The 113,574-nt window shown below is 63.3% G+C and carries 104 protein-coding genes (2 of these 104 running past the window's edge); 65 read left to right on the top strand and 39 right to left on the bottom strand.

Annotated elements, in window-relative coordinates; all coding sequences use genetic code 11:
- From BLV20_RS08675 to BLV20_RS08650, 6 genes are all read left to right on the top strand, one after another.
- Positions 1-35, top strand: partial view of a polysaccharide deacetylase family protein gene (locus BLV20_RS08675; protein ID WP_092299743.1) — the end only. The gene continues 1,090 nt to the left of window position 1, outside the view; the window shows 35 of its 1,125 coding nt (coding positions 1,091-1,125); its start codon lies off the left edge, out of view; its stop codon occupies positions 33-35.
- Between the two features lie 348 nt (positions 36-383).
- A complete protein-coding gene (locus BLV20_RS08670; protein WP_092299739.1) occupies positions 384-1,778 on the top strand; it encodes a PhoH family protein in 1,395 nt (464 codons plus the stop codon).
- 232 nt (positions 1,779-2,010) lie between these two features.
- Positions 2,011-2,484: a cyclic pyranopterin monophosphate synthase MoaC gene (moaC, locus tag BLV20_RS08665; protein ID WP_092299736.1), complete on the top strand. Its 474-nt coding sequence runs from the start codon at positions 2,011-2,013 to the stop codon at positions 2,482-2,484.
- Positions 2,481-2,723 carry a MoaD/ThiS family protein gene (locus BLV20_RS08660; RefSeq protein ID WP_092299732.1) on the top strand — a complete coding sequence of 81 codons (243 nt, stop codon included), beginning with the start codon at positions 2,481-2,483 and terminating at the stop codon, positions 2,721-2,723. The genes moaC and BLV20_RS08660 overlap by 4 nt, the downstream gene beginning before the upstream one ends.
- 1 nt (position 2,724) lies before the next feature.
- Complete coding sequence (gene moaE / locus BLV20_RS08655) at positions 2,725-3,177, top strand: molybdopterin synthase catalytic subunit MoaE (RefSeq protein ID WP_092299729.1); 453 nt, start codon at positions 2,725-2,727, stop codon at positions 3,175-3,177.
- Between the two features lie 294 nt (positions 3,178-3,471).
- A complete protein-coding gene (locus BLV20_RS08650; RefSeq protein WP_092299726.1) occupies positions 3,472-4,248 on the top strand; it encodes an ABC transporter substrate-binding protein in 777 nt (258 codons plus the stop codon).
- Between the two features lie 96 nt (positions 4,249-4,344).
- Here BLV20_RS08650 and BLV20_RS08645 read toward each other — a convergent pair whose 3' ends face one another.
- The 5 genes from BLV20_RS08645 to BLV20_RS08625 all read right to left on the bottom strand — a co-directional run bounded on the left by BLV20_RS08645 (position 4,345) and on the right by BLV20_RS08625 (position 9,700).
- Positions 4,345-4,971, bottom strand: coding sequence for a helix-turn-helix transcriptional regulator (locus tag BLV20_RS08645; RefSeq protein ID WP_092299723.1), 627 nt, complete (start codon positions 4,969-4,971; stop codon positions 4,345-4,347).
- Positions 4,972-5,057: 86 nt separating this feature from the next.
- Positions 5,058-6,185: an NAD(P)/FAD-dependent oxidoreductase gene (locus BLV20_RS08640; RefSeq protein WP_092299720.1), complete on the bottom strand. Its 1,128-nt coding sequence runs from the start codon at positions 6,183-6,185 to the stop codon at positions 5,058-5,060.
- 127 nt (positions 6,186-6,312) lie between these two features.
- Complete coding sequence (locus BLV20_RS08635) at positions 6,313-7,266, bottom strand: ornithine cyclodeaminase family protein (protein ID WP_092299717.1); 954 nt, start codon at positions 7,264-7,266, stop codon at positions 6,313-6,315.
- 203 nt (positions 7,267-7,469) lie between these two features.
- A complete protein-coding gene (rhlB, locus tag BLV20_RS08630; RefSeq protein ID WP_092299714.1) occupies positions 7,470-8,948 on the bottom strand; it encodes an ATP-dependent RNA helicase RhlB in 1,479 nt (492 codons plus the stop codon).
- Positions 8,949-9,043: 95 nt separating this feature from the next.
- Entirely contained in the window at positions 9,044-9,700 is a 657-nt protein-coding gene (locus tag BLV20_RS08625) for an alpha/beta hydrolase (RefSeq protein WP_092299712.1), read from the bottom strand.
- A 469-nt stretch (positions 9,701-10,169) separates the two neighbouring features.
- On the opposite strand from BLV20_RS08625, the gene BLV20_RS08620 reads away from it, so the two are divergent.
- The 9 genes from BLV20_RS08620 to BLV20_RS08580 all read left to right on the top strand — a co-directional run bounded on the left by BLV20_RS08620 (position 10,170) and on the right by BLV20_RS08580 (position 18,455).
- Positions 10,170-11,201, top strand: coding sequence for an amino acid ABC transporter substrate-binding protein (locus tag BLV20_RS08620; protein WP_092299708.1), 1,032 nt, complete (start codon positions 10,170-10,172; stop codon positions 11,199-11,201).
- A gap of 66 nt (positions 11,202-11,267) precedes the next feature.
- Complete coding sequence (locus BLV20_RS08615; RefSeq protein WP_092299705.1) at positions 11,268-12,449, top strand: amino acid ABC transporter permease; 1,182 nt, start codon at positions 11,268-11,270, stop codon at positions 12,447-12,449.
- 10 nt (positions 12,450-12,459) lie between these two features.
- The gene (locus BLV20_RS08610; protein WP_092299702.1) at positions 12,460-13,557 is read left to right on the top strand and encodes an amino acid ABC transporter permease; all 1,098 of its coding nucleotides are present in this window, start codon (positions 12,460-12,462) and stop codon (positions 13,555-13,557) included.
- A gap of 10 nt (positions 13,558-13,567) precedes the next feature.
- Positions 13,568-14,332, top strand: coding sequence for an amino acid ABC transporter ATP-binding protein (locus BLV20_RS08605; RefSeq protein ID WP_009047107.1), 765 nt, complete (start codon positions 13,568-13,570; stop codon positions 14,330-14,332).
- Positions 14,333-14,523: 191 nt separating this feature from the next.
- Positions 14,524-15,183 carry a FadR/GntR family transcriptional regulator gene (locus BLV20_RS08600; RefSeq protein WP_092299699.1) on the top strand — a complete coding sequence of 220 codons (660 nt, stop codon included), beginning with the start codon at positions 14,524-14,526 and terminating at the stop codon, positions 15,181-15,183.
- Entirely contained in the window at positions 15,173-16,492 is a 1,320-nt protein-coding gene (locus BLV20_RS08595) for a CynX/NimT family MFS transporter (RefSeq protein ID WP_092299696.1), read from the top strand. Before BLV20_RS08600 ends, BLV20_RS08595 begins: the two co-directional genes overlap by 11 nt.
- A 99-nt stretch (positions 16,493-16,591) precedes the next feature.
- Positions 16,592-17,062, top strand: a complete 471-nt coding sequence (locus tag BLV20_RS08590; protein ID WP_092299693.1) for a nuclear transport factor 2 family protein — start codon at positions 16,592-16,594, stop codon at positions 17,060-17,062.
- A 50-nt stretch (positions 17,063-17,112) separates the two neighbouring features.
- Positions 17,113-17,436, top strand: a complete 324-nt coding sequence (locus BLV20_RS08585; protein WP_092299824.1) for a GIY-YIG nuclease family protein — start codon at positions 17,113-17,115, stop codon at positions 17,434-17,436.
- Positions 17,437-17,519: 83 nt separating this feature from the next.
- Positions 17,520-18,455, top strand: coding sequence for a glutathione S-transferase family protein (locus BLV20_RS08580; protein WP_092299690.1), 936 nt, complete (start codon positions 17,520-17,522; stop codon positions 18,453-18,455).
- A gap of 112 nt (positions 18,456-18,567) precedes the next feature.
- Here BLV20_RS08580 and BLV20_RS08575 read toward each other — a convergent pair whose 3' ends face one another.
- Together BLV20_RS08575 and yejK are read right to left on the bottom strand one after the other, a co-directional pair.
- The gene (locus tag BLV20_RS08575; RefSeq protein ID WP_092299687.1) at positions 18,568-18,915 is read right to left on the bottom strand and encodes a glutaredoxin family protein; all 348 of its coding nucleotides are present in this window, start codon (positions 18,913-18,915) and stop codon (positions 18,568-18,570) included.
- Entirely contained in the window at positions 18,915-19,919 is a 1,005-nt protein-coding gene (gene yejK, locus BLV20_RS08570; protein ID WP_092299684.1) for a nucleoid-associated protein YejK, read from the bottom strand. The genes BLV20_RS08575 and yejK overlap by 1 nt, the downstream gene beginning before the upstream one ends.
- A 395-nt stretch (positions 19,920-20,314) precedes the next feature.
- On the opposite strand from yejK, the gene BLV20_RS08565 reads away from it, so the two are divergent.
- The gene (locus tag BLV20_RS08565; RefSeq protein WP_007932138.1) at positions 20,315-20,596 is read left to right on the top strand and encodes an HU family DNA-binding protein; all 282 of its coding nucleotides are present in this window, start codon (positions 20,315-20,317) and stop codon (positions 20,594-20,596) included.
- Between the two features lie 102 nt (positions 20,597-20,698).
- Here the strand turns inward: BLV20_RS08565 and rlmF are convergent, their stop codons facing one another.
- The 5 genes from rlmF to BLV20_RS08540 all read right to left on the bottom strand — a co-directional run bounded on the left by rlmF (position 20,699) and on the right by BLV20_RS08540 (position 27,454).
- The gene (rlmF, locus tag BLV20_RS08560; RefSeq protein WP_092299681.1) at positions 20,699-21,724 is read right to left on the bottom strand and encodes a 23S rRNA (adenine(1618)-N(6))-methyltransferase RlmF; all 1,026 of its coding nucleotides are present in this window, start codon (positions 21,722-21,724) and stop codon (positions 20,699-20,701) included.
- Positions 21,725-21,954: 230 nt separating this feature from the next.
- Positions 21,955-24,801 (bottom strand): valine--tRNA ligase, encoded by a 2,847-nt coding sequence (locus BLV20_RS08555; protein ID WP_092299678.1) that lies wholly within the window; start codon positions 24,799-24,801, stop codon positions 21,955-21,957.
- A gap of 216 nt (positions 24,802-25,017) precedes the next feature.
- Positions 25,018-25,467, bottom strand: a complete 450-nt coding sequence (locus BLV20_RS08550; protein WP_092299675.1) for a DNA polymerase III subunit chi — start codon at positions 25,465-25,467, stop codon at positions 25,018-25,020.
- Between the two features lie 7 nt (positions 25,468-25,474).
- Positions 25,475-25,903, bottom strand: coding sequence for a DNA polymerase III subunit chi (locus tag BLV20_RS08545; protein ID WP_092299672.1), 429 nt, complete (start codon positions 25,901-25,903; stop codon positions 25,475-25,477).
- A 60-nt stretch (positions 25,904-25,963) separates the two neighbouring features.
- The gene (locus BLV20_RS08540) at positions 25,964-27,454 is read right to left on the bottom strand and encodes a leucyl aminopeptidase (RefSeq protein ID WP_092299669.1); all 1,491 of its coding nucleotides are present in this window, start codon (positions 27,452-27,454) and stop codon (positions 25,964-25,966) included.
- A gap of 312 nt (positions 27,455-27,766) precedes the next feature.
- Here BLV20_RS08540 and lptF point away from each other — a divergent pair, with 312 nt between their 5' ends.
- The 8 genes from lptF to pdxJ all read left to right on the top strand — a co-directional run bounded on the left by lptF (position 27,767) and on the right by pdxJ (position 36,262).
- Positions 27,767-28,885 (top strand): LPS export ABC transporter permease LptF, encoded by a 1,119-nt coding sequence (lptF, locus tag BLV20_RS08535; protein WP_092299666.1) that lies wholly within the window; start codon positions 27,767-27,769, stop codon positions 28,883-28,885.
- The gene (gene lptG / locus BLV20_RS08530) at positions 28,878-29,939 is read left to right on the top strand and encodes an LPS export ABC transporter permease LptG (protein ID WP_092299663.1); all 1,062 of its coding nucleotides are present in this window, start codon (positions 28,878-28,880) and stop codon (positions 29,937-29,939) included. Before lptF ends, lptG begins: the two co-directional genes overlap by 8 nt.
- Before the next feature lie 168 nt (positions 29,940-30,107).
- Entirely contained in the window at positions 30,108-31,907 is a 1,800-nt protein-coding gene (lepA, locus tag BLV20_RS08525; RefSeq protein WP_092299660.1) for a translation elongation factor 4, read from the top strand.
- A 5-nt stretch (positions 31,908-31,912) separates the two neighbouring features.
- Entirely contained in the window at positions 31,913-32,767 is an 855-nt protein-coding gene (gene lepB, locus BLV20_RS08520) for a signal peptidase I (protein ID WP_092299657.1), read from the top strand.
- 212 nt (positions 32,768-32,979) lie between these two features.
- Positions 32,980-33,669 (top strand): ribonuclease III, encoded by a 690-nt coding sequence (gene rnc / locus BLV20_RS08515; RefSeq protein WP_044461357.1) that lies wholly within the window; start codon positions 32,980-32,982, stop codon positions 33,667-33,669.
- A complete protein-coding gene (gene era, locus BLV20_RS08510) occupies positions 33,662-34,564 on the top strand; it encodes a GTPase Era (protein ID WP_007932155.1) in 903 nt (300 codons plus the stop codon). Before rnc ends, era begins: the two co-directional genes overlap by 8 nt.
- A 122-nt stretch (positions 34,565-34,686) precedes the next feature.
- Positions 34,687-35,376 carry a DNA repair protein RecO gene (gene recO / locus BLV20_RS08505; protein ID WP_092299654.1) on the top strand — a complete coding sequence of 230 codons (690 nt, stop codon included), beginning with the start codon at positions 34,687-34,689 and terminating at the stop codon, positions 35,374-35,376.
- Between the two features lie 142 nt (positions 35,377-35,518).
- Entirely contained in the window at positions 35,519-36,262 is a 744-nt protein-coding gene (pdxJ, locus tag BLV20_RS08500) for a pyridoxine 5'-phosphate synthase (RefSeq protein WP_092299651.1), read from the top strand.
- A gap of 109 nt (positions 36,263-36,371) precedes the next feature.
- On the opposite strand, the gene mltF is transcribed toward pdxJ, so the two are convergent.
- Positions 36,372-37,832 carry a membrane-bound lytic murein transglycosylase MltF gene (gene mltF, locus BLV20_RS08495; protein ID WP_092299648.1) on the bottom strand — a complete coding sequence of 487 codons (1,461 nt, stop codon included), beginning with the start codon at positions 37,830-37,832 and terminating at the stop codon, positions 36,372-36,374.
- Positions 37,833-38,118: 286 nt separating this feature from the next.
- Here mltF and purL point away from each other — a divergent pair, with 286 nt between their 5' ends.
- Positions 38,119-42,015, top strand: coding sequence for a phosphoribosylformylglycinamidine synthase (purL, locus tag BLV20_RS08490; RefSeq protein WP_092299645.1), 3,897 nt, complete (start codon positions 38,119-38,121; stop codon positions 42,013-42,015).
- Between the two features lie 5 nt (positions 42,016-42,020).
- Positions 42,021-42,332 (top strand): YqfO family protein, encoded by a 312-nt coding sequence (locus BLV20_RS08485; protein ID WP_092299642.1) that lies wholly within the window; start codon positions 42,021-42,023, stop codon positions 42,330-42,332.
- A gap of 96 nt (positions 42,333-42,428) precedes the next feature.
- Here BLV20_RS08485 and nagE read toward each other — a convergent pair whose 3' ends face one another.
- The 7 genes from nagE to BLV20_RS08450 form a co-directional block, all read right to left on the bottom strand.
- Positions 42,429-44,150 carry an N-acetylglucosamine-specific PTS transporter subunit IIBC gene (nagE, locus tag BLV20_RS08480; RefSeq protein WP_092299639.1) on the bottom strand — a complete coding sequence of 574 codons (1,722 nt, stop codon included), beginning with the start codon at positions 44,148-44,150 and terminating at the stop codon, positions 42,429-42,431.
- A gap of 26 nt (positions 44,151-44,176) precedes the next feature.
- Complete coding sequence (gene ptsP, locus BLV20_RS08475) at positions 44,177-46,699, bottom strand: phosphoenolpyruvate--protein phosphotransferase (RefSeq protein WP_092299636.1); 2,523 nt, start codon at positions 46,697-46,699, stop codon at positions 44,177-44,179.
- A gap of 30 nt (positions 46,700-46,729) precedes the next feature.
- On the bottom strand, positions 46,730-47,752 hold the full coding sequence (locus BLV20_RS08470) for an SIS domain-containing protein (RefSeq protein WP_092299633.1): 1,023 nt from the start codon (positions 47,750-47,752) through the stop codon (positions 46,730-46,732).
- Positions 47,733-48,839, bottom strand: coding sequence for an N-acetylglucosamine-6-phosphate deacetylase (nagA, locus tag BLV20_RS08465; protein ID WP_092299630.1), 1,107 nt, complete (start codon positions 48,837-48,839; stop codon positions 47,733-47,735). Before nagA ends, BLV20_RS08470 begins: the two co-directional genes overlap by 20 nt.
- A gap of 50 nt (positions 48,840-48,889) precedes the next feature.
- Positions 48,890-49,621, bottom strand: coding sequence for a GntR family transcriptional regulator (locus BLV20_RS08460; protein WP_092299627.1), 732 nt, complete (start codon positions 49,619-49,621; stop codon positions 48,890-48,892).
- 296 nt (positions 49,622-49,917) lie between these two features.
- A complete protein-coding gene (locus tag BLV20_RS08455) occupies positions 49,918-50,421 on the bottom strand; it encodes a L,D-transpeptidase family protein (RefSeq protein WP_092299624.1) in 504 nt (167 codons plus the stop codon).
- 47 nt (positions 50,422-50,468) lie between these two features.
- A complete protein-coding gene (locus BLV20_RS08450) occupies positions 50,469-51,020 on the bottom strand; it encodes an NUDIX hydrolase (protein WP_009042316.1) in 552 nt (183 codons plus the stop codon).
- 232 nt (positions 51,021-51,252) lie between these two features.
- On the opposite strand from BLV20_RS08450, the gene BLV20_RS08445 reads away from it, so the two are divergent.
- The 5 genes from BLV20_RS08445 to purT all read left to right on the top strand — a co-directional run bounded on the left by BLV20_RS08445 (position 51,253) and on the right by purT (position 54,547).
- Positions 51,253-51,852 (top strand): CoA pyrophosphatase, encoded by a 600-nt coding sequence (locus BLV20_RS08445; protein ID WP_092299621.1) that lies wholly within the window; start codon positions 51,253-51,255, stop codon positions 51,850-51,852.
- 67 nt (positions 51,853-51,919) lie between these two features.
- Positions 51,920-52,444 (top strand): gamma carbonic anhydrase family protein, encoded by a 525-nt coding sequence (locus BLV20_RS08440; RefSeq protein WP_092299618.1) that lies wholly within the window; start codon positions 51,920-51,922, stop codon positions 52,442-52,444.
- Positions 52,441-52,656 carry a DUF1289 domain-containing protein gene (locus tag BLV20_RS08435; protein WP_092299614.1) on the top strand — a complete coding sequence of 72 codons (216 nt, stop codon included), beginning with the start codon at positions 52,441-52,443 and terminating at the stop codon, positions 52,654-52,656. The genes BLV20_RS08440 and BLV20_RS08435 overlap by 4 nt, the downstream gene beginning before the upstream one ends.
- A 139-nt stretch (positions 52,657-52,795) precedes the next feature.
- Complete coding sequence (locus tag BLV20_RS08430) at positions 52,796-53,263, top strand: VUT family protein (protein ID WP_092299610.1); 468 nt, start codon at positions 52,796-52,798, stop codon at positions 53,261-53,263.
- A 102-nt stretch (positions 53,264-53,365) separates the two neighbouring features.
- A complete protein-coding gene (gene purT / locus BLV20_RS08425) occupies positions 53,366-54,547 on the top strand; it encodes a formate-dependent phosphoribosylglycinamide formyltransferase (protein WP_092299607.1) in 1,182 nt (393 codons plus the stop codon).
- Positions 54,548-54,643: 96 nt separating this feature from the next.
- Here the strand turns inward: purT and BLV20_RS08420 are convergent, their stop codons facing one another.
- The 3 genes from BLV20_RS08420 to BLV20_RS08410 form a co-directional block, all read right to left on the bottom strand.
- Positions 54,644-55,960, bottom strand: coding sequence for an MFS transporter (locus tag BLV20_RS08420; protein WP_092299604.1), 1,317 nt, complete (start codon positions 55,958-55,960; stop codon positions 54,644-54,646).
- Positions 55,961-56,355: 395 nt separating this feature from the next.
- A complete protein-coding gene (locus tag BLV20_RS08415; RefSeq protein WP_092299601.1) occupies positions 56,356-57,594 on the bottom strand; it encodes a transporter associated domain-containing protein in 1,239 nt (412 codons plus the stop codon).
- Between the two features lie 12 nt (positions 57,595-57,606).
- Positions 57,607-58,419, bottom strand: coding sequence for a cytochrome C assembly family protein (locus BLV20_RS08410; RefSeq protein WP_007927682.1), 813 nt, complete (start codon positions 58,417-58,419; stop codon positions 57,607-57,609).
- 198 nt (positions 58,420-58,617) lie between these two features.
- On the opposite strand from BLV20_RS08410, the gene ffh reads away from it, so the two are divergent.
- The 6 genes from ffh (at position 58,618) to BLV20_RS08380 (ending at position 62,692) form a co-directional block, all read left to right on the top strand.
- A complete protein-coding gene (ffh, locus tag BLV20_RS08405; RefSeq protein WP_092299598.1) occupies positions 58,618-59,994 on the top strand; it encodes a signal recognition particle protein in 1,377 nt (458 codons plus the stop codon).
- Between the two features lie 248 nt (positions 59,995-60,242).
- Positions 60,243-60,494 carry a 30S ribosomal protein S16 gene (rpsP, locus tag BLV20_RS08400; RefSeq protein ID WP_007927680.1) on the top strand — a complete coding sequence of 84 codons (252 nt, stop codon included), beginning with the start codon at positions 60,243-60,245 and terminating at the stop codon, positions 60,492-60,494.
- 5 nt (positions 60,495-60,499) lie between these two features.
- Entirely contained in the window at positions 60,500-61,036 is a 537-nt protein-coding gene (rimM, locus tag BLV20_RS08395) for a ribosome maturation factor RimM (RefSeq protein ID WP_007927679.1), read from the top strand.
- Between the two features lie 2 nt (positions 61,037-61,038).
- On the top strand, positions 61,039-61,791 hold the full coding sequence (trmD, locus tag BLV20_RS08390; protein ID WP_007927678.1) for a tRNA (guanosine(37)-N1)-methyltransferase TrmD: 753 nt from the start codon (positions 61,039-61,041) through the stop codon (positions 61,789-61,791).
- Positions 61,792-61,836: 45 nt separating this feature from the next.
- Positions 61,837-62,187: a 50S ribosomal protein L19 gene (gene rplS / locus BLV20_RS08385; protein WP_009047143.1), complete on the top strand. Its 351-nt coding sequence runs from the start codon at positions 61,837-61,839 to the stop codon at positions 62,185-62,187.
- Positions 62,188-62,278: 91 nt separating this feature from the next.
- Positions 62,279-62,692, top strand: coding sequence for an acyl-CoA thioesterase (locus BLV20_RS08380; RefSeq protein ID WP_007927676.1), 414 nt, complete (start codon positions 62,279-62,281; stop codon positions 62,690-62,692).
- A 69-nt stretch (positions 62,693-62,761) separates the two neighbouring features.
- Here the strand turns inward: BLV20_RS08380 and BLV20_RS08375 are convergent, their stop codons facing one another.
- Entirely contained in the window at positions 62,762-64,567 is a 1,806-nt protein-coding gene (locus BLV20_RS08375; RefSeq protein ID WP_092299595.1) for a cation:proton antiporter, read from the bottom strand.
- 106 nt (positions 64,568-64,673) lie between these two features.
- On the opposite strand from BLV20_RS08375, the gene xerD reads away from it, so the two are divergent.
- From xerD to BLV20_RS08345, 6 genes are all read left to right on the top strand, one after another.
- Positions 64,674-65,570, top strand: a complete 897-nt coding sequence (xerD, locus tag BLV20_RS08370; RefSeq protein ID WP_092299592.1) for a site-specific tyrosine recombinase XerD — start codon at positions 64,674-64,676, stop codon at positions 65,568-65,570.
- Positions 65,571-65,877: 307 nt separating this feature from the next.
- A complete protein-coding gene (locus tag BLV20_RS08365; RefSeq protein WP_092299589.1) occupies positions 65,878-66,609 on the top strand; it encodes a thioredoxin fold domain-containing protein in 732 nt (243 codons plus the stop codon).
- Between the two features lie 131 nt (positions 66,610-66,740).
- On the top strand, positions 66,741-68,045 hold the full coding sequence (locus BLV20_RS08360; protein ID WP_092299584.1) for a homoserine dehydrogenase: 1,305 nt from the start codon (positions 66,741-66,743) through the stop codon (positions 68,043-68,045).
- 62 nt (positions 68,046-68,107) lie between these two features.
- Positions 68,108-69,517, top strand: coding sequence for a threonine synthase (gene thrC, locus BLV20_RS08355; protein WP_092299581.1), 1,410 nt, complete (start codon positions 68,108-68,110; stop codon positions 69,515-69,517).
- Positions 69,518-69,672: 155 nt separating this feature from the next.
- Positions 69,673-73,248, top strand: a complete 3,576-nt coding sequence (locus tag BLV20_RS08350) for an ATP-binding protein (RefSeq protein ID WP_092299578.1) — start codon at positions 69,673-69,675, stop codon at positions 73,246-73,248.
- A gap of 90 nt (positions 73,249-73,338) precedes the next feature.
- Positions 73,339-74,580, top strand: a complete 1,242-nt coding sequence (locus BLV20_RS08345; protein ID WP_092299575.1) for an EAL domain-containing response regulator — start codon at positions 73,339-73,341, stop codon at positions 74,578-74,580.
- Positions 74,581-74,588: 8 nt separating this feature from the next.
- Here the strand turns inward: BLV20_RS08345 and BLV20_RS08340 are convergent, their stop codons facing one another.
- Positions 74,589-75,251, bottom strand: coding sequence for a response regulator (locus tag BLV20_RS08340; protein WP_092299572.1), 663 nt, complete (start codon positions 75,249-75,251; stop codon positions 74,589-74,591).
- Positions 75,252-75,726: 475 nt separating this feature from the next.
- Here BLV20_RS08340 and BLV20_RS08335 point away from each other — a divergent pair, with 475 nt between their 5' ends.
- A complete protein-coding gene (locus BLV20_RS08335) occupies positions 75,727-76,011 on the top strand; it encodes a DUF3509 domain-containing protein (protein ID WP_092299821.1) in 285 nt (94 codons plus the stop codon).
- A 167-nt stretch (positions 76,012-76,178) separates the two neighbouring features.
- Here BLV20_RS08335 and BLV20_RS08330 read toward each other — a convergent pair whose 3' ends face one another.
- Together BLV20_RS08330 and BLV20_RS08325 are read right to left on the bottom strand one after the other, a co-directional pair.
- Positions 76,179-77,072, bottom strand: a complete 894-nt coding sequence (locus tag BLV20_RS08330) for a TIGR02285 family protein (RefSeq protein ID WP_256577707.1) — start codon at positions 77,070-77,072, stop codon at positions 76,179-76,181.
- Positions 77,073-77,127: 55 nt separating this feature from the next.
- Positions 77,128-78,327: a CaiB/BaiF CoA transferase family protein gene (locus tag BLV20_RS08325; RefSeq protein ID WP_092299569.1), complete on the bottom strand. Its 1,200-nt coding sequence runs from the start codon at positions 78,325-78,327 to the stop codon at positions 77,128-77,130.
- Between the two features lie 148 nt (positions 78,328-78,475).
- Here BLV20_RS08325 and BLV20_RS08320 point away from each other — a divergent pair, with 148 nt between their 5' ends.
- From BLV20_RS08320 to BLV20_RS08310, 3 genes are all read left to right on the top strand, one after another.
- Positions 78,476-79,015 (top strand): YaeQ family protein, encoded by a 540-nt coding sequence (locus BLV20_RS08320; protein ID WP_007923023.1) that lies wholly within the window; start codon positions 78,476-78,478, stop codon positions 79,013-79,015.
- Positions 79,016-79,078: 63 nt separating this feature from the next.
- A complete protein-coding gene (gene recJ / locus BLV20_RS08315; RefSeq protein ID WP_092299566.1) occupies positions 79,079-80,788 on the top strand; it encodes a single-stranded-DNA-specific exonuclease RecJ in 1,710 nt (569 codons plus the stop codon).
- A gap of 778 nt (positions 80,789-81,566) precedes the next feature.
- Positions 81,567-82,673 (top strand): NADH:flavin oxidoreductase/NADH oxidase, encoded by a 1,107-nt coding sequence (locus BLV20_RS08310; RefSeq protein WP_092299563.1) that lies wholly within the window; start codon positions 81,567-81,569, stop codon positions 82,671-82,673.
- Positions 82,674-82,867: 194 nt separating this feature from the next.
- Here the strand turns inward: BLV20_RS08310 and BLV20_RS08305 are convergent, their stop codons facing one another.
- On the bottom strand, positions 82,868-84,487 hold the full coding sequence (locus tag BLV20_RS08305; RefSeq protein ID WP_092299560.1) for a glucan biosynthesis protein D: 1,620 nt from the start codon (positions 84,485-84,487) through the stop codon (positions 82,868-82,870).
- A 186-nt stretch (positions 84,488-84,673) separates the two neighbouring features.
- Between BLV20_RS08305 and BLV20_RS08300 the strand changes: the two genes are divergently transcribed.
- Positions 84,674-85,207 carry a GNAT family N-acetyltransferase gene (locus BLV20_RS08300; protein WP_092299557.1) on the top strand — a complete coding sequence of 178 codons (534 nt, stop codon included), beginning with the start codon at positions 84,674-84,676 and terminating at the stop codon, positions 85,205-85,207.
- Between the two features lie 62 nt (positions 85,208-85,269).
- On the opposite strand, the gene BLV20_RS08295 is transcribed toward BLV20_RS08300, so the two are convergent.
- Positions 85,270-85,566 (bottom strand): hypothetical protein, encoded by a 297-nt coding sequence (locus tag BLV20_RS08295; protein WP_092299554.1) that lies wholly within the window; start codon positions 85,564-85,566, stop codon positions 85,270-85,272.
- Positions 85,567-85,732: 166 nt separating this feature from the next.
- On the opposite strand from BLV20_RS08295, the gene BLV20_RS08290 reads away from it, so the two are divergent.
- Positions 85,733-86,161: a hypothetical protein gene (locus BLV20_RS08290; RefSeq protein ID WP_256577706.1), complete on the top strand. Its 429-nt coding sequence runs from the start codon at positions 85,733-85,735 to the stop codon at positions 86,159-86,161.
- 87 nt (positions 86,162-86,248) lie between these two features.
- On the opposite strand, the gene BLV20_RS08285 is transcribed toward BLV20_RS08290, so the two are convergent.
- The 7 genes from BLV20_RS08285 to BLV20_RS08255 all read right to left on the bottom strand — a co-directional run bounded on the left by BLV20_RS08285 (position 86,249) and on the right by BLV20_RS08255 (position 94,537).
- Positions 86,249-87,673: a gamma-aminobutyraldehyde dehydrogenase gene (locus BLV20_RS08285; RefSeq protein ID WP_092299548.1), complete on the bottom strand. Its 1,425-nt coding sequence runs from the start codon at positions 87,671-87,673 to the stop codon at positions 86,249-86,251.
- 153 nt (positions 87,674-87,826) lie between these two features.
- Positions 87,827-88,654: an ABC transporter permease gene (locus tag BLV20_RS08280; RefSeq protein WP_092299545.1), complete on the bottom strand. Its 828-nt coding sequence runs from the start codon at positions 88,652-88,654 to the stop codon at positions 87,827-87,829.
- A complete protein-coding gene (locus BLV20_RS08275) occupies positions 88,644-89,591 on the bottom strand; it encodes an ABC transporter permease (protein WP_092299542.1) in 948 nt (315 codons plus the stop codon). The genes BLV20_RS08280 and BLV20_RS08275 overlap by 11 nt, the downstream gene beginning before the upstream one ends.
- A gap of 1 nt (position 89,592) precedes the next feature.
- Complete coding sequence (locus BLV20_RS08270) at positions 89,593-90,630, bottom strand: ABC transporter ATP-binding protein (protein WP_092299539.1); 1,038 nt, start codon at positions 90,628-90,630, stop codon at positions 89,593-89,595.
- A gap of 158 nt (positions 90,631-90,788) precedes the next feature.
- Entirely contained in the window at positions 90,789-91,940 is a 1,152-nt protein-coding gene (gene ydcS / locus BLV20_RS08265) for a putative ABC transporter substrate-binding protein YdcS (protein WP_092299536.1), read from the bottom strand.
- An 87-nt stretch (positions 91,941-92,027) separates the two neighbouring features.
- Positions 92,028-93,518 (bottom strand): gamma-aminobutyraldehyde dehydrogenase, encoded by a 1,491-nt coding sequence (locus BLV20_RS08260; protein ID WP_092299534.1) that lies wholly within the window; start codon positions 93,516-93,518, stop codon positions 92,028-92,030.
- 104 nt (positions 93,519-93,622) lie between these two features.
- Positions 93,623-94,537: a LysR family transcriptional regulator gene (locus BLV20_RS08255; protein WP_092299531.1), complete on the bottom strand. Its 915-nt coding sequence runs from the start codon at positions 94,535-94,537 to the stop codon at positions 93,623-93,625.
- A gap of 185 nt (positions 94,538-94,722) precedes the next feature.
- Here BLV20_RS08255 and BLV20_RS08250 point away from each other — a divergent pair, with 185 nt between their 5' ends.
- The 15 genes from BLV20_RS08250 to BLV20_RS08180 all read left to right on the top strand — a co-directional run bounded on the left by BLV20_RS08250 (position 94,723) and on the right by BLV20_RS08180 (position 111,192).
- Positions 94,723-95,448, top strand: a complete 726-nt coding sequence (locus BLV20_RS08250) for a tellurite resistance TerB family protein (protein WP_092299528.1) — start codon at positions 94,723-94,725, stop codon at positions 95,446-95,448.
- Between the two features lie 232 nt (positions 95,449-95,680).
- Positions 95,681-97,303: a methyl-accepting chemotaxis protein gene (locus BLV20_RS08245; RefSeq protein ID WP_092299525.1), complete on the top strand. Its 1,623-nt coding sequence runs from the start codon at positions 95,681-95,683 to the stop codon at positions 97,301-97,303.
- Complete coding sequence (locus BLV20_RS08240; RefSeq protein WP_092299522.1) at positions 97,303-97,836, top strand: chemotaxis protein CheW; 534 nt, start codon at positions 97,303-97,305, stop codon at positions 97,834-97,836. Before BLV20_RS08245 ends, BLV20_RS08240 begins: the two co-directional genes overlap by 1 nt.
- A complete protein-coding gene (locus tag BLV20_RS08235; RefSeq protein ID WP_092299519.1) occupies positions 97,833-99,110 on the top strand; it encodes a CheR family methyltransferase in 1,278 nt (425 codons plus the stop codon). Before BLV20_RS08240 ends, BLV20_RS08235 begins: the two co-directional genes overlap by 4 nt.
- Entirely contained in the window at positions 99,107-99,793 is a 687-nt protein-coding gene (locus BLV20_RS08230) for a chemotaxis protein CheW (protein WP_092299516.1), read from the top strand. Before BLV20_RS08235 ends, BLV20_RS08230 begins: the two co-directional genes overlap by 4 nt.
- On the top strand, positions 99,790-102,135 hold the full coding sequence (locus BLV20_RS08225) for a hybrid sensor histidine kinase/response regulator (protein WP_092299513.1): 2,346 nt from the start codon (positions 99,790-99,792) through the stop codon (positions 102,133-102,135). The genes BLV20_RS08230 and BLV20_RS08225 overlap by 4 nt, the downstream gene beginning before the upstream one ends.
- The gene (locus BLV20_RS08220) at positions 102,132-103,145 is read left to right on the top strand and encodes a chemotaxis response regulator protein-glutamate methylesterase (protein WP_092299510.1); all 1,014 of its coding nucleotides are present in this window, start codon (positions 102,132-102,134) and stop codon (positions 103,143-103,145) included. The genes BLV20_RS08225 and BLV20_RS08220 overlap by 4 nt, the downstream gene beginning before the upstream one ends.
- Before the next feature lie 48 nt (positions 103,146-103,193).
- Entirely contained in the window at positions 103,194-104,195 is a 1,002-nt protein-coding gene (locus BLV20_RS08215) for a diguanylate cyclase domain-containing protein (protein WP_092299507.1), read from the top strand.
- Positions 104,196-104,303: 108 nt separating this feature from the next.
- A protein-coding gene (gene prfB, locus BLV20_RS08210) for a peptide chain release factor 2 (RefSeq protein WP_124307733.1) occupies positions 104,304-105,399 on the top strand; the annotation gives its coding sequence in 2 pieces (ribosomal slippage) (positions 104,304-104,375 and positions 104,377-105,399; 1,095 coding nt in all).
- Between the two features lie 110 nt (positions 105,400-105,509).
- The gene (lysS, locus tag BLV20_RS08205; protein ID WP_092299504.1) at positions 105,510-107,009 is read left to right on the top strand and encodes a lysine--tRNA ligase; all 1,500 of its coding nucleotides are present in this window, start codon (positions 105,510-105,512) and stop codon (positions 107,007-107,009) included.
- 101 nt (positions 107,010-107,110) lie between these two features.
- Positions 107,111-107,827: a TetR/AcrR family transcriptional regulator gene (locus BLV20_RS08200; RefSeq protein WP_092299501.1), complete on the top strand. Its 717-nt coding sequence runs from the start codon at positions 107,111-107,113 to the stop codon at positions 107,825-107,827.
- A 136-nt stretch (positions 107,828-107,963) separates the two neighbouring features.
- The gene (locus tag BLV20_RS08195) at positions 107,964-108,503 is read left to right on the top strand and encodes a hypothetical protein (protein WP_092299498.1); all 540 of its coding nucleotides are present in this window, start codon (positions 107,964-107,966) and stop codon (positions 108,501-108,503) included.
- 32 nt (positions 108,504-108,535) lie between these two features.
- Complete coding sequence (locus BLV20_RS08190; RefSeq protein WP_092299495.1) at positions 108,536-109,813, top strand: flavohemoglobin expression-modulating QEGLA motif protein; 1,278 nt, start codon at positions 108,536-108,538, stop codon at positions 109,811-109,813.
- A gap of 138 nt (positions 109,814-109,951) precedes the next feature.
- Positions 109,952-110,869, top strand: a complete 918-nt coding sequence (locus BLV20_RS08185) for an alpha/beta hydrolase (protein WP_092299492.1) — start codon at positions 109,952-109,954, stop codon at positions 110,867-110,869.
- The gene (locus BLV20_RS08180) at positions 110,866-111,192 is read left to right on the top strand and encodes a PA3694 family proteiin (protein WP_092299488.1); all 327 of its coding nucleotides are present in this window, start codon (positions 110,866-110,868) and stop codon (positions 111,190-111,192) included. Before BLV20_RS08185 ends, BLV20_RS08180 begins: the two co-directional genes overlap by 4 nt.
- 110 nt (positions 111,193-111,302) lie before the next feature.
- Here BLV20_RS08180 and BLV20_RS08175 read toward each other — a convergent pair whose 3' ends face one another.
- The 3 genes from BLV20_RS08175 to BLV20_RS08165 form a co-directional block, all read right to left on the bottom strand.
- Positions 111,303-112,091 (bottom strand): lipotoxin F family OmpA-related lipoprotein LptF, encoded by a 789-nt coding sequence (locus BLV20_RS08175; protein ID WP_092299485.1) that lies wholly within the window; start codon positions 112,089-112,091, stop codon positions 111,303-111,305.
- A gap of 53 nt (positions 112,092-112,144) precedes the next feature.
- Complete coding sequence (locus tag BLV20_RS08170; protein ID WP_092299482.1) at positions 112,145-112,558, bottom strand: DUF4398 domain-containing protein; 414 nt, start codon at positions 112,556-112,558, stop codon at positions 112,145-112,147.
- Between the two features lie 286 nt (positions 112,559-112,844).
- Positions 112,845-113,189 carry a pilin assembly protein gene (locus BLV20_RS08165; protein WP_092299479.1) on the bottom strand — a complete coding sequence of 115 codons (345 nt, stop codon included), beginning with the start codon at positions 113,187-113,189 and terminating at the stop codon, positions 112,845-112,847.
- A gap of 253 nt (positions 113,190-113,442) precedes the next feature.
- On the opposite strand from BLV20_RS08165, the gene ppc reads away from it, so the two are divergent.
- Positions 113,443-113,574 carry the 5' end (the start) of a phosphoenolpyruvate carboxylase gene (ppc, locus tag BLV20_RS08160; RefSeq protein ID WP_092299476.1) on the top strand. 2,499 nt of this gene lie beyond the right edge of the window, so 132 of the gene's 2,631 nt are visible here — the first part of the coding sequence; its start codon is at positions 113,443-113,445; the stop codon falls past the right edge of the window.

Genomic DNA, 113,574 nt, shown 5'->3' with positions numbered 1-113,574 from the left:
TCGGTTGGGAAGATTGCCAGGACGCTTTTCGCTAGAAACGACGAAAGGCCCGTATTTGCGGGACGAAAGTGCAGGGTTGGCGGATTTGGCGGGGAATTCGATGCAGGCGGACTTCCGACTTTAACGGTGCCCGGGCGGCGCGCCAAGGGCTATTCGTCACTCTGCAAAATAAACTTAAAAAAAGCGTCAAAGTGCTTTTTCCTGTCACAGGTTTTGGAGTATTACGAAGTCAGACCGCCGAAACCTGCAACACAGGTGGCGTCTCCCAAGACTCCTTTTGTGTGCACTTCACTCGAACCCCAGCGGGTGAATTCGACGGTCAATTCGAGGCGCAGCACCGCCAAGGTATTGCGTCGACTGGCCCCCACATAAGGTGACCGAGTATGGATGACCACGGACGTAGCCCTTCCTCCACCCAGCCAATCCTTTATGTACTCGATACCAATGTATTGATTCACGATCCAAATGCCCTGCTGAACTTCGAAGAACACCATGTCGCGATCCCGATGATCGTCCTGGAGGAACTCGACAAGCTCAAGAGCGGCCATCACAGCGTTGCAGCGGAATGTCGCCAGGCCATTCGCCTGATCGACAAGACCCTGGGCGAGGCCTCGCCTGAAGATGTTGAGCTGGGCGTGCCTATCCAGCGGGGCAAGAGCGGCCCCAAAGGCCTGCTGTCGATCCTCATGAGCAAGCGCTCGGAGCCCAACAGCCTGCTGCCGGAAAACCTCAACGACAACATCATCATCAACCAGCTGATCGACCTGCATGCGCGCAACAAGGAGCTGCGCGTGGTGCTGGTGACCAAAGACATCAACATGCGCCTCAAGGCGCGCGCCTGCGGGATCGCCGCCGAGGACTACAGCACCGACCAGTTGGTCGACGACGTGGCGTTGCTGCCCAACGGCTTCCACAACATGACCGGCTCCTTCTGGGACCGCGTGAGCAAGGTGGAAACCCGCCAGGATCACGGCCGTACCTGGCACCAGGTGCAACTCACCGACAACCTGCCGGCGGTGCATATCAACGAATTCATCATCGATGAACAGGGTTTTGTCGGCTGGATCAAGGAAATTCGCGCCGATGTGCTGCTGATTCTCGACCTGCATCAGGAACCCCTGTTGCACCAGGAAGCCTGGGGCCTGAAACCGCGTGACATCTATCAAGGCCTGGCGCTGTTCGCCTTGCTCGACCCGGACATCCACCTGGTCAACCTGTCTGGCGCCGCCGGCTCGGGCAAGACCATCCTGGCCCTGGCCGCGGCCATCGAACAGACCATGGTCAGCAAGCGTTACCGGCGCATCATCGCCACCCGCAGCGTGCAGGGGCTGGACCAGGAGATCGGCTTCCTGCCGGGCACCGAAGCGGAAAAGATGGAGCCCTGGCTCGGCGCTATCACCGACAACCTCGAAGCCCTGCACATGGATGACGAAAGCACCCATGGCAGCGTCGACTACATCCTCAGCAAGGTGCCGTTGCAGTTCAAATCCCTCAACTACATCCGAGGCCGCAGCTTCCAGCAGAGCCTGATTTTGATCGACGAATGCCAGAACCTCACCCCGCACCAGATGAAAACCATCATCACCCGTGCCGGCGCCGGTTCCAAAGTGGTGTGCCTGGGCAACCTGGCGCAGATCGATACCCCTTACCTGTCCGCGACCAGCTCCGGGCTGACCTACCTGACTGAACGCTTCAAGGACTTCCCCAACGGGGTGCATATCACCCTGCAAGGGGTTCCACGCTCGATTCTGGCCGAATACGCCGAATCCCATCTGTAACCCTCGCCAAACGGGCGGCCGCGAGGCCGCCCGTTTTTTTCTGCGCAAACCCACCCACCTCCGTAGGAGCGAGGCTTGCCCGCGATCCAGGCAACGCGGTGCAGCAGGTCAAGCGCGGTGATGCCTTCGCGGGCAAGCCTCGCTCCTACGGGGGAGGGGCGCGCGGATAATCAGGCGTGCGGAAAATTGACCCTCGGGTTTACAATCGCCTCTCCTGATCAGGAGTAAGGCTGTGCTGACTCATCTCGATTCCCAAGGTCGCGCCAATATGGTCGACGTCACCGACAAAGCCGTGACGTCCCGCGAAGCCACGGCCGAAGCGCGGGTGCGCATGCTCCCGCAAACCCTGCAAATGATCGTCAGCGGCGGTCACCCCAAGGGCGACGTGTTCGCCGTGGCGCGCATCGCCGGCATCCAGGCGGCGAAAAAGACCAGCGATCTGATCCCTCTGTGCCACCCGTTGATGCTCACCAGCGTCAAGGTCGAGCTCAGCGCCGAAGGCGAAGACACGGTGCGCATCCTGGCCCGTTGCAAGCTGGCCGGGCAGACCGGGGTGGAAATGGAAGCCCTGACCGCCGCCAGCGTCGCCGCGCTGACCATCTATGACATGTGCAAGGCCGTGGACCGCGGCATGACCATCGAAGGCGTGCGCCTGCTGGAGAAACTCGGCGGCAAGAGCGGCCATTACCAGGCGGACGAACAATGAACCTGACCGTGAAGTTTTTCGCCCGCTACCGTGAGGCGCTGGGCGTGGATTCGCTGCGGATCGCCGGCGATTTCGCCACGATCGACGATGTGCGCGCCCTGCTGGCCCTGCGCGAGGGCGCCGAAGTGCTCAACGAACAGAACCTGATGTGCGCCCGCAACGAAGACCTCTGCCAGCTCGACGAGCCGGTGAGCGACGGCGACGAAGTGGCGTTTTTCCCTACCGTGACTGGAGGCTGACATGGCGATTCGCGTGCAAGCGGGCGCCTTCGATCCGGGTGCGGAAGTCAATGCGATGCACGCGGCGAATGTCGGCGTCGGCGCGGTGGTGAGCTTTGTCGGCTACGTGCGTGATTTCAACGATGGCCAGGACGTGGCCGGGATGTTTCTCGAGCATTACCCGGGCATGACCGAAAAGGCCCTCGGCAAGATCGCCGCCGAAGCCGAGCAGCGCTGGCCGCTGCTCAAGCTGGAAGTGCTGCATCGCATCGGTGCCCTGGAGCCGGGCGAGCCGATCGTTTTCGTCGGCGCTGCCAGCGCCCACCGTCAGGCCGCTTTCGATGCCTGTGCCTTTGTCATGGACTACCTGAAAACCCGCGCGCCGTTCTGGAAGAAAGAAACCACCGCCGACGGCCCGCGCTGGGTGGAAGGGCGCGACAGCGATCATGCGGCGGCGGAGCGCTGGAAAGAATGATTGCCTGATTCATCCGTATTGACCGCAAGTCCTCATCGCGGGCAAGCCTCGCTCCTACAGAAGCACCAGGTCTGTAGGAGCGAGGCTTGCCCGCGATAGGCCCTCAGCTGCACCCTCCATTTCCCTGTTTTTGCCATTTCTGCTTGTCGACCAAAGGCCAACCGAACCGCATCCGCTGCGTTGACGGAATATACGTAAAAGTCCAGTATGGATTTACAAGTACAAACAAGGCTCCACCGTTTCACTCTTTTCTTCTGTCTTGCCAAACCAACAACAACTCGCGAGAGAACGAATATGAAGAAACTCCCCCTCATCAGTGGCCTGGCCCTGAGCCTGTTGGCGTGCAGCAGCTTGTTCGCCGCCGAGAAAACCCTGCGCATTGGCATCGAGGCGGCTTATCCACCGTTCGCCTCGAAAACCGACAAGGGCGAGATCGTCGGTTTCGACTACGACATCGGCAATGCCCTGTGCGCGCAGATGCAGGTCAAGTGCATATGGGTCGAGGGTGAATTCGACGGCCTGATCCCTTCGTTGAAAGTGAAGAAGATCGACATGGCGCTGTCGTCGATGACCATCAATGAAGACCGTAAGAAGTCGGTCGATTTTACCCACAAGTATTACTTCACCTCCTCGCGGCTGGTAATGAAGGAAGGCGCCACGGTCGATGACCAGTACGCCAGCCTCAAGGGCAAGAACATCGGTGTGCAACGGGCGACCACCACCGACCGCTACGCCACCGAGGTGTTCGAGCCCAAGGGCATCAACGTCAAGCGCTATAGCAACAACGAAGAGATCTACATGGACCTGGCGGCCGGCCGCCTCGATGCGATTTTCGCTGACACCATTCCGCTGAACGACTTCCTGTCGATGCCGCGCGGCAAGGGCTATGCGTTTGTCGGGCCGGAGCTGAAAGACCCGAAATACGTGGGTGAGGGCGCGGGGATCGCGGTGCGCAAAGGCAATGCCGAGCTGGTGAGCCAGTTGAATACCGCCATCGATGGCATTCGCGCCAGTGGCGAATATCAGAAGATTTCCGAGAAGTACTTCAAGTCCGACATCTACGGCGACTGATGTCGTGCGGCGTTCGTGAGGACGCCGTCGCGGGCAAGCCTCGCTCCTACGGTTTTGTAGGAGCGAGGCTTGCCCGCGACGCTTTTATGGGCGCTGTCAGCCCTTCAATTCCTTCAGGTGCTTGTACACCGTCGCCCGCCCCATGTTCAGCACGTTGGCCACATAGTTGGCGGCGCTTTTGCCCTTGAACGCGCCTTCGGCATGCAGCGCCAACACCAGCTCGCGCTTGTGTTCGCGGGTCAGCAGGTTCAGGCCCAGCTGCCGTTCGCGCAGCCAGTTGTGCAGGAAGGTGTTGATGCGCTCCTGCCAGTCATCGCGGAACAGCGAGTCCGGTTGCGGGATCAGTTTGCTTGGCGAGAGGAACAGGTCCAGCGCCGCCTTGGCATTCTCGAACAGCGAAATATTCAGGTTGATGCACAGCACCGCCAGCGGCTGGCCATTGCCGTCGCGCAGCACGCTGCTGAGGCTGCGGATCTTCTGGCCGTCCCAGTTGAGCTTTTCATAGGGGCCGATATTCCGCTCGTCGGCGTCCTCGCCAAGCATGTCTTCGAGGGCGGAGTCGTCGCCCACTTCGCGCTTGGAAATATTGTTGGCGATGTAGTCGATCTTCTGCGTGCGCAGGTCGTGGATGACCACCTCGGCATGGGGGAAAAACAGCGTGGCGATGGCATCGGCGATCGCCCGGAAGTTATCCAGGACAGGGTCCTGCGCGGCTGAGGTCATGAGGGGGTCTCCAGGCGGTGTCAGCGCCCTGCATGGCAGGGCGCTGCGAGTGTGCCGCAATCGTTGGGGCGCGTCACCTGAACGGGTCAGCCGAGACGGGCGGGGGAGAGCATAGCGGCGTCCAGGCCAAAGCGCGCCAACTGCTCCGGCAGGGCTTCGCCACGCACCAGGGCGGCACTGGCCTGGCCCATGGCCGGCGAGGTCTGGATGCCGTAGCCACCTTGCGCGGCGACCCAGAACAGGCCCGGCACGTGGGTGTCGAAGCCGGCCAGCAGGTCGCCGTCGCTGACAAAACTGCGCAGGCCGGCCCAGGTCCGGGTCGGACGGCGAATGGTCAGGGTCGTGGCCTCTTCGATCTGGTAGATGCCCATGGCGATGTCCAGCTCTTCCGGTTGCACGTCGTGGGGTTCCACCGGGTCGGCATTGGCCGGCGAACCGAGGAACATGCCGGCGTCGGGCTTCATGTAGAAGGATTCGTCCAGGCTCACCAGCATCGGCCAGTGATGGCTGTCGACGCCTTCGGGGCCGGCGAAGATGAAGGCCGCGCGGCGTTTCGGCTGCAGGCCCAGCGGCTGGGCGCCGGCCAGCGCGCCGACCTGGTCGGCCCAGGCGCCGGCGGCATTGATCAGGACGGGCGCGCTGAACGTCTGGCCGGCGGTCCGCACCTGCCACTGGCCCTGGTCGTCGCGGCTCAGCCCCAACACTTCGCAGTCGGTGCGCACTTCGCCCTGGTTGCGCCGGATACCGCGCAGGTATCCCTGGTGCAGGGCATCGGTGTCGATGTCGCTGGCGCTCGGGTCGTAGAGGGCGCCGTGGACCTTCTCGCGGCGCAGGATCGGCAGGCGCGCGCAGGCTTCGTCGGCGTTCAGCAACTGCATTTCCGGCACCGTGGCCTTGGCGCTCAGGTACTGGTTGTTCAGCTCGGCGGGGTCGCCGATGAAATCCACGGTCATTTCGCCGCGCGGGGTCAGCAGCGGGTGTTCGCAGAAACCCTGGGGCGGGGCATCGAAAAATTCCCGGCTGGCCAGGGTCAGGGCGCGCACCTGGGGCGTGCCGTAGGCCGCGGTGTAGAGCGCCGCGGAGCGCCCGGTGGAGTGATAGGCCGGGTGCGATTCACGTTCCAGCACCAGCACCCGGCCGTGGCGCGACAGCCAGTAGCCGGTGGACGCCCCGGCAATGCCGCCGCCGATGATGATGAAGTCTGCCTGGGTCATTCGAGCCTCCGTAAAAAGGGGATAACGCGCGTCCGTAGGAGCGAGGCTTGCCCGCGATCGATCCTGAGCCTGTCACCGTGCTTCGCTCGGGCCGTCGATCGCGAGCCAGCGGGTGTTCCATTGGTATTCAGCGAGTGCACTGCAGGTGGTACAGGGCATTGGCCAGGGCGATGTCTTCCAGGCCCAGGCCGATGGAGCGGAAGAACACGTGGCGCCCCGGCTCCGGTCGTTGGGCCAGGTCGCTGAGCAGTTCGGGCAGGTCGCCGAGAATCGCCGCCTTGTCCCAGCCATGCCGTTCGCCGGCGATCAGCATCTCACCGGCCGAGCCGGGGGTGGTCTGACGATAGTCGCAATACACCTGCATGTCGTTCAGCGCGGCGGGCGGCACTTCGTGGGCTCGTGGCGCGTTGGTGCTGATGGAGGTGATCAGCGCCGGTTTGTGCAAGGTGCGCGGGTCGATCACCGGGCCGGCAGAAGAGGTGCAGAGCATGATGACATCGGCATCTTCCAGGGCGTCGTCGAGCTGGCTGGCGATCTGCAGGCGCGGGTCGAGAGCCTTGAGCCGTGCGATGTCTTCGGCGGGCTTGCCGGCCAGGCTCGGGGAGTACAGGCGGATCGATTGCCATTCGCGCAGGGTTTTCACGTAATGCAGATGGGCCTGGGCCACTGGGCCGCTACCGACGATCGCCAGGTGCCGGGCGTTTGCCGGCGCCAGGGCATCGACGGCCACGGCGGTGGTGGCCGCGGTGCGCGCGGTGGTCAGTTCGCCAGCGTCGCACAGCAGCAGGGGCTGGCCGCTGTCCATGGACATCAGCAGGGTCCAGGCGGTCACCAGCGGGCCTTCGGCGCGGACGATGTAGGGCGAGGTCTTGACCCCATAGACCCGGTCTTCGGCCAGCACGCCCAGGTAGTTGATGAAATCCCCGGCGCCCTGGGGAAATTCCACCAGCTGCTGCGCCGGCTGCACGGCAAGCCCGGCGGCCAGGTCGTGGAACAGCTTGCGCAGGATCTGCGGTACGTCGACCTGCGCCAGCAACTGGCGGGCCTGAGGCTGGGTAATCACGCAAGGCGTGCTGGACATGCGGGTGCTCCCAAGAAACAAACTAATTTGTCTATTATGGACTTTTAGTTTTGCTGGGCAATATCCAGGCGAAAAAAAACGCAGCCTGTGGTCGGGCTGCGTTTTTTTGCGGTCAGGCTTGTATCTGTAGAAGCGAGGCGTCATTTCTGACACTGCGCGTTATCGTTCATCGCGAGCAAGCTTCGCTCCTACAACGATGTTGCTCAGGCTTTCGGGCGTTTGCGCTCCACCGGGCGCAACAGCTCGGTTGGCGGCATTTCACAGCTGATCTTGCGACCCAGCAGCGCCTCGATCGACGGCAGCTGATAGGAGTCGTCCTCGCCGGCGAAGCTGATGGATACGCCGTCGGCGCCAGCCCGGCCGGTACGGCCGATGCGGTGCACGTAGTCGTCCGGCACTTCCGGCAGGGTGAAGTTGATCACGTGGCTGATGCCGTCGATGTGGATGCCGCGACCGGCAACGTCGGTGGCTACCAGCACGCGGATCTTGCCTTCGCGGAAACCTTCCAGGGTCTTGATGCGCTTGTGCTGCGGCACGTCGCCGGACAGCTGGGCGGCGTTCACGCCATCGCGTACCAGGCGTTCCTCGATGCGCCGCACTTCATCCTTGCGATTGGCGAAGACCATGACCCGTTCCCAGCCGTTGTCGTTGACCAGGTTGTACAGCAGCTTGTACTTGTCGGCGCCGGCCACCGCATAGATGTGCTGTTCGACGTTGGCGCTGGCCACGTTCTCGGCTTCGATCTCGACGATCGCCGGGTCGGTGGTCCACTGCTTGGCCAGGTTCATCACGTCGTCGGTGAAGGTGGCGGAGAACAGCAGGGTCTGGCGTTCGCTTTTCGGCGGGGTCTGGCGAATGATCTGGCGCACCTGGGGGATGAAGCCCATGTCGAGCATGCGGTCGGCTTCGTCCAGCACCATCACTTCGACCATGTCCAGGTGCACGTCGCCGCGCTGGTTGAAGTCCAGCAGGCGGCCCGGGGTGGCTACCAGGATGTCGCAATGGCGGGCTTCGAGGTGCTTGAGCTGTTTGTCGAAGTCCATGCCGCCGACGAAGGTCATCACGTTGAGGCCGGTGTATTTGGTCAGGCTGGCCGCATCCTTGGCGATCTGTACCACCAGTTCGCGGGTCGGCGCGATGATCAGCGCCCGTGGCTCGCCCATGTAGCGCTCTTTGGGCGGTGGGGTCTGCAACAGCTGGGTGATGATCGAGATCAGGAACGCGGCGGTCTTGCCGGTACCGGTCTGGGCGCGGCCGATGGCGTCTTTGCCGGCCAGGGTGAAACCCAGTACCTGGGCCTGGATCGGCGTGCAGTAAGGGAAGCCCAGGTCGTGGATGGCGTGCATCAGTTCCGGCGCGAGCTTGAAGTCATGGAAGCGGGTCTTGCCTTCCTGCGGTTCGACGACGAAGTCTTCCAGTTTCCAGGTGCTCACCGGTGGTTTTGGTGCGCGCGGGCGGCGCGGCTGTTCGGCCTTGGGCTTGTCGCTGTACGGCGCCGGCTGGGCCGTCGGAGCGGCTGGGGCCACCGGCTCTTGCTTGACTATGGCGGCAGGCGCGGTCCGTTCCGGCTGATGGCCGTCGGTACGGCTGCTGGGGCTGGAGGAAGATGGGCTGGAGCCTGGCGCGAGCTGCTCAGCCTCGCTTTTACCGAAGATTTTCTTGAGTGCTTTGAGCACGGTCATCTCATCAATTGGTTAAGGAATGTACGCCGGGCAGTGTAATGCAAGAATCGGGCGCGGCGTAGTGGATTGCTCAACGGGCTACCAAACTTATCGATTCAGCGCAAACGCTCGCTGAGCCAGGCGCCGATGTCACGAATTTCTTCGGGTAACACTTCGTGGCCCATTGGGTATTCCTGCCATGTCACGGTGACACCATGGTGTTTCAGGTACTCGTAGGCGGTGCGGCCCATGGAGTTCTGCACCACCTCGTCGTACTGGCCGTGCAGGCACAAGGTCGGAATCCGCTGCTGGCTGGCCGACAGCTCGAGGTCATCGCTGAATGTCGGGGCATAGGTGGAGAGGGCAAGCACGCCACCCAGCGGGCCCTGCCATTTAAGGAAGGCGGTATGCAGCACGACCGCGCCACCCTGGGAGAAACCGGCGAGGAAAATCCGCGAAGGGTCTATTCCGCTGGCGCGCTGTTCTTCGATCAGGTCGGTCAGGCGTTTTGCCGACTCGTCCAGCTGTTCGCGGTTGATTGCCCGTGCCGGGCTCATGGCCAGGATGTCGTACCAGCTGGGCATGGCATAACCGCCATTGATGGTCACGGCGCGGGTCGGTGCCTGGGGCAGGACGAAGCGGGTGGTCAGCAGGCTTTCCTGCAGCGCCTCGGCCACCGGCAGGAAGTCGTAGCGGTCGGCGCCCAGGCCATGAAGCCAGATCACGCAGGCATCGACGGGCTTGCTGGGCTGAAGAATCAAGGGCTCGGTCATGGTTGCTCCATATAGGTGCGCGCGCGCCTTGGCGGTGCGTGATAGCGGTGCGCGCTTGGTTGATCAGTGAAAAAGATGTCGCAAGGCTGCAAGTTTTGCTCTTGACCCCTGCCTGAACTGCCTTGGCCAGCACTCTGGTACGGGCTTTGCTATAGCCGTTCAGTGACGTGATTGCACTCACCCTGGCGGTAACACTATCAGGCTACCGATGGGTGTGGGATAGCAATGATCCGGTGATGAACGTTCGCCAGTGGCCGCTACGGGCTTCGCGAACATGGTATGGGGCTACAGCCCGTTCGGTCGCTTGGTGAGTATGGGTTTTCTCTTAAATGGATTTTCTCCTACTAGACTCATAGCTAAAGTCTTACGCCGCTTGACCCCAAAAAAAGCCAACAAGGGTCAACAGCGCCTCATAAGGGTGCGGCAAGGCTCAAGCTCCGACACAACAAGAGCAAAACTGGAGGTTTGAATGAAGATGTTGAAATCCACCCTGGCTGTCGTCACGACCGCCGCGGTACTGGGCATGAGCGGCTTCGCGCAGGCCGGTGCGACCCTGGATGCGGTGCAGAAGAAAGGCTTCGTGCAGTGCGGTGTGAGCGACGGTCTGCCGGGCTTCTCGGTACCGGACGCCACCGGCAAGATCCTCGGCATCGACGCCGACTTCTGCCGCGCCGTGGCCGCCGCGGTATTCGGCGATGCGACCAAGGTGAAATTCAGCCAGTTGAACGCCAAGGAGCGTTTCACCGCGCTGCAATCGGGCGAAATCGACATCCTGTCGCGCAACACCACCATGACCAGCTCCCGCGATGCGGGCATGGGCCTGAAATTCCCGGGCTTCATCACTTATTACGACGGCATCGGTTTCCTGGTGAATAACAAGCTGGGCGTCAAGAGCGCCAAGGAGCTGGACGGCGCGACCATCTGCATCCAGGCCGGCACCACCACCGAGCTGAACGTTTCCGACTACTTCCGCGGCAACGGCCTGAAATACACCCCGATCACCTTCGACACCTCCGACGAAAGCGCCAAGTCGCTGGAGTCCGGTCGTTGCGACGTGCTGACCTCCGACAAGTCCCAGCTGTTCGCCCAGCGCAGCAAGCTGGCCTCGCCGAAGGACTACGTGGTTCTGCCGGAAACCATTTCCAAGGAGCCGCTGGGCCCGGTGGTGCGTAACGGCGACGACGAGTGGCTGGCCATCGTCCGCTGGACCGGCTACGCGCTGCTCAATGCCGAAGAAGCGGGCATCACTTCGAAGAACGTCGAAGCCGAAGCCAAGTCGACCAAGAACCCTGATGTTGCCCGTATGCTCGGCGCCGACGGCGAGTACGGCAAAGACCTGAAACTGCCGAAGGACTGGGTCGTGCAGATCGTCAAGCAAGTCGGCAACTACGGCGAAATCTTCGAGAAAAACCTCGGCAAGAGCACTCCTCTGGAAATCGACCGCGGTTTGAACGCCCTGTGGAACAACGGCGGCATTCAGTACGCACCACCAGTGCGCTAATGGTTCTATCACCCGGCGGGCCAACCGCCGGGTGATGTTCTTGTTCCATTTCTTCCGGGGCACTTCATGCAAAATTCAATCGGCGCACCAAAGCAGAGGCTCAGCCTCAGCGATCCACGAGTGCGTGCGTGGCTATTCCAGATCATTACCGTCGTGGCCGTGATCTCGCTTGGCTGGTACCTGTTCGATAACACTCAAACCAACCTTCAGCACCGGGGGATTACTTCCGGCTTCGACTTTCTCGAGCGCAGCGCCGGCTTCGGCATCGCTCAGCACCTGATCTCCTACACCGAGGCGGACAGCTACGCCCGGGTGTTCGTGATCGGCCTGCTCAACACCCTGCTGGTGACGTTCATCGGCGTGATCCTGGCGACCATCCTCGGTTTCATCGTCGGTGTGGCGCGCCTGTCGCAGAACTGGATCATCAGCAAACTGGCGACCGTGTATGTGGAAGTGTTCCGCAACATCCCGCCGCTGCTGCAAATCCTGTTCTGGTATTTCGCGGTATTCCTGACCATGCCGGGGCCGCGCAACAGCCACAACTTCGGTGACACCTTCTTTGTCAGCAGCCGTGGCCTGAACATGCCCGCGGCCCTGATGGCCGACGGCTTCTGGCCCTTTGTGACGAGCGTTGTGGTCGCCATCGTGGCGATCGTGCTGATGTGCCGCTGGGCCAACAAGCGTTTCGAAGAAACCGGCGTGCCGTTCCACAAGTTCTGGACCGGCCTGGCGCTGTTCCTGGCGATTCCGGCGTTGTGCACGCTGGTTTTCGGCGCCCCGGTGCATTGGCAAATGCCGGAGCTCAAGGGCTTCAACTTTGTCGGTGGCTGGGTGCTGATCCCGGAACTGCTGGCTTTGACCCTGGCCCTGACCGTCTACACCGCGGCGTTCATCGCCGAGATCGTGCGTTCGGGGATCAAGTCGGTCAGCCACGGCCAGACCGAAGCGGCTCGTTCCCTCGGCCTGCGCAATGGCCCGACGCTGCGCAAGGTCATCATCCCGCAGGCCTTGCGAGTGATCATTCCGCCGCTGACCAGCCAATACCTGAACCTGGCGAAGAACTCGTCCCTGGCGGCCGGTATCGGCTACCCGGAAATGGTTTCGCTGTTTGCCGGCACGGTGCTGAACCAGACCGGCCAGGCCATCGAAGTCATTGCCATCACCATGAGCGTGTACCTGGCGATCAGCATCAGCATTTCCCTGCTGATGAACTGGTACAACAAGCGCATTGCGCTGATCGAGCGGTGAGGAAACGCGCATGAGCACTCATACTTTCAAACCCGACATGCCACCTCCTTCCAGCAGCATCGGGGTCGTGGCGTGGATGCGGGAACACATGTTCTCCAGCTGGATCAACACCCTGCTGACCCTGTTTGCCTTCTACCTGATCTACCTGGTGGTACCGCCGATCCTCAGCTGGGCGATCTTCGACGCCAACTGGGTCGGCACCACCCGCGCCGACTGCACCAAGGAAGGCGCCTGCTGGGTGTTCATCCAGCAGCGCTTCGGCCAGTTCATGTACGGCTACTACCCGGCGGACCTGCGCTGGCGCGTGGACCTGACCGTGTGGCTGGCGGTGATCGGCGTGGCGCCACTGTTCATCCCGCGCGTGCCGCGCAAGGCGATCTACGGCCTGGGCTTCCTGGTGTTGTACCCGATCATTGCCTACTTCCTGCTGCATGGCGGCCTGTTCGGCATGGCCAACGTCGCCACCAGCCAGTGGGGCGGCCTGATGCTGACCCTGGTGATCGCCACCGTCGGCATCGCCGGCGCCTTGCCGCTGGGCATCGTGCTGGCATTGGGACGGCGTTCGAACATGCCGGCGATTCGTGTGGTCTGCGTGACCTTCATCGAGTTCTGGCGTGGCGTGCCGCTGATTACCGTGCTGTTCATGTCGTCGGTGATGCTGCCGCTGTTCCTGCCCGAAGGCATGAACTTCGACAAGCTGCTGCGGGCGCTGATCGGGGTGATCCTGTTCCAGTCGGCGTATATCGCCGAAGTGGTGCGCGGCGGCCTGCAGGCGATTCCCAAGGGGCAGTACGAAGCCGCAGCCGCGATGGGCCTCGGTTACTGGCGCAGCATGGGCCTGGTGATCCTGCCGCAAGCCCTGAAGCTGGTGATTCCCGGCATCGTCAACACCTTCATCGCCCTGTTCAAGGACACTAGCCTGGTGATCATCATCGGCCTGTTCGACCTGCTCAACAGCGTGAAACAAGCCGCCGCCGACCCGAAATGGCTGGGTATGGCCACCGAAGGCTATGTCTTCGCGGCCCTGGTGTTCTGGATTTTCTGTTTTGGTATGTCCCGCTACTCCATGCATCTGGAGCGTAAGTTGGACACAGGCCACAAGCGTTAGGAGTATCTCCATGAGTGAAGCGATCAAAAAGCCTGTGGGCCCTGAAGGCATTATTCAGATGCAGGGCGTGAACAAGTGGTACGGCCAGTTCCACGTGCTCAAGGACATCAACCTCAACGTCAAGCAGGGCGAGCGGATCGTGCTGTGCGGGCCTTCGGGCTCGGGCAAGTCGACCACCATCCGCTGCCTGAACCGCCTGGAAGAACACCAGCAGGGCCGCATCGTGGTCGATGGCGTGGAACTGACCAACGACCTCAAGCAGATCGAGGCGATCCGCCGTGAAGTCGGCATGGTGTTCCAGCACTTCAACCTGTTCCCGCACCTGACCATCCTGCAGAACTGCACCCTGGCGCCGATGTGGGTCCGCAAGATGCCCAAGCGCAAGGCCGAGGAAATCGCCATGCATTACCTGGAACGCGTGCGCATTCCGGAGCAGGCGAACAAATACCCCGGCCAGCTCTCCGGCGGCCAGCAGCAGCGCGTGGCGATTGCCCGGGCGCTGTGCATGAAGCCCAAGATCATGCTGTTCGACGAGCCGACGTCGGCCCTCGACCCGGAAATGGTGAAAGAGGTTCTGGACACCATGATCGGCCTGGCCGAAGACGGCATGACCATGCTCTGCGTGACCCATGAGATGGGCTTCGCCCGCACCGTGGCCAACCGGGTGATCTTCATGGACAAGGGTGAAATCGTCGAACAGGCGGCGCCGAACGACTTCTTCGATAACCCGCAGAACGAGCGGACCAAGTTGTTCCTGAGCCAGATCCTGCACTGATCCAGGCATTGGCCTGAAAATAAACCCGGCCTGGCGCCGGGTTTATTTTTGCCTGGGTTTTCACGCGCCCGCTGCCGGGTTTGCCTTTGCGATTGCGATCTTTCCACGTCAGGCCTGGTTGTTCCCGCGTAAAAAGCTGACTACCATGCCAGGAAAATTCATCCGATGATTGGATGAAAAGGCGACGGCATATGACAGAAATCTCTCCTTTGATTAAGCGTTCCCTGGTCGATCAGGCCCTGGAGCAATTGCGCCAGCGCATCAACGACGGTGCCTGGAGCATTGGCCAGCGCCTGCCGACCGAGCCGGAACTGGCGGCGGAACTGGGCATCAGCCGCAATACCGTGCGCGAAGCCATGCGGGTCCTGGCGTTTTCCGGGCTGGTGGAAATTCGCCAGGGCGATGGCAGCTACCTGCGTGCGGTGGTCGATCCGCTGGATACCCTCAAGGCCCTGTCCCAATGTTCCCTGGAGCAGGCGCGCGAGACCCGGCAGATCATCGAGACGGAGGCCATCGGCCTGGCGGCCCTGCGCCGTACCGAGCTGGACCTGCTGGAGCTGCGCGAGGCCCTGGCCCTCAGCGGCAATCACTATCACGGCGACCTGGAAAGCTACATCGCCTGCGACCTGGCGTTTCACGGGCGCCTGGTGGATGCGGCGCATAACCCCACCCTCAGCGAGCTGTACCGCTATTTCTCCAGCGTGGTCGGCGCGCAACTGCGCCAGACCCTGAACATCCACCCTCGGCGCCAGGCCGTGTTCGATCTGCACATCGACTTGCTGGATGCCGTCGAGCAGCGCGACCCCGAGCGAGCCAAGGCTCTTTCGCGGCAGTTGATCAATGAACCTTGAGACCGAGAACGCCATGTCCAGCCACCAGGCCAATAACCCGCCACCTGTCGCGGCCCCCCGCCGCGAGGCCGAACTCGAAGAACTGCTGATCGACGCCGAGGCCGACGATGCCGAGGTCCAGCACAGTCATCCGGTGCTGCGCCGCCCATGGCTGTTGCTGCTGGGGCTGATCCTGGTGGCGCTGAACCTGCGCCCGGCCTTGTCGAGCATGGCGCCGCTGCTCAGCGAGGTGTCGCGCAGCCTCGGATTGTCGGCAGCCCAGGCCGGCTTGCTGACCACCTTGCCGGTGCTGTGCCTGGGGCTGTTCGCGCCTCTGGCCCCGGTGCTGGCGCGGCGCTTCGGCGCCGAGCGCGTGGTGCTCGGCATCCTGCTGGCGCTGGCGTGCGGGATCATCCTACGCAGCTCTTTGGGGGAAGTCGGCCTATTCGCCGGCAGCATCCTAGGCGGCGCCAGCATCGGCGTGATCGGAGTATTGCTGCCGGGCATCGTCAAGCGCGATTTCGCCAAACATGCGGGCACCATGACCGGCGTCTACACCATGGCCCTGTGCCTGGGCGCGGCGATGGCGGCGGGGGCGACCGTGCCGTTGAGCCAGCACTTCGATAACAGCTGGGCGCTGGGCCTCGGGTTCTGGGCACTGCCGGCGCTGGCGGCGGCGCTGTTCTGGTTGCCCCAGGTCGGCAAGCGGCAGGGCGCGCACCAGGCGGCGTACCGGGTGCGCGGTTTGCTGCGCGACCCTCTCGCCTGGCAAGTGACGCTGTACATGGGCCTGCAATCCTCGCTGGCCTACATCGTCTTTGGCTGGCTGCCGTCGATCCTTATCGGCCGTGGCCTGAGTCCGACCCAGGCCGGGCTGGTGCTGTCCGGTTCGGTGATCGTCCAGCTCGCCAGTTCGCTGGCCGCGCCCTGGCTGGCGACGCGGGGCAAGGATCAGCGCCTGGCGATCGTGGTGGTGATGCTGCTCACCTTGGGCGGCCTGTTCGGCTGCCTGTATGCGCCGGTCGACGGCCTGTGGGGCTGGGCGATCCTGCTGGGCGTGGGGCAGGGCGGTACCTTCAGCCTGGCGCTGACGCTGATCGTATTGCGTTCGAGGGACGCGCATGTAGCGGCCAATCTCTCGAGCATGGCCCAGGGGATCGGCTACACCCTGGCCTCGATGGGCCCGTTCGCGGTCGGCCTGGTGCATGACTGGACCGGGGGCTGGACGGCCCTGGGCTGGATTTTCGCGGTGATCGGCCTGGGAGCCATCGCCGCCGGCCTGGGCGCCGGGCGTTCGCTCTATGTGCAGGTCGAAAGCGAAAAAATCTGAACTCGCTCACTGTCGGTATTTGCGCGGCGAATGCCGATAGTGTTTCCCGGGTTTGCGGACTATCGTGCAGGCATCTTCTTGCTGAGTCGGAGCCTGTTCATGAGTGATGCCCACCGCGCCTTGATCACTGAGTTCTACAGCGCCTTCCAGCGCCTGGATGCCGAGGCCATGGCCGCCTGCTACACCGAGGACGTGCTGTTCAGTGATCCGGCGTTCGGCGAGCTGCGCGGCCGCGACGCCGGTGACATGTGGCGCATGCTCACCACCCGGGCCAAGGACTTCTCGCTGACCTTCGACACCGTGCGTGCCGATGAGCGCAGCGGCGGCGCCCATTGGGTGGCGACCTATCTGTTCAGCCAGACCGGCAATACCGTGGTCAACGATATCCAGGCACGCTTCGTGTTTCGCGACGGCAAGATCTGTGAACACCACGATCATTTCAATATGTGGCGCTGGGCCCGCCAGGCCCTGGGCACCAAGGGCCTGCTCCTCGGCTGGACCCCGCTGCTGAAAAACGCCGTGCGCGCCCAGGCCCGCAAAGGCCTGAAAGCCTTCCAGGCCGGCCGCTGAATCCTCGCCTCTGGTAAGATCGCGGCTTGTTTCCACACGCCGCGATCACCGTGACCCGCCCCAACCCATCCCCCGCCAACGACTCCGAACCCTTGCCCGCGGCGAGCAAACCCTGGTTTGTCTACCTGGTGCGCGCCGCCAACGGCGCCTTGTATTGCGGCATCAGCGACGACCCGGTCAAGCGCTTCGCCAAGCACCAGAGCGGCAAGGGCGCACGGTTCTTCCTCTCCAGCCCGGCCGTCGCGCTGGTCTACACCGAAGCCTGCCGCGACAAAAGCGAAGCCCTGCGCCAGGAGCGGCTGATCAAGAAACTCAAGAAAAGCGCCAAGGAGTGCCTGGTGGCTTCGGCGGCCGTGGCTTATCAAGCCGACTGATACGTGGCCATCAGGCAGAACGGTGGGCTGCCAGTAATTTGCACGCTAAGCTGGTTCTTCCTACTTATCCGGTGGACCCCAGCATGTCAGAGTTGATTCTGCACCATTACCCGACCTCGCCTTTCGCGGAAAAAGCGCGGTTGTTGCTCGGCTTCAAGGGTTTGTCCTGGCGTTCGGTGAAGATCTCGCCGGTGATGCCCAAACCCGATCTCACGGCGCTCACTGGTGGTTATCGCAAGACCCCGGTGTTGCAGGTCGGTGCCGATATCTACTGCGATACGGCATTGATCGCGCGGCGGCTGGAGCAGGAAAAGGCTTTGCCTGCGCTGTTCCCCGAAGGCCGCGAGATGATCTGCGCGACTTTCGCGGCCTGGGCTGATTCGGTGGTGTTCCAGCATGCGGTGAGCCTGGTGTTTCAACCCGAGTCGGCGGCCGTGCGTTTCGGCCACTTGCCGCCGGAAGCGGTCAAGGCGTTCATGGCCGACCGTGCCGGGCTGTTCAGCGGCGGCAGCTCCACCCGTGTGCCGCTGGAATTGGCCAAGCATCAATGGCCGACGCTCATGGCGCGCCTGGAGTTGCAGTTGCAGCGCGAGGAGGGCGACTTTCTGTTCGGCGATCCGTCGATTGCCGACTTCGCCCTGGCCCATCCCCTGTGGTTCCTCAAGGGCACGCCGGTGACGGCGCCGCTGGTGGACGCCTATCCGGCCGTGTCGGCATGGCTGGCGCGGGTACTGGGTTTTGGCCATGGCGCTTCGAGTGCGATGACCTCCGAAGAGGCGCTCGAAGTGGCACGTGGCGCTACACCCGCAGCCTTGCCGGACGAGGCCTTCACTGATCCAAACGGTTTCCAGGCTGGCCAGCCGGTGCAGATTGCGGCGACCGACTATGGCGTCGATCCAGTGGCGGGGGAGTTGCTGTTTGCCGGGCGCGAAGAGTTGATCCTGCGCCGCGAAGACCCGCGTGGCGGGTTGGTGCATGTGCACTTCCCGCGCCTGGGGTTCCGTATCGAGGCTGTGTGACTTCATGCGACCCTAGCCGCTGCCGAAGGCTGCGATAAGGCCGCAGGCCTTCGGCAACCTCAGGCTTCGGCCGCCTGCTTCGTTGATAGGTCGCGTAGACCGGCCGCAGCGGCTACAACGCCGCCATGATCGCGTCGGGATCGTAATTGCGGATCAGTGTGCCGTTCACATCGAGGATCGGGATTCCTCGTCCACCCAAGGCTTCATACGCCTTGCGCGCCTCGGCATCTTTCTCGATATCGAACTCGCGAAAGGCAATGCCCTTCTGATCGAGAAAGCGCCGGGTGGCCTTGCAGTAGCCGCACCAGTCGGTGGCGTAGAGCACCACCCGGGCGTTGGCCCGGACTTGCTCCGGGGCCATTTCCGATGGGTTGAACAGCCGTTCGACCTTGCCCCAGTTCTGGTACGCCACAACCACCAGCAGGATCAGCAGGAATTTCTTCAACACGCCGTGCAGCATCAGTTGCGGCGCTTGAGCTGGTCGGTCAGTTGGGTCGGCAGGCCCTTGATGATCAGGGTGCCGGCTTCTTCGTCATACTCGATCTTCGAGCCCAGCAGGTGCGCCTCGAAGCTGATGGACAAGCCTTCGGCGCGACCGGTGAAGCGGCGGAACTGGTTGAGGGTGCGCTTGTCCGCGGGAATTTCCGGGGACAGGCCATAGTCCTTGTTGCGGATGTGGTCGTAGAACGCCTTGGGGCGGTCTTCGTCGATCAGTTCCGAGAGCTCTTCCAGGCCCACGGGTTCGCCCAGCTTGGCCTGGCTGCTGGCGTAATCCACCAGGGTCTTGGTTTTCTCGCGGGCCGAGTCTTCGGGCAGGTCTTCGCTTTCGACGAAGTCGCTGAACGCCTTGAGCAGGGTGCGGGTTTCGCCCGGGCCATCGACGCCTTCCTGGCAGCCGATGAAGTCGCGGAAGTATTCCGAGACCTTCTTGCCGTTCTTGCCCTTGATGAACGAGATGTACTGCTTGGACTGCTTGTTGTTCTGCCACTCGGAGACGTTGATTCGCGCCGCCAGGTGCAATTGGCCCAGGTCTAGGTGGCGCGACGGGGTCACGTCCAGCTCGTCGGTCACCGCCACGCCTTCGCTGTGGTGCAGCAGGGCGATGGCCAGGTAGTCGGTCATGCCTTGCTGGTAGTGGGCGAACAGCACGTGGCCGCCGACCGACAGGTTGGACTCTTCCATCAGCTTCTGCAGATGCTCGACCGCGACGCGGCTGAAGGCGGTGAAGTCCTGGGCGCCGTCGAGGTATTCCTTCAGCCAGCCGCTGAAGGGGAACGCGCCCGACTCCGGATGGAACAGGCCCCAGGCTTTGCCTTGTTTGGCGTTATAGCTTTCGTTGAGATCGGCAAGCATGTTCTCGATGGCCGCGGACTCAGCCAGTTCGGAGTCGCGGGCGTGAAGAACTGCGGGTGTGCCGTCGGGTTTTTTGTCGATCAGGTGGACGATGCAATGGCGGATCGGCATGGGCTTCTCGGCTGGTTGGCGGGAGAGGGCGTAGCTCCCCGAAAAAGTGCCCAGTGTACCGCACCCGCTGGTTTTGGCGCTGTTTGAAGGGGGTGGAAGGCGGCTTGGGTCAAGCTTATGTATTTTTTTGCGAATTTAGAGCAATAAAGCTGACCAAATGGCTAGGTAGAGGCGGATATTTCCCCGTCTCTGTGCTAGTTTTGCCCCGTCTTACGCGATGTCTCGGCGTTAAGCGTGCATTCAGCATTTGTCAGGTCGAACCAAACCCTGATTTCGGTATCTATAACCCCGATCTTTCGTGGTTGTGACCGGGGTGCCAGATCCACAAGATCTGGCTCGATGGCTGACACTGCACTCTGCAATCCAAATGAATTTGATAGGGAAGGAACACCACAATGGCTATTACTAAAGACCAACTGATCGCTGATATCGCTGAAGCTATCGACGCGCCGAAAACCACCGCGCGTAACGCTCTGGACCAGCTGGCCCAGATCGTTGCTGATCAATTGGAAAATGGCGGCGAAATCACTCTGCCAGGTATCGGCAAGCTGAAAGTGACTGAGCGTCCTGCCCGTACTGGCCGTAACCCATCGACTGGCGCTGCCATCGAAATCGCTGCCAAGAAAGTTATCAAGCTGGTTGTGGCTAAAGGCCTGACCGACTCGATCAACAAGTAAGACTGCAGTAAGACCGTGCCCAGGAAGAACTTCCGGGCACGGTTTGCCGGCCTTGGGCCGCAACGATTTACGCAATGTAAATCGGCGTTTTTCCCCTTCTAGCTAACCCTTGCGAACCCAACGCTCCTGGCGCCAGGCCTGTTGCTGTGCCTTGTCCTTGAAGGTCCAGGCGACGAAGCGGCTCTGTTTCTGCCCCTGTGACATTTCCACCACCTGGCTTTCCAGCGCCCCGGCTTTTTTCAGCGCGGCTTGAATGGCCGGCAGGTTCGAGGCTTTCGACACCAGGGTGCTGAACCACAACACCTGTTGCGCCACCTGGGCGCTTTCGCCGATCAACTGGGTCACGAAACGTGCTTCGCCACCTTCGCACCACAACTCCGCGGCCTGGCCGCCAAAGTTCAGCACCGGCAATTTGCGCTTGGGGTCGGCCTTGCCCAGGGCTCGCCATTTGCGCTGGCTGCCGCGGGTGGCTTCCTCCAGGGACGCGTGGAACGGTGGATTGCACAGGGTCAGGTCGAAGCGTTCGCCGCTCTCCAGCAGCCCCAGCAGGATCTGCTTGCGGTTGGCTTGCTGGCGCAGGCCAATGGCCTTGTCCAGACCATTGGCCTGGACGATCGCCTTGGCGGCGGCGAGGGCGGTGGTATCGATGTCGGAACCGAGGAACTGCCAGCGATAGTCAGAATGGCCGAGCAGCGGATAGATGCAGTTGGCGCCGACGCCGATGTCCAGCACCCGCACCGCCGCGCCACGGGGAATCACGCCTTCGTTGTGCGCGGCCAGCAGGTCGGCCAAAAAGTGCACGTAATCGGCGCGACCGGGGACCGGAGGGCAAAGAAAGTCAGCTGGAATATCCCAATGGGCGATGCCGTAGAACGCCTTGAGCAACGCCCGGTTGAACACGCGCACCGCTGCCGGGTTGGCGAAGTCGATGCTCTCCTTGCCGTAAGGGTTGAGGATCACGAAGGCCCCCAGCTCCGGCGTGCTCTTGATCAATTGCGGGAAGTCATAGCGGCCTTGATGGCGATTGCGCGGGTGCAGGCTGGCCTTTTCCCGCGGCGCGACGGCCTTGGCCGGAGCAGCAGGTTGAGGCTTTTTACGCGGAGCTTTGGGAGGGCGGGGGGCGGTCATGGGCGAAATCGGTTCGGGTATGGCTCAAAGTGGCGGGCATTGTCCCATATCTACCCAGGCCGCGTGGCCTCTGTAGGAGCGAGGCTTGCCCGCGAAGCGTTATTCCTGGCACACCGCGTTACCTTTATCGCCAGCAAGCTGTGCTCCTACAGAAGCGCCAAGCCTGTCGGTCGGGCACAAAAAAGGGAGCCCTTTGCGGGGCTCCCTTTTTATTACCGCTCGAATTGCCGTTACAGGCTGGAAATCCGTGCGTGCTGCTCGGCCAGCTTGCCCAGGGCCTGTTCGGCCTCGGCCAGTTTGGCGCGTTCCTTGTCGATGACTTCGGCAGGGGCCTTGTCGACGAAGGCGGCGTTGGACAGCTTGCCGCCGACCCGCTGCACTTCGCCTTGCAGGCGCTGGATTTCCTTGTCCAGGCGCGCCAGTTCGGCACCCTTGTCGATCAGGCCGGCCATCGGCACCAGCACTTCCATTTCGCCGACCAGGGCGGTGGCGGACAGCGGTGCTTCGTCGCCGGCCTTCAGCACGGTGATCGATTCGAGTTTGGCCAGCTTCTTCAGCAGGGTCTCGTTTTCGCTCAGGCGGCGCTGGTCTTCGGCGCTGGTGTTCTTCAGGAACAAGGCCAGTGGCTTGCCCGGGCCGATGTTCATTTCGGCGCGGATGTTACGGGTGCCGAGCATCAGGCCCTTGAGCCATTCGATGTCGTCTTCGGCGGCCGGGTCGATGCGCGCCTCAACGGCCACCGGCCACGGCTGCAGCATGATGGTCTTGCCCTGGATACCGGCCAGCGGCGCCAGGCGCTGCCAGATTTCTTCGGTGATGAATGGCATGAACGGGTGGGCCAGGCGCAGCGCCACTTCCAGTACGCGCACAAGGGTGCGACGGGTGCCGCGCTGGCGCTCGACCGGCGCGTTCTCGTCCCACAGCACTGGCTTGGACAGCTCCAGGTACCAGTCGCAGTACTGGTTCCAGATGAACTCGTACAGCGCCTGGGCCGCGAGGTCGAAGCGGAACTGGTCCAGCTGGCGGGTCACTTCGGCTTCGGTGCGTTGCAGCTGGGAGATGATCCAGCGATCGGCCAGCGACAGCTCGTAGGCTTCGCCGTTCTGGCCGCAGTCTTCGCCCTTGTCCAGTACGTAGCGCGCGGCGTTCCAGATCTTGTTGCAGAAGTTGCGATAGCCTTCGACGCGGCCCATGTCGAACTTGATGTCGCGACCGGTGGAAGCCAGCGAGCAGAAGGTAAAGCGCAGGGCGTCGGTGCCGTAGCTGGCGATGCCGTCGGCGAATTCCTGGCGGGTCTGCTTCTCGATCTTCTTCGCCAGTTGCGGCTGCATCATGCCGGTGGTGCGTTTCTGCACCAGGGTTTCCAGGTCGATGCCGTCGATGATGTCCAGCGGGTCAAGGACGTTGCCCTTGGACTTGGACATCTTCTGGCCCTGGCCGTCGCGAACCAGGCCGTGAACGTACACGGTCTTGAACGGAACCTGCGGCGTGCCGTCCTCGTTCTTCACCAGGTGCATGGTGAGCATGATCATCCGGGCGACCCAGAAGAAAATGATGTCGAAACCGGTCACCAGCACGTCGGTCGGGTGGAAGGTCTTGAGGAACTCGGTCTGCTCCGGCCAGCCCAGGGTGGAGAAGGTCCACAGGCCCGAACTGAACCAGGTGTCGAGGACGTCGTTGTCCTGTTGCAGGGCGACGTCGGGGCCGAGGTTGTGCTTGGCGCGCACTTCGGCTTCGTCGCGGCCTACATAGACCTTGCCCGACTCGTCGTACCAGGCCGGGATGCGGTGGCCCCACCACAGCTGGCGGCTGATGCACCAGTCCTGGATATCGCGCATCCAGGAGAAGTACATGTTTTCGTACTGCTTGGGCACGAACGCGATGCGGCCGTCTTCCACGGCGGCAATGGCCGGCTCGGCCAGGGGCTTGGTGGAGACGTACCACTGGTCGGTCAGCCACGGCTCGATGATGGTGCCGGAGCGGTCGCCTTTCGGCACTTTCAAGGCGTGGTCGTCGACGCTGACCAGCAGGCCGGCGGCGTCGAACGCGGCGACGATCTGCTTGCGTGCTTCGAAACGGTCGAGACCGGCGTATTCAGCCGGGATCTTGCCGTCGATGCTGTCGTTCAGCGTGCCGTCCAGGTTGAACACCTGGGCAGCCGGCAGCACGTTGGCGTTCTTGTCGAAGATGTTCAGCAGCGGCAGGTTGTGGCGCTTGCCGACTTCGTAGTCGTTGAAATCGTGGGCCGGGGTGATTTTCACGCAACCGGTGCCGAATTCAGGGTCGCAGTAATCGTCGGCGATGATCGGGATGCGGCGGCCCACCAGCGGCAGTTCGACGAATTTGCCGATCAGTGCCTTGTAGCGCTCGTCTTCCGGGTTAACGGCCACGGCGGAGTCGCCGAGCATGGTTTCCGGGCGAGTGGTGGCGACGATCAGGTAGTCCAGGCCTTCAGCGGTCTTGGCGCCATCGGCCAGCGGGTAGCGCAGGTTCCACAGCGAGCCTTTTTCGTCGTGGTTTTCCACTTCGAGGTCGGAAATCGCCGTGTGCAGCTTGGTGTCCCAGTTGACCAGGCGCTTGCCGCGGTAGATCAGGCCGTCTTCGTGCAGGCGTACGAAGGCTTCCTTGACGGCTTCGGAGAGGCCGTCGTCCATGGTGAAGCGCTCGCGGCTCCAGTCCACGGACGAGCCCAGGCGGCGGATCTGACGGCTGATGTTGCCGCCGGATTGGTCTTTCCATTCCCAGACTTTCTCGAGGAATTTCTCCCGGCCCAGATCGTGGCGATTCTGGCCCTGGGCTTCGATCTGGCGCTCCACCAGCATCTGCGTGGCGATACCGGCGTGGTCGGTACCCGGCTGCCACAGGGTGTTGCGGCCCTGCATGCGGCGGAAGCGGATCAAGGCATCCATGATCGCGTTGTTGAAGCCATGGCCCATGTGCAGGCTGCCAGTGACGTTCGGTGGCGGAATCATGATGGTGTACGAGTCGCCCGCGCCTTGCGGGGCGAAGTAATTCTCTGACTCCCAGGTCTGGTACCAGGAAGTTTCAATGGCGTGCGGCTGGTAGGTCTTATCCATGCGCGGCGGGACCCTATTGGCATTTATTCAGGAAAAGCCGGGAAGTATAGCGGGGATGAGCCGATGCGCGTAGAGCGGGCTGACAGCGGGAGGGCGAAAATTGCCCAATGAGCGGGGATTTCTGCCTGTTGCCAGGCGTCGTCGCGACCAAGCCTCGCTGCCACGGACGCCTGGTGGCCTGTGGCTGCGAGGTTTGTTCGCTAAATAAGGTGGGGGTCAGGCGTCGTACTGGCTCAGCAAGCGATCCATTCGTGCATCGAGGCGGCGCTTGATTTCGGTTTCGATGTGCGGGGCGAAGTCGTCGATCACGTCCTGCATGATCAGTTGCGCGGCGGCGCGCAGTTCGCTGTCCAGGTGCAGCAGGGCATCCTGGCTTTTCGGCGCGGGCGCCGGTGCCGGCGCGACGGCTGGAGCGGCAGCCACGGGAGCAGGTTGCGGCTGGGCCACGGGCGCGGGGGCGGAGTGCGGTTCTGCCGGTGCCTCTTCGCGGGGGGCGGTGGCAGGTTTGCCGCCGACCATGTCGAACAGCAGTGGAATTTGCACTTCGCCGTCGACGGTCTCGGTCAGCAGCGGAGGTTGCAGGTTGTCATCGCCGAGCAGTTGGCGGATGGACTCGAGGTCATCCAGCAGGTGCGCGGACTTTTGCAGCGGTTTGGGAGTGTCCATCGATGGCTCAGAGTCGCTGTAAACGGTGATCTTGCAGAGGATATCCCTGTTCGCGGTAGAAACGGAAACTCTCGCGAGCAGCCTGACGAATAGTCGGGTCTTCCACCACCACTTCGGCAATGCGCGCAAAGCGCTGGGCAAAGGCCGGGACTTTCAGGTCCAGGTTGACCAGCAGGTCATGGTGCTCGCCGGGATCATCGCCCAGGCCGAGAACGATCACGCCATCCGGCTCGCTTTCGGCAGGGCCGTGCGGGACGAAGGTTTCGCCCTTGAAGCGCCACAGGCGGGCATCGAGCTCATCGCGCTGGGCCGCGTCGCTGCAATGCAGGTAGATGCGGTGTCCCATGCGCCAGGCTTTGTCGGTGAGCTTGCAGGCGAAGTCCAGACGCGCCGAAGGATCCGCGCTGGGAAGAATATAGAAGTCGACTTTGGTCATTGCGGTTCCTGGACTCGGGAGTGCGCCGCGTGTGGGCGGCGCACCCCGAGGTCATAGGTTTCAGGCTTTGGCGCGGTCCAGCAGGTACTGGGTCAGCAGGGGCACCGGACGGCCAGTGGCGCCCTTGTCCTTGCCGCCGCTGGTCCAGGCGGTACCGGCGATATCCAGGTGCGCCCAGTTGTACTGCTTGGTGAAGCGCGACAGGAAGCAGGCAGCGGTGATGGTGCCGGCTTTCGGGCCGCCGATGTTGGCGATGTCGGCGAACGGGCTGTCCAGCTGTTCCTGGTATTCATCGAACAGCGGCAGTTGCCAGGCACGGTCGTCCGCCTGAACGCCAGCGCTGAGCAATTGGCCGATCAGTTCGTCGTTGTTGCCCAGGAGGCCCGAGGTATGGGAACCGAGGGCGACCACGCAGGCGCCGGTCAGGGTGGCGATGTCGATCACCGCCTGTGGCTTGAAGCGCTCGGCGTAGGTCAGGGCATCGCACAGCACCAGGCGGCCTTCGGCGTCGGTGTTGAGGATTTCCACGGTCTGGCCGCTCATGGTGGTGACGATGTCGCCCGGGCGCGAAGCGGTGCCGCTCGGCATGTTCTCGGCACAGGCCAGGATGCATACCAGATTGATCGGCAGCTTGAGTTCCAGCACGGCACGCAGGGTGCCGAACACGCTGGCGGCGCCACCCATGTCGTACTTCATTTCATCCATGCCGGCGCCGGGTTTGAGGCTGATGCCGCCGGTGTCGAAGGTGATGCCCTTGCCCACCAGGGTGTACGGTTTCTCGGATTTCTTGCCGCCGTTGTATTGCATGACGATCAGGCGTGGCGGCTGGGCGCTGCCCTGGCCTACGGCATAGAACGAGCCCATGCCCAGTTCCTTGATCTTCTTCTCGTCCAGGACTTCGACTTTCAGTGTCTTGAATTCTTTACCCAGGGCCTTGGCCTGTTCGCCGAGGAAGGTCGGGTGGCAGATGTTCGGCGGCAGGTTGCCCAGGTTGCGGGTGAACGCCATGCCATTGGCGATCGCCCTGGCGTGGGCCACGGCGCGCTCGACTTCGGACTGCGCGGCCTTGATGGTCAGCAGGGTGACTTTCTTCAGGGCGCGCGGTTCGGTCTTCTGGCTCTTGAACTGGTCGAAGCTGTATTCGCCGTCCACCAGGGTTTCGGCCAGCAGGCGGGTCTTGCCGTAGCTGTCGCGGCCCTTGACCACGACTTCATCCAGCGCCAGCACGGCATCGCTGCCGCCCAGGCCCTTGAGGGTATTGAGGATGCCGCTGATGATCTTGCGGAACGGACGGTCGCCCAGTTCGGCATCCTTGCCGGTCCCAACCAGCAGGACGCGTTCGGCCTTCAGGTTCGGCAGGGCGTGCAACAGCAGGCTTTGGCCGACCTTGCCTTCCAGGTCGCCGCGCTTGAGTACTGCGCTGATGGCGCCGCCACTGAGCTCGTCGAGTTGTTTGGCAACGCTACCGAGCTTGCGGCCTTCGCTGACGGCGACCACCAGGGTGGCGGTCTTCAACGTTTCCGGGCTAACGCTTTTTACAACCAGTTCCATGTCCGGGTCCCTGAATTAATGGTCAAAGAGCGCAGGGCCGATGCCGTGCGCCAGGCTTGTCATGTCTGTAGCTTTTTATAAGGAGAGGCGCCGGCGGCAGCCGACGACAGGGTCGCCAGTTTGAACCCGGGCGGTCGAGGCTGACAACCCTCGCATGAGCGAACTTCGCCGCTTTGGAGAGCTGCCTGAGCATGCGCAGTGACAGGCGCATGCAATCACAGGATAATGCGCCATCTTTTTTCGGCGGCTCGGCTGCATGGGCCGTGTTTGCTTGTTTGGCCGCCTTAGCCTGACAACCCTGGAGTGTCTGGTTTGATCGTCTTCCGTTATCTATCCCGTGAAGTCTTGCTGACCCTGAGCGCCGTGAGTGCCGTTCTGCTGGTCATCATCATGAGCGGACGTTTCGTCAAATACCTCGCGCAAGCGGCCTCGGGCGCATTGGACCCGGGCTCGCTGTTCTTGATCATGGGCTTTCGCCTGCCGGGCTTTTTGCAACTGATCCTGCCGCTGGGGTTGTTCCTCGGCATTCTCCTGGCCTACGGCCGCCTGTACCTCGAAAGCGAAATGACCGTGCTCTCGGCTACCGGCATGAGCCAGCAGCGCCTGCTGGGCATGACCATGATCCCGGCTGCGCTGGTGGCGCTGCTGGTGGCGTGGCTGAGCCTGAGCCTGGCGCCGCAGGGGGCCAATCAGTTCCAGTTGCTGCTGAACAAGCAGGACGCCATGACCGAGTTCGACACCCTGGTGCCGGGGCGTTTCCAGGCGCTCAACGACGGTACGCGGGTTACCTATACCGAGCATTTGTCCGATGACCGCGCCAACCTGGGCGGCGTGTTCATTTCGGAAAAACGCCAGAGCAAGGACAAGAAGGACCAGGGTATTTCGGTGTTGGTGGCGGAGAAGGGGCACCAGGACATTCGTCCTGACGGCAACCGCTATCTGATTCTGGAAAACGGTTATCGCTACGACGGTAATCCGGGCCAGGCCGATTACCGGATCATCAAGTACGACACCTATGGCGTATTGCTGGCCAAGCCGGACGTCAGCGACGAGGTCACGGATCGCGACGCCATGCCAACCCGCGATCTGATCGGCAGCCAGGACATGCGCGCCAATGCCGAGCTGCAATGGCGTCTTTCCCTGCCGCTGCTGGTGTTCATCGTGACCCTGATGGCGGTGCCGCTGTCCCGGGTGAACCCACGGCAGGGCCGCTTCCTCAAGCTGTTGCCGGCGATTCTTCTTTATATGGCGTACCTGACCATCCTGATCGCGGCCCGTGGCTCGCTGGAGAAAGGCAAGCTGCCGCAATCGCTGGGCCTGTGGTGGGTGCACGGAATATTCCTATTGATTGGCCTCGGATTGCTGTACTGGGAGCCTTTGCGTCTGAAGCTGGCGAGCCGCCGCAGCATGAAGGAGGTGGCTCGTGGTTAAGCTCGATCGCTACATCGGTAACAGTGTCCTGCTGGCCATCCTGGCGGTATTGGGGATCATTCTCGGCCTGGCGTCGCTGTTTGCCTTCATCGACGAGATGGGTAGCGTCAGCGACAGCTACACCGTGATGGACGTGCTGAGCTTCGTGGTCATGACGGCGCCTCGCCGGCTCTACGAAATGCTGCCGATGGCGGCCCTGATTGGCTGCCTGATCGGCCTGGGCAGCCTGGCCAGCAACAGTGAGCTGACCATCATGCGGGCCGCCGGCGTGTCCGTCGGGCGGATCGTCTGGGCGGTCATGAAGCCGATGCTGTTCCTGATGGTGGCCGGCGTGCTGATTGGCGAATACGTCGCTCCGGCCACTGAAAGCCAGGCGCAGGCCAGCCGTGCGCTGGCCCAGGGTTCGGGCGACGCGCAAAGCTCCAAGCGCGGCCTGTGGCACCGCCAGGGTGAGGAATTCATCCACATCAACGCCGTGCAACCCAACGGTTTGCTGTATGGCGTGACCCGTTATCGCTTCGACGATCAGCGACACATGCTGTCCTCGAGCTTTGCCCGCCAGGCTCGCTTCGAAGAGAACTTCTGGCAGCTGAGCGACGTGACCACCACCTATTTCCGCGAAGGCCACACCGAAGTCGTCAGCAGCCCTCAAGAGCGTTGGGATGTGGCGTTGAGCCCGCAATTGCTGAGCACGGTGGTGATGGCGCCGGAATCGTTGTCGATCAGCGGCCTGTGGGGATACATCCATTACCTGGCCGATCAGGGCCTGAACAACGGTCGCTACTGGCTGGCGTTCTGGGTCAAGGTGCTGCAGCCGCTGGTCACCGCAGCCCTGGTATTGATGGCGATCTCGTTCATTTTTGGTCCGTTGCGTTCCGTGACGCTCGGCCAGCGGGTGTTCACTGGCGTGCTGGTAGGGTTCACCTTCCGCATCGCCCAGGACCTGCTGGGCCCATCGAGCCTGGTATTCGGCTTCTCGCCGCTGTTCGCGGTGCTGGTGCCGGCCGCTTTCTGTGCGCTGGCCGGGTTCTGGCTGCTGCGTCGGGCCGGCTGACAGGCGCCAACGACGCCGCCCGTATGAGAAACGCCCCTGTCGAAAGACCGGGGCGTTTTGCGTTTAGGCGCCACTGACAGGCGAACGTGACGCTTGCGTCGTCTATCAGGTACAATTCCCGGCTATTTTTCGGCGGGCTATGCCTGCAGCCTTTTTGAGTGTTGACCCGTGAGTGATTTGAGTCATATCCGCAATTTCTCCATCATCGCCCACATTGACCATGGCAAGTCGACTCTGGCCGATCGCTTCATCCAGATGTGCGGCGGCCTGGCCGAGCGCGAAATGGAAGCCCAGGTTCTGGACTCCATGGACCTTGAGCGTGAACGCGGGATCACCATCAAGGCCCACAGCGTTACCCTCTATTACAAAGCCCGCGACGGTATCAACTACCAGCTGAACTTCATCGACACCCCAGGCCACGTGGACTTCACCTACGAAGTCAGCCGGTCGCTGGCTGCCTGTGAAGGTGCCCTGCTGGTGGTCGACGCCGGCCAGGGCGTGGAAGCGCAGTCGGTCGCCAACTGCTACACCGCCATCGAGCAAGGCCTGGAAGTCATGCCGGTGCTGAACAAGATCGACCTGCCGCAGGCCGATCCGGATCGGGTCAAGGAAGAGATCGAGAAGATCATCGGTATCGATGCTACCGACGCCGTGACCTGCAGCGCCAAGACCGGCCTGGGTGTCGACGAGGTGCTGGAGCGCCTGGTCACCACCATTCCTGCGCCGACCGGCAACATCGAGGATCCGCTGCAAGCGTTGATCATCGACTCCTGGTTCGACAATTACCTGGGCGTCGTGTCCCTGGTTCGCGTGCGCCATGGCCGCGTGAAGAAGGGTGACAAGATCCTGGTGAAGTCCACCGGCAAGATCCATCTGGTGGACAGCGTCGGTGTATTCAACCCGAAACACACCGCTACCGCTGACCTGAAGGCCGGTGAAGTAGGCTTCATCATCGCCGGTATCAAGGACATTCATGGTGCGCCGGTCGGTGACACCCTGACCCTGAGTTCGACCCCCGATGTCGAAGTGCTGCCTGGCTTCAAGCGCATTCAGCCGCAGGTCTATGCTGGCCTGTTCCCGGTCAGTTCCGACGACTTCGAAGACTTCCGCGAAGCCCTGCAAAAGCTCACGCTGAACGACTCGTCGCTGCAATACACCCCGGAAAGCTCCGACGCACTGGGCTTCGGCTTCCGTTGCGGCTTCCTCGGCATGCTGCACATGGAAATCATCCAGGAGCGCCTGGAGCGCGAATACGACCTGGACCTGATCACCACGGCGCCGACGGTGATTTTCGAGCTGCAACTGAAGAACGGTGAGACGATCTACGTCGATAACCCATCGAAGTTGCCGGATCTGTCGGCCATCGAAGACATGCGCGAGCCGATCGTGCGGGCGAATATTCTTGTGCCGCAAGAGCACCTGGGTAACGTCATTACCCTGTGCATCGAGAAGCGTGGCGTGCAGCACGACATGCTGTTCCTTGGCAGCCAGGTCCAGGTGACCTACGACCTGCCGATGAACGAAGTGGTCCTGGACTTCTTCGACCGCCTCAAATCCACCAGTCGTGGCTATGCTTCGCTGGATTATCATTTCGATCGTTACCAATCGGCTAATCTGGTCAAGCTGGATGTGCTGATCAACGGTGAGAAAGTCGACGCCCTGGCATTGATCGTGCACCGTGACAACGCGCACTACAAAGGGCGTGCGTTGACCGAGAAGATGAAGGAACTGATTCCTCGGCAGATGTTCGACGTGGCAATCCAGGCCGCCATTGGCGGGCAGATTGTGGCGCGGACAACCGTCAAGGCGCTCAGAAAGAACGTACTGGCCAAATGCTACGGTGGTGACGTTAGCCGTAAGCGCAAGCTGTTGGAAAAGCAGAAGGCCGGTAAGAAACGCATGAAGCAAGTGGGCAACGTGGAAATTCCACAAGAAGCCTTCCTTGCTGTGCTCAGGTTGGATAGTTAGGTCCTATGTCGCTAAATTTCCCGCTGTTGCTGGTCATCGCCGTCGCCGTCTGCGGTTTGCTGGCGTTGCTCGATCTGGTTTTCCTGGCGCCGCGTCGACGTGCCGCCATTACCAACTATGAGGGCAGCGTCAGCCAGCCGGATGGGCTGGTCATCGAGAAGCTGAACAAGGAGCCGATGCTGGTCGAGTACGGCAAATCGTTCTTTCCGGTGCTGTTCATCGTGCTGGTGCTGCGTTCATTCCTGGTGGAACCGTTTCAGATTCCTTCGGGATCGATGAAGCCGACCCTGGATGTGGGCGACTTCATCCTGGTGAACAAGTTTTCTTACGGGATCCGCCTGCCGGTGATCGACAAGAAAATCATCGAGATTGGTGATCCGCAGCGCGGCGATGTGATGGTGTTCCGCTACCCGAGCGACCCGAACGTCAACTACATCAAGCGTGTGGTTGGCCTGCCGGGCGATGAAGTGCGCTACACCAGCGACAAGCGCCTGCTGGTCAACGGCCAGTCGGTCGCCGAACAATTGGTCGGCGCCGAGCCAGGCACCCTGGGCAGCGCGGAGCTCTACAAGGAAAAACTCGGCGCCGCCGAGCACCTGATCCGCAAGGAAATGAGCCGCTACCGAGCCACTCCCGACCGTCAGTGGACCGTGCCTGCCGGGCACTATTTCATGATGGGCGACAACCGCGACAACTCCAACGACAGTCGCTACTGGGATGACCCGAGCATTCCCAAGAACCTGCTGGGCATGGTTCCCGACAAGAATATCGTCGGCAAGGCCTTTGCAGTCTGGATGAGCTGGCCCGAACCGAAACTCAGCCACCTGCCGAATTTCTCGCGGGTTGGCCTGATCAAGTAATCACACACGGCGCTGTTGAATACAGCGCCGAATGCTTTTCTGGATCTTGTAGAACCCGGCCGGCCAGGCACGGCAGCCTCGCAGGTGTCACCAGAAGCAGCAGTCAACGATATTCAGGATGTGGATTTGAACACAGCGTTAATTGCCACAGGCACTTCGTGCCTCGTCTCCAAGGTGGTGAAATTCAACCACGAACTCAGCGTGGGTAAACCGTGAGCGTTTCTTTGAGCCGTCTCGAGCGTCAGCTCGGTTATACCTTCAAGGACCAGGAACTGATGGTCCTGGCCCTCACTCACCGCAGTTTTGCCGGGCGCAACAACGAACGCCTGGAATTCCTGGGTGATGCCATTCTCAACTTCGTCGCCGGCGAAGCGCTGTTCGAGCGCTTTCCCCAGGCCCGCGAAGGCCAGTTGTCGCGTCTGCGCGCGCGCCTGGTAAAGGGTGAAACCCTGGCCGTACTGGCCCGTGGCTTCGATCTGGGCGAATACCTGCGCCTGGGTTCCGGCGAGTTGAAAAGCGGTGGTTTCCGCCGCGAGTCGATCCTCGCCGATGCCCTGGAAGCGCTGATAGGTGCGATCTACCTGGATGCCGGCATGGAAACCGCGCGTGAGCGTGTGTTGTCCTGGCTGACGTCGGAGTTCGACAGCCTGACGCTGGTCGACACCAACAAGGACCCCAAGACCCGCCTGCAGGAGTTTCTGCAGTCGCGTGCCTGTGAGCTGCCCCGCTACGAAGTGGTGGATATCCAGGGTGAGCCCCATTGCCGGACGTTCTTCGTCGAATGTGAAATCACCCTACTGAACGAAAAAAGCCGAGGTCAGGGCGTGAGCCGTCGTATTGCCGAACAGGTAGCGGCCGCCGCAGCACTGATTGCCCTGGGCGTGGAGAATGGCCATGACTGATACAACCGCAACACGCTGTGGCTATGTTGCCATCGTCGGCCGTCCGAACGTGGGCAAGTCCACGCTGCTGAACCATATCCTGGGACAGAAGCTGGCCATCACCTCGCGCAAGCCGCAAACCACTCGGCACAACATGCTCGGCATCAAGACCGAAGGCGCCATCCAGGCGATCTACGTCGACACCCCCGGCATGCACAAGAGCAACGAGAAAGCCCTTAACCGCTACATGAACAAGACTGCTTCGGCGGCCTTGAAAGACGTCGACGTGGTGATCTTTGTCGTTGACCGCACCAAGTGGACCGACGAAGACCAGCTGGTGCTGGAGCGTGTCCAGTACGTGCAGGGCCCGGTGATCCTGGCAATCAACAAGACCGACCGCATCGAGGACAAGGCCGAGCTGATGCCGCACCTGACCTGGTTGCAGGAACAGTTGCCGAATGCCGAGATCGTTCCGGTGTCGGCCCAGCAGGGCCACAACCTGGAGGCCCTGGAGGGCCTGATCGCCAAGCACTTGCCGGAAAACGATCACTTCTTCCCGGAAGACCAGATCACCGACCGCAGCAGCCGTTTTCTCGCCGCCGAACTGGTGCGCGAGAAAATCATGCGTCAGCTGGGTGCCGAGCTGCCTTACCAGATCACCGTGGAAATCGAAGAGTTCAAGCAACAGGGGAAAACCCTGCATATTCATGCGTTGATCCTCGTCGAACGTGATGGCCAGAAGAAAATCATCATTGGCGACAAGGGCGAGCGCATCAAGCGCATCGGCATGGAAGCGCGCAAGGACATGGAGCTGCTGTTCGACTCCAAAGTCATGCTCAACTTGTGGGTCAAGGTCAAAGGCGGTTGGTCCGACGACGAGCGCGCTCTGCGTTCGCTGGGCTACGGCGACCTGTAATCCTGCCCCTCGCCGGCGCCTCGTTCCTGCAATGTGTAGGGAGCGAGCCGCTGGCGATAAAGGTTCAACGAACCTTCCCGTGGACCTGTCACTTTCTCAAGCCTTGAGATCCGCCGACACCTATGTCCAGTAACGCTCCCATCGGCCAGCCCGCTTATGTCCTGCACAGTCGCGCCTATCGCGAGAGCAGCGCGTTGGTGGACTTCCTCACGCCCCAAGGGCGGCTGCGCGCGGTGTTGCGTGGCGCGCGGGGCAAGGCCGGGACCTTGGCGCGACCGTTCGTACCGCTGGAAGTGGAGTTTCGCGGGCGCGGCGAGCTGAAAAACGTCGGGCGCATGGAAAGCGCGGGCACTTCCACCTGGCTCAACGGCGAGGCGCTGTTCAGCGGCCTGTACCTCAACGAACTGCTGATCCGCCTGCTGCCTGCCGAAGATCCGCATCCGGCGATTTTCGACCACTATGCGGCGACCTTGCTGGCCCTGGCCGAAGGCCGTGCCCTCGAGCCCTTGCTGCGTGCCTTCGAATGGCGCCTGCTGGACGACCTGGGCTATGGCTTCGCCCTGGACACGGATATCCACGGTGCACCGATTGAGGCGCAGGGCATGTATCGCCTGCAAGTGGATGCTGGCCTGGAGCAGGTTCACCTGTTGCAGCCTGGCCTGTTCAACGGCAGCGAGCTGCTGGCCATGGCGCAGGCCGACTGGAGCGCCCCCGGCGCGCTGGCGGCGGCCAAGCGCCTGATGCGCCAGGCGTTGGCGGTGCACCTGGGTGGTCGGCCGTTGGTCAGTCGCGAGTTGTTTCGCAAGCCTTAGCCGATCCCTTTCGGAAATACGCTGGAACCCTGGCCCAGTCCGCCATGACCCTGGGGGCCATGCGGACGAAAGCCGGCAGTTATTTTCGCCAGCGGACACTATATGCTGTGCACCGAATCTCTAACTCCTCAGGAGCGCTTCCGTGACCACCAGCAATCGCATTCTTCTTGGCGTGAATATCGACCACGTAGCCACCCTGCGTCAGGCCCGGGGCACTCGTTACCCTGATCCGGTCAAGGCGGCGCTGGACGCGGAAGAGGCGGGGGCCGACGGTATCACCGTGCACCTGCGCGAAGACCGCCGGCATATCCAGGAGCGCGACGTGCTGCTGCTCAAGGATGTGCTGCAAACCCGGATGAATTTCGAGATGGGCGTCACCGAGGAGATGATGGCGTTCGCCGAGCGCATTCGTCCGGCGCATATCTGCCTGGTTCCGGAAACCCGCCAGGAGCTGACCACCGAAGGCGGCCTGGATGTCGCCGGGCAAGAGGCGCGGATCAGGGCGGCGGTAGAACGGCTGTCGAAGATCGGCGCCGAAGTGTCGCTGTTCATCGATGCCGATGAGCGGCAGATCGCTGCTTCCCGGCGCGTGGGCGCACCGGCCATCGAGCTGCACACCGGGCGTTATGCCGACGCCGAAACCCCGAGCGAAGTGGCCGAGGAACTGCGGCGCGTGGCCGACGGCGTGGCTTTCGGCCTGGGCCAGGGCCTGATCGTCAATGCCGGCCACGGCTTGCATTACCACAACGTCGAGGCGGTCGCGGCGATCAAGGGCATCAACGAGTTGAACATCGGCCATGCGCTGGTGGCCCACGCGCTGTTCGTCGGCTTCAAGGGCGCGGTGGCAGAGATGAAGGCGCTGATCCTGGCGGCGGCCAAGGCTTGACCCTGTAGCCGCTGCCGAAGGCTGCGACAAGCTCCGAAGGAGCTTCGGCGTTCTTGGAATCGCCACGACCTCCGGTCGATCGCAGCCTGCGGCAGCGGCTACAGGCGGTTTAAAGCGGCGGGGCTTCCTGGGTGGGCTTGGTCTTGTCCACGCCCGGCACATGCAGGTTGCCCTCGGCCACCTGGTCGCCTTCCAGCTGCGGCTGAGTGACCCAGGTGAGGATGTCGTAGTAGCGACGGATGTTGGCAACGAAATGCACCGGCTCGCCGCCCCGGGCGTAGCCATAGCGGGTCTTGCTGTACCACTGCTTCTGCGAGAGACGCGGCAGCATCTTCTTCACGTCCAGCCACTTGTTCGGGTTCAGCCCTTCCTTTTGCGCCAGCTTGCGTGCGTCGTCCAGATGGCCGCTACCGACGTTGTAGGCGGCGAGGGCGAACCAGGTGCGGTCCGGCTCTTCGATCTTGTCGTCCAGCTGATCCTTCATGTACGCCAGGTACTTGGCGCCGCCCTTGATGCTTTGCTTGGCATCCAGGCGGTTGGACACGCCCATGGCCTGGGCGGTGTTCTGGGTCAGCATCATCAAGCCGCGCACGCCGGTCTTGGAGGTGACGCTCGGTTGCCACAGGGATTCCTGGTAGCCGATGGCGGCCAGCAGGCGCCAGTCGACTTTCTCTTCCTTGGCCGAGGTCTTGAAGTACTTCTCGTATTTGGGCAGGCGCTGCTGCAGGTGCTGGGCGAAGGTGTAGGCGCCGACGTAGCCCAGTACGTCCACATGCCCGTAATAACGGTCTTTCAGGCGCTGCAGGGTGCCGTTCTTTTGCACCTTGTCGAGGAAGTCGTTGATTTCGTTGAGCAGGCTGTTGTCTTCGCCGGCGGCCACCGCCCAGCTCTGGTTGCTGGCGTCGCCAAGGTCGAAGGCGACGCGGATATTGGCGAAATACACCTGGTTCATCGCCACTTCATTGGAATCCACCAGGGTCAGGTCGATCTGCCCCTCGTCGACCATGCGCAACAGGTCGACCACCTCGACCTCGTCGGACTCTTCATATTCAATGGCGGGATGTTTCAGCTTGAGCTGCGCCAGTTGCTCGGCGTGGATGCTGCCCTTGAGCACCATGATCTTCTTGCCGACCAGGTCGCCCGCATCGGTGGGGCGGGACTGGCCGTTGCGGTAGATGATCTGCGGGGTGACTTCCAGATAAGGATGGGAAAACCTGGCTTGTTGCTTGCGTTTCTCGCTGCTGACCAGGCCGGCAGCAGCCAGCACCGGGCCGTTAGGTTTACCCAGCTGGTCGAAGAGATCGTCGAGGTTGTCCGCGGTTTCGATCTTCAGCGTAACTCCCAGATCGTCGGCGAAACGTTTCACCAGCTCGTATTCGAAGCCGGTTTCACCGTTGCGATCCTGAAAGTAGGTGGCCGGGCTGTTACGGGTGACCACCCGCAGCACACCATCCTCCTTTACTCGCTCGAGTGTGCTGGGTTTCTCAACGCAGGCACTGAGCATCAGGAAGAGTCCGGTTGCGATGAGCCATCTGGCACAGCGCGGACGTAAAGCCATAGGGGAAAACATCTGCGCAGTATACGCAAAGGACAACGACCGCCATATCTCGACAGCGAAGGGCTTGTCTGCTAGAGCTCGGAACCCCCGGCCAAAGCGCCTGGGAACGGGCCTTTGCGGCGTGCAAAGAGGGTGGAAACCAGCCCTCCGAAAGGCCCGCGCGAACCGTTGTCAGAAGGGGCCGGGCACGGGCCGACGTCTGGCCGTGGTCGGGCGTGCCGTTTCGGGTGCCGTCGCGGGCGGTTTAGGCTAGAATGCACGGCCTCAAAGCACACCCCTTCCCGAGGCTGTCCCGAAGATGTTGATCCTGCGCGGCGCTCCTGCCCTTTCTGCCTTTCGCCACAGCAAACTCCTTGAGCAACTGAGCCAGAAGGTTCCAGCTGTCAGTGGCCTGTATGCTGAATTCGCTCACTTCGCCGAAGTTACCGGCGTCCTGACCGGCGACGAACAGCAGGTGCTTGCGCGCCTTCTGAAGTACGGCCCAAGCGTACCGGTGCAAGAACCTACCGGCCGTCTGTTCCTGGTGCTGCCGCGTTTCGGCACCATCTCGCCATGGTCGAGCAAGGCCAGCGATATCGCCCGCAACTGTGGCCTGGCCAAGATCCAGCGCCTGGAGCGCGGCATCGCCTTCTACGTAGCCGGTGAATTCAGCGACGTCGAAGCGCAACTGATCGCCGATGCGCTGCATGACCGCATGACCCAGATCGTGCTGGGCAACCTGGAGCAGGCTGCCGGCCTGTTCAGCCACGCCGAGCCGAAGCCGCTGACTGCCATCGATATCCTCGGTGGCGGCCGTGCCGCGCTGGAAAAGGCCAACACCGAGCTGGGCCTGGCCCTGGCCGAAGACGAGATCGACTACCTGGTCAACGCCTTCAACGGCCTCAAGCGCAACCCGCACGACATCGAACTGATGATGTTCGCCCAGGCCAACTCCGAGCACTGCCGCCACAAGATCTTCAACGCCAGTTGGGATATCGACGGCCAGAGCCAGGAAAAAAGCCTGTTCGGCATGATCAAGAATACCTATCAGATGCACAACGAAGGCGTGCTGTCGGCTTACAAGGACAACGCCTCGGTGATCGTCGGCAACGTTGCCGGCCGCTTCTTCCCGAACCCTGAAACCCGCCAGTACGGCGCGGTGCAGGAGCCGGTGCATATCCTGATGAAGGTCGAGACGCACAACCACCCGACCGCGATCGCCCCGTTCCCGGGCGCATCCACTGGTTCCGGCGGCGAGATCCGCGACGAAGGCGCCACCGGTCGTGGCGCCAAGCCAAAGGCCGGCCTGACCGGCTTCACCGTATCCAACCTGCAGATCCCGGGCTTCGAACAACCGTGGGAAGTGCCTTACGGCAAGCCTGAGCGCATTGTCACCGCGCTGGACATCATGATCGAAGGCCCACTGGGCGGCGCCGCGTTCAACAACGAGTTCGGTCGTCCGGCCCTGACCGGTTATTTCCGTACCTTCGAACAGTCGATTGCCACCCCGCACGGCGATGAGGTTCGTGGCTACCACAAGCCGATCATGCTGGCCGGCGGCATGGGCAACATCCGCGAAGAACACGTCAAGAAAGGCGAGATCGTCGTCGGCTCCAAGCTGATCGTGCTCGGCGGCCCGGCGATGCTCATCGGCCTGGGCGGCGGCGCCGCTTCCTCCATGGCCACCGGCACCAGCTCGGCGGATCTGGACTTCGCTTCCGTTCAGCGTGAAAACCCGGAAATGGAACGTCGTTGCCAGGAAGTCATCGACCGTTGCTGGCAGCTGGGCGACAAGAACCCGATCAGCTTCATCCACGACGTCGGCGCGGGCGGTCTGTCCAACGCCTTCCCGGAACTGGTCAACGACGGCGACCGCGGTGGCCGTTTCGAACTGCGCAACATTCCAAACGACGAGCCGGGCATGGCCCCGCACGAAATCTGGAGCAACGAATCCCAGGAACGCTACGTTCTGGCCGTCGGCCCGGCCGACTTCGAGCGCTTCAAGGCGATCTGCGAACGTGAGCGCTGCCCGTTTGCCGTCGTCGGTGAAGCCACCGCCGAGCCGCAACTGACCGTGACCGACAGCCACTTCGGCAACAACCCGGTGGACATGCCACTGGAAGTGTTGCTGGGCAAGGCGCCACGCATGCACCGTTCGGTGGTTCGCGAAGCCGAGCTGGGCGACGATTTCGATCCGTCGAACCTCGACCTCGCCGAAAGCATCGAGCGCGTCCTGCATCACCCGGCCGTCGCGAGCAAGAGCTTCCTGATCACCATCGGCGACCGCACCATCACCGGCCTGGTGGCTCGTGACCAGATGGTCGGCCCATGGCAGGTTCCGGTGGCCGACGTGGCCGTCACCGCCACCAGCTTCGACGTCTACACCGGTGAAGCCATGGCCATGGGCGAGCGCACTCCGCTGGCTCTGCTGGACGCCCCGGCGTCGGGCCGCATGGCCATCGGCGAAACCCTGACCAACATTGCCGCTTCGCGCATCAACAAGATCTCCGACATCAAGCTGTCGGCGAACTGGATGTCCGCAGCCGGCCACCCGGGCGAAGACGCGCGTCTGTACGACACCGTGAAAGCGGTCGGCATGGAGCTGTGCCCTGAGCTGGGCATCACCATTCCGGTGGGCAAGGACTCGATGTCCATGGCCACGCGCTGGAACGACAACGGCGAAGAAAAAACCGTGACCTCGCCGATGTCGCTGATCGTGACCGGTTTTGCGCCTGTGGCGGACATTCGCCAGACCCTGACCCCGCAACTGCGCATGGACAAGGGCACCACCGACCTGGTGCTGATCGACCTCGGTCGCGGCCAGAACCGTATGGGCGCCTCGATCCTCGCCCAGGTGCACGGCAAGCTCGGCAAGCAGGCTCCGGACGTCGATGACGCCGAAGACCTCAAGGCCTTCTTCGCGGTGATCCAGGGCCTCAACGCCGACGGTCACCTGCTGGCTTACCACGACCGTTCCGACGGCGGCCTGCTGGCCAGCGTGGTGGAAATGGCCTTCGCCGGTCATTGCGGCCTGAACCTGAACCTCGACGCCCTGGCCGAGACCTCGGCCGATATCGCCGCCATCCTGTTCAACGAAGAACTGGGTGCGGTGATCCAGGTGCGCCAGGACGCCACCCCGGACGTGCTGGCACAGTTCAGCGCCGCCGGCCTGGGCGACTGCGTGGCGGTGATTGGCCAGCCGGTCAACAACGGCCAGATCAACATTGCTTTCAACGGCGAGAACGTCTTCGCCGGTGAGCGTCGCCTGTTGCAGCGCCAGTGGGCTGAAACCAGCTACCAGATCCAGCGCCTGCGCGACAACGCCGACTGCGCCGAGCAGGAATTCGACGTCCTGCTGGAAGAAGACAACCCGGGCCTGAGCGTCAAGCTGAGCTTCGACGTCAACCAGGACATCGCCGCGCCTTACATCAAGAAAGGCGTGCGTCCCCAGGTTGCCGTGCTGCGTGAGCAGGGCGTCAACGGCCAGGTGGAAATGGCCGCGGCGTTCGACCGTGCCGGCTTCAACGCAATCGACGTGCACATGAGCGACATCCTCGCCGGTCGTGTCGACCTGAACGACTTCAAGGGCATGGTTGCCTGCGGTGGCTTCTCCTACGGCGACGTACTCGGCGCCGGCGAGGGCTGGGCCAAGTCGGCTCTGTTCAACAGCCGCGCCCGCGACGCCTTCCAGGGCTTCTTCGAGCGCAACGACACCTTCACCCTGGGCGTGTGCAACGGTTGCCAGATGATGTCCAACCTGCACGAGCTGATCCCGGGCAGCGAGTTCTGGCCGCACTTCGTGCGTAACCGTTCCGAGCAGTTCGAGGCCCGTGTGGCAATGGTCCAGGTCCAGGAGTCGAACTCGATCTTCCTGCAGGGCATGGCCGGTTCGCGTATGCCGATCGCCATCGCCCACGGCGAAGGCCATGCGGAATTCGAAAGCGAGGAAGCCCTGCTCGAAGCCGACCTGTCCGGTTGCGTGGCCCTGCGCTTTATCGACAACCACGGCAAGGTCACCGAAAGCTACCCGGCCAACCCGAACGGCTCGCCGCGCGGTATCACTGGCCTGACCAGTCGCGATGGTCGCGTGACCATCATGATGCCGCACCCTGAGCGGGTGTTCCGCGCGGTGCAGAACTCCTGGCGTCCGGAAGAGTGGAACGAAGATGCGGCGTGGATGCGCATGTTCCGTAACGCTCGTGTGTGGGTGAACTAAAGCCTGTGTACAAGCTCAGTTTTTTCGTCCCGCCCAGCCACGTGGATGTGGTCAAGAACGCTGTTTTCGCCGCCGGTGGCGGACGGATCGGCGCTTATGACCATTGCGCGTGGCAGGTGTTGGGCCAAGGTCAGTTTCGCCCGTTGGACGGCAGCCAGCCGTTTCTCGGGCAGACTGGCCAGGTCGAGCAGGTGCAGGAATGGAAGGTTGAGCTGGTGGTGGCCGACGATTTGATCCGCAGCGTGGTGATGGCCCTCAAGCAGAGCCATCCCTACGAGACGCCTGCTTATGAAGTCTGGCGCCTGGAAGATTTCTAAGGCCCCGCCCATGAAAAAGCCCGCTGAACCGGTAACGGTCAGCGGGCTTTTTTTGTGCATTGGTTGTTGAGTCCGATTTGCGAGCAGGCTCGCCCCTCAGACCTTTGCGCTGACCTCGCTGCGGTTGATCAGGGTATCCAGCGCCTGGCCCAGGCTCGCGGCTTTTTCCCCGATCAGCAGGTGCCAGACGCCATCGTCGAGCTGGCTGTAACCCTGGCAGCCGAGGTTCTTCAGCTGGCATTCCGCAAGCGCCTTGTTGTCGCCCAGCTGAATCCGCAGGCGGGTCATGGCGACGCAGTCCAGTTGCAGCACATTGTCGCTGCCCCCGAAGGCCTCCAGCCATTTCAGCGCTTCCTGGGGCGCAATGTTCACCGCCGGCGGTGTTTCGCTGGGCGCGACGGCAAGGCCTGGCTGCTCCAGAGGCTTGCCGCCGGTGGGCATGGCCAGGCGAATTTCATCGGCGATGCTGTCGGCCAGCGGGCCGACCACCACCTGCAGGCTGCCGCCCTTGCCGGGGCGCACCACCGCCATGGCGCCCAGGGCCTTGAGCTCGCTGTCCGAGGCCTTGTTACGGTCGGCCAGCTCCAGGCGCAGGCGGGTGGTGCAGGCGCCGACGGTTATCAGGTTGGCCGCGCCTCCCAGGGCCTGGATATAGGCCCCAGCCCGCTGATTGTTGGTCATGGCGGCCTTTTCGGTGCCCGGGGTGTCTTCGCGACCCGGGGTCTTCAGGTTGAAGCGACGGATACAGAAGTCGAAGACCGTGTAGTAGATCACCGCATAGAGCAGGCCTACGGGAAATATCAGCCAGCCGTTGGTGGACCTGCCCCAGCCCAGGGCCATGTCGATGGCGCCACCGGAGAAAGTGAAGCCCAGGTGAATATTGAGGAAGTTGGTCAGGCCCATGGCGAGGCCGGTCAGCAGGGCGTGTACCAGGTAGAGGAAGGGAGCGAGGAACATAAAGGCGAATTCCACCGGCTCGGTCACCCCGGTGAGGGCCGAGGTCAGGGCCATCGACAGCAGGATCCCGCCCATCACCTTGCGCCGCTCCGGCAAGGCGTTGCGATACATCGCCAGGCAGGCGGCGGGCAGGCCGAAGATCATCATCGGGAACATGCCGGTCATGAACTGGCCGCCCTTGGGATCGCCGGCGAAGTAGCGCGAGATATCCCCGGTGACCAGGGCACCGGTGGTCGGGTCGGTGAAGTTGCCGAAGACGAACCAGGCCATGTTGTTGAGGATGTGGTGCAGGCCGGTGACGATCAGCAAACGGTTGAACACCCCGAACACGAAGGCGCCGAAGCTGCCGCTGTCGAGCAGCAAAGCACCGAAGCTGTTGATGCCGTGCTGGATCGGCGGCCAGATCAGGCCGAACACCACCCCCAGGCCGACGGCGCTGAAGCCGGTGACGATCGGCACAAAGCGCCGTCCGCCAAAGAACGCCAGGTATTCCGGCAGCTTGATGTCCTTGAAGCGGTTGTACAGGGCACCGGCCAGCAAGCCGCTGATGATCCCGGCGAGCATGCCCATGTTGATGCTGGCATCGAGCACCTTGAGGGTCGCGACCATCACCAGGTAGCCAATGGCCCCGGCCAGGCCGGCAGTGCCGTTGTTGTCCTTGGCGAAGCCCACGGCGATGCCGATGGCGAAGATCAGCGCCAGGTTGGCGAAGATGGTCTGGCCGGCATCGTGGATGATCGCGATGTTCAGCAGGTCGGTGTCGCCCAGGCGCAGCAGCAGCCCGGCGATCGGCAGGATCGCGATCGGCAGCATCAGGGCGCGGCCCAGGCGCTGCAGGCCTTCGATGAAGAGTTGGTACATGGCGTGTCTCCCGGTGTTCTTGTTATTCAGCTCAGGGGCCAGTGTTGGTGGCAGGCATGGCGCACCGCCGAGGCGCTGCTCAGGTTCAGCAGGTCCTGGCCGAGGCGCCGGCATTGCGCGGCGTCCAGTTGGCGGACCCGCTCCTTGATTTCACCCACTTGTGGCGGGCTCACCGACAGTTCGCTGACCCCCAGGCCGATCAGCACCGGCGTCGCCAGCGGATCGGAAGCCAGGGCGCCGCATACGCCGACCCAGCGCCCATGCCTGGCCGCGCCGGCGCAGGTCTGGGCGATCAGCCGCAGCAGCGCCGGGTGCAGTGCATCGACCCGCGCGGCCAGGCCGGCGTGGTCGCGGTCCATGGCCAGGGTGTATTGCGACAGGTCGTTGGTACCGATGGACAGGAAATCGGCGTATTCGGCCAGTTGCTCGGCGAGCAAGGCGGCGGCCGGGACTTCGATCATCACTCCCAATTCCGGGCGCTGGTCGATGCCCAGCTCGGCGCACAGGCAATCGATGCGTTCGCGGATATGCAACAGCTCGTCGAGCTCGCTGACCATCGGCAGCAGGATGCGGCAGCGTTGCAGCGGGCTGACTTGCAGCAGCGCCCGCAGTTGCTGGTCCAGCAATTCCGGGCGCGCCTGGGCCAGGCGAATGCCGCGCAAGCCCAGCACCGGGTTGGCCTCCACCGGCAGCGGCAGGTAGTCCAGTTGCTTGTCGCCGCCGACGTCTATGGTGCGGATGATTACCGACTTGTCGCCCATGGCATCGAGCACGGCCTGATACGCCTGGCGCTGCTCCTGCTCATCGGGGGCGGTATGCCGGTCGACAAACAGAAACTCGGTACGCAGCAGGCCGACACCGTCGGCGCCGTTGGCGTGGGCGTCCTGGGCTTCCTGGCTGGAGGCGACATTGGCGGCGACTTCGATCGCCTGGCCGTCGAGGGTCCTGGCCGGCAACTGGGCCTGCTGCCGTTGTTGTTCGCGGCGCTGCTGGCGGAGCAGATGGCTTTGCCGGACTTGTTCGAGGCGGGCGCTGTCCGGCGTCAACTCCAGGCGACCGTGATCGGCATTCAGCACCACCTGCTGGCCTTGCGGCGCATCGAGAAGCTCCGAGCCCAGGGCCACCAGGCAGGGCAGGCCCTTGCCGCGGGCCAGGATCGCCACGTGGGAGGTGGCGCCGCCAGCGGCCATGCACAGGCCGGCAGCGCCTTGCTCGCTCAGTTGCAGCAGGTCGGACGGGGTCAGCTCGTGGGCCGCGACTATGGCGCCGGCCGGCAACTGGTAATGCCAGGCCTCGCCGAGCAGGGCGCGCAAGACCCGTTGTTGCAAGTCGCGCAGGTCATTGGCGCGCTCGGCGAGCAGGGCATTGCCCAGTTGCAGCAGGATTTCGCACTGTTCGCCGATGGCATCGCTCCAGGCGTGGGTCGCGGCGCGTCCCTGGGCGATGCTGTGGCGCGCGGCGTCCAGTAGCGCCGGGTCTTCGAGCAGGGCCAGGTGGGCGGCGAAGATCGCTTCTTCCTGATGGTCCTTGCGTAGCCGGGCGTGGTCCAGGGTGCCGCGAATGTCGCTGCGCACCTTGTCCAGGGCCTGGTCGAGCGCCTGCAATTGCTCCGGTGGCGAGTGATCGCCCTTGTCTTCGGGCAAGGTCATGGCGGCCAGGTGGAACAGCGGCCCGCAAACCAGCCCCGGGGCAGCGCAGACACCCTGGATCACCCCGGCCTCGGCGGGGCGGCGGGGTGTGACGGTCTTCACCGCTGGCGCCGCGGCATGGGCGTCTTCGGCCAGCGGGGTGGCGAGGGCGTCCAGCAGCGCCAGCAGGGCGGCCTTGCAGTCCTTGCCCTGGCAACTGACCCGCACTTCGTCCTGCTCGCCGACCCCCAGCCCCATCAGGCTGACCAGGCTGTCGCATGGTGCCGACTTGCCGTTGAAATGCAACTGCGCCTTGCTGCTGAAGCCCTGGGCGGTCTGGCGTATCAGCGCGGCGGGCCGGGCGTGCAGGCCTCCGCGATGATTGACCCGGGTCAGCCCGTCGACCTCTTCGGTGGAGTTGTCGCGCTCTTCGGCCTGGGCGCCATTGGCGGCGCGCGGAACGATATGCAGCAGCGGTTCGCCGACTTTCACCGATTTCAGGGTGATGGGCAGGGTCTGGAACTGTTCGCCGTTGGTCAGGATCATCAGGCTGATCAGGCTTTTGCTGTTGCGCGCGACCTGGTCGAGGTCAAAGCGCAGCAGGGCCTGGCCGCTGCTGACCCGGGCACCTTCCTGCACCAGCATGGAGAAACCCTCGCCTTGCAGCTGGACGGTGTCCAGGCCGAGGTGCAGCAGCAGTTCGGCGCCGTTGTCGGCGCGCAGGGTCACCGCGTGGCCGGTGCGGGCGGCATGCACCACCACGCCGGCGCAAGGGGCGTGCAGGGTGTTGTTCAGCGGGTCAATGGCGATCCCGTCGCCCATGGCGCCGCTGGAAAACACCAGGTCGGGAACCTTGGCGAGGGTGAGCACCGGGCCGCTCAAGGGAGCGCCGAGCGTCAGGTCTTTATTGTTGTTGTGCATGGCGCAGTACTCATCCGTTGAAGGAAAGGCTCAGTGGGTGCGGGTCACTTTGCTCAGGTGCCGTGGCTGGTCCGGGTCCATGCCGCGGGCCTCGGCAAGGCTTGCGGCCATGCCGTAGAAACTCTGGATCGCCAGGATCGGATCGAGCACCGGGTGTTCGGCCCGGCTCAGGGTCAGGTCGCGCTCGGCAATGTCGTCCGGCGCGGCCAGCAGCACCCGGGCACCGTGCTGGCGCATGTCGGCGGCGAGGCTGATCAGGCCGGCCTGTTCCGCTCCCCGTGGGGCGAATACCAGCAGCGGGTAGTTGTCGCCGATCAGCGCCATCGGGCCGTGGCGGACCTCCGCGCTGCTGAAGGCTTCGGCCTGGATCGCCGAGGTTTCCTTGAGTTTCAGCGCCGCTTCCTGGGCGATGGCGAAACCGGCGCCACGGCCGATCACCATCAACCGTTGGCTATCGCGCAAGGCCTCGACGGCAGGGCTCCAGTCCTGGGTCGCGGCTTCGCGCAGGCCCTGGGGCAGGGCGAGACCGGCTTCCAGCAGTTGTGCGTCCTGTTTCCAGTGGGCGATCAGCCGGGCGCTGGCGCTGAGGGTGGCGATAAAGCTCTTGGTCGCCGCCACGCTGCGTTCGGCGCCGGCGTGCAGCGGCAGGCAGAATTCGCTGGCGGCTTCCAGCGGAGTGTCCTGGGCATTGACCATGGCCACGCTCAAGGCCCCGCGTTTACGCAGCAGGCGCATGCTGTTGACCAGGTCGGGGCTCTGCCCGGACTGGGAAAAGGCGAATGCCGCCTGGCCGCTGACCCGCAGCGGCGCCTGTTGCATGGTCACCACCGACATCGGCAAGGACGCGACCGGGAAGCCCAGTTGCTGCATGGTCAGGTAGGCGAAGTAGCTGGCGGCATGGTCGGAGCTGCCACGGGCGACGGTCATCACCACTTGCGGCGGCTGGCGGTTCAGGCGCCCGGCGACTTCGATCAGTTGCGGGTCCAGGTGTTGCAATTGGCCTTCGACGGCCACGGCAGAGGACAGCGCCTCTTCAAGCATTTTTGAAGTCAATGTCTTCTCCTTCGACCATCACGGCGGTCAGTGTGAGTGAGCGGTCCAGGCATACGCAGTCGGCCCAGCTGCCGACCTGCAAGCGCCCGCGTTCGGCCACGCCGAGATAATCGGCGGGAAACTGTGACAAACGTTGCGAGGCCTCGGCCAAGGGCAGGCCGATCTTCACCAGGTTGCGCAAGGCCTGATCCATGGTCAGGGTGCTGCCGGCCAGGGTGCCGTCCGGCAGGCGCACGCCGCCCAGGCATTTGGTCACGGTGTGGCTGCCGAGCTTGTATTCGCCGTCCGGCATGCCGGCGGCCGCGGTGGAGTCGGTCACGCAGTACAGGCAGGGGATCGAGCGCAAGGCCACGCGCATGGCGCCGGGGTGCACGTGCAGCAGGTCGGGAATCAGTTCCGCGTACTGGGCGTGGGCCAGGGCGGCGCCGACGATGCCCGGCTCGCGGTGATGCAGCGGGCTCATGGCGTTGTACAGGTGGGTGAAGCTGGTGGCCCCGGCGTCGAGCGCGGCCACGCCTTCCTCGTAGCTGCCCAGGGTGTGGCCGATCTGCATGCGGATGCCGCGGGCGCTGAGGGCGCGGATCAGCTGGTCATGGCCGGCGATTTCCGGGGCGATGGTAATTACCCGGATCGGCGCCAGGCGCAGGTACGCCTCGACTTCGGCCATCAGCGCGGTATGGGCGAAATTGGGCTGGGCGCCGAGTTTGCCCGGGTTGATGTAGGGGCCTTCCAGGTGCACGCCGAGTACCCGGGCGCTGCCGCTGGGGCGTTGTTCGCAGTATGCGCCGATGGCGCCCAGGACTCGGGTGATCTCCTCGGTGGGCGCGGTCATGGTGGTGGCCAGCAGCGAGGTGGTGCCAAAGCGCACGTGGGTGCGGGTGATGGTCTCGAACGCCGGGGCGCCTTCCATGATGTCCTTGCCGCCGCCGCCGTGCACATGCAGGTCGATAAAGCCTGGCAGCAGGTAGGGCAGGTCGTTGTCCGCCGGGTCGCAGGGGCTGCCTTCGATGCCGGTGACCTTGCCGTCCCGGTGGTTCAGGTGGCCGCGAATCCAGCCTTGTGGGGTGAGGATGTTGTGTTCGGACATTAGGCAGCTCTCTGGGACGGGTGCTTGGCGACTTGGTTCGGCGGCCTGGTTTAGCGACGTAGCTCGGCGACGAAGTCGTAGTAGTCGTTGCGGCAATAGGTGTCGGTGAGTTCGATCGGGGTGTTGTCTTCGAGATAGCCGACACGGGTCATCAGCAGCATCGCGGTGCCGGGGGCGATGCCCACCAGCGCGGCGAACTCGTCGGAGGCATTGATCGCCTGGATGTGCTGCAGGGCACGGACCACCGGGCGGCCGATGCCGTCGAGGTAGGCATAGAGCGAGTCGCCCACGGTGTGCGGCTGGGCAATGATCGAGGCCGGCAGGGTGCTCATTTCGATCGCCATCACCGTGTCGTCGGCTTTGCGCAGGCGCTTGAGGCGCGCGACCTTGTCGTTCGGCGACAGGCCGAGGCGGATCAGTTCTTCGTGGGTCGGCGTGGTGATCTCCCGTTCCAGCCATTGGGAGCCGGGCACGAAGCCCTTGAGGCGCAGCATTTCGCTGAAGCCGGACAGGCGCGACAGCGGTTGTTCCAGGCGTGGGGTGATAAAGGTGCCGGAGCCCTGGCTGCGGCGGATCAGGCCTTGTTCGAACAGCACTTCCAGGGCCTTGCGCGCGGTCACGCGGGAAATGTTGAGCATCTCGCTCAGGTTGCGTTCCGAGGGCAGGGCCTGTTCGGCTTTCCACTGGCCGGCATGGATGGCGGCTTCCAGATTGCGCGCCAGTTGCAGGTACAGCGGGGTCGGCTGGGTTTCGTCGGGGCGCAGGGCCAGGATGTGGTTCATCTGTCGAGGTTCCGATGCGTTATTGGTTTGTTGTCGCCCGGTAATGTGGCAAAAACTAATACCACTTAAATACCATGTCAATGCCGGTATTTTCGATAAAACACCTGTAATCGGGCGGTTTATGGGCTTTGTTAGGAGGTGGAGGGGTAAGTGGTATTAGGGCGGTCTGGCCGTAAATGCGAAAATCGCAGGGGCGGCTGTTCTTCGAGGGACGAATTGGTATTCACCTTTCGAAGCCGGCGCGGCCTGCGATCTTTTTTGTAACGGGAGTGTTTAGCGGCGTTCTGGACGATGAATCAGGGGCGGATTTCAATCATCGTGCCGTCCGGGACCAGGCCCCAGACTTCGCGCATGTCGATGTTGCGCATGGCGATGCAACCGTCGGTCCAGTCCAGGGTATGGAAGTACTGCTCCGGGTAGTCTTCGCTGTCCGGGGTGCCGTGGATCATGATCATGCCGCCGGGCTCCACGCCTTCGCGACGCGAACGCGCGGAATCGCTGATGTTCGGGTAGGAAATATGCATGGCCAGGTTGAAGCGGTCGCTGGTCTTGCGCCAGTCCAGCCAGTAGAAGCCTTCCGGAGTGCGCTTGTCGCCTTCCATGAGCTTCGGCCCCTTGGGTCGTTTACCCAGGGAAATGCGGTAGGTCTTGATGGGTTTGCCGTCGTTGATCAGTTGCAACTGATGGGCCGACTTGAGGACCAGGACTTTTTCGATGACCTTGCCGTTCAGGGTATCCGTCGCGGAGGCGTGGGAGACCGCGATAACCGAGCAGCAGAAAAGAGCGAGCAACCAGCGCATGAAACGATATCCCTAAGAGTACACAGGTGCCGCGTACGTTTTGTTGTTTAAGTGAGGGCCGGCTGAGCCAGGGGCGGAATGGACTCCGAACGCACGGGGTATTGCTCGTTCCGCCGGTCAGCGAAGAAACATTCTAAGGTACGCCCGACCGTGCGAAAAGCCAGCTCGGACCAAGGGATGTCGGCTTCTTCGAAAAGCCGGACCTCCAGGCTTTCCTCGCCGGCGGCGAAATCCAGGTCCGCCAGTTCGGCGCGGAAAAATACATGCACCTGGCTGATGTGCGGGACGTCGATCAGGGTGTAGATGCTCAGGTTGCGGACCCGCGCGCAGGCTTCCTCGAAGGTTTCGCGAATGGCCGCCTGTTCGACAGTCTCGCCGTTTTCCATGAAGCCTGCTGGCAGCGTCCAGTAACCCCGGCGCGGTTCGATCGCGCGTCGGCAAAGTAGCACCTGGGTGCCCCAGGTAGGCAGGCAGCCGGCGACTATATTCGGGTTCTGGTAATGGATGGTCTGGCAGTTGTCGCAGACAAATCGCAGGCGTGAATCGCCTTCGGGAATGCGCTGGGTGACCGGGTGACCGCACTGGCTGCAGAATTTCATGCTGGGTATCCGAAAAGGCTGCGCCTATCTTGGCGTGCGCGGGGCTTTGTCGGCAAGTTGTCGTTACGCGACATGGCGCGGTTCGGGGGTTGGGCGGTCGGTTTGTTTGGTGCATGATGCATAAGGTCTGTTGACCTTTGCTGGCGAGCCGCGTTGCTGGGCCAAGTGGGCTCCTGTCGCGGTCGTCACCAAAGGTCAGCAGACCCTAATAGTCGACAGATCGAGAAGACTCATGCTGGACGAGCTACTGCACCGGGTAAGCAACCATACGCCGCTAACGCTGGAGACGGATCGACGTTTCCCCGAGGCCGCCGTGCTGGTACCGATTACCCGCAGTGACGAGCCCGAGCTGGTGCTGACCCTGCGAGCCAAGGGCTTGTCCACCCACGGTGGCGAAGTGGCGTTCCCCGGAGGCCGCCGCGACCCGGAAGATCCCGACCTGGTTTTTACCGCGCTGCGCGAAGCCGAAGAGGAAATCGGCCTGCCGCCGGGCCTGGTGGAAGTGATCGGCCCTTTGAGCCCGCTGATTTCCCTGCACGGGATCAAGGTCACGCCCTATGTCGGGGTGATTCCCGACTACGTCGAATACCTGGCCAATGATGCCGAGATTTCCGCGGTATTCAGCGTGCCGCTGGAGTTTTTCCGCCAGGACCCGCGCGAGCATACCCACCGCATAGATTATCAGGGCCGCAGTTGGTATGTGCCGAGCTACCGCTTCGGCGAATACAAGATCTGGGGCCTGACGGCGATCATGATCGTCGAGCTGATCAACCTGCTGTATGACGCCAAGATCAGCCTGCACCAACCGCCAAAAAGCTTTATCAATATTTGAAGCCATCGTTTCGCATGGCGCGAACCCTGCTGTGCACCTGAGCCTGCCTGGCCTTGAGGATGACAATATGAAATACCGCCTGGGCGACGCCCGCGTCGAAACCCACCCGCAAAGCTGGGTCGCGCCCAATGCCACGCTGGTGGGCAAGGTCAAGCTGGAGGAGGGCGCCAACGTGTGGTTCAACGCGGTGCTGCGCGGCGACAACGAGCTGATCCTGATCGGCAGGAACAGCAACGTGCAGGACGGCACGGTGATGCATACCGACATGGGCTTTCCGCTGACCATCGGCACCGGCGTGACCATCGGCCACAACGCCATGCTGCATGGCTGCACTGTCGGCGATTACAGCCTGATCGGCATCAACGCGGTGATTCTCAACGGCGCGAAGATTGGCAAGAACTGCATCATCGGCGCCAACTCGCTGATCGGCGAGGGCAAGGAGATTCCTGATGGCTCGCTGGTGATGGGCTCGCCGGGCAAAGTGGTGCGCGAACTGACCGAGCAGCAGAAGAAGATGCTCGAGGCCAGCGCCGCGCACTATGTGCACAATTCCCAGCGTTATGCCCGCGACCTGATCGAGCAAGAACAATGACCGAAACCGAAAAACCCGTTCGTTCGCCCTGTGTGAGCATTTGCGCGCTGGACGATGACGATATCTGCACCGGCTGCCAGCGCACGGTGAGCGAGATTACCCGCTGGAGCCGCATGGACAACGCCGAGCGCCGCGCGGTGCTGGCGCTGTGTCATGAGCGCGCCAAGTCCAGCGGGGTGTTGTGGATGGTCGGCACCCAGGCCGGCAGTTGAGGCTTGTCGCAAACAAGCTCGCGCCTGCACGTTCGGCGTAATCCTTGTAGGAGCCAGCTGGCTCGCGATAGCGGTTTCTGGCTCAACACACCCACCTGAAGTACCCTGTGCGCCCGACCCACAGGGACTTCCCCGCGCCATGCTCTTCCTGATTGCCTATATCGGCAGTGTCGTACTGATCAACTACGCCTTTTCCACCGCTCCGCACCTGGACATCATCTGGTCGGCCTGGGGCGGGCTGGTATTCGTCCTGCGCGATATGGTGCAGACCCGTTTCGGCCATGGCGCGATCCTCGCCATGCTGGTGGCGCTGGTGCTGTCCTACGTGACTTCCGAGCCGGCCATTGCCCTGGCCAGCGCCACGGCGTTCGCGGTTTCCGAATGCATCGACTGGCTGGTGTTCAGCATCACCAGGCGCCCGTTGCACGATCGCCTGTGGATAAGTTCGGCGTTGAGCATTCCCCTGGACACCTTTATCTTTTTCGGCCTGATCGACGCGCTGACCCCGGGCGTGATCCTCACGGCGCTGGGTTCCAAGTTCGCCGGCGTGACCGTGGTCTGGCTGGCCATGGCCTGGCGTTTGCGCAAGGCGGCGTGCGCGAGCTGAGGCCAAAGTGCGCGGTTCATGTAAAATGCCGCGCTTTCTTCCCCATGGGCCGCCCGCCTGGTGCGCGACCCTCGATAATCTGCTCCTTTTGAGGACCTTCAGATGACCCGTATCGGAACTCCATTGTCGCCAACCGCGACCCGCGTTTTGCTGTGTGGCTGTGGTGAGTTGGGCAAGGAAGTGGTGATCGAGCTGCAACGCCTGGGCGTTGAAGTGATTGCCGTGGATCGCTACGCCAACGCGCCGGCGATGCAGGTGGCCCATCGCAGCCATGTGATCAACATGCTCGACGGCGCGGCGCTGCGTGCGGTGATCGAGGCGGAGAAACCGCACTTCATCGTGCCGGAGATCGAAGCCATCGCCACCGCCACCCTGGTGGAGCTGGAGGCCGAGGGGTTCACCGTGATCCCGACTGCCCGTGCCGCCCAGCTGACCATGAACCGCGAAGGCATTCGTCGCCTGGCCGCCGAAGAGCTGGACCTGCCGACCTCGCCTTATCATTTCGCCGATACCTTCGAAGACTACCGCAAGGCGGTGGACGACCTGGGTTTCCCATGCGTGGTCAAGCCGGTGATGAGTTCCTCGGGCAAGGGGCAGAGCCTGCTGCGCAGCGTCGATGACGTACAGAAGGCCTGGGAATACGCCCAGGAAGGCGGGCGTGCCGGCAAGGGCCGGGTGATCATCGAAGGTTTCATCGATTTCGATTACGAAATCACCCTGCTGACCGTGCGCCACGTCGGCGGCACCACCTTCTGCGCGCCGGTCGGCCATCGCCAGGAGAAAGGCGACTACCAGGAGTCCTGGCAGCCCCAGGCCATGAGCCCCAAAGCCCTGGCCGAGTCCGAGCGCGTGGCCAAGGCCGTGACCGAGGCCCTGGGCGGTCGAGGCCTGTTTGGCGTCGAACTGTTCGTCAAGGGCGATCAGGTCTGGTTCAGCGAAGTCTCGCCGCGTCCCCACGACACCGGCCTGGTGACCCTGATTTCCCAGGACCTGTCGCAGTTTGCCCTGCATGCCCGGGCGATTCTCGGCTTGCCGATCCCGTTGATCCGTCAGTTCGGCCCATCGGCTTCGGCGGTGATCCTGGTGGAAGGCCAGTCGACCCAGACCGCTTTCGCCAACCTGGGCGCGGCCCTGAGCGAGCCGGATACCGCCCTGCGCCTGTTCGGCAAGCCTGAAGTCAATGGCCAGCGCCGCATGGGCGTGGCCCTGGCGCGCGACGAGTCGATCGAGGCCGCACGGGCCAAGGCGACCCGCGCTTCCCAGGCGGTCGTTGTCGAGCTGTAAAAAGCATCGCGGCAAGTCGGATCGCCGCCCGCTCGCTCCTACAGAAGAGCGCGATCTTCTTCTGTAGGAGCGAGGCTTGCCCGCGATAACAATCTCTCAGGCGACCTGGTTCAGGTCGTTATTGCGCGTTTCCTTCAGGCACAGCACAGCGATCAGGCTGAGCACCGCTGCCGCCGATACATACCCGCCAACCCAGCTCAACCCTCCCATCGCCACCAGCTTCTGGGCGAAGAACGGTGCCGCCGAGGCGCCGACGATGCCGCCCAGGTTGTAGGCCGCCGATGCACCGGTATAACGCACGTGGGTCGGGAACAGCTCTGGCAGCAGGGCGCCCATCGGGGCGAAGGTCACGCCCATCAGAAACAGCTCGATGCACAGGAACAGCGCCACGCCCCAGGTCGAACCCTGGGTCAGCAGCGGTTCCATGGTGAAGCCGGAGAGAACCGCCAGCAGGCCGCCGATGAGCAGCACCGGCTTGCGTCCATAGCGGTCGCTGGCCCAGGCCGACAGCGGCGTGGCCGCGGCCATGAACAGCACCGCGAAACACAGCAGGCCGAGGAAGGTTTCACGGCTGTAGCCGAGCGTCGCGACGCCATAGCTCAGCGAGAACACCGTCGAGATGTAAAACAGCGCGTAGCACACCACCATCGCCGAGGCGCCCAGCAGCACCGGCATCCAGTATTGGCTGAACAGCTCGACCAGCGGCATCTTGACCCGCTCCTGGCGGGCGACAGCGTTGGCGAATACCGGGGTTTCATGCAGTTTCAGGCGCACATACAGGCCGACCAGCACCAACGCCGCACTGAGCAGGAACGGAATCCGCCAGCCCCAGGAACGGAACTGTTCGTCGCTCAGGCTCATGGCCAGGGTCAGGAACAGGCCGTTGGCCGCGAGAAAGCCGATCGACGGCCCCAATTGCGGAAACATGCCGAACCAGGCGCGTTTGCCTTTCGGCGCGTTTTCAGTGGCGAGCAGCGCGGCTCCGCCCCATTCGCCGCCCAGCCCCAGGCCTTGGCCGAAACGCAGCAGGCACAGCAGGATCGGGGCCCAGGCGCCAATGCTGTCATAGCCCGGCAGCACGCCGATCAGCGTGGTGCACACACCCATCAGCAGCAGCGATGCCACCAGGGTCGACTTGCGGCCGATCCGGTCGCCGAAGTGGCCGAACAGGGCTGAGCCCAAGGGGCGGGCGAGGAAGGCGATGCCGAAGGTCAGGAACGCCGAGAGCATCTGGGCGGTGCCGGAGGTCTGCGGAAAGAACACCGGGCCGATCACCAGTGCGGCGGCGGTGGCGTAGACGTAGAAGTCGTAGAACTCGATGGCGGTGCCGATAAAGCTGGCGGTGGCCACACGGCTGGCGGAGTTGGTCGGCTGGGCAGGCGCGGAGGCGCTGTAGGTGGTACTGGTCGTCATGCGGTTATCCCTGACAGTCATGAGCTCCATGGGAGCGAATTATTATGGTCGAACACCCAGGGATGTGGGTTTGGCGCGGGCGCGGCTCGGGGTGGGAGCGAAGCCTGCCAGAAGCGGGCAGAGCAGGGCAGGAACCGCTGGGTGCGGGTAGCACCTGGGTTCTGCGGGGCTTGGGTAAGCGGATCGATTATAGGAAGGCCCCTAACGATCGAACAAGCAGGACTTGCCGCTCTGTAGCCGCTGGCGCAGCCTGCGATCGACGGTGCAGCCGGCGCAAAGTCTGCCTGCGCGGTGTGTCAGGCAGAAGGTGGATGCAGGGTTTGCGACCGCTTCGCGGTCGATCGCAGCCTCGCGGGCTCGGCAGCGGCTACAGGGTCACGATTACAGGGGCACGATTACAGGGCTGGCGCAGTGAGCGGCTTGGTGTGCCAGATCAGCACGCGACTGACCCGGTTGTCCTCGGTTTCGAGGATTTCCAGGCGGTAGCGGCCGATCTTCAGGCACACGGCGCTGTCGGGAATGGTCTCCAGCGCTTCGGTGACCAGGCCGTTGAGGGTTTTCGGGCCGTCGCAGGGCAGGTGCCAGCCCAGGCTCTTGTTCAGCTCGCGAATCGAGGCGGCGCCTTCGATTACAAAGCGTCCGTCGGCCTGAGGGTGGATATGCGGGTTGTCGAGGCTGTGCTCGCTTTCGAATTCTCCGACGATTTCTTCGAGGATGTCTTCCAGGGTGACGATGCCCAGCACTTCGCCGTATTCGTCCACCACCATCCCCAGGCGGCGCTGCTGTTTGTGGAAATTCAGCAGTTGCAGCTGCAGCGGGGTGCTTTCCGGCACGAAGTACGGTTCGTGGCAGGCTGCCAGGAGCGCTTCTTTGGTCAGGCTGGCATCCGGCAGCAAATGGCGGATCTGCCGGGTGTTGAGGACCGCCTCGACCTGATTGATATCGCTGTGGAACACCGGCAGGCGGGTGCGCTTGGACAGCCGCAACTGTTCGATGATGTCGCCGATGGGCTCGTCGAGGTTGATCCCGTCGACTTCGCTGCGCGGCACCAGGATGTCGTTGACGGTGATGTTGTCCAGGGCGTGGATGCCCGATACCGGATGTGGGCGGCCGTTGGCATGTTCTTCGGCGCCGTTCGGGGCGGTGGCTTGCTCATCTTCGCTCTGCTTGACAGCGCCGGCCTTGCGAGTGAAGGGGCGCAGCAACAGCTGGCTGATGCTGTCGAGCAGCCAGGCCGCGGGGTAAATGATTTTCAGCGGCACGCCCAAGAGGGTATTGCCCAGCCCAAGAATCGCATCCGGATAACGTATGGCCAGGGTGCGCGGCAGATAGTCGGCGAGTACCAGCAACGCGCTGGTAGCGATCAGGCAGGCCAGCCAGGGGCCGTTTTCAGCCCACTGCTGCAGCGCCAGCAAGGTGCTGATAATGACTGCCAGAACCCGGCACAGGGTATTGCAAAGAATCAGGCTGTCGCGCGGAAAGCTCAGGCGCGCCAGCGGTTTGTCGCCCGAGCGCGTGGCGGTGCGCAGGGTCAGCAGATGCTGTTGGGCGGCTTCGATGGCGGTGAACAGCCCCGACCACAACACCAGCAAGGCCAGGACCACGAGCATCGGCTCTATGGGCAGGTTGTCCATTATCGCCGCTCGTCAGATATGCAGGATGTATTCACGGACCAGCTTGCTGCCGAAGTACGCCAGCATCAGCAGGCAGAAACCGGCCAGGGTCCAGCGAATTGCCTTGTGCCCGCGCCAGCCGAGGCGGTTGCGGCCCCACAGCAGCACGCTGAACACCACCCAGGCCAGGCAGGCCAGCAGGGTCTTGTGCACCAGGTGCTGGGCGAACAGGTTCTCGACGAACAGCCAGCCGGAGATCAACGACAGCGAGAGCAGGGTCCAGCCGGCCCAGAGGAAGCCGAACAGCAGGCTTTCCATGGTTTGCAGCGGCGGGAAGTTCTTGATCAGCCCGGACGGGTGCTTGTGCTTGAGCTGGTGGTCCTGCACCAGCAGTAGCAGGGCCTGGAACACGGCGATGGTGAACATGCCGTAGGCGAGGATCGACAGCAGGATGTGGGCGAGGATGCCCGGTTCTTCGTCGATGACCGGCACCGTGCCGGTGGGCACGAACTGCGCCAGCAGCACGGTCAGCGCTCCCAGCGGAAACAGCAGGACCAGCAGGTTCTCCACCGGAATGCGCGAGCAGGCCAGCAGGGTCAAGGCGATCACGGCGGCGGCGATCAGGCTGGCGGCGCTGAAAAAATCCAGGCCCAGGCCCACGGGCGTCATCAGGTGGGTCAGGAGGCTGGCGCTGTGGGCGAGCAGGGCGAGGATGCCGAGCGAGACCAGCAGGCGCTTGTTCGTCTTGGCGGCTTGGGCCAGACGAGTGCCTTGATAGAGGGTCGCAGCGGCATAGAGACAGGCGGCGGCGAGGGTGGTTAGCAAGCTGGGTGACAAGGGGAGCATAAATCCTGTTAGGCAAGCCCGAAAGTCGTTGAGTTTGGCATAGAACCGCCACTACACGAAAGACCGCGCAACCAGACGGCGGCTGTGCGTCGCGCGCAGTCTTCGCTATAATCCGCGACCTGCCCACGGAGCACCTCTTTATATAGGGGCCCCGAGCCGCCATTACCTCGGTCTACTTAGGGCCTGAAAGGATCGCGCATGTTTGAAAACCTAACCGACCGTCTCTCGCAGACGCTGCGCCATGTCACCGGCAAGGCCAAGCTGACCGAGGACAACATCAAAGACACCCTGCGCGAAGTGCGCATGGCGTTGCTCGAAGCCGACGTCGCCCTGCCGGTGGTGAAGGACTTCGTCAACTCGGTGAAGGAACGTGCGGTCGGCACAGAAGTGTCGCGCAGCCTGACCCCGGGCCAGGCGTTCGTGAAGATCGTCCAGGCCGAACTCGAAAGCCTGATGGGCGCGGCCAACGAAGATTTGAACCTGAGCGCTGTGCCGCCTGCCGTCGTGTTGATGGCCGGTTTGCAGGGTGCCGGTAAGACCACCACCGCCGGCAAGCTCGCGCGCTTCCTTAAAGAACGCAAGAAAAAGAGCGTGATGGTGGTGTCGGCCGACGTTTACCGTCCGGCGGCGATCAAGCAGCTCGAAACCCTGGCCAATGACATTGGCGTGACCTTCTTCCCGTCCGACCTGAGCCAGAAGCCGGTCGCGATCGCCGAAGCGGCTATTAAAGAAGCCAAGCTCAAGTTCATCGACGTGGTCATCGTCGATACCGCCGGTCGTCTGCACATCGACACCGACATGATGGAAGAGATCCAGGCGTTGCACGCGGCGGTCAAGCCGGTGGAAACCCTGTTCGTGGTCGACGCCATGACCGGCCAGGATGCCGCCAACACGGCCAAGGCCTTTGGCGACGCGTTGCCGCTGACCGGCGTGGTCCTGACCAAGGTCGACGGCGATGCCCGTGGCGGTGCCGCACTGTCGGTGCGTGCGATCACCGGCAAGCCGATCAAGTTCATCGGTATGGGCGAGAAGAGCGAAGCGCTCGAGCCGTTCCACCCCGAGCGTATCGCTTCGCGCATCCTTGGCATGGGCGACGTGCTCAGCCTTATCGAGCAGGCCGAACAGACCCTCGACAAGGAAAAGGCCGACAAGCTGGCCAAGAAGCTGAAAAAAGGCAAAGGCTTCGACCTCGAAGACTTCCGCGACCAGCTGCAGCAGATGAAGAACATGGGCGGCCTCGGTGGCCTGATGGACAAGCTGCCGAATATCGGTGGCGTGAACCTGGCGCAGATGGGCAATGCCCAGGGCGCGGCCGAGAAGCAGTTCAAGCAGATGGAAGCCATCATCAACTCCATGACCCCGGCCGAGCGTCGCGACCCCGAGCTGATCAGCGGTTCGCGCAAGCGCCGGATCGCCATGGGCTCCGGCACCCAGGTGCAAGACATCGGTCGCTTGATCAAGCAGCACAAGCAGATGCAGAAGATGATGAAGAAATTCTCCGCCAAGGGCGGGATGGCGAAAATGATGCGCGGCATGGGCGGAATGTTGCCCGGCGGCGGCATGCCGAAGATCTGAAGAATCCGCGCCGGCAACCTTGTCGGCGTTTCCCGCGGGGACGCGGGACCTCCAGCAAACCCGCGTTTGGCGGGAGCTGACTCGCCGTTGTTGCCAACGGCCCTATAGCAAATCTGGATGGCAGCCGGTAGGCGCCGGAAAAAGTCATTTGCAAAAGTCCGGATATTCCTTAGAATATGCGGCCTTTCGGGCACCCATGCCCGCTGTGCATTTAGATTTGCAGCACCGACTACAGGAACGATGTTCACATGCTAACAATCCGTCTTGCCCTTGGCGGCTCCAAAAAGCGCCCGTTTTACCACTTGACCGTGACCGACAGCCGCAACCCACGCGACGGTTCGCACAAAGAACAAGTTGGCTTCTTCAACCCGATCGCTCGTGGTCAAGAAGTCCGCCTGTCCGTGAACCAAGAGCGCGTAGCCTACTGGCTGAGCGTTGGTGCACAACCGTCTGAGCGTGTTGCTCAGCTGTTGAAGGAATCGGCTAAGGCTGCAGCCTGAACCCTATGAACGCGACGCCTGCTCCTGCTGATGATTTGATCGTTATCGGCAAAATCTATTCTGTTCACGGCGTTCGCGGCGAAGTGAAGGTTTATTCCTTTACTGATCCGATTAAAAACCTGTTGGATTACAAAACCTGGACGCTCAAGCGCGAAGGTAGCGTGAAACAGGTTGAGCTGGTCAGCGGACGCGGGAATGAAAAATTCCTGGTCGCAAAGCTCAAGGGTCTCGACGATCGTGAAGAAGCACGTCTTCTGGCCGGTTATGAGATCTGCGTGCCGCGCAACCTGTTCCCTGAACTGACCGACGGCGAGTACTACTGGTACCAGCTGCAAGGTCTCAAGGTCATCGACACTCACGGACAACTGTTCGGGAAGATCGATCACCTGCTGGAGACCGGCTCGAACGATGTAATGGTGGTCAAGCCTTGCGCTGGCAGCCTGGATGATCGCGAACGCCTGTTGCCCTATACCGAGCAATGCGTGTTGGCCGTCGACCTGGCAGCGGGCGAGATGAAGGTGGATTGGGACGCGGACTTCTGAACGTGGCTAGCCTGCGCGTAGAAGTGATCAGTTTGTTTCCCGAGATGTTTTCCGCCATCAGCGACTACGGCATAACCAGCCGCGCGGTGAAACAGGGGCTCTTGCAGCTGACCTGTTGGAATCCGCGAGACTACACCACGGATCGACATCACACTGTGGACGATCGCCCATTTGGCGGTGGCCCGGGCATGGTGATGAAGATCAAGCCCCTGGAAGATGCTCTGGTTCAGGCCAGGCAGGCAGCCGGGGAGGGCGCGAAGGTGATTTACCTGTCGCCCCAAGGCCGCAAACTGACTCAGTCGGCGGTACGCGAACTGGCGAATGAGGATGCATTGATCCTGATTGCCGGTCGTTATGAAGGCATTGACGAGCGTTTTATTGAAGCTCATGTCGATGAAGAGTGGTCGATTGGTGACTATGTACTCTCCGGTGGCGAGCTGCCGGCGATGGTCCTGATTGATGCGGTTACGCGACTGCTGCCCGGAGCTTTAGGGCATGCGGATTCCGCGGAGGAAGATTCCTTCACGGATGGTCTGCTGGATTGCCCGCACTACACCCGACCGGAGGTGTATGCGGATCAGCGTGTTCCCGACGTGTTGCTAAGTGGCAACCACGCACACATCCGGCGTTGGCGTTTACAGCAGTCCCTTGGTCGGACCTATGAACGACGCGCCGATCTTCTGGAAAGCCGCTCGCTTTCTGGAGAAGAGAAGAAGCTGCTCGAGGAATACATCCGCGAGCGGGACGATAGTTAACAACGTATCGATGGTAGATCCGACGATTTACCTTAGGAGCACAGCATGACCAACAAAATCATTCTTGCACTCGAAGCAGAGCAGATGACCAAAGAGATCCCAGCCTTTGCCCCGGGCGACACCATTGTCGTTCAGGTGAAAGTGAAGGAAGGCGATCGTTCCCGTCTGCAAGCGTTCGAAGGCGTTGTAATCGCCAAGCGTAACCGCGGCGTGAACAGTGCATTCACCGTTCGTAAAATCTCCAACGGTGTTGGCGTAGAGCGTACTTTCCAGACCTACAGCCCGCAAATCGACAGCATGGCTGTCAAGCGTCGCGGTGACGTACGTAAAGCCAAGCTGTACTACCTGCGCGACCTGTCGGGTAAAGCAGCTCGCATCAAGGAAAAACTGGCTTAAGTCCAGCTTCCGATGCAGAAAAAAGCAGCCTACGGGCTGCTTTTTTGTTGCCCGTCATTTTTCCCCGAATTGTGTTTCAGGCAGTAGAACCATGAGCCCCCGCGAGCAAGAGATTCAACGCCGGACCGAATTGTCGGTTACCCGCGTGACCAAGGCGGTGTTCCCGTCGACAACCAACCACCACAACACCCTGTTCGGCGGTACGGCGCTGGCCTGGATGGACGAAGTGTCGTTCATCGCCGCGACCCGTTTTTGCCGGCTGCCGCTGGTCACCGTGTCCACCGACCGCATCGATTTCAATCACCCGATCGCCGCGGGCTCCATCGTCGAGCTGGTAGGAAGGGTAGTGAAGGTTGGCAACACCAGCCTCAAGGTCGAGGTTGAAGTCTTCGTTGAGAGCATGAGCTGCGATGGGCGGGAGAAGGCCATCCATGGCCTGTTCAGCTTTGTTGCCATCGATGATGACAAGCGCCCGGTGCCGGTGCTGCCGGGGTTTGTCGACTGATCGCGAGCAAGCCTAGATCTTGCGGGATTTCACCGTTCTGTAGGAGCGAGGCTTGCCTGCGATGGGCTATCAGGCCGTCGTATCCTTCTGAATCAACGCCACCAGCGTCCAGCCCGCAGCGGGTTTGAGGACGCTGTCTGGCGTTGCCACATGCACCCAGCCGTTGTTGTCGCGAGCGAACAGCAGGGTCGCCCGTTCCCCGTGCAGCGCCCGGTAGTCCTCCCAGCCAAAGCCCTCGGTCAGGTTGGTGCTGTACAACTCCGCACCCTGTCCCAGCAGGCTGGCCAGCTTGCTGTAGGACAACGCCTCGCTGCCCAGCAGATGCCCGCGATGTTCATGACTGGCCCGGTGCTTGTCGGTGCGCCGGCTTTCCTGGCTGTTGGCCAGGCCGAACAGGCGCTGATGGCCGAAATCGTGGCGAAAGCGCATGGACGCCAGGGTGTTCAGTTCGCCGGAGGGCGACAGCGCCAGCAAGTGGCCAAGCCCCACCAGGTCCAGATGGGCATCGGCATGTTGCGATGCCGGGTTGCCGAAATAGGTCGGCAGGCCGTCCATGCGCGCGGCGCGGATGTTCTCCCAGCTCGAGTCGGTCAGCAGCACGCGGCTGCCCAGTTGCTGCAGGGCCTTGCCGATGGTCCGCGCCGGGGCGTTCGCGCCGACGATCAGGAAGCCGCTCGGCGCCGGCTCCGCGACCTTCAGCAGGCGTGCCAGTGGTCGTGCGGTGGCGCTCTGCAGCACCACGGTGCCGATGATCACCGCAAAGGTCAGCGGCACCAGCAGCAGCGCGCCTTCATGGCCGGCCTGGTCCAGGCGAATGGCGAAAATCGCCGAGACGGCCGCGGCGACAATACCCCGTGGCGCGATCCAGGCCAGCAAGGCCCGCTCGCGCCAGCCCAGATTCGAGCCGGCCGTGGACAGCAGCACGTTCAAGGGGCGGGCGATGAACTGGATGATCAGCAGCAGGATCAACACCAGCGGCCCCAGGGCGATCAGGGCGTTGAGGTCCAGGCGCGCCGCCAACAGGATGAACAGCCCGGAAATCAGCAGCACGCTGAGGTTTTCCTTGAAGTGCAGGATGTGCCGGACGTCGACGTCCTTCATGTTGGCCATCCACATGCCCATCAGGGTCACCGCCAGCAGGCCGGACTCGTGCATCACCTGGTTGGCGCCGATGAAAATACCCAGCACCGCCGCCAGCGTGGCCAGGTTATGCAGGTACTCCGGCAGCCACTGGCGCCGCATGACGGTACCCAGGACCCAGCCGCCGACGATGCCGAACAGGCTGCCGCAGAGGATCACCCCGCCGAAGGTCAGCAGGCTATGCTGCAAGCCCTGGCCTTCGGCGCTGGCGATGATGAAGCTGTAGACCACCACGGCCAGCAGGGCGCCGATCGGGTCGATGACGATACCTTCCCAGCGCAGGATATTGGCGATCGACGCCTTGGGCCGGACCACGCGCAGCATGGGTACGATCACCGTGGGGCCGGTGACCAGGGTCAGGGTGCCGAACAGCAGCGCCAGCAGCCAGTCGAAGCCCAGCAGCCAGTGGGTGGCCAGGGTAATCACCGCCCAGGTCGAGAGCGCGCCGATGGTCACCAGCCGATGCACCACCTTGCCGATCTCGCGCCATTCCGACAGGTGCAGGGTCAGGCTGCCCTCAAACAGGATCAAGGCCACCGCCAGCGATACCAGGGGCATCAATAGCGGTCCGAACAGTTCCTGCGGGTCGAGCCAGCCCAGGACCGGGCCGGCGAGAATGCCGCTCAACAGCAGGAACAGAATGGCCGGTAGTTTCAGGCGCCAGGCCAGCCATTGGCAGCCCACTGCCGCCACGCCGATGCCGCCAAAGGCCAACAGAATCTGTTGTTCGTTCATTGAAGCTCCCTGTTCCTTGAAATAGCGGGCTATGAAAGACTAGCGACCCTCTGCACAGTTCACTATTTATTTGCACTGGCCCCGGGGCCGCGCCTTTCGAGTATTTATGCCTGCCGTCGACCATCCCCTGATAGACCGTTTCCTCGATGCGCTATGGCTGGAAAAAGGCCTCTCGGACAACACCCGGGAGGCGTATCGCAGCGACCTGGCATTGTTCAACGGCTGGTTGCAGGAGAAAGGGCTGGAGCTGGCGAATGCCGGCCGCGAGCTGATTCTCGACCACCTCGCCTGGCGGGTGGAGCAAGCCTACAAGCCGCGTTCGACGGCGCGTTTTCTTTCCGGGGTACGCGGTTTCTATCGTTACCTGCTGCGCGAAAAGCTGATCGCCGTGGACCCCACGCTGCAAGTCGACATGCCGCAGCTAGGGCGGCCGTTGCCCAAGTCCCTGTCGGAAGCCGATGTCGAAGCCCTGCTGGCCGCGCCCGACTTGAGCGAGGCCATCGGCCAGCGCGATCGTGCCATGCTCGAAGTCCTGTATGCCTGCGGCCTGCGGGTCACCGAGCTGATCAGCCTGACCCTGGAGCAGGTCAACCTGCGCCAGGGCGTATTGCGGGTGATGGGCAAGGGCAGCAAGGAGCGCCTGGTGCCGATGGGTGAGGAAGCGATTGTCTGGGTCGAGCGCTATATGCGCGATGCCCGTGGCGAGCTGCTCGGCGGGCGCCCCAGCGATGTGCTGTTCCCCAGCCAGCGCGGCGAGCAGATGACTCGCCAGACCTTCTGGCACCGGATCAAGCATCAAGCCAAGGTGGCCGGGATCGGCAAGTCGCTGTCGCCGCACACCTTGCGCCATGCCTTCGCGACCCATCTGCTCAACCACGGTGCCGACCTGCGGGTGGTGCAGATGCTGCTGGGCCACAGCGACCTGTCGACCACCCAGATCTACACCCATGTCGCCCGGGCCCGATTGCAGGACCTGCATGCCAAGCATCACCCCCGCGGTTGATGTGTAGCCGCTGCCGCAGGCTGCAATCGGCTGCGTGGCAGACGCCAATCCTATGTTCGGGTTTTAATTGAAACACCGCAGTGCCCGTTTTTACGACGGCTGCGCCACCGAACGCAGCCTCGTGGGCTCGGCAGCGGCTACACGGGGCAGGCCGCGCTGATCGGCAAATGACCGGCTTGCACGACCCGGAGCCCGCCAGGCGGGCCTTATGTGATAGGCTTTGCCGGTTTACAAAGTGGGCCGTTGTGACCCGGTGTTCCAGTACGGGCGTTATGACCGTCCCATTTGTCCGCCTTCAGGAGTTCCCATGCGCGTGACCCGAATTATTGCCGCCGCAGCCATTGCGCTGGCCAGCACCTTTGTCATGGCCGATGACGCCGCCGAAAAAGCGATTCGTAAAAGCCTCCAGAGCCTGCAACTCGAAGTCCCGGTAGAAAGCATCAGCGCCAGCCCGTTGCCCGGCCTGTATGAAGTCAAGCTCAAGGGCAGCCGCGTGCTGTACGCCAGCGCCGACGGCCAGTTCGTGATGCAGGGCTACCTGTTCCAGCTCAAGGACGGCAAGCCGGTCAACCTGACCGAAAAAACCGAGCGCCTGGGCGTCGCCAAGTTGATCAACGGCATTCCGGTCGCTGAAACCGTGGTCTACCCGGCCATCGGTGAAACCAAGACCCATATCACCGTCTTCACCGACACCACCTGCCCTTATTGCCACAAGCTGCACGCCGAAGTGCCCGAGCTGAACAAGATGGGCGTGGAAGTGCGTTATGTCGCCTTCCCGCGCCAGGGCCTGGGTTCGCCGGGCGACGAGCAGTTGCAGGCGGTCTGGTGCTCGGCCGACAAGAAAGCGGCCATGGACAAGATGGTCGACGGCAAGGAAATCAAGGCCGCCAAGTGCGCCAATCCGGTTTCCAAGCAGTTCGCCCTGGGCCAGTCGATTGGCGTGAACGGCACGCCGGCCATCGTTTTGGCTGACGGCCAAGTGATTCCGGGCTACCAGCCTGCGCCACAAGTCGCCAAACTGGCGCTGGGCGCGAAATAATCCTGCGTCGTCGAGCCTTTGACGATCATGACGCGACGGTTGTGGCTGGCGCGTCATTAATAGAGAGCCGTGCGGTTTGCGGCTGTTTTCCACGGCCGACCTAGCGTCGGCCGTTTCATGGGGAGTTCAGAGTGAATCCGGTCAAAGTGGGCATCTGTGGGCTGGGTACCGTCGGTGGCGGTACCTTCAATGTACTTCAGCGTAACGCCGAGGAAATTGCTCGTCGTGCCGGGCGTGGAATCGAAGTGGCACAAATTGCCATGCGCACGCCAAAGCCTCAGTTCCAAACGACCGGTATTGCGATTACCAACGATGTGTTCGAAGTGGCCACGAACCCTGAGATCGACATCGTCATAGAGCTGATGGGCGGCTATACCGTTGCCCGCGAGCTGGTACTCAAGGCCATCGAGCATGGTAAACATGTGGTCACCGCCAACAAGGCGCTTATCGCCGTACACGGTAACGAAATTTTCGCCAAGGCCCGTGAGAAGGGCGTAATCGTGGCCTTCGAAGCCGCGGTGGCGGGGGGTATTCCTGTCATCAAGGCGATCCGCGAAGGCCTGTCGGCCAACCGCATCAACTGGGTGGCCGGGATCATCAACGGCACTGGCAACTTCATCCTCACCGAAATGCGCGAGAAGGGGCGTACCTTCGAAGACGTGCTGGTCGAGGCCCAGGCCCTGGGTTACGCCGAAGCCGACCCGACCTTCGATGTCGAAGGCATCGACGCTGCGCACAAGCTGACCATCCTGGCGTCCATCGCCTTTGGTATCCCGCTGCAGTTCGACAAGGCCTACACCGAAGGCATCACCAAGCTGACCACCGCCGACGTGAACTATGCCGAGGCCCTGGGCTATCGCATCAAGCACCTGGGCGTGGCCCGTCGCACCGATGCCGGCATCGAGCTGCGCGTGCACCCGACGCTGATCCCGGCCGACCGCCTGATCGCCAACGTCAATGGCGTGTTCAACGCGGTGATGGTCAATGGCGACGCCGTTGGTTCCACCTTGTATTACGGCGCCGGCGCCGGCATGGAGCCGACTGCTTCGTCGGTGATCGCCGACCTGGTGGACGTGGTGCGTGCCATGACCAGCGACCCGGAAAACCGCGTGCCGCACCTGGCCTTCCAGCCGGACTCGCTGTCGGCGCACCCGATCCTGCCGATCGAGGCCTGCGAAAGCGCCTACTACCTGCGGATCCAGGCCAAGGATCACCCGGGCGTGCTGGCCCAGGTGGCGAGCATCCTGTCCGAGCGCGGTATCAACATCGAGTCGATCATGCAGAAAGAGGTCGAGGAGCATGATGGCCTGGTGCCGATGATCCTGCTGACCCACCGGGTGCAGGAGCAGCGCATCAACGATGCGATCACCGCGCTGGAAGCCCTGCAGGGCGTGGTCGGTCCCGTCGTGCGGATCCGCGTCGAGCACCTGAACTAATCCGTTTCGTTGCGCGAGCCCCTGCGGCTCCCGCTTGAAAACTCTTTTTAGAGGAGCCAGTCATGCGTTACATCAGCACCCGCGGCCAGGCACCGGCCCTGAATTTCGAAGACGTCCTGCTGGCCGGCCTGGCGAGCGATGGCGGCCTGTACGTGCCGGAAAACCTGCCACGCTTTACCCAGGAAGAAATCGCTTCCTGGGCCGGCCTGCCGTACCACGAGCTGGCGTTCCGGGTGATGCGCCCGTTCGTCACCGGTAGCATTCCCGATTCCGTCTTCAAGAAAATCCTCGAGGAAACCTACGGTGTGTTCGCGCACAGCGCGGTCGCGCCGTTGCGTCAACTGAACGGCAACGAATGGGTCATGGAGCTGTTCCACGGCCCGACCCTGGCGTTCAAGGACTTCGCCCTGCAACTGCTGGGTCGCCTGCTGGACTACGTGCTGGAAAAACGTGGCGAGCGCGTGGTGATCATCGGCGCCACTTCCGGCGATACCGGTTCGGCCGCCATCGAAGGTTGCAAGCGTTGCGACAACGTCGACATCTTCATCCTGCACCCGCACAACCGTGTGTCCGAAGTGCAGCGCCGGCAGATGACCACCATCCTCGGCGAGAACATCCACAACATCGCCATCGAAGGCAACTTCGACGACTGCCAGGAAATGGTCAAGGCCAGCTTCGCCGACCAGGGTTTCCTCAAGGGCACCCGCCTGGTGGCGGTGAACTCGATCAACTGGGCGCGGATCATGGCCCAGATCGTCTACTACTTCCACGCGGCCCTGCAGCTGGGTGGCCCGGCGCGCTCGGTGGCGTTCTCGGTGCCGACCGGCAACTTCGGCGACATCTTCGCCGGTTACCTGGCCCGCAACATGGGCCTGCCGATCAACCAGTTGATCGTCGCCACCAACCGCAACGACATCCTGCACCGCTTCATGAGCGGCAACCAGTACGTCAAGGAAACCCTGCACGCGACCCTGTCGCCGTCGATGGACATCATGGTCTCCTCGAACTTCGAGCGCCTGCTGTTCGACCTGCACGGCCGCAACGGCGCCGCCCTGGCCGCGCTGATGGACTCCTTCAAGCAAGGCGGCGGTTTCAGCGTCGAGCAGGAGCGCTGGACCGAAGCGCGCAAGCTGTTCGATTCCCTGGCCGTGGACGATGCCCAGACCTGCGAGACCATCGCCGAAGTCTTCGCCCAGACCGGCGAAGTGCTCGACCCGCATACCGCGATCGGCGTGAAGGCCGCCCGTGAGTGCCGTCGCAGCCTGGATATCCCGATGGTGGTGCTGGGCACCGCGCACCCGGTGAAGTTCCCGGAAGCGGTGGAGCAGGCCGGGATCGGCAAGGCCCTGCAATTGCCGGCGCACCTGTCCGACCTGTTCGAGCGCGAAGAGCGTTGCACCGTCCTGGCCAACGACCTGAAGGCCGTACAAGCCTTCGTCAGCCAGCACGGCAACCGCGGCAAACCGCTCTGATCGATTGACATCGATCGTCAACAAGGCCCGTCTCTGACGGGCTTTGCTTTTTTACACCGGCTGTTTATGGCGGCGCGTCTTCAGGGACGGAGCACAAGGACAAGGCACAAGGACAAGGACAGGACAACACGCCGCAGATCACGCACAGGATGGTTATGTTGCTGCACCCCTTTTTGCGCACATTGATGGTGTTGACGATGCTGTCCCTGGCTCCGTGCCTGATGGCGGCGCAGAGCCTGCCCTTCAAGCTGGTGCCGGCCTTCGTCGAGCTGGAGCCGCTGACCCTGGCGCCGGCCGAGCGGCAATGGCTGGCGAAGCAGGGCACCTTGAAGGTGGGCATTTCGATCGATGACTATCAGCCGATCGACATCACCCGCGACCGCAATCGCTACCAGGGCATCAGTGCCGACTACCTGAGCCTGGTCGGCGAGCGCCTGGGCATGCCGATGCAGGTCCTGGGGTTCGCCGAGCGCGATCAGGCGGTCGAGGCGCTGCGCAATGGCACGATCGATATCCTGACCAGCGCCAATGGTTACGAGCGCGGGATCATGGGGCTGCACTTTTCCAGCGACTACATGCCCGATCGGGCGGTGGTGGTCGTGCGCCGAAACGAGGCCGAGATCCCCGAGGACTTGGCCGGCAAGAAAATAGTGCTGCTCGAAGGTTATGCGGACGCAAAAGTCGCCCACGCGGCTTATCCCAATAGCCAGATCATCCTCTCGCCCAATCTCTATAGCGGCCTGGAAGCCCTGGAGCAGGGGGATGTGGACGCTTTTATCGGCAACGAGGTGATTGTCCGCGCCTATAAGGCGCTGCGTCCTTACCTGGGGCTGCAGATCCGCACCGGCAGCCGGCTGCCACCGATCGGCTTTGCCTTCGCCACGCGCCAGAGCGACCCGCTGTTGAGCCGCCTGATCGAACAGGCGCTGAAGAGCATCGACGACTCCACGCAACGGGAAATCCTCGCTCGCTGGACCACCGGGCTGGGCGCCAGCGTCAGCGACGAGCGGATCAAGCTGAGCAAGGCCGAGCGCGCCTGGCTGCTCGAGCATCAGCATGTGGTGGTGGCTTCCCAGCAATACCCGCCCTATGTGTTCAAGGACAAGGACGGCCAGTGGACGGGGCTGAATATCGACCTGCTCAACCGGATCTCGAGAATGACCGGCCTGCAGTTCGTTCAGGAGGAAAGTTTTTCCACCAGCCATACCCTGGACCTGTTGCTCAAGGGCCGGGCGCAGATGAATACCACCTTGGCGGCCAACGACGAGCGCTGCGGCTTTCTCGACTTCACCCATCCCTTTGGCGGTTCGGCCTGGGTGTTCGTGGTCCGCTCCGAAGACCTCCAGCTCAATACGCTCTCCCAGCTGGAAGGTCGGGTATTGGCGCTGCCGGCCAAGCATGCGCTGGAGAGCTACGTTCGCCAGAGCTACCCGAAAGTCCACCTGCGCTCGGTCAAGACCTATCAAGAGGCGCGGGCCCTGGTGGCCAATGGTGAGGCCGATGCAACCATCCAGAACGAAGTCGAGGTGCAGGGCTACCCGGCGAACGGGCTGCGCATCGGCCGTAGCGTCGAGGGCAAGTGGTCGGCCGACCAGTTTTCGGTGCGCAGGGACCAGCCCGAGCTTTTGAGCATCCTGAACAAGGCCCTGGAAGCCTTCCCGGTGGCCGAACTCAGCGCGATCCGCCTGAAATGGCTGGGGGTGACGCCGGTGCCGGTGCCGGTCTGGCAGCGCGTGCCGATGTGGATCTACTGGGCCACCTTCACCGCGATCCTGTTCGGCCTGCTTTCCCTGGCCTGGAGCAGCCGGCTCAAAGTGCAGATCCGCCAGCGCCTGCAAGCCGAGCAACGCCTCAACGACCAGTTGGCGTTCAAGCGCGCCTTGCTCGACGGCATCCCCAGCCCGATCTTCGTCCGTGACCTGGCCGGGCGCATGATCACCTGCAACAAAAGCTACGAAATCCACACCGGCATGCGCCTGGAACAGATCAAGGGGCTGTGCCTGGCCGAGCTCGATGCCCTGCCCGAGGCCACGGCCCAGCAGTTGCACCAGGAGTTCCTGCAGCAGCTGGAATCCCAGGAATCGGTGTTCGTCGACCGCCAGATCGAGTCCAAAAACGGCCCGGTGCAGATCTATCAATGGACCGTGCCGTTCTACAGCGCCCAGGGTGAATTGCAGGGGCTGCTGGGGGGCTGGATCGACATCACCGAGCGCAAGCGCCTGGAGGAAGAACTGCTGCAAGCGCGTCGCGCGGCGGACCAGGCGAACTACGCCAAGAGCGCTTTTCTCTCGACCATGAGCCACGAGATCCGCACGCCGATGAACGCCATCATCGGTTTGCTGGAACTGGAGAAGGAACAGGCGCGCCTGCGCGGCATGCCGTTTTCCGATGCCTTGCGCGTGGCCTACCAATCGGCGCAGGAGCTGATCGGCCTGATGGGCAACAACCTCGACCTGGCCAAGATCGAGGCCGGGCACATGCAGTTGGCGCCGCAGACCGTGGCCCTTCGCGGCTTCTTCGAAGACATCCGGCAACTGTTCGAGGCCACCGCGCGCAATAAGGGGCTGAACCTGACGCTGGCTTTCGACAAGGCGGCTGAGGGTTGCTACTGGCTCGATCCGTTGCGCCTGCGCCAAGTGCTGCACAATCTGTTGAGCAATGCCCTGAAATTCACCCAGGTTGGCGAAGTGCGGGTGTCGGTCGAGCGCCAGGTCGATGAGCATGGCGCTGATCGCCTGTGTATCAGCGTGGCCGACACCGGGCTGGGCATCAGCCCCGAGAAGCAGGCGAGCCTGTTCGATCCGTTCACCCAGGCCCATGTGCAGACGGCGCTGGGGCAAGGCGGGACCGGCCTGGGCCTGAGCATCTGCAAGCAACTGGTGGAGCTGATGGGCGGCCGCATCCTGCTGCACAGCCAGCCCGGCGAGGGAACCACCGTGACCCTCGAACTCTACCCGGAGCAGGTGGTCGAGGATTTCAGCCAGGCGCCAGCGGTGGCCGGCGAGCGCCCGCAAAGCCGTCGCATGTCGGTGCTGGTGGTCGACGACGTGCGCGCCAATCGCATGGTGCTCAGCCAGCAACTGATGTTCCTCGGGCACAAGGTGGTGGCGCTCGATAGCGCCGAGGCGGCACTGGCGCGCTGGCGAAGCGAAGCGTTCGACCTGGTCATGACCGATTGCCACATGCCGGGCATGAACGGCTATCAGTTGAGCGAAGCGATACGCCGGGTCGAGGCCGAGGAAGGACGTGAGGCCTGCCCGCTGATCGGCTGCACGGCCAATGCCTTCGAAGATGAACAGCAGCGCTGCGCGCAGGCCGGCATGGACGAACTGCTGGTCAAGCCGGTGACCCTGGACCGACTGGCGCAGATGCTTGCGCGCTTTTTGCCGTCGCCGTCGTTCGACATCCAGACCCTGCGCACCATGACCCAGGCCGACGAGCCGGTCCTGCAACGCATGCTGCGCGAGCTGTGGAGCAACCTGGCGCAGGAGCATGCGGCCCTGGAACTGGCGGTGCAGGAGCAGGACTGGGCGCGGATCGGCATGGCCACGCACCGCCTGAAAGGGGTGTGCTGCCTGATCGATGCGCTGCCGCTGGCCCAGGCCTGCATCGACCTGGAAGCAGTGACCCGGGCCTGCTCGACGTCGCAGTTGGCGCAGCATTGGCCGCTTCTCAAGGAGGCCATCAACTGCTTGCGCAGCGACATCGAACCGTATCTGGGGGCCGATTAAGACTTGTCTTATAGGGCGCTCTGACCTCTGCGATTAACGTACCGGCCCGCTGCGGATTCTCGCCGCTCTTGCCGTATCGGAGGTCGTTCCATGCACAGGTTGAAAGTGCTCGTTCTTGAAGACAATTCGTTTCAATTGATGGCCCTGCACCAGATGCTCAACGCCAATGGCGTGTTCAACGTGCTGAATGCCGAAAGCGTTGCCGCCGCCCGGCAATCCCTGGACAACAAGGGGCCGGTGGACATCGCCATCTGCGATCTGTACCTGGAGCAGGCCGACGGGCTGGAGCTGATTCGTTACCTGGCAGAGCAGCAACGGGCAAAGGCGCTGATCATTCTTAGCGATGCGCAAGCCGATGTCCGCGAGGGCGCCGCGGCCATGGCCAGGCAGCAGGGCCTGAACGTGCTGGGCTGCCTGCCCAAGCCGGCTTCGGTCACTTTGGTCAATGAGCTGCTGAGCCTCTACCAGCAATGTTTCGAGCCGGGCCCGCAGGCCTTGTCGCTGGCCCAGGTGCGCGACATCCTGGTGCTGGACATGTTCCAGCCGCAGGCCCCGACCGCCGAAGAAGGGCAGGCCGCGGTGCTGCGCCATGGGGTCGCCCATTTCCAGCCGGTGGTCAGCCAGGACGGCGCGATCCAGGGCGTCGAAGCCCTGGCGCGCTGGCAGCACCCGGAGCATGGCTTGATGCTGCCCGCCGACTTCCTCCCGGTGATCGAGTTCGCCGGGCTGGAGGAGGCCTTCACCTGGCTCATGCTGGAACAGGCGATGCAGCTGTCGGCCGGGGTGCGCCTGGTCATGGGCCGCTCGCTGGCGATCTCGGTGAATATCCCGGTGGGCATGCTGGAGCTGCCGAACTTCGCCCGGCAGCTGGAAGCCCAGCTGCGCCGTTTCGAGGTGCCGGCCCAGCTGCTGACCCTGGAAATCGTCGAGACCACCGAGCTGGAAACCGATACCGCGCATGTGGAGGCCTTGCTGCGCTTGCGCATGATCGGCTGCAAGCTGTCGATTGGCGACTTCGGCACCGGTGGCACCAGCCTGCAGCGTTTGCTGGAACTGCCGTTCACCGAGTTGAAGATTCCGCCGGCCTTTGTCTGCGGGCTGGCGGCCGATGAGCGCAAGTCGGCGGTGGTGGCCGGGGCCATGAGCATGGCCCGGCGTATGTCGTTGGGCCTGGTGCTGGCCGGCATCGAGAGCGCCGCCGACTACGAGGCGGCCAACAAGCTGGGGCAGGCGCGCCTGCAAGGTTGCTTCATTGCCGAGCCCATGAGCGCGGTCGCCGTGCGGCAGTGGATCGTCCGGCGCCTGAAGGACGACCTCGACGGGGAGGTCTGAGCCGCTGCTCAGGCGAGCCCGTGCTCCTGCACGTAGATGTACAGCGCCGCGGCGCTGGACAGGCCGAGCTTGCGCATGGCGCTGACTTTCTGGGTGCTGACGGTCTTTTTGCTGCGGTTGAGCTGGGCGGCGATTTCCCCGACCGTCAGCCCGGCCGCCAGCAGGCGGATGACTTCGAGCTCGCGGGGCGACAACTGTTCCCCGGACAACAAGCGGTCCGGCCCGACTTCGCCCGCCAGGCTGAGAAGCTGCCGGATGGCCTGGGCAACGAAGACCTTGTCGCGGCGCACATGGCTGATCGCCGCCGGCAGTTCATCGGCCAGGCTGGCCTTGCTCAGCAGGCCCATGACGCCCAGGTCGAGAATCGAGCGGAACAGCCCGGCATTGTTGAGCATGGTCACCACCACGATCGGCAGTTGCGGGTGATGCCGGCGCACCTGCTCGATCAGGCGCAGGCCGTCGTTCTGCTGTTCCCCCGGCATCATGAAATCGGTGACCAGCAGGTCGCAGGGACAGCTTTGCAGCAGCTCGCCGAGCGCGGTCGGCGAGCTGGCTTCGCCGACGATCGCCAGGCGTTCGTCGCGCTCCAGGACAGCCCGCAGCCCGATAAGGAAAATCGGGTGATCGTCGGCCAGGACGATTCGCAGTTTTTTACTGGACGTTTGATTCAAGACTCGCTCCGGTGAGAAGGCAGTATTTCGGACAAACCCAACAGCCGGGCAACAATCGTCGCTGCGCCGCCGGGCTTTGCCAACCACTCGAGGAGAGGGCCCCATGGCCACACCCCCATCTGCCAGAAAGACCTGCACCAGGCCTGAAGCCCCGCCCCGGGTACAGGTCGCGATGCCGGTGCGAATCCACCCTTGCCGCTACTCCTGCCGCCAGGCGGTAGCGGGCTACAAGAAGGTCGAGGCGCTGATCGAACAGCCGGCGCCGTCACGTTCGTTTCTGGTCTGACGTGCTGATTCTAGTCTGATACGGGGTGTTTTTTATCTGTCATCTTTTGCGGGCATGCTGGATCGACTCAGGTCGGCAACCCTTGTCGGTTGCGAACTTTCTTCTCTGGGCGATGGTCACTTGAATGCCAGAAAGCGACCGGCATTCGTGAATTCGAGCCTTAACTAGAGCTATTGAGTGGTGATCGAGATGGAAAGTATCAGCCTATTGTTGGGTGAAGCTTTGAGCCCGTATCAGGTAACTCTGACTCCGCGCGCGCCGGGGGAATGCCTGGTGACCCTGAAGAATGCCTTGGGAGCCATTGTGGTCGAGCGCGAGTTCAGCCAGGCCCAGTTGACCGACAAACGCCAGTTGACCGATGTCGTCGACGGCCTGCATCGCGACGTATTGATTGCTGAAGGCCGCCTGGAACCCTGTGTCATCGCGGCCTTGCGTAACGTGGCCCGGGAGAAGGCGTTCGATACCGCGCGCTGATCGGAACATTCGCGGAACCTTCGCCATCGGCCATCAGTCAGACCCTTGGCAACAGGAGCGAGCATTGTGCTCCGGTGCTTGTCGCCTGTTGCACGGGTCTGGTGTCAGACCACGTTTAACCCCGAGTCGTCTCCCCACTTCTCGGGGTTTCTTTTTGCCCGCGGTTTCTAGCGCCGCGGCATGTCGTGGAAAAACGCCAGGGCGTCGTTGCGGTATTGCGCGCGCAGCGACGGCTCCAGCCACTGGGCATATAACTCCAGCAGCTTGTGCTGGCGCAGTTCGAGCAGCGCCTGGTTGATGCGCTCCACCGCCTGCCGGCCCCGCGCCGTGTTCGAGCAGCCGACGTTCACCGATTGGTAGGTGGGCATGCCCTGGATCGGGTAGAACTCCAGGTCGTTCGGGTCGAGCCCTTGCTGCTGCGCCTGGAAACGGATCTCCGGCTGGTAGCCGATCAGGCCCTTCAGGCGTCCGCGCCGTTGCATCTGCAGCAGGTTGCCGATGGCGTTGTTGCCGTAGTGGGCTATCAAGGTTTCGGGCGGCGCCTGGTCGAGCAGGGTGTCGATTTGCTCGCCATAACTCCGCTCGGCCACCACGCCAACGGTGTGCGGGGCGCTGGCCAGCAGCGCGCGCAAGTCGACGCGGCCGTCATGGATAAACGGCAGCAGGCCGTCACGGTCCCGGCGCAGCACCGCCAGGCCATTGCTGAACACGCGAAAACTGGTGATGGAAAACGCCACCCACTGCGCCCGCTGCGGGCTGAACATCAGCGCCGGGTCGCAGACGAAGGGTTGTTCCCGAAGCATTTGCATGCCCCGCGCGCGGTTGACGTGCACGACTTGATGGTCGTACTCCGGCAGGCTGGCCATCAGTGCCGGCAAGGCCTGGTCGATCACGCCCTGGCCTTTTTGCGGCCCCTCGAAAATGGTCGTTGGCGGCAAATCGCGCAAAACCCAGATCAGGGTGTCCCTGGCCTGGCTGACCTGGGGGCAGATGCCGAGCATCAGCAACACCCCCAACAAGCGCATCCCACGGATCATTCGCCCGCTACTGCATGGGTTCATCAGGCTGCTGATCCTTGTCGATAAAACATTCATTACCGCGAAATCGTGCCCGCTCCTAGATCGCGCCGGCGTTGCGCAGCGCCTGGATCTGCGAGGCGTCGTAACCCAGCTCGGCCAGCACCTGGGCATTGTGTTCGCCCAGCGCGGGGCCGACCCATTCGGCCGAACCCGGCGTGTCCGAGAGTTTCGGCACTATGCCGGGCATCTTGAACGCCTTGCCGTCCGGCAGCTTGGCCTGGAGGAACATTTCCCGGGCGAGAAACTGCGGATCGCTGAACATGTCCTCGGCGCTGAAGATACGGCTGGCGGGGACTTCTGCCTGGTTCAGCAATTCGAGCACACGCTCCAGCGGCAGCGAGTTGACCCAGCGATCGATGACCCCGTACAGCTCGTCGCGCCGGCTGTCGCGGCCGTCGTTGCTGGCCAGGGCCGGGTCGTTGGCCAGGTCGTCACGGCCGATGATCTGCATGAAGCGCTTGAAGATCGCATCGCCGTTGGCGCCGATCTGCACGTGCTTGCCATCGGCGCTAGTGTGGATGGAGGAGGGCGTGATGCCGGGCATGATGTTGCCGGTGCGTTCGCGGATGAACCCGAAGACGTCGAACTCCGGGACCATGCTTTCCATCATGGCGAAGATCGCTTCGTACAGCGCCACGTCCACCACCTGGCCCTGGCCGCCATTGACCTCGCGGTGCCGCAGCGCCATCAGGGCACCGATCACGCCCCACAGGGCGGCAATCGAATCGCCGATGGAAATGCCCGTGCGCACCGGCGGCCGGTCTTCGAAACCGGTGATGTAGCGCAGCCCGCCCATGGACTCGCCGACCGCGCCAAAACCGGGCTGGTCCTTCATCGGCCCGGTCTGGCCGAAGCCGGACAGGCGCACCATCACCAGCTTGGGGTTCAGGGCGTGCAGGGTGTCCCAGCCCAGGCCGAGTTTCTCCAGGACCCCGGGGCGGAAGTTCTCGATCAGGATGTCGGCCTCGGCCAACAGCTTTTTCAGTACTTGCAGGCCGTCCGGGTGCTTGAGGTTCAGGGTCAGGGACTTTTTATTGCGCGCCTGGACGAACCACCACAGCGACGTGCCTTCGTACAGCTTGCGCCACTTGCGCAACGGGTCGCCGCCATCCGGCGATTCGACCTTGATGACCTCGGCGCCGAATTCGGCGCAGATGCGCGAGGCGAACGGGCCGGCGATCAGGGTGCCGAGTTCGACGACTTTCAGCCCGGCAAGGGGTTTGGCAGTAAGCGGCATGGCGGATCCTGTAGGACAGAGACTGGGCGGTAGAGCGTTTTAACATAGGCCGGCGCTCCCTCGCCAAAGGATGATGGTGCGCGATTCGTGGATTGGCCCATGCATCGGTTAGACTTGCCGCCTTTCCTCGTATCAAGAAGCCCCGTCCATGGCCCAGCCGTCTACCACCTACAAGTTTGAATTGAACCTGACTGACCTCGATCGCGGGGTGTATGAAAGCGTCAAGCAAACCATCGCCCGCCATCCGTCGGAAACCGAAGAGCGCATGACCGTGCGTCTGCTGGCCTACGCCCTTTGGTACAACGAGCACCTGTCGTTCGGTCGTGGCCTGTCGGAAGTGGATGAGCCGGCCCTGTGGGAAAAGAGCCTGGACGACCGCGTGCTGCACTGGATCGAAGTCGGCCAGCCGGACGCCGAGCGCCTGACCTGGTGCTCGCGCCGTACCGAGCGCACCAGCCTGCTGGCCTACGGCAGCCTGCGCGTGTGGCAGACCCGCGTAGTGGACGCGGTGAAAAACCTGAAGAACCTCAATATCGCCGGCGTGCCCCAGGACGTCCTGGAAGTCCTCGCCAAGGACATGCCGCGCGTTATCAAGTGGGACGTGATGATCAGCGAAGGCACGATCTTCGTCACCGACGATCGCGGCCAGCACGAAGTCCAGCTGGAATGGCTGTTGGGCGAACGCTGAGTTCGCCGCGCTGCGCGCTGTTTTGCCGTATCCCCCGTATCGAAGAGAAGCCTCTGCCGCCCCATGCGTATCGAACCTCGTGAGTTGCCCGCTACCCTGCCGTTTCTCGGCGATCTGCCACCCCTGCTGACCCGCCTGTACGCCGCCCGTGGCGTGCAGTCCGAGGCCGAGCTGGACAAGAGCCTGGCGCGGCTGATCCCGTTTCAGCAGCTCAAGGGCATCGAGGCGGCGGTCGACTTGCTGGTGATCGCCCTGGAGCAGCGCGAGCGCATCCTGATCGTCGGCGACTTCGATGCCGACGGCGCCACCGCCAGCACCGTGGGGCTGCTCGGCCTGCGCCTGCTGGGCGCGGCCCACGTCGATTACCTGGTGCCGAATCGTTTCGAGTATGGCTACGGCCTGACCCCGGAGATCGTTGCCGTGGCCCTGGAGCGCAAGCCCCAGCTGCTGATTACCGTGGACAACGGCATCTCCAGCGTCGAGGGCGTGGCGGCGGCCAAGGCGGCCGGGCTGAAAGTGCTGGTCACCGACCACCACTTGCCCGGCCACGAGTTGCCGGCGGCCGACGCCATCGTCAACCCGAACCAGCCCGGCTGCGAGTTTCCGAGCAAGGCGCTGGCCGGGGTCGGGGTGATCTTCTACGTGCTGATGGCGTTGCGCGCCCGGTTGCGCAGCCTTGGCCGGTACGAAACCCAGCCACAGCCGAACATCGGCGAGCTGCTGGACCTGGTGGCGCTGGGCAGCGTCGCCGACGTGGTGCCGCTGGACGCCAACAACCGCATCCTGGTGCACCAGGGCCTGGAGCGGATTCGCGCCGGGCGCGCGCGACCGGGCATCAAGGCAATCCTCGAAGTGGCCAAGCGCGAGGCTTCGCGCATCACGTCCACCGACCTGGGGTTCATCCTTGGCCCACGGCTGAATGCCGCCGGCCGCCTGGACGATATGAGCCTGGGCATCGAATGCCTGCTCAGCCACGACATGGCCCAGGCGCGGGAAATGGCCAGCCAGCTGGATGAGCTGAACCAGGACCGCAAATCCATCGAGCAGGGCATGCAGCGCGAGGCCCTGGCCCAGCTCAAGGACTTGCCGGTGGAATCGATGCCGTTCGGCCTGTGCCTGTTCGAACCCGACTGGCACCAGGGCGTGATCGGGATTCTCGCCTCGCGGATGAAAGAGCGCTACCACCGGCCGACCATCGCCTTTGCCGACGCCGGCGAAGGCATGCTCAAAGGTTCGGCGCGCTCGGTGCCGGGCTTTCATATCCGCGATGCCCTGGACGCGGTGGCGGCCAGGCACCCGGACCTGATCAGCAAGTTCGGCGGTCACGCCATGGCCGCCGGCCTGTCGCTGCCGGAGCAGAATTTCCCGGCCTTCGCCGAGGCCTTCGATGTCGAGGTGCGGCGCCAGCTGCGCGAGGAAGACCTGACCGGGCGCCTGTTGTCGGACGGCACCCTGGCGGTGGAAGAGTTCCACCTCGAACTGGCCCGCGCCCTGCGCCATGCCGGGCCCTGGGGCCAGCATTTTCCCGAGCCGTTGTTCCATGGCGTGTTCCAGCTGGTGGAGCAGCGCGTGGTCGGCGAGCGGCACCTCAAGGTGGTGCTGCGCAGCGAATGCGGCTCGGTGAAGCTCGATGGCATCGCCTTCGGCATCGACCGCGACATCTGGCCGAACCCGACCATCCGCTGGGTGGAGCTGGCCTACAAGCTGGACCTCAACGAGTTCCGCGGCCAGGAAACGGTGCAACTGATGATCGCCCATATCGAACCGCGCTGACGCCTTCGCGGGCAAGCCTCGCTCCTACGCAAGGCGGGTGCTGCTTTTGTAGGAGCCAGGCTTGCCGGCGAAGAAGGCGCCGCGGAGTGTCAGGCCGGACGCTTTCGCGGGCAAGCCTCGCTCCTACGGACGGTGGGTGCTGCTTCTGTAGGAGCCAGGCTTGCCGGCGAAGAGGACGCCGCGGTGTACCTGGCCGGACGCCTTCGCGGGCAAGCCTCGCTCCTACGGACGGTGGGCGTTGCTTTTGTAGGAGCCAGGCTTGCCGGCGAAGAAGGCGCCGCGGTGTACCTGGCCGGACGCCTTCGCGGGCAAGCCTCGCTCCTACGAATGGTGGCGCTGCTTCTGTAGGAGCCAGGCTTGCCGGCGAAGAAAGCGCCGCGGTGTACCTGGTCGGACGCCTTCGCGGGCAAGCCTCGCTCCTACGGACGGTGGACGTTGCTTTGTAGGAGCCAGGCTTGCCGGCGAAGAAGACGCCGCGGTGTACCTGGCCAGACGCTTTCGCGGGCAAGCCTCGCTCCTACGGACTGCGGGTGCTGCTTCTGTAGGAGCCAGGCTTGCCGGCGAAGAAGACGCCGCGGTGGATCAGGCCAGGCGCTGACAAAGTGTGTCGGAACCCTGCTGGTCGCGCCGTTGTCGACTAGGCTCTAAGCACTGCTTGATTGGCCTTGTGACGTCTTTGTCCTTTTTCTCCCGCGGGGGCGGGCGCTGTTCCTTTCCAGTCACTCGTCGACTTTTCAAACAGAACCCTGGAGCCTGACCACTGATCGAGAGGTGCCCCATGAGTCTGCTGCTTGAGCCCTATACCCTTCGTCAATTGACCTTACTCAACCGCATCGCGGTATCGCCCATGTGCCAGTACTCCAGCGTAGATGGACTGGCCAATGACTGGCACCTGGTGCACCTCGGCAGCCGTGCCGTGGGCGGCGCCGGACTGATTTTTACCGAGGCCACGGCGGTCACCGCCGACGGGCGCATCACCGCCCAGGACCTCGGCCTGTGGAACGACGAACAGATCGCACCCTTGCAACGCATCACCCGGTTCATCGCCGCCCAGGGCGCGGTCGCCGGTATCCAGCTGGCTCATGCCGGGCGCAAGGCCAGCACCCATCGGCCATGGCTGGGCAAGCATGGCAGCGTCAAGCCCGAGGACGGTGGCTGGGTTCCGGTCGGCCCCTCGCCGATCGCCTTCGACCCGCAACATACGCCGCCGACCCAGCTCGACGAAGGGCAGATCGCCGCCATCGTCCAGGCCTTCGTCGACTCGGCCAAACGTGCCCTCATCGCCGGTTTCAAAGTGGTCGAGGTGCATGCCGCCCATGGCTACCTGTTGCATCAATTTCTGTCGCCGCTGAGCAATCAGCGCCGTGACCAGTACGGCGGTTCCTTCGATAACCGCATTCGCCTGGTGCTGCAGGTGAGCGAGGCGGTGCGGGCGGTCTGGCCGGAAGAATTGCCGTTGTTCGTCCGGGTGTCGGCCACCGACTGGGTGGAGGACGGCTGGAACCCGGATGAAACCGTCGAGCTGGCATGCCGCCTGAAAGCCCTGGGCGTGGACCTGATCGACGTCTCGTCGGGCGGTACCGCGGTCAATGCCGAGATCCCCACCGGCCCGGGCTATCAGACCCGTTTTGCCGAACGGGTGCGCAAGGAGTCGGGAATCGCCACCGGCACCGTGGGCATGATCACCGAGCCAGCCCAGGCCGAGCACATTCTGCGCACCTGCCAGGCCGACATCATCTTCCTTGCCCGGGAGCTGCTGCGCGACCCGTACTGGCCGCTGCATGCCGACGACGACCTGAGCGGGCACAAGGCGATCTGGCCGGCGCAGTACCAGCGCGCGACCCATCGCGACCAGCCGATTCACGAGTCGGATCTGCGCGAGTGAGCTGAGCGGGGGCATAAAAAAACCGGCCTGTGAGGGCCGGTTTTTTTTTTGCTGGCGGGCAACCTGTAGCCGCTGCCGCAGGCTGCGATCGACCGGGAACCGGTCGCAAATCAGGCGACGCGGATCGACTGAAGAGCCTGGGTCCGCTGCGCGGCCCATCGCAGCCTGCGGCAGCGGCTACAGATAGTGCTGCATCAGCTGTACTTGCGCTTGTCCGGTGCCGGCGGGAAGTACTGGTACAGCCAGGTTTCGCTCAGGGTGCGATCGTTGCTGCGGATAAACAGCCGCAGTTCCACCGGGTCGACGCTGTCGTTGGTCGGGTACCAGTCGAACAGCACGCGATAGCCCTGGATCTCGTCCAGCTTGAGCACGTGGAAATCCTTGACCTGGCCGTTCGACGCGGTGACCACCGGCTCGATGCCGGTGCCTTCCGGTAACCGTTCCAGGCCGCCGCCGTTGAAGTCCACGGCAAAGCGCCGGGCCCAGACCGGCGGGTAATGCTCGCCCGGAGCCCAGCCTTCGACGAAGCCGCCCATGCCCGAACGGGTGGCGTTGACCCGCGCCAGCGGCGTGCCTACCGGCGGCAGGGCACTCCAGTACAGTTTGTAGCCGTAGTTCAGCGAGTCGCCGGCAGCCAGCGGCTTTTTCGGGGTCCAGAAGGCCACGATGTTGTCCAGGGTCTCGCCGGTGGTCGGGATCTCCAGCAGGTCGACCGAGCCTTCGCCCCAGGCAGTGGTCGGCTCGACCCACAGGCTCGGGCGCCGGCTGTACCAGTCCACGGTGTCCTGGTAGTTGGCGAACTCGTGGTCGGTCTGCACCAGGCCGAAACCTTTCGGGTCCTTGTCGGCGAAGGCGTTGAACTGCAGGGTCGCCGGGTTGTTCAGCGGGCGGCAGATCCACTCGCCGTTGCCGCGCCACATGGCCAGGCGGTCCGAGTCGTGGATCTGCGGATGGATGGTGTCGCACATGCGCCGCTCATGGGTGCCGCAGCTGAACATGCTGGTCATCGGCGCAATGCCCAGCTGCTCGATGGCGGTGCGGGCGTTGACGTGTGCATCGACGTCCATCACCACGCGCTCGGCCTGGCAATCGATGTCGAAGCGGTAGGCGCCGGTGGCGCTCGGCGAGTCGAGCAGGGCATAGACCACGAAGCGGGTGCTGTCCTTGCCCGGGGTCTCGAACCAGAACTTGGTGAAGTCGGGGAACTCTTCGCGCTTCTTGGCGTAGGTGTCGATCGCCAGGCCGCGTGCCGACAGGCCGTACTGGCCGGTCTTGTCCACTGCGCGGAAATAGCTGGCGCCGAGGAAGGACACCACGTCGTGCTTGTCCAGTTCCGGCGCCTTGAACAGCTTGAAGCCGGCAAAGCCCAGGTCGCCCTTGAGCTGCGCGGTATCGACGCTGGTGTTCTGGTAGTTGAACAGCGAGGGGCGGAAATGCACTTCCCGCGCCTGGCGGGTCTTGGCGTCGACGCTGTACATGCGCACCGGCTGCTTGAAGCCCATGCCGACGTGGAAGAACTGCACGTCCAGCTGGCCGTTCAGTTCCTTCCACAGCGAATGGTTGCCGTCGTAGCGGATCGCGTTGAAGTTCTGCGGGGTCATGGTCGCCAGGGTCGGCGGCAGCACCTGCTTGGTGTTCACGTATGGCTTGCCGGCCAATTGCTTGGCCTGGGCCTTGAGAATCTCGAAATCGAAGGCTTGCGCTTCGCCGTCGGCGGCGCCAGCCCAGGCCCGGGTGGCCAACAGACCTGTGGCCGACAGGCCGGTGTAGGCTGCCAGCGCCATGGATGCTTTCAGTAGATGCCTGCGATGCATAAGTGAACCTTGTCAGGAGATCCCGAGCCTTCCTGGCTGCGCTGGATCGGAAATGGAGGTTCGGTCATGCCTTCGGCCAAACACAACGGACTTTTAACAACTGGCGGATAGAATAATCGGTTCGCCCGAGGCACAAAATGCCCAACTATCGATACGTAAAACCACGGATGGCTTGAGGAACCCCCCATGCTCGATGAACGTCTTCTGACCTCGCGGGACATCCCGCTGTTCAAACTTATTGACCGCGCGGAACTGATCGAGGCGTTCTACCGCCTGCAGGACGGGCAACTGCTGGGTTATCCCCGGCGCGAGGTGGTGAGCGGCTGGCCGCCTGGCGAGGCCGAGCATGACGCGCTGCTCTTGCAGGCGTGTGAACAGCGTGGCGGCTGGCTGTATGGGGTGTTCGACGAACATCGGCTGGTGGCCGCCGCGGTGGTCGATTGCCTGGTGATCCACAACGCCGGCCTGCGGCTGCGGCAACTGAAGTTCCTGCATGTCAGCCGGGCGTATCGCGGGCGCGGCCTGGGCCAGCGGCTGTTCGGCCTGGCCGCCGAACAGGCGCAGCGCATGGGCGGCGAAGGCCTGTATGTCTCGGCCACGCCGTCGCGCAACACCGTGGACTTCTACCGCCGCCTGGGCTGCGAGCTGTTGCCGGCCCCCGATCCAGAGCTGTATCGCCTGGAGCCCGAGGACATCCATCTGTACCTCAGGTTGCCCTGATTTTCAGCGGGTTGGCACCAGGTCGGCGGGTTGGATGAACGGCATCAGTGATTCGTGGGCTCCTACTGACTCAATGACATCAACCACGGCACGGCATACAGCACCAGCACGCACCCCAGCCACAGGCCCAGCCAGCGATAGTGGGTTGGCATGCCGCAGGCGTGCCAGCCTTTGGCGGCGGCGTATACCAGGGTGATCTGGATCAGCACCAGGGACAGGACGCCGGAGGGAACCGCCACCGCCGAGACAAAGGGCGCGGCGACGGCGCGGGTCAGTACCAGGCCCAGTTGCAGGGCGGCGAACGGCAGTACCAGCCAGACGGCCACTTGCAGCATCAGGCTGACGATTTGCGAGGGCATGGGCGCATCCTTGCAGCCGAAGAGGTTTCAGCGCCGCGGGCTGGGGAGCCAGGTGCTGTGTGGCGGCGGATGGTGCCGCAACTTGATCGGCTTGGCCAGACCTCGTTCAATAGCCGCCTTTCAAGGAGATCGGGCAAATGAATTGCAGTTTTTCGGCGGGCGCACGATGAAGTACAGGAAGACCCTGACGGTGCTGGTTTTGCTGCTGTTCGCCTGCGCGCTGGTGTTCGTCTGCGCGTTGAACACCGTGCTCGAGCGCAAGCCCTATTCGAGCACCAGCCCTTCCGGCCGTTACCTGCTGCAGCATGCCTCGGCCGGTGGCCTGCTGGTGCCCTTCGGCGGCCAGGGCTACTTGCAAATCATCGACCTCAAGGAGCCGCAGCGGGTCTATCGCACACCCTTGATCAAAGACTGGTCGCTGGACCTGCGCATGTTCGAGGACGATAACAGCATCAGCATCTTTGGCCTGGAGTTCATCAAGGCCACCAAGACCTACATCATTCAGTGGCCGGACTGGAAGCACCACTGGCTCGATAAGTTCATCAGCAACACGCCCTACGAGTTCTGTGCTGAAACCGATGGCAATTGCTATTAGCCGGGCAGGCGGGGGGCCATTGGTTCGCGGGCAAGCCTCGCTCCTACGGGACAGGTTCGTAGGAGCGAGGCTTGCCCGCGATAAAGGTCAGTGCTTGAACATCACATGGCGCACGACGGTGTAGTCCTCCAGCCCGTACAGGGACATGTCCTTGCCATAGCCGGAGAGTTTCTGCCCGCCGTGGGGCATTTCGCTGACCAGCATGAAGTGCGTATTGACCCAGGTGCAGCCGTATTGCAGGCGCGCCGAGAGGCGGTGGGCGCGGCCGACATCGGCGGTCCACACCGAGGACGCCAGGCCGTACTCCGAGTCGTTGGCCCAGCCCAGGACCTGGGCCTCGTCGGTAAAGCGGGTGACCGAGACCACCGGGCCGAACACTTCGCGGCGGACGATTTCGTCGTCTTGCCGGGCGTCGGCCAGCACCGTCGGTTCGAAGAAGAAGCCGTTGCCGTCCACCGCCTTGCCGCCAGTGACCAGGCGGATATGCGGCTGGGCGATGGCGCGCTCGACGAACCCGGCCACGCGGTCGCGGTGCTGGGCGCTGATCAGTGGGCCCAGTTCGGTGTCCGGGTCGCCTTGCAGGCCGTGCTTGATGCTGGCGACCGCCGCGCCGAGTTTCTCGACGAAGCGCTCGTAGATGCCGTCCTGGGCATAGATGCGGCAGGCGGCGGTGCAGTCCTGGCCGGCGTTGTAGAAACCAAAGGTACGGATGCCTTCCACCGCGGCGTCTATGTCGGCGTCGTCGAAAATGATCACCGGCGCCTTGCCGCCCAGCTCCATGTGCATGCGTTTGACGCTGTCGGCGGTGCTGGAAATGATGTTCGAGCCGGTGGCGATGGAGCCGGTGAGCGAGACCATGCGCACCTTCGGATGGGTCACCAGCGGCTGGCCCACCGTGGCGCCACGGCCGAACACCAGGTTCAGCACGCCGGCGGGAAAGATCGCCGCCGCCAGCTCGCCCAGGCGCAGGGCGGTCAGCGGGGTCTGTTCCGAGGGCTTGAGCACCACGGTATTGCCGGCGGCCAGGGCCGGGGCGATTTTCCAGGCGACCATCATCAGTGGGTAGTTCCACGGCGCGATGGAGGCGATCACCCCCACCGGGTCGCGACGGATCATCGAGGTGTGTCCCGGCAGGTATTCGCCGCCGGCCGAACCGCTGAGGCAACGGCTGGCGCCGGCGAAGAAGCGGAACACGTCGGCAATCGCCGGGATCTCGTCGTTCAGGGCCGCGCTCAGCGGCTTGCCGCAGTTGTCCGACTCCAGCTTGGCCAGCTCCTCGCCGTGGGCTTCGATGCTGTCGGCCAGCTTGAGCAGCAATAGCGAGCGTTCTTTCGGCACGGTTTGCGACCAGCTTTCGAAGGCGTTGTCGGCGGCGCGCACCGCGGCATCGACCTGGGCCGGGCTGGCCTCGTTGATTTCCACCAGCACGCGGCCCAATGCCGGGTTGAATACCGCCTGGGCAGGGCCTTCGCCGCCGACCAGTTGGCCGTTGATCAAGAGTTTGGTCTGCATGGTCATCTCCTCTTCGAATCTATGGTTTTCAACGAGCCACCGTAGGAGCGAGGCTTGCCCGCGAATTCGCGGGGTCTGCCAACGTCAATGTTGAAGGTTGCGGCCTCTTCGCGGGCAAGCCTCGCTCCTACAGACCCGGGTTCCAAGGCGGCTTTATTTGCCGCCGCTGCCCGCCACGCTTTCGCCGCCGCGGGTCAGGTAATAGGCGCCGAGGATCGGCAGCATGGTCACCAGCATCACCAGCATGGCGACGACGTTGGTCACCGGTACGTCCCGCGGCCGGCTGAGCTGGTTGAGCAGCCACAGCGGCAGGGTGCGCTCATGGCCGGCGGTGAAGGTGGTGACGATGATTTCGTCGAACGACAGGGCGAACGCCAGCATGCCGCCGGCCAGCAACGCAGAGCCGAGGTTCGGCAGGATGATGTAGCGGAAGGTCTGCCAGCCGTCGGCCCCTAGATCCATCGAGGCTTCGATCAGGCTGTGGGAGGTGCGGCGCAGGCGGGCGATCACGTTGTTGTAGACGATCACCACGCAGAAGGTCGCGTGGCCGACGACGATGGTGAACATCCCCGGCTCGATCCCCAGCGTCTTGAAAGTCGCCAGCAGGGCGATGCCGGTAATGATCCCCGGCAGGGCGATGGGCAGGATCAACATCAGCGAAATCCCCTGCTTGCCGAAGAAGTCCCGTCGGTACAGCGCCGCCGAGGCCAGGGTGCCGAGGACCAGGGCGATCAGGGTGGCGATGGCGGCGATCTGCAGCGACAGCTTGATGGCTTCGAGCACGTCGGGGCGGGCGAAGGCCACGCTGAACCACTTCAGGGTGAAGCCCTGGGGCGGAAAGCTGAAGGCTGCGTCTTCGGTGTTGAAGGCGTAGAGGAAGATGATCAGGATCGGGAAGTGCAGGAACAGCAGCCCGCCCCACGCGGCGATGCGCAGGCCCAACGAGGCGTGTTCTCCATGCTTGGCTGAGTCAGAGCGCATCGAAGGCCCCCAGGCGTTTGACGATGGACAGGTAAATGGCGATCAGCACGATCGGCACCAGGGTGAAGGCGGCGGCCATCGGCATGTTGCCGATCGCCCCTTGCTGGGCGTAGACCATGCTGCCGACGAAGTAGCCGGGCGGGCCCACCAGCTGCGGCACGATGAAATCTCCCAGGGTCAGGGAGAAGGTGAAGATCGAGCCGGCGGCGATGCCCGGCACCGACAGCGGCAGGATCACCTGCATGAAAGTCTGGCGCGGCTTGGCGCCGAGGTCGGCGGAGGCTTGCAGCAAGGACGGCGGCAGGCGTTCCAGGGAGGCCTGGACCGGCAGGATCATGAACGGCAGCCAGATATAGACGAACACCATGAAGCGGCCCAGGTGCGAAGTCGACAAGGTGCTGCCGCCGATGCCGGGAATCCCCAGCACGAACTGCAACAGCGGCTCCAGCCCCAGCTGCTGGACGAACCATTGGGCGACGCCGCCCTTGGCCAGCAGGAGGGTCCAGGCGTAGGCCTTGACGATATAGCTGGCCCACATCGGCAGCATCACCGCGATATAGAAGAACGCCTTGGTTTTGCCGCTGGTGTAGCGCGCCATGTAGTAGGCGATGGGGAAGGCGATCACGGCGCTGGCGAGCGATACGGCGATGGCCATGCCCAGGGTGCGCAGGATGATGTCGAAGTTCGACGGCTGGAACAGCGCGGCGAAGTTGGCCAGGGTCAGGTCCGGAGTGACCGCCATGGTGAAGTCGTCGAAGGTGTAGAAGCCCTGCCAGAGCAGGGTCAGCAGCGAGCCCAGGTAGACCGCGCCGAACCAGAGCAGCGGCGGCACCAGCAGCAGCGACAGGTACAGGTTCGGCCGGCGGTACAGCAGGTTGGAAAAACGCCGCAGCGGCGAGCCGCCGGGGCTGGAGGAGGTGAGTGCCAGGGTGTTCATGTCACACCCCGCTCGCCACGGTGTCGGCCAGCGGGATCATCGCGGCGCGGGCCCAGCGCGCGCTGAGGCGTTGTCCGGCCTGGTGCTGGGCGCCGCTGTCCAGCCATTGGTCGTTGGCCTGGCTGATGCTGAGGGTCTGGCCGTTGTCCAGTCGCAACTCGTAGCGGGTGGCGCTGCCCTGGTACTGGATATCGTGCAGCAGGCCGCTGACTTCGATCTCGTGGCTGGGCAGCGGGCCCTCGGCGAAACGCACGTGTTCCGGGCGGATCGAGAAGGGCCGTTGGCTGCCGCTCAGTTGTTCGGCCAGGGCGCCGCGAATCACGTTGGAGGTGCCGACGAACTCGGCGACGAAGACGGTGGCCGGTTTCATGTACAGGTTGCGCGGGCTGTCGACCTGTTCGATGCGGCCGTTGTTGAACACCGCCACGCGGTCGGACATCGACAGGGCTTCGGTCTGGTCGTGGGTGACGAAGATGAAGGTGATGCCGAGCTGGCGCTGGAGTTTCTTCAGCTCGCCCTGCATCTGCTCGCGCAGCTTCAGGTCCAGCGCGCCCAGCGGTTCGTCCAGCAGCAGGACCCGCGGCCGGTTGACCAGCGCCCGGGCCAGGGCCACGCGCTGGCGCTGGCCGCCGGACAGCTGCACCGGCTTGCGCTCGCCGTAGCCTTGCAGGGCGACCATGGCCAGGGCTTCCTCGGCGCGCTTGAAGCGCTCGGCCTTGGCGACGCCTTTGACTTTCAGGCCGTAGGCCACGTTGTCGCGCACGTTCATGTGGGGGAACAGCGCGTAGTCCTGGAACACGGTGTTGACGTCGCGTTGGTAGGGCGGCAAGCCAGCGGCTTCGGCGCCGTGGATGCGGATCGAGCCGGCGCTCGGCTGTTCGAAGCCGGCGATCAGGCGCAGGCAGGTGGTCTTGCCCGAACCGGAGGGGCCGAGCATGGAAAAGAACTCGCCGTCCTGGATATCGATGGACACCCGGTCAACGGCCTTCACCTCGCCGAACTGCCGGGAAACATGGGTGAACTGGACTGCAAGCGTCATGGTGCGGTGCTCCGGGAAAGCGCGGAATCAGGTTGGGCGAAGAGTGCAGGAACCTGTAGCCGCTGCCGAAGGCTGCGATCGACCCCGAAGGGGGCGCAGGATCTTGAGATCGCTGAAGGCCTTCGGCCTTATCGCAGCCTGCGGCAGCGGCTACAGGGTTATCTGCCGCCCATGATTGCGATGTAGTCCTGGGTCCAGCGGCTGTACGGCACGAACTTGCCGCCCTCGGCCTGCGGGGTTTTCCAGAAGGCGATCTTGTCGAACTGATCGAAGCCGTTGGTCTTGCAGCCGTCGGCGCCCAGCAGCTGGTTTTCCTGGCAGGCCGCGGGAACGGCTGGCAGCGAGCCGAACCAGGCGGCCACGTCGCCCTGGACTTTCGGCGTCAGCGACCAATCCATCCACTTGTAGGCACAGTTGGGGTGCTTGGCCTCGCTGTGCAGCATGGTGGTGTCGGCCCAGCCGGTGGCGCCTTCCTTGGGAATGGTCGAGGCGATCGGCTGTTTCTCGTTGACCAGGCCGTTGACCTGATACGGCCAGGAGCTGGCGGCGACCACGCCTTCGTTCTTGAAGTCGCTCATCTGCACCGTGGTGTCGTGCCAGTAGCGGTGGATCAGCGGCTGCTGGGCACGCAGCAGGTCGAGTACCGCCTTGTATTGGGCCTCGGTCAGCTCATAAGGGTTGTGGATCCCCAGTTCCGGTTTTGCGCTCTTGAGGTACAGCGCGGCGTCGGCGATGTAGATCGGCCCGTCGTAGGCTTGCACGCGGCCTTTGTTGGGCTTGCCGTCCGGCAGGGTCTGGGCCTCGAACAGCACGCTCCAGCTGGTCGGTGGCTGCTTGAAGACGTTGGTGTTGTACATCAGCACGTTCGGGCCCCATTGGTAGGGCGTGCCGTAGGTCTGGTTGGCGACCACGTACCAGGGCGCGTCCTTGAGGCGCGGGTCGAGGTTTTTCCAGTTGGGAATCAGCGCCGTGTTGATCGGCTGCACCCGCTTGCCGGCGATCAGCCGCAGGGAGGCGTCGCCGGACGCGGTGACCAGGTCGTAGCCGCCCTTGGCCATCAGGCTGACCATCTCGTCGGAGGTGCCGGCGGTCTTGACGTTGACCTTGCAACCGGTCGCCTTCTCGAAACCGGTCACCCAGTCGTAATTCTTGTCGCTTTCGCCACGTTCGATGTAGCCGGGCCAGGCCACGATATCCAGCAGGCCTTCGCCGGCACCGACGGCCTTGAGCGGTTCGGCGGCCTGCAAGCTGGCGCTGGCCAGCAAGGCGGTGGTGATTGCACTGAGCAGTGCGGTCTTGTGCACGAACATGGGGAAACCCTCTTTTTCAAATTATGGTCGGGGCAGTTGTGAACGTGGTGGAGCGCGCCCTAAGGGCTTGTTATCAGCTTAGTGCCGTTATTCCAGGTCATTGCCGTGGCGCGCCATGATGTGCCGCACCACGCTGTAGTCCTGCAGCGAATCGCTGGACAAATCCTTGCCGTAGCCGGAGCGTTTCAGGCCGCCGTGGGGCATTTCGCTGACCAGCATGAAATGGCTGTTGATCCAGGTGCAGCCGTATTGCAGGCGGGCCGCCACCTGCATGGCCTTGTCCAGGTTGCGCGTCCAGACCGACGAGGCCAGGCCGTATTCCGAGTCGTTGGCCCAGTCCACCGCCTGCGCCAGTTCGTCGAAGCGGGTGACGGTGACCACCGGGCCGAACACTTCGCGCTGGACGATTTCATCCTGCTGCCGGCAGCAGGCCAGCAGGGTCGGCTGGTAATAGAAGCCGGCGCCGGAATGCACCGCCGCGCCGGTCACCCGTTCGATATGCGGCTGGCCCAGGGCGCGTTCGACGAAACTGGCCACGCGGTCGCGCTGGCGGGTGCTGATCAGCGGGCCGATCTCGTTGTCGGCATCGCGTTTGCCGGCAAAGCGCAGGCTGCTCACGGCGGCGCCCAGCTCGGCCACCAGGCGGTCGTGGATCCCGCCCTGGGCGTAGATCCGGCAGGCCGCGGTGCAGTCCTGGCCGGCGTTGTAGTAGCCGTAATTGCGCACGCCCTCGACCACCGCCTGCAGGTCGGCGTCGTTGCAGACGATCACCGGGGCCTTGCCGCCCAGCTCCAGGTGCGTGCGTTTCAAGGTTTTCGAGGCGGCCTGGAGGATCTTCTGCCCGGTGACGATATCGCCGGTCAGCGACACCATCCGCACCTTGGGGTGGCTCACCAAGTGGCTGCCCACGCCTTCGCCGCCACCGCAGATGATGTTCAGCACGCCGCGTGGCAGCAGCTCGGCCAGGGTCGGCGCCAGGGCCAGGATCGACAGCGGGGTGTGCTCCGAGGGCTTGAACACCAGGGTGTTGCCGGCGGCCAGGGCCGGGGCGATCTTCCAGGCGGCCATCATGATCGGGTAGTTCCATGGCGCGATGGAGGCCACCACGCCGATCGGGTCGCGCCGCACCATGCTGGTGTAGCCGGGCAGGTATTCGCCGGCGAGCTGGCCGGTCTGGCAACGCACCGCGCCGGCAAAAAAGCGGAACACGTCGACGGTGGCGCTGAGGTCGTCCTGGCGCGCCAGGTGCAGCGGCTTGCCGCAGTTCAGCGATTCCAGGCGAGCCAGGTGGTCGGCTTGCTTTTCTATGGCATCGGCAATCGCCAGCAGGAGGTTCGAACGTTGCTGCGGCGTGGTGCGCGACCAGTCGGTGAAGGCGCGATGGGCGGCGAGGATCGCGGCTTCCACCTGCTCGGTGCTGGCCTCGGCGATCTGCGTCAGCACCGCGCCGGTGGCCGGGTTGAGGATCGGCTCGACAAGCCCCTGGCCTGCGACCAGTTCGCCATCGATCAACAAAGCGGTGGACAACGGAGTCTGCGTGCCAGCCATGTTCCGGGTTCTCTTTTGTTGTATGGCCATGCTGCTCCCCTGCGCGGAGGCCCCGGCCTTCTCTGGACGGATGGACAGAGACTAGTGGTGGGACCGGTGCTCGACAAATATCAAATACTGAATGCGCCGTTCGATTAAATAGATGGCTTGCGCCCGCCGTGGGGCTGCTCGCGGGCCACGGTCAGGAACGGGTCCACCAGCGCCGGGCGCGCCGTGCCGCGGCGCCAGGCCAGGCCGACATCGAGGGTCTGGTTGAGGTCGGCGATGGGCCGGGCTTCGATGATGTCGCCTTCCAGCGACCAGGGCCGGTAGGTCATGTCCGGCTGGATCGACACCCCGAGCCCGGCCGCCACCAGGCTGCGCACCGCCTCGGTGGACGCGGTGCGCAAGGTGATGCGCGGTTGCAGCCCGGCGCCGGACCACAGGCGCTGGGCGTTGCGGTCCATTTCATCGACGTTGAGCTGGATCAGCGGCTCGCGGGCGACGTCCGCCAGGCTGATGCTGTCGTGTTCCAGCAGCGCATGCTGGGCGGGTAGCCACAGGCGGTGAGGGGAGTGGGTCAGCACTTCGGTCTGCAGGGCGTGGCGATCCTCGAGGTTGGAGAGGATCAGCACGCCGACATCGATCTCGCCGCTGACCAGCAAATGCTCGATGTACGGCCGTTCGTCCTCCATCACGCGGATCGCCACATTGGGATAGGCGCGCTGGAAACGCGTGAGCAAGTCAGCCAGGTAATAGCCGGCGACCAGGCTGGTCACGCCGACGATCAACTGGCCGGCCACCTGGTCGGTGCTCTGTTGCAGGCTGCGCTTGGCATTGTCGACCGTGGCCAGGATCAGGTGCGCCTGGCGCAGGAACTGATGGCCCTGGTGGGTCAGGATCATGCCCTTGGCATGGCGGTTGAACAGGCTGACGCCGATTTCCTGCTCGAGCTGCTGGATCGCCAGGGTCAGGGTCGACTGGGAAATGAACACCGCCTGGGCGGCGGCCGAGATCGAGCCGGTCTCGGCCACGGCGATGAAATGACGGATCTGGCGCAGGGTCATCATGGGCAGTCACCGGGCGGTTTTATCGATTTTTTCGAGTGTATATCTTTTTAATCGAAGGGCCGGCCAGGTATCTGGCGAGCCGCCGAAGCAACATCTGGAAGCACACTCGAGCCCAGCGGCACGGCACTTCGATCTAGGCTGGTGGCCTTATTGATTCGATCAACTCAAGTTTCTGGAGGCTCTGAATGAACACCCGTGGATTGCTCGATCAATTGCTCAAATCTGGCCAGGAGCTGTTGCAGAACAAGGCCGGGACGCAGCAGAACAAGGCGTCCGGAACCGACAAGGGCGCGCTGGGCGGGTTGCTTGGCGGCAGTTCCGGCGGGCTGGGCAGCCTGTTGTCCGGTGCCGGCGGCGGGGCTTTGGCCGCCGGCGCCATGGGCTTGCTGCTGGGCAATAAAAAAGCCCGCAAGTTCGGCGGCAAGGCACTGACCTACGGCGGCCTGGCGGCGTTGGGCGTGATTGCCTACAAGGCCTACGGCAACTGGCAGGCGCAGCAGGCCGGTGCGCCGAAAAGCGAGCCGCAGACCCTCGACCGCCTGCCTGCGCAGCAGGTCGAACAACATAGCCAGGCGATCCTCAAGGCGCTGGTGGCGGCAGCCAAGGCCGATGGCCATATCGACGAGCGCGAGCGTGCGCTGATCGAAGGCGAATTCACCCGGCTGGACAACGATCAGGAGTTGCAGCACTGGTTGCACGCCGAGCTCAACAAACCGCTGGACCCGGCGGATGTCGCGCGGGCCGCCGGCACTCCGGAAATGGCCGCGGAAATGTACGTCGCCAGCGTGATGCTGGTGGACGAGGAAAACTTCATGGAGAAGGCATACCTGGATGAACTGTCGCGCCAGCTCAAGCTGGAGCCCGGGTTGAAACTCGAACTGGAAAAACAGGTTCGCCAGGCCAGCCTTTGACCTCGATCGGGCGCGCAGCGGAGAAAATCCCGTGCGCCTTTTTTGATGGCTGAAATGCCCTCTGCTTCTGCTGGATCATCACTGGCGGCACGCGACTCGCCTGACGGAAAGTAGCGCTCCAGAGCGGACCCCGCTTTTCGCTCTGAGTGAGACGTGGTGCGCAACACGCTGATTATTGATGGCACGCCCTCGGCTATACTCCCCACCATTTGAATGGCCCCGAGGACTGACTGTGAAGAACTGGACGTTGCGCCAACGCATTTTGGCGAGCTTTGCGGTGATTATCACCATCATGCTGCTGATGGTCGTAGCCTCGTATTCCCGCTTGTTGAAGATCGAGGCCGGCGAAGACCGCATGCGCTCCGATGCCATTCCCGGGGTCTATTTCAGTTCGATGGTTCGCGGCGCCTGGGTCGACAGTTACCTGCATACCCAGGAGATTATCGGCCTGAAGGAAGGCCAGGGCCTCAGCGCCCAGGACGCGGCGGATTTCAAGAACTTCGAGCAGCGTCTGCTGGAACACCTGAACAGCTATAAAACCACCATCACCACCCGCCAGGACCAGAGCGAATTCGAGGCGTTCGAGAAACAGCACCAGGAATTCATCAAGATCCAGGCCGCGGTCCTCGACCTGCATGTGCGCAACGAAGAAGACGAAGCGGTGCGCATGTTCAACGAACAGCTGACCCCGACCTGGATGGCCGGTCGGACAAAACTCAACGACATCATCGACGAGAACAAAGAGGTGGCCGATTCGGCCGCCTTGCAGATCGACAATGCGGTGGCCGCAGCCAAAGTCACCATGGGCGTTTCCCTGCTGGTGGCGGTGCTGGCGGCGGGCCTGTGCGGCCTGTTGCTGATGCGCGCGATCATGGCGCCGATGAACCGTATCGTGAAGATCCTCGACGTCATGCGCACGGGCGACCTGACCAGCCGCCTGAACCTGGACCGCAAGGATGAATTCGGCGCCGTGGAAACCGGCTTCAACGACATGATGACCGAGCTCAATTCCCTGGTGTCCCAGGCGCAGCGCTCCTCGGTCCAGGTCACCACGTCGGTCACCGAGATCGCCGCCACCTCCAAGCAGCAGCAGGCGACCGCCACCGAAACCGCGGCAACCACCACCGAGATCGGCGCCACTTCCCGGGAAATCGCCGCCACTTCCCGGGACCTGGTGCGCACCATGACCGAAGTGTCCACCGCCGCCGACCAGGCTTCGGTGCTGGCCGGTTCCGGCCAGCAAGGCCTGGCGCGGATGGAAGACACCATGCATTCGGTGATGGGCGCGGCCGACCTGGTCAACGCCAAGCTGGCGATCCTCAATGAGAAGGCCGGCAACATCAACCAGGTGGTGGTGACCATCGTCAAGGTCGCCGACCAGACCAACCTGTTGTCGCTCAACGCCGCGATCGAGGCCGAGAAAGCCGGCGAATACGGCCGCGGTTTCGCCGTGGTGGCCACCGAGGTGCGGCGCCTGGCGGACCAGACCGCGGTCGCCACCTACGACATCGAGCAAATGGTCCGCGAGATCCAGTCGGCGGTCTCGGCCGGGGTCATGGGCATGGACAAGTTCTCCGAAGAAGTACGCCGCGGCATGGCCGAGGTGCAGCAGGTCGGCGAGCAGCTGTCGCAGATCATCCACCAGGTCCAGGCCCTGGCGCCGCGGGTGTTGATGGTCAACGAAGGCATGCAGGCCCAGGCCACCGGCGCCGAGCAGATCAACCACGCCCTGGTGCAGCTGGGCGATGCCAGCAGCCAGACCGTCGAGTCGCTGCGCCAGGCCAGTTTCGCCATCGATGAACTGAGCCAGGTGGCGGTGGGGCTGCGTAGCGGCGTCTCGCGTTTCAAAGTCTGATGAGCGAGTTCGCAGCGAAACGCGGCGCAGGAGCGGCCACCCAGGATGCGCTGTTCCTGGTGTTCCGCATTGGCGCCGAACGCTATGCCTTGCAGGCCGTCGAGGTGGCCGAAGTATTGCCGCGCCTGCAGCTCAAGCCGATTCCCCGGGCGCCGTCCTGGGTCGCCGGGGTGTTTGCCCATCGCGGCGCGGTGGTGCCGGTGCTCGACCTCAGCGCCCTGACGTTCGGCGAGCCGGCCCAGGAGCGCACCAGCACCCGCCTGGTGCTGGTCCATTACCGCCCGCAGGCGCAGCCGGCGCGGTTGCTCGGGCTGATCCTCGAGCAGGCCACCGATACCCTGCGGTGCAACCCGCAGGACTTCAAGGCTTATGGCCTGGATAACCGCAACGCGCCGTACCTGGGGCCGGTCTATGAAGACGCCCAAGGCCTGCTGCAGTGGGTGCGGGTCGACGATCTGCTGGATGCCGAGGTGCGCGCGCTGCTGTTTCCCTCGCCGCCGCTGGACCTTTCGTTGCTCGGGGAATCGTCATGAGCAGCGACCAGCGATTTTTCGACTTTCTCAAGGAGCGCATCGGCCTCGACGTGGCGTCGGTGGGGCCGGCGATCATCGAGCGCGCGGTGCGCCAGCGCAGCCTCGCCCAGCAGGCGCTCAGCGCCGACCATTACTGGCAGACCCTGCAAGGCTCGCGGGAGGAACAACAGGCCCTGATCGAGGCGGTGATAGTTCCGGAAACCTGGTTTTTCCGCTACCCGGAATCCTTCGCGACCCTGGCCAAGCTCGCCCTTTCGCGGCTTGCCGAACTCAAGGGCATGCGTGCCTTGCGCATCCTCAGCCTGCCGTGCTCCACCGGCGAAGAGCCGTATTCAATCGCCATGGCCTTGTTCGATGCCGGGCTTGCGCCTCATCAATTCAAGGTCGATGGCTTTGATGTCAGCCCGCTGTCGGTCGAGCGGGCCAGGCAGGCGGTGTACGGCAAGAATTCCTTTCGCGGCCAGCACAGTGATTTTCGCGAGCGGCATTTCACCGCCGAAGACGAACGCTACAGCCTCAGCGAGCGGGTGCGCGAGCAGGTGCGCCTGCAGGTCGGCAACCTGCTGGACCCAACCTTGCTGGCCAATGAGCCGCCCTACGATTTTGTCTTCTGTCGCAACCTGCTGATCTATTTCGACCAGCCGACCCAGCGCCAGGTATTTGAAGTGCTCAAGCGCCTGACCCATGTCGACGGCGTGCTGTTCATCGGCCCGGCCGAGGGCAGCCTGCTGGGCCGCCTGGGCATGCGTTCGATCGGCATTGCCCAGTCCTTTGCCTTCAGCCGGCATAACGAGCCGGAACCCGCGCCCGCGCCGGCTTTCGTCCCCAGTGCATTGCCGCTGCGCCAGCCGGTGCGCAGCATCGCGCCGCCCGTGCGCAGCCGGCCGTTCAGCAGTGCCGTGGCGAACCCGAACCCGAATCTGGCCCCGGCCAGGCCGGCCAGCGACGCCGCGACCCTGCTGGCCCATATCGCGGCCCTGGCCAACGAGGGCAAAAGCGCCGACGCCCGGGCCGCTTGCGAGCAGTATCTGGACAGCCATGAGCCGGTGGCCCAGGTGTTTTACTGGCTGGGACTGCTCAGCGACGTGGCGGGCAGTGCCCTGCAAGCCCAGGGGTTCTATCGCAAGGCCCTGTACCTGGACCCGCAGCATGCCGAAGCCTTGGTGCACCTGGCCGCCTTGCTGGCGTCCCAGGGCGATGTCGCCGGTGCCCGTCGATTGCAGGAGCGTGCGGCCCGCAGCGGCCGTGCGGCAGACAGTGAGCGTAAATCATGAGCGGCTCTGTTTCGTTGAACGTGACCCACGAAGATGCGCAAGCCATCGACGATTGCTGGAACCGTATCGGTATCCACGGCGACAAGAGTTGCCCGTTGCTGGCCGGGCATGTGCATTGCCGCAATTGTTCGGTGTATTCCGCCGCGGCCACCCGCCTGCTCGACCGCTATGCGTTGCAGCAGGAACACCATGACCAGGTAACGGCGGTCGAGGCCGATACGGATGTCGTCACCCGTTCGTTGTTGATGTTTCGCCTGGGCGAGGAATGGCTGGGCATCGCCACACGCTGCCTGGTGGAGGTGGCGCCGCTGCAGCCGATCCATTCCTTGCCGCACCAGCGCTCGCGGGCCTTGCTGGGCGTGGCGAACGTGCGGGGCGCGCTGGTGGCCTGCCTGTCGCTGGTGGAACTGCTGGGGCTGGACACCACCAGCGCGGTCGTCACAGGCGCGCGGGTCATGCCGCGCATGCTGATCATCGCCGCCCAGGGCGGCCCGGTGGTGGTGCCGGTGGACGAGGTGGAGGGCATCCATGCCATCGACGAGCGCACCCTGGACGCCGCCGCGGTCTCCAGCCAGCAGGCCAGTGCCAAGTACACCCGTGGCGTCCTGCAATGGCGGGGCCGCAGCCTGCGTTGGCTGGATGAAGAGCAGTTGCTGTCTGCCGTGACCCGGAGCCTGACATGACCCCCGATCAAATGCGCGACGCCTCGCTGCTCGAACTCTTCAGCCTGGAGGCCGAGGCCCAGACCCAGGTGCTCAGTGCCGGCCTGCTGGCGCTGGAGCGCAACCCGACCCAGGCCGACCAGCTGGAAGCCTGCATGCGCGCCGCCCACTCGCTCAAGGGCGCGGCGCGGATCGTCGGGGTCGACGCCGGGGTCAGCGTGGCCCATGTGATGGAGGATTGCCTGGTCAGCGCCCAGGAAGGGCGGCTGTACCTGCGTCCCGAGCATATCGATGCGCTGCTGCAGGGCACCGATATGCTGATGCGCATCGCCACGCCGGGCAGCAGCCAGGTCGATGAGCAGGACATCGTGGCCTACGTGGCGCTCATGGAGCAGTTGATCGATTCGACCGGCGCGCCGACGGCGGGCCTGGTCCTGCCCCGGGTCGAGCCGAGCCTGCCGCCGATGGCCGAGCTGCAACTGCCGGCGCCGCTGGTCGAGCCCGAACCCGTGCCGCCGGTCCCGCCGTTCGAAATGCCGCAAGAGGCATTGCAGGAAGCGCTGCACGAGGCGCCCGCGGCGATGGCGCAGAAGGGCAAGAAGCTCGCCGAGGGCGGCGAACGGGTGTTGCGGGTCACGGCCGAACGCCTGAACAGCCTGCTCGACCTGTCGAGCAAGTCGCTGGTGGAAACCCAGCGCCTGAAGCCTTACCTGGCGACCCTGCAGCGCCTCAAGCGCATGCAGAGCAACGGCTTGCGCGCCCTGGAAAACCTCAACGGGCATCTCAAGGAACAGGTGCTGGGCCTGGAAGCCCTCGAGGCCCTGGAAGATGCGCGGCGCCTGCTGGCTGAATCCCAGCAATTGCTGGCCGAGAAAACCGCCGAGCTGGATGAGTTCGGCTGGCAAGCCAGCCAGCGCGCACAGGTGCTCTACGACACCGCGCTGGCCTGTCGCATGCGGCCCTTCGCCGACGTGCTGGTGGGCCAGGTGCGGATGGTTCGCGACCTGGGGCGCAGCCTGGGCAAGCAGGTCCGCCTGGAAGTCGAGGGCGAGAAGACCCAGGTCGATCGCGACGTGCTGGAAAAACTCGAGGCGCCGCTGACCCACCTGCTGCGCAACGCGGTCGACCATGGCATCGAAACCCCCGAGCAGCGGCGGCTGGCGGGCAAGCCGGCCGAGGGCCTGATTCGCCTGCGCGCTTCCCACCAGGCCGGGCTGCTGGTGTTGGAGCTGAGCGATGACGGCAACGGTGTCGACCTGGAGCGGGTACGCCAGAGCATTGTCGAGCGCCAGCTGTCCCCGGCCGAGACCGCCGCCCAGTTGAGCGAAGAAGAACTGCTGACTTTCCTGTTCCTGCCGGGCTTCAGCCTGCGCGACAAGGTCACCGAAGTTTCCGGGCGCGGCGTCGGCCTGGACGCGGTGCAGCACATGGTGCGCCAACTGCGCGGCGCGGTGCAGTTGGAACAGGTGGCGGGGCAGGGCAGTCGTTTCCACCTCGAGGTGCCGCTGACCCTGTCGGTGGTGCGCAGCCTGGTGGTGGAGGTCGGCGAAGAGGCCTATGCCTTCCCGCTGGCGCATATCGAGCGCATGTGCGACCTGGAGCCCGACGATATTGTCCAGCTGGAAGGGCGCCAGCATTTCTGGCACGAAGGCCGCCATGTCGGCCTGGTCGCGGCCAGCCAGCTGCTGCAACGTCCGGCGGGGCAGAGCAGTGAGTCCACGCTCAAGGTGGTGGTGATTCGCGAGCGCGACGCGGTCTACGGCGTGGCGGTCGAGCGTTTTATCGGCGAGCGGACCCTGGTGGTGCTGCCGCTGGACGATCGCCTGGGCAAGGTCCAGGACATTTCCGCCGGCGCCTTGCTCGATGACGGCTCGGTGGTGCTGATCGTCGACGTCGAGGACATGCTGCGTTCGGTGGACAAGCTGCTCAATACCGGCCGCCTGGAGCGCATCGCCCGGCACAACCGCCATCAGGCCGAGACGGCGCGCAAGCGCATCCTGGTGGTCGATGACTCGCTCACCGTGCGTGAGCTGCAACGCAAGCTTTTGCTCAACCGTGGTTATGACGTAGCGGTCGCCGTCGACGGCATGGATGGCTGGAACGCCTTGCGTTCGGAAGACTTCGACCTGCTGATCACCGACATCGATATGCCCCGAATGGATGGGATTGAATTGGTCACACTTCTGCGCCGTGACAATCGCCTGCAATCGTTGCCGGTGATGGTGGTTTCCTACAAGGATCGCGAAGAGGACCGGCGCCGTGGACTGGATGCCGGGGCCGACTATTATCTAGCCAAAGCCAGTTTCCATGACGACGCCCTGCTGGATGCGGTGGTGGAGCTGATTGGAGGAGCTCGGGCATGAAAATCGCGATCGTCAACGACATGCCCATGGCCGTCGAGGCCCTGCGCCGGGCCCTGGCCTTCGAGCCCGCGCACGAGGTGGTGTGGGTCGCGACCAATGGCGCCGAGGCGGTCGAATACTGCGCGCAGCTGACGCCCGACCTGATCCTGATGGACTTGATCATGCCGGTGATGGACGGGGTGGAGGCGACCCGCAGGATCATGGCCGAAACCCCCTGCGCCATCGTGATCGTCACGGTGGACCGCCAGCAGAACGTGCACCGGGTCTTCGAGGCCATGGGGCATGGCGCGCTGGATGTGGTCGACACCCCCGCGCTCGGGGCAGGCAATGCACAGGAAGCGGCCGCGCCTTTGCTGCGCAAGATCCTCAATATTGGCTGGCTGATCGGCCAGCAGCGCGGCAACCGGGTGCGTTCGGCGCCGGTGCCGATGCGCACCATGGCGCAGCGCCAGGGCCTGGTGGCGATCGGTTCGTCCGCCGGTGGGCCGGCGGCGCTGGAGGTGCTGCTCAAGGGGTTGCCCGCCCATTTCCCGGCCGCCATCGTGCTGGTGCAGCACGTCGACCAGGTGTTCGCCGCGGGCATGGCCGAATGGCTCAGCAGCGCCTCCGGGCTGAAGGTGCGCCTGGCCCGCGAAGGCGAGCCACCGCAGAGCGGCACGGTGCTGCTGGCGGGGACCAACCACCATATCCGGCTGTTGAAGAACGGCACCCTGGCGTACACCGCCGAGCCGGTAAACGAGATCTATCGGCCATCGATCGATGTGTTTTTTGAAAGTGTCGCCAATTACTGGAACGGCGATGCGGTCGGCGTACTGCTGACGGGCATGGGTCGCGACGGCGCCCAGGGCCTGAAACTGATGCGCGATCAGGGTTACCTGACCATCGCCCAGGACCAGAGTAGTAGCGCGGTGTACGGCATGCCCAAGGCGGCCGCTGCCATCGACGCTGCCGTAGAGATTCGCCCACTGGACAAGATCGCTCCACGATTGCTGGAGATATTTGCCAAATGACTGACAAACGCAGCTGTCCTGGCCAGGTAGCAACTCAGGTGACAACCCATGAATGATTTACAGCTCGACGATTTCAAAACCGATGAAAATGCTGCGATGGTGCTGCTGGTCGACGACCAGGCAATGATCGGTGAGGCTGTGCGGCGTGGGTTGGCGAATGAAGAAAACATCGACTTCCACTTTTGTGCCGACCCCCACCAGGCCATTGCCCAGGCGATCCGCATCAAGCCGACGGTAATCCTCCAGGACCTGGTGATGCCCGGCCTGGACGGCTTGACGCTGGTGCGCGAATACCGCAACCACCCGGCGACCCAGAACATCCCGATCATTGTGCTTTCGACCAAGGAAGACCCGCTGATCAAGAGCGCGGCCTTTGCCGCCGGGGCCAACGATTACCTGGTCAAGCTGCCGGACAATATCGAGCTGGTGGCGCGTATTCGCTACCACTCGCGCTCCTACATGACCCTGTTGCAGCGCGATGCGGCCTATCGCGCGCTGCGGGTCAGCCAGCAGCAATTGCTCGACACCAACCTGGTGCTGCAGCGCCTGATGAACTCCGATGGCCTGACCGGCTTGTCCAACCGCCGGCATTTCGACGAGTACCTGGAGCTGGAGTGGCGCCGGGCAATGCGCGACCAGACCCAGCTGTCGCTGCTGATGATCGATGTCGACTACTTCAAGTCCTATAACGACAATTTCGGGCACCTGGAGGGCGATGAAGCCCTGCGCAAGGTGGCCACGGCGATCCGCGAAGCCAGCAGCCGACCGTCGGATTTGCCGGCGCGATACGGCGGCGAAGAATTTGCCCTGGTGCTGCCAAGCACTTCGCCTGGCGGGGCGCGGTTGGTGGCCGAGAAACTGCGCCAGACCGTGGCCGCCCTGAAGATCCCGCACATCGCGCCGACCGAAGGCGCCAGCCTGACCATCAGCATCGGCCTGTCCACCATGACGCCGCAGCCGAGCACCAGTTGCCGGCAATTGATCTCGGCCGCCGACAAAGGCCTGTATCTGGCCAAGCACAATGGTCGCAACCAGGTGGGAATCGAGTGAAAAAAACCCTCGCCGCGGGGGCCTAAAGCCGCCAGGCGGGCTGCCGCTCCAGCTTGATTACGTTATACTCGCCGGCTTTCAAAAGTTCGCCAACGAGTGCTGCCTGCCATGGAAATCAACCCGATCCTTAACACTATCAAGGACCTGTCCGAGCGCTCCGAAACTATTCGGGGGTATCTTTGACTACGATCAAAAGCATGAGCGTCTGACCGAAGTCAATCGCGAGCTTGAAGATCCGAACGTCTGGAACAAACCTGAATACGCCCAGGAACTGGGCCGCGAGCGCGCTGCGCTGGCGCAGATCGTCGAGACCCTGGACGAATTGTCCGGCGGCCTGGCCGATTGCCGCGACCTGCTGGACATGGCCGTCGAAGAGAACGACGAAGGCGCGGTAGGCGATGTGGTCGCCGAACTGACCCGTCTCGACGAGGCCCTGGCCAAGCTGGAATTCCGTCGCATGTTCAGCGGCGAGATGGACATGAACAACGCCTACCTGGATATCCAGGCCGGTTCCGGCGGCACCGAAGCCCAGGACTGGGCCAACATCCTGCTGCGCATGTACCTGCGCTGGGCCTCCAAGCGTGGCTTCGACGCCACCATCATGGAACTGTCCGAAGGCGAGGTCGCCGGCATCAAGGGCGCCACCGTGCACATCAAGGGCGAATATGCCTTTGGCTGGCTGCGCACCGAAATCGGCGTGCATCGCCTGGTACGCAAGAGCCCGTTCGACTCCGGCGCTCGCCGCCACACCTCGTTCTCGGCGGTATTCGTGTCGCCCGAGATCGATGACAAGGTGGAAATCGAGATCAACCCGGCCGACCTGCGCATCGACACCTACCGTTCCTCCGGTGCCGGTGGCCAGCACGTAAACACCACCGACTCGGCCGTGCGTATCACCCACGTACCGACCAACACCGTGGTCAGCTGCCAGAACGAGCGTTCCCAGCACGCCAACAAGGACACCGCCATGAAAATGCTGCGGGCCAAGTTGTACGAGCAGGAAATGCAGAAGCGCAACGCCGCTTCCCAGGCGCTGGAAGACACCAAGTCCGACATCGGCTGGGGTCATCAGATTCGCTCCTACGTGCTCGACGCTTCGCGGATCAAGGATCTGCGGACCAACATCGAACGCAGTGACTGCGACAAGGTGCTCGACGGCGATATCGACGAATACCTGGTGGCCAGCCTGAAATCGGGGCTGTAAGCCGCGACACCCATGCCGCGGGCACGGCGCGCTTCTGTAGGAGCGAGGCTGGCCCGCGATCCCTTGCCACAGGCAAGGGGCAACGAACCTGTGATGGAATTTTTAAAGACATGAGCGACCTACAACTCGACCAGGCCCTGCAACAGGAAGAAAACACCCTGATCGCCCTGCGTAAGGAAAAGCTTGCTGCCGAGCGCGCCAAGGGCAACGCCTTCCCGAACGACTTCCGCCGCGACAACTACTGCAACGACCTGCAGAAACAGTACGCGGACAAGACCAAGGAAGAGCTGGCCGAGGCGGCGATTCCGGTCAAGGTTGCCGGTCGCATCATGCTCAACCGTGGCTCGTTCATGGTGATCCAGGACATGACCGGGCGGATCCAGGTCTACGTCAACCGCAAGACCCTGCCGGAAGAAACCCTGGACGCGGTCAAGACCTGGGACCTGGGCGACATCATCGCCGCCGAAGGTACCCTGGCCCGTTCCGGCAAGGGCGACCTGTATGTCGAAATGACCAACGTGCGCCTGCTGACCAAGTCGCTGCGCCCGCTGCCGGACAAGCACCACGGCCTGACCGACACCGAGCAGCGCTACCGCCAGCGCTACGTCGACCTGATCGTCAACGAAGACGTGCGCGAGACCTTCCGCGTGCGTTCGCAAGTCATCGCCCACATCCGCAGCTTCCTGATGAAGCGTGACTTCCTGGAAGTGGAAACGCCGATGCTGCAAACCATTCCCGGCGGTGCGGCGGCCAAGCCGTTCGAGACCCACCACAACGCCCTGGACATGGAAATGTTCCTGCGTATCGCGCCGGAGCTGTATCTGAAGCGCCTGGTGGTCGGTGGTTTCGAGAAGGTCTTCGAGATCAACCGCAACTTCCGTAACGAAGGCGTCTCGACCCGGCACAACCCTGAATTCACCATGTTGGAGTTCTACCAGGCCTACGCCGACTACGAAGACAACATGGACCTGACCGAAGAACTGTTCCGCGAGCTGGCTCAGCTGGTCCTGGGTAGCACCGACGTGCCGTACGGCGACAAGGTGTTCCACTTCGGCGAGCCGTTCGTGCGTCTGTCGGTGTTCGACTCGATCCTCAAGTACAACCCCGAGCTGACCGCGGACGACCTGAACGATATCGACAAGGCCCGCGCCATCGCCAAGAAGGCCGGCGCCAAGGTCCTGGGCTTCGAAGGCCTGGGCAAGCTGCAGGTGATGATTTTCGAAGAGCTGGTCGAGCACAAGCTGGATCAGCCGCACTTCATTACCCAGTACCCGTTCGAAGTCTCGCCGCTGGCCCGTCGCAACGACGAGAACCCGAACGTCACCGACCGTTTCGAGCTGTTCATCGGTGGTCGCGAAATCGCCAACGCCTACTCCGAGTTGAACGACGCGGAAGACCAGGCCGAGCGTTTCATGGCCCAGGTGGCCGACAAGGACGCCGGTGACGACGAAGCCATGCACTACGATGCCGACTTCGTTCGCGCCCTGGAGTACGGCATGCCGCCGACCGCCGGTGAAGGTATCGGCATCGACCGCCTGGTGATGCTGCTGACCAACTCCCCGTCGATCCGCGACGTGATCCTGTTCCCGCACATGCGGCCGCAAGCGTAAATATGTTGAATAAAAAGCCGCCGCTTACAGGCGGCTTTTTATTGTCTGTGTGGCACTGACGTACTGCTTTTTTCATTTTTTATGTGAGAGGAATACCTGTCGTGAACCGTGCAATTGCTCAAGAAGGTGCAGCTGGCATCGCCACTGCGGTCGCTGAAAGTGTTCAGTACCAGGGTCGCAAGGCCAGCCGACAGGGCAGTGAGCAACGTCGCCAGGATATTCTCGACGCGGCCATGCGCATTGTCGTGCGCGATGGCGTGCGCGCCGTGCGCCATCGTGCGGTCGCCGCCGAAGCCGGTGTGCCGCTGTCGGCCACCACTTATTACTTCAAGGATATCGATGACTTGCTCACCGATACCTTCGCCCAATACGTCGAGCGCAGCGCCGCCTTCATGGCCAAGCTGTGGGCCAACAACGAGGGGTTGCTGCGGGAAATGGTCGCCTATGGCGACGGCAGCCCCGAATCCCGTGCGCAACTGGCCGACGACATTGCCCGCCTGACCGCCGACTACGTGCAGCGCCAACTGCACAACCGCCGCGAACACCTGATGGCCGAACAGGCATTTCGCCAGGAGGCGTTGCTCAACCCGCGCCTGGCGCTGCTGGTGCGCTCCCATCAGCAGATCCTGCTGCATGGCACTTGCCAGTTTTTCCAGGTATTGGGTTCACGCGAGCCGCAACAGGATGCCAAAGTGTTGACGGCTATAATCGGACGGATGGAATATCAGGGCCTGCTCAACGACGCAGAGCCTCTGGCCGAGGAAGACATGCTGGGCATCCTGACCCGCTACATGCACCTGGTACTGGCCTCGGTGTGATGCAGTCCCGGTAGCCGCTGGCGCAGGCTGCGATAAGGCCCGCAGGGTTTTCCCGCGTTCCATGGGCGCTGCGATGTCCAGGCCGGATACAGGCTTCGCCAGTGGCTACGGCTCGACGGTTGATAGGGAGTGTTGAATGAAAGCCTGGCGCGTTGCGATCGCCTTGTCGTTCCTGCTGCTCAGTGGCTGCCTGGTGTCCTTCAAGGAACCCTTGCCGGCCGACCAGGCAGCCCCCGCGGCGTTGCTGGGCAAGTGGACCAGCAAGAACGCCTGGGGCGAACCGCTCACCCTGCAACTGAGCCGCATCGGCAACAACCGCTACAAGGCCGTCACCACCGTCAAGGCCAAGCCGCAACAGCACGATACTTACGAGTTCACCGTTTCCCGCCATGGCGGCCGCTGGTACCTCTCGGCGGCGGTACCCCAGGCGTTCGGCGGGCATTTCACCATCGCCGGTTTCGAGTTGACCGACGAACACGAGCTGGTGCTCTACCAGCTCGATCTGGAGCAGATCAATCAGGCCCGCGGACAGAACGTCCTGCATGGCGAACCGTTCGACACCAGGGACGGCGTGCTGATCGACAGCGCGCTGCCACAGGTTTTTGCCTATCTGGACGATCCCGCCAACTCCGACGTGTTCGTCGAGGCGGCGCGCTTCCAGCGGGCAGGCAAATAAACGCGGTACCAACGTTTTAACAGGAGTTTGGGGTGGACGATTACCAGCAGACGATACGCACCTTGTCCGATCGCATTGTGCTGGCACAGACGCCGATCCGCGTACTGGATGCGGTGAAGTGGGACGACAACATCCGCAAAGGTTTCCTCAAGGCCAAGGGCAAGGAAATGCCGGCGGTGGACCGTGCCTATTACGAAGGCCGGCCGCTGTCTTTCGATTCCAGCGCAGTGAAGCTGGAGTTCCAGAACATCGAGCGCGACATCACCCGGCAACTCGGCCAGTTCAACCCGGTCGGGCAGATCATGCGGCGCATGTGCAAGGAATACCGCATGGTGGTGCGGATGCTCGAGGCCCGCGGCACCGAGGATTTCGGGCTGATTTCCCAGGAACTCTACGGCGCCGCCTCCGATGCCTTCCATGCCGGCGACCCGACCCTGGCCGACCTGGGCCTGATGCTTTCCGATTACCTGAACAACATCGACTGCCGTGGCGACCTCAAGGACGAACCCAAGACCCTGAGCGCCAAGGAAGCGGTGAGCCTGCTGCAAAGCCGGCTGAACAAGGTGTTCGGCGAGGCCGAGGAAACCATCCGGGTCTTCGAGTCCGACGGCATAGTCGCCGACGCGGCGGCCGGCGCCGACTACATCAAGATCCGCGCCGATGCGCTGTTCAACGACCGCGATGTGCGGGCCCTGGAAGTCCACGAAGGCCTGGTCCACGTGGGCACTACCCTCAACGGCCTGAACCAGCCGATCTGCACCTTCCTGTCCAAGGGCCCGCCCTCGTCGACCGTGACCCAGGAAGGCCTGGCGATCCTGATGGAAATCATCACCTTCGCGTCCTACCCGAGCCGCCTGCGCAAACTGACCAACCGCACCCGCGCGATCCACATGGTGGAGGAGGGCGCGGACTTCATGCAGGTGTTCGAGTTCTTCCGCGAGCAGGGTTTCGAAATGGCCGAGAGTTATGGCAACGCCAGCCGGGTGTTCCGTGGTTCGGTGCCGACCGGCCTGCCATTTACCAAAGACTTGTCCTATCTCAAGGGCTTCATCATGGTCTACAACTACATTCAGTTGGCCGTGCGCAAGGGCAAGCTCGAGCAGGTGCCTCTGCTGTTCTGCGGCAAGACCACCCTGGAAGACATGCGCACCCTGCGGCAGTTGGTGGACGAAGGCCTGGTGGTGCCGCCCAAGTACCTGCCGGACCAGTTCCGCGACATGAACGCGCTGTCGGCCTGGATGTGTTTCTCCAACTTCCTCAATCACCTGAGCCTGGACCGGATCGAGGCGGACTACTCCAACATCCTCTGACGCATACCTGTAGGAGCGAGGCTTGCCCGCGATAGGCCATGACGCGGTGCTGCAGAAAAACCGCGGTGCCTTTATCGCGGGCAAGCCTCGCTCCTACAGAAGTATCCTTTTCAACCCCTGGCGCGAGGCTTCAAGCGGATGAGAGTCCTCAGCATTGTCTGCCTGCTACTGACCTTGAGCGGTTGCAGTTCGCTGCTGTTCTATCCCGAACGCGGCCTGCCGTTCACCCCGGACAAAGTCCGGCTCGACTACCGCGACGTCACCCTGACGACCGCCGACGGCACGCGCTTGCGCGGCTGGTGGCTGCCTGCCAAGGCCGGGGTGCCGATCAAGGGCACGGTGCTGCACCTGCATGGCAATGGCGGCAACCTGTCCGGCCACCTCGGTGGCAGCTGGTGGTTGCCGGAGCAGGGCTATCAGGTGCTGCTGATGGATTACCGTGGCTATGGGGTGTCGCAAGGCAAGCCGAGCCTGCCGGCGATCTACCAGGATGTCGACGCGGCCTTCCAGTGGCTGGACCGGGCGCCGGAAGTCCAGGGCAAGCCGCTGATCGTCTTGGGCCAGAGCCTGGGCGGCGCCCTGGCCATCCATTATCTGGTGGAGCAGCATCCGGAACGCCAGCGCCAGCTCAAGGCGATTATTTTCGACGGCGTCCCGGCCAGTTACCGCGAGGTGGGTCGTTTTGCCCTGAGCACCTCCTGGATGACCTGGCCGTTCCAGGTGCCGCTGTCGTGGCTGGTGCCGGACGGCGACAGCGCGATCAAGGCCATCGCGCGCCTGGATGGCGTGCCCAAGCTGATCTACCACAGCATCGACGATCCCCTCGTGCCGCTTTCCAACGGCATCAGTCTGTATCAAGCTGCGCCCCCGCCCAGGGTGCTGCAATTGACCCGTGGCGGGCATGTGCAGACCTTCGCCGACCCGGTCTGGCGCCAGGTGATGCTGCGGTATCTTGAAGACCCGCAGCATTTCAACGGCCTGCGCCGCCTGGGCGAAATTCCGAATTACCCTGTTCCTTTGAATCCAGTCGTAGAACCTCCAGAGAGTCCGCAATGAGCGAAGAACGTAACGCCATCCCCCTGATCATCACCGGTATCTGCAGCATCCTCGGCACCGTGGCGTGCCTGTGGTACTACGGCTACCTGCATTTCGCCAAGCCGGAGGATGCGTTGCTGCTCAACGATTTCACCATGCTCAAGACCGTGCCTGGCGAGGACTACAAGGTGTCCCTGCAGCCGGCGGCCGAGGTGGCGCAATGCATCGATGGCGTGCTGGTGCTGTTCGACACCGAGCAGAAAGGCCTGACGGGCGTGCTGGTCAACAACAAGAAGCGCGCCGTGCGCTGCATGGGCCAGGAAACCCCGCAGCTCGAGCAGTGAGCGCCCAGGTTGCTGGCGCAAGCCGCGGCCGGTTTGCCGGATAAAAAAAGCCCCGCCGATAAAGGCGGGGCTTTTTCATGGGGTGCGCGGTTTATTGCGCGGGGCCGGGCTTAGTTGGCGCTGATGGCCGAACGTGGCGCGACTGGCTGGTTGTCGTTGGAAATGGTGACTTCCACGCGACGGTTCATGGCGCGTCCGGAAACGCTGGTGTTGTCGGCAACCGGGTATTGCTTGCCGTACCCCTGGGCGACGATGCGTGCCGGATCGACACCCATCTTGATCAGGGCGACCTGTACCGAGGTGGCGCGACGCTCGGACAGCGACTGATTGTAGGCCGCGCTGCCGGTGCTGTCGGTGTAGCCTTCGACAATCACTTTGCGGTCAGGGTTGTCGCGCAGGAACTGCGCCAGCTTGTTGATATTGACCAGGCCGCTGGATTTCAGGTCGGCCTTGTTGGTGGCGAACAGCACGTCACCGAAGGTCACCAGGGTACCGCGGTCGGTCTGCTTGGCGTTGAGGCTGGATTGCAGCTGCTGGATCTGCGCGTCACGGGCAGCCAGAAGCGCCTTGGCGCGCTGGTCGCCGGCGTCCTTGAGCTGGGTTTCCGCGGTGCGCAGGGCGATGGTCTGCTTGGCGACTTCAATCCGCTGGTTGGTCAGGTAGGCCAGTTGGTCGACTTTCTCCTGGTCTTCCTTGTTCAAGTAGGCCTTGTCGGCCTTGTCCAGCCATTCGCTGGCGTCCTTGGTTTCCAGGGCCGCGACCTTGGTGGATTGCGGATTGGCCTGCAGGGCCGAGTAGTTGGTCCGGGCGTTTTCCAGGTTGGCGTTCGGCGGGGTGGAGCATGCCGCCAGTGCCACGCTCATGGCCAACAGGGCAGGGATCATCAGTTGTTTACGCATAATGGTTTCGTCCTTTTATCAATTGCGAATACGTGGGAATCGGTGTCAGCGGCTCATTGCACGCTGCGCATGCCTTCCTGACGTAGTTCCTGAACCCCTTTCTGAGAGTCCTTCAATGTCTGTTCGGCCTTGGCTGCCTGAGCCTTGCGCTCGGCAACGCGGGCGTCCCATTCGGCCTGTTCGGCCAGGCGCCGGGCTTCGTCGTAATTCTTGTCATGCATGGCGAGTTCGGCTTGCTTGAGCTTGTCCTGTGCCGATTTCATTTCCACGGCGGCAAACTCGGTACCGCCTGCGCTGACTGCGCTGTTGACCGCAGATTGCGTCACCGCGTATTGCTCGCTTGGCGGATTACCGGCGCAACCGGCCAGAACCAGGCTGCTACCGAGGGCCAGCGCGGCCAGTTTCAGCCCGCGCAGAGAGGTGGACGAGGATTTGGCAGTGCTGATCTTCATGGTCTTCAACTCCATTGGATAACTCCTGAAAAACATCAAAATCCATCCCGGTTCCGACGCCGTAACGCTGAGTGACGACTGGCTGAGGGCGTTGATATTGAAACGGCCGTCCCAGTGATGGTTATTGGCTGTGACCCGAGGCTTTTTTGAATAGTTCAGCGAAGATGGCCAATCGCCTGAAAATTTTCTGACTGCATGGACAAGGCTCTAGACCGGGAACTTTTGCCTGGCGCAGAGGTACTCCTGACCCGATCCGGGGTCAGGAATAACGCTTTTTATCGAGGGGAAATACCGGCTTGGATCAGTGCTGCTGCTCTTCTGCCTGGGCCGACAGATCGTGCAGATAACGCCGCGACAGGGCGAGAAAACGCGGGGTGGGGCCGATATCTTCGTAGAGCGGATCGCCTTCTTCGTCAACGGCGACCACGTGCTGGCCCTGGACGTAAGGGAAGCTGGTTTCGAGTTCCTCCAGCGCCGCCCCGATCAGTTCGCCCAGCAGTTCCTCGGGCCGGCGTTTGGGGTACATCTCGGCAATTGCCGCCAGGCGCGCAGCGGCTTCGACATCCAGGTAGAGCGTGTAGCCGGTCTTGGTCAGGCGACCCTTGGCATTTTCTTCCCAGTGTTGCGCGAGCTCACGGATTTTCATGGCAACCTCAATGAACACCTGCTTGTGGCAGGGCCTGGTGAGTGACCGGCCAGTGCCGGCGCTAAGCCGTTGTGCGGCTCAATCTTGAGACTAGCTCCATCGCGCCAGGTTTAAAGGCGCTTCGTCGTGCGCCGGCCTTGTCCGCGGCTTTGCGCCAGCAGCGCCCTGGCTGGGACAACCCTTGCTAAGAACCATGCGCTGGCGGCACTCTTGGGGCTTATCAGGAGCCCCAAGTCCGCTGGAGAACAGGTAGATGACCGATATTGATGCGCGCTTGCGCGAAGATGTTCACCTGCTGGGTGAACTGTTGGGCAACACCATTCGTGAACAGTATGGCGAGGGTTTCCTCGACAAGATCGAACAGATCCGCAAAGGCGCCAAGGCC

This window comes from Pseudomonas sp. NFIX28, from assembly GCF_900107395.1.
GTDB lineage: Bacteria > Pseudomonadota > Gammaproteobacteria > Pseudomonadales > Pseudomonadaceae > Aquipseudomonas.
This window is presented reverse-complemented; position numbering and strand designations above follow the sequence as displayed.

Excerpts from the sequence above, each read along its gene's own strand:
- BLV20_RS08175 (WP_092299485.1), bottom strand. The coding sequence starts at position 112,091 with ATGCGTAAACAACTGATGATCCCTGCCCTGTTGGCCATGAGCGTGGCA.
- BLV20_RS08240 (WP_092299522.1), top strand. The coding sequence starts at position 97,303 with ATGAGCGAGTTCGCAGCGAAACGCGGCGCAGGAGCGGCCACCCAGGAT.
- BLV20_RS08255 (WP_092299531.1), bottom strand. The coding sequence starts at position 94,537 with ATGATGACCCTGCGCCAGATCCGTCATTTCATCGCCGTGGCCGAGACC.
- thrC (WP_092299581.1), top strand. The coding sequence starts at position 68,108 with ATGCGTTACATCAGCACCCGCGGCCAGGCACCGGCCCTGAATTTCGAA.
- nagA (WP_092299630.1), bottom strand. The coding sequence starts at position 48,839 with ATGTCCGAACACAACATCCTCACCCCACAAGGCTGGATTCGCGGCCAC.
- BLV20_RS08600 (WP_092299699.1), top strand. The coding sequence starts at position 14,524 with ATGACAGAAATCTCTCCTTTGATTAAGCGTTCCCTGGTCGATCAGGCC.
- BLV20_RS08250 (WP_092299528.1), top strand. The coding sequence starts at position 94,723 with ATGAACACCCGTGGATTGCTCGATCAATTGCTCAAATCTGGCCAGGAG.
- BLV20_RS08455 (WP_092299624.1), bottom strand. The coding sequence starts at position 50,421 with ATGCGCTGGTTGCTCGCTCTTTTCTGCTGCTCGGTTATCGCGGTCTCC.
- BLV20_RS08595 (WP_092299696.1), top strand. The coding sequence starts at position 15,173 with ATGAACCTTGAGACCGAGAACGCCATGTCCAGCCACCAGGCCAATAAC.
- rlmF (WP_092299681.1), bottom strand. The coding sequence starts at position 21,724 with ATGACCGCCCCCCGCCCTCCCAAAGCTCCGCGTAAAAAGCCTCAACCT.
- BLV20_RS08575 (WP_092299687.1), bottom strand. The coding sequence starts at position 18,915 with ATGCTGCACGGCGTGTTGAAGAAATTCCTGCTGATCCTGCTGGTGGTT.
- mltF (WP_092299648.1), bottom strand. The coding sequence starts at position 37,832 with ATGTTTTCCCCTATGGCTTTACGTCCGCGCTGTGCCAGATGGCTCATC.
- BLV20_RS08330 (WP_256577707.1), bottom strand. The coding sequence starts at position 77,072 with ATGAACCCATGCAGTAGCGGGCGAATGATCCGTGGGATGCGCTTGTTG.
- recO (WP_092299654.1), top strand. The coding sequence starts at position 34,687 with ATGTCCAGTAACGCTCCCATCGGCCAGCCCGCTTATGTCCTGCACAGT.
- BLV20_RS08335 (WP_092299821.1), top strand. The coding sequence starts at position 75,727 with ATGGAAAGTATCAGCCTATTGTTGGGTGAAGCTTTGAGCCCGTATCAG.
- BLV20_RS08450 (WP_009042316.1), bottom strand. The coding sequence starts at position 51,020 with ATGAAATTCTGCAGCCAGTGCGGTCACCCGGTCACCCAGCGCATTCCC.
- BLV20_RS08375 (WP_092299595.1), bottom strand. The coding sequence starts at position 64,567 with ATGAACGAACAACAGATTCTGTTGGCCTTTGGCGGCATCGGCGTGGCG.
- BLV20_RS08195 (WP_092299498.1), top strand. The coding sequence starts at position 107,964 with ATGAAAGCCTGGCGCGTTGCGATCGCCTTGTCGTTCCTGCTGCTCAGT.
- BLV20_RS08295 (WP_092299554.1), bottom strand. The coding sequence starts at position 85,566 with ATGCCCTCGCAAATCGTCAGCCTGATGCTGCAAGTGGCCGTCTGGCTG.
- BLV20_RS08290 (WP_256577706.1), top strand. The coding sequence starts at position 85,733 with ATGAAGTACAGGAAGACCCTGACGGTGCTGGTTTTGCTGCTGTTCGCC.
- BLV20_RS08460 (WP_092299627.1), bottom strand. The coding sequence starts at position 49,621 with ATGAACCACATCCTGGCCCTGCGCCCCGACGAAACCCAGCCGACCCCG.
- ptsP (WP_092299636.1), bottom strand. The coding sequence starts at position 46,699 with ATGCACAACAACAATAAAGACCTGACGCTCGGCGCTCCCTTGAGCGGC.
- BLV20_RS08670 (WP_092299739.1), top strand. The coding sequence starts at position 384 with ATGGATGACCACGGACGTAGCCCTTCCTCCACCCAGCCAATCCTTTAT.
- BLV20_RS08270 (WP_092299539.1), bottom strand. The coding sequence starts at position 90,630 with ATGACGCTTGCAGTCCAGTTCACCCATGTTTCCCGGCAGTTCGGCGAG.
- moaE (WP_092299729.1), top strand. The coding sequence starts at position 2,725 with ATGGCGATTCGCGTGCAAGCGGGCGCCTTCGATCCGGGTGCGGAAGTC.
- BLV20_RS08625 (WP_092299712.1), bottom strand. The coding sequence starts at position 9,700 with ATGACCGAGCCCTTGATTCTTCAGCCCAGCAAGCCCGTCGATGCCTGC.
- purT (WP_092299607.1), top strand. The coding sequence starts at position 53,366 with ATGACCCGTATCGGAACTCCATTGTCGCCAACCGCGACCCGCGTTTTG.
- BLV20_RS08310 (WP_092299563.1), top strand. The coding sequence starts at position 81,567 with ATGAGTCTGCTGCTTGAGCCCTATACCCTTCGTCAATTGACCTTACTC.
- rimM (WP_007927679.1), top strand. The coding sequence starts at position 60,500 with ATGAACGCGACGCCTGCTCCTGCTGATGATTTGATCGTTATCGGCAAA.
- purL (WP_092299645.1), top strand. The coding sequence starts at position 38,119 with ATGTTGATCCTGCGCGGCGCTCCTGCCCTTTCTGCCTTTCGCCACAGC.
- rpsP (WP_007927680.1), top strand. The coding sequence starts at position 60,243 with ATGCTAACAATCCGTCTTGCCCTTGGCGGCTCCAAAAAGCGCCCGTTT.
- BLV20_RS08280 (WP_092299545.1), bottom strand. The coding sequence starts at position 88,654 with ATGCGCTCTGACTCAGCCAAGCATGGAGAACACGCCTCGTTGGGCCTG.
- BLV20_RS08260 (WP_092299534.1), bottom strand. The coding sequence starts at position 93,518 with ATGGCCATACAACAAAAGAGAACCCGGAACATGGCTGGCACGCAGACT.
- rplS (WP_009047143.1), top strand. The coding sequence starts at position 61,837 with ATGACCAACAAAATCATTCTTGCACTCGAAGCAGAGCAGATGACCAAA.
- BLV20_RS08180 (WP_092299488.1), top strand. The coding sequence starts at position 110,866 with ATGAGCGAAGAACGTAACGCCATCCCCCTGATCATCACCGGTATCTGC.
- BLV20_RS08590 (WP_092299693.1), top strand. The coding sequence starts at position 16,592 with ATGAGTGATGCCCACCGCGCCTTGATCACTGAGTTCTACAGCGCCTTC.
- lysS (WP_092299504.1), top strand. The coding sequence starts at position 105,510 with ATGAGCGACCTACAACTCGACCAGGCCCTGCAACAGGAAGAAAACACC.
- BLV20_RS08215 (WP_092299507.1), top strand. The coding sequence starts at position 103,194 with ATGAATGATTTACAGCTCGACGATTTCAAAACCGATGAAAATGCTGCG.
- BLV20_RS08440 (WP_092299618.1), top strand. The coding sequence starts at position 51,920 with ATGAAATACCGCCTGGGCGACGCCCGCGTCGAAACCCACCCGCAAAGC.
- BLV20_RS08565 (WP_007932138.1), top strand. The coding sequence starts at position 20,315 with ATGGCTATTACTAAAGACCAACTGATCGCTGATATCGCTGAAGCTATC.
- BLV20_RS08550 (WP_092299675.1), bottom strand. The coding sequence starts at position 25,467 with ATGGACACTCCCAAACCGCTGCAAAAGTCCGCGCACCTGCTGGATGAC.
- BLV20_RS08185 (WP_092299492.1), top strand. The coding sequence starts at position 109,952 with ATGAGAGTCCTCAGCATTGTCTGCCTGCTACTGACCTTGAGCGGTTGC.
- era (WP_007932155.1), top strand. The coding sequence starts at position 33,662 with ATGACTGATACAACCGCAACACGCTGTGGCTATGTTGCCATCGTCGGC.
- BLV20_RS08305 (WP_092299560.1), bottom strand. The coding sequence starts at position 84,487 with ATGCATCGCAGGCATCTACTGAAAGCATCCATGGCGCTGGCAGCCTAC.
- BLV20_RS08545 (WP_092299672.1), bottom strand. The coding sequence starts at position 25,903 with ATGACCAAAGTCGACTTCTATATTCTTCCCAGCGCGGATCCTTCGGCG.
- BLV20_RS08410 (WP_007927682.1), bottom strand. The coding sequence starts at position 58,419 with ATGCTCCCCTTGTCACCCAGCTTGCTAACCACCCTCGCCGCCGCCTGT.
- BLV20_RS08230 (WP_092299516.1), top strand. The coding sequence starts at position 99,107 with ATGAGCGGCTCTGTTTCGTTGAACGTGACCCACGAAGATGCGCAAGCC.
- BLV20_RS08275 (WP_092299542.1), bottom strand. The coding sequence starts at position 89,591 with ATGAACACCCTGGCACTCACCTCCTCCAGCCCCGGCGGCTCGCCGCTG.
- ydcS (WP_092299536.1), bottom strand. The coding sequence starts at position 91,940 with ATGTTCGTGCACAAGACCGCACTGCTCAGTGCAATCACCACCGCCTTG.
- BLV20_RS08660 (WP_092299732.1), top strand. The coding sequence starts at position 2,481 with ATGAACCTGACCGTGAAGTTTTTCGCCCGCTACCGTGAGGCGCTGGGC.
- rhlB (WP_092299714.1), bottom strand. The coding sequence starts at position 8,948 with ATGACCGTGCTCAAAGCACTCAAGAAAATCTTCGGTAAAAGCGAGGCT.
- BLV20_RS08640 (WP_092299720.1), bottom strand. The coding sequence starts at position 6,185 with ATGACCCAGGCAGACTTCATCATCATCGGCGGCGGCATTGCCGGGGCG.
- BLV20_RS08165 (WP_092299479.1), bottom strand. The coding sequence starts at position 113,189 with ATGAAAATCCGTGAGCTCGCGCAACACTGGGAAGAAAATGCCAAGGGT.
- BLV20_RS08170 (WP_092299482.1), bottom strand. The coding sequence starts at position 112,558 with ATGGAGTTGAAGACCATGAAGATCAGCACTGCCAAATCCTCGTCCACC.
- BLV20_RS08285 (WP_092299548.1), bottom strand. The coding sequence starts at position 87,673 with ATGCAGACCAAACTCTTGATCAACGGCCAACTGGTCGGCGGCGAAGGC.
- BLV20_RS08225 (WP_092299513.1), top strand. The coding sequence starts at position 99,790 with ATGACCCCCGATCAAATGCGCGACGCCTCGCTGCTCGAACTCTTCAGC.
- BLV20_RS08430 (WP_092299610.1), top strand. The coding sequence starts at position 52,796 with ATGCTCTTCCTGATTGCCTATATCGGCAGTGTCGTACTGATCAACTAC.
- BLV20_RS08645 (WP_092299723.1), bottom strand. The coding sequence starts at position 4,971 with ATGACCTCAGCCGCGCAGGACCCTGTCCTGGATAACTTCCGGGCGATC.
- BLV20_RS08540 (WP_092299669.1), bottom strand. The coding sequence starts at position 27,454 with ATGGAACTGGTTGTAAAAAGCGTTAGCCCGGAAACGTTGAAGACCGCC.
- lepB (WP_092299657.1), top strand. The coding sequence starts at position 31,913 with ATGTCGCTAAATTTCCCGCTGTTGCTGGTCATCGCCGTCGCCGTCTGC.
- BLV20_RS08420 (WP_092299604.1), bottom strand. The coding sequence starts at position 55,960 with ATGACGACCAGTACCACCTACAGCGCCTCCGCGCCTGCCCAGCCGACC.
- BLV20_RS08325 (WP_092299569.1), bottom strand. The coding sequence starts at position 78,327 with ATGCCGCTTACTGCCAAACCCCTTGCCGGGCTGAAAGTCGTCGAACTC.
- nagE (WP_092299639.1), bottom strand. The coding sequence starts at position 44,150 with ATGTACCAACTCTTCATCGAAGGCCTGCAGCGCCTGGGCCGCGCCCTG.
- BLV20_RS08320 (WP_007923023.1), top strand. The coding sequence starts at position 78,476 with ATGGCCCAGCCGTCTACCACCTACAAGTTTGAATTGAACCTGACTGAC.
- BLV20_RS08605 (WP_009047107.1), top strand. The coding sequence starts at position 13,568 with ATGAGTGAAGCGATCAAAAAGCCTGTGGGCCCTGAAGGCATTATTCAG.
- BLV20_RS08300 (WP_092299557.1), top strand. The coding sequence starts at position 84,674 with ATGCTCGATGAACGTCTTCTGACCTCGCGGGACATCCCGCTGTTCAAA.
- BLV20_RS08435 (WP_092299614.1), top strand. The coding sequence starts at position 52,441 with ATGACCGAAACCGAAAAACCCGTTCGTTCGCCCTGTGTGAGCATTTGC.
- recJ (WP_092299566.1), top strand. The coding sequence starts at position 79,079 with ATGCGTATCGAACCTCGTGAGTTGCCCGCTACCCTGCCGTTTCTCGGC.
- BLV20_RS08615 (WP_092299705.1), top strand. The coding sequence starts at position 11,268 with ATGCAAAATTCAATCGGCGCACCAAAGCAGAGGCTCAGCCTCAGCGAT.
- BLV20_RS08445 (WP_092299621.1), top strand. The coding sequence starts at position 51,253 with ATGCTGGACGAGCTACTGCACCGGGTAAGCAACCATACGCCGCTAACG.
- BLV20_RS08620 (WP_092299708.1), top strand. The coding sequence starts at position 10,170 with ATGAAGATGTTGAAATCCACCCTGGCTGTCGTCACGACCGCCGCGGTA.
- BLV20_RS08345 (WP_092299575.1), top strand. The coding sequence starts at position 73,339 with ATGCACAGGTTGAAAGTGCTCGTTCTTGAAGACAATTCGTTTCAATTG.
- BLV20_RS08650 (WP_092299726.1), top strand. The coding sequence starts at position 3,472 with ATGAAGAAACTCCCCCTCATCAGTGGCCTGGCCCTGAGCCTGTTGGCG.
- BLV20_RS08220 (WP_092299510.1), top strand. The coding sequence starts at position 102,132 with ATGAAAATCGCGATCGTCAACGACATGCCCATGGCCGTCGAGGCCCTG.
- ffh (WP_092299598.1), top strand. The coding sequence starts at position 58,618 with ATGTTTGAAAACCTAACCGACCGTCTCTCGCAGACGCTGCGCCATGTC.
- BLV20_RS08235 (WP_092299519.1), top strand. The coding sequence starts at position 97,833 with ATGAGCAGCGACCAGCGATTTTTCGACTTTCTCAAGGAGCGCATCGGC.
- BLV20_RS08555 (WP_092299678.1), bottom strand. The coding sequence starts at position 24,801 with ATGGATAAGACCTACCAGCCGCACGCCATTGAAACTTCCTGGTACCAG.
- BLV20_RS08365 (WP_092299589.1), top strand. The coding sequence starts at position 65,878 with ATGCGCGTGACCCGAATTATTGCCGCCGCAGCCATTGCGCTGGCCAGC.
- BLV20_RS08610 (WP_092299702.1), top strand. The coding sequence starts at position 12,460 with ATGAGCACTCATACTTTCAAACCCGACATGCCACCTCCTTCCAGCAGC.
- BLV20_RS08350 (WP_092299578.1), top strand. The coding sequence starts at position 69,673 with ATGTTGCTGCACCCCTTTTTGCGCACATTGATGGTGTTGACGATGCTG.
- BLV20_RS08580 (WP_092299690.1), top strand. The coding sequence starts at position 17,520 with ATGTCAGAGTTGATTCTGCACCATTACCCGACCTCGCCTTTCGCGGAA.
- xerD (WP_092299592.1), top strand. The coding sequence starts at position 64,674 with ATGCCTGCCGTCGACCATCCCCTGATAGACCGTTTCCTCGATGCGCTA.
- BLV20_RS08380 (WP_007927676.1), top strand. The coding sequence starts at position 62,279 with ATGAGCCCCCGCGAGCAAGAGATTCAACGCCGGACCGAATTGTCGGTT.
- BLV20_RS08635 (WP_092299717.1), bottom strand. The coding sequence starts at position 7,266 with ATGTCCAGCACGCCTTGCGTGATTACCCAGCCTCAGGCCCGCCAGTTG.
- yejK (WP_092299684.1), bottom strand. The coding sequence starts at position 19,919 with ATGCCGATCCGCCATTGCATCGTCCACCTGATCGACAAAAAACCCGAC.
- BLV20_RS08415 (WP_092299601.1), bottom strand. The coding sequence starts at position 57,594 with ATGGACAACCTGCCCATAGAGCCGATGCTCGTGGTCCTGGCCTTGCTG.